This is a genomic window from [Clostridium] citroniae WAL-17108 (assembly GCF_000233455.1).
Taxonomy (GTDB): domain Bacteria; phylum Bacillota; class Clostridia; order Lachnospirales; family Lachnospiraceae; genus Enterocloster; species Enterocloster citroniae.
Map to the genome: position 1 here is coordinate 74895 of NZ_JH376431.1, position 115343 is coordinate 190237.

The 115343-nt window shown below is 49.0% G+C and carries 109 protein-coding genes and 4 pseudogenes (1 of these 113 only partly in view); 31 read left to right on the top strand and 82 right to left on the bottom strand.

Going from position 1 to position 115343, the window contains the following annotated elements:
* The 14 genes from HMPREF9469_RS27230 to HMPREF9469_RS27290 all read right to left on the bottom strand — a co-directional run.
* Nucleotides 1-175: the 5' end (the start) of a glycoside hydrolase family 32 protein gene (locus tag HMPREF9469_RS27230; protein WP_007870004.1), read on the bottom strand. The gene continues 1217 nt to the left of window position 1, outside the view; only the first 175 of its 1392 coding nucleotides appear in the window; the start codon lies at nucleotides 173-175; its stop codon lies off the left edge, out of view.
* A 118-nt stretch (nucleotides 176-293) separates the two neighbouring features.
* Nucleotides 294-1136, bottom strand: coding sequence for a carbohydrate ABC transporter permease (locus HMPREF9469_RS27235; protein WP_007870006.1), 843 nt, complete (start codon nucleotides 1134-1136; stop codon nucleotides 294-296).
* 4 nt (nucleotides 1137-1140) lie between these two features.
* Complete coding sequence (locus tag HMPREF9469_RS27240) at nucleotides 1141-2019, bottom strand: carbohydrate ABC transporter permease (protein WP_007870007.1); 879 nt, start codon at nucleotides 2017-2019, stop codon at nucleotides 1141-1143.
* A 50-nt stretch (nucleotides 2020-2069) separates the two neighbouring features.
* A complete protein-coding gene (locus tag HMPREF9469_RS33180; RefSeq protein ID WP_007870009.1) occupies nucleotides 2070-2354 on the bottom strand; it encodes a hypothetical protein in 285 nt (94 codons plus the stop codon).
* A 22-nt stretch (nucleotides 2355-2376) separates the two neighbouring features.
* Nucleotides 2377-3375, bottom strand: a complete 999-nt coding sequence (locus HMPREF9469_RS27245; RefSeq protein ID WP_007870011.1) for an ABC transporter substrate-binding protein — start codon at nucleotides 3373-3375, stop codon at nucleotides 2377-2379.
* Between the two features lie 232 nt (nucleotides 3376-3607).
* Nucleotides 3608-5617, bottom strand: coding sequence for a molecular chaperone HtpG (htpG, locus tag HMPREF9469_RS27250; RefSeq protein ID WP_007870013.1), 2010 nt, complete (start codon nucleotides 5615-5617; stop codon nucleotides 3608-3610).
* Between the two features lie 145 nt (nucleotides 5618-5762).
* Complete coding sequence (locus HMPREF9469_RS27255) at nucleotides 5763-7601, bottom strand: TRAP transporter permease (RefSeq protein ID WP_007870015.1); 1839 nt, start codon at nucleotides 7599-7601, stop codon at nucleotides 5763-5765.
* A 122-nt stretch (nucleotides 7602-7723) separates the two neighbouring features.
* Nucleotides 7724-8800 (bottom strand): TAXI family TRAP transporter solute-binding subunit, encoded by a 1077-nt coding sequence (locus HMPREF9469_RS27260; protein ID WP_007870017.1) that lies wholly within the window; start codon nucleotides 8798-8800, stop codon nucleotides 7724-7726.
* A gap of 44 nt (nucleotides 8801-8844) precedes the next feature.
* Nucleotides 8845-9132 (bottom strand): 2Fe-2S iron-sulfur cluster-binding protein, encoded by a 288-nt coding sequence (locus HMPREF9469_RS27265; protein ID WP_007870019.1) that lies wholly within the window; start codon nucleotides 9130-9132, stop codon nucleotides 8845-8847.
* On the bottom strand, nucleotides 9129-10937 hold the full coding sequence (locus HMPREF9469_RS27270; protein WP_007870021.1) for an FAD-binding protein: 1809 nt from the start codon (nucleotides 10935-10937) through the stop codon (nucleotides 9129-9131). The genes HMPREF9469_RS27265 and HMPREF9469_RS27270 overlap by 4 nt, the downstream gene beginning before the upstream one ends.
* A 16-nt stretch (nucleotides 10938-10953) precedes the next feature.
* A complete protein-coding gene (locus HMPREF9469_RS27275; protein WP_007870022.1) occupies nucleotides 10954-12084 on the bottom strand; it encodes an NAD(P)-binding domain-containing protein in 1131 nt (376 codons plus the stop codon).
* A 644-nt stretch (nucleotides 12085-12728) separates the two neighbouring features.
* Nucleotides 12729-13955, bottom strand: a complete 1227-nt coding sequence (locus HMPREF9469_RS27280) for a sigma-70 family RNA polymerase sigma factor (RefSeq protein WP_007870023.1) — start codon at nucleotides 13953-13955, stop codon at nucleotides 12729-12731.
* A gap of 37 nt (nucleotides 13956-13992) precedes the next feature.
* Nucleotides 13993-14484, bottom strand: coding sequence for a DUF5721 family protein (locus HMPREF9469_RS27285; RefSeq protein WP_007870024.1), 492 nt, complete (start codon nucleotides 14482-14484; stop codon nucleotides 13993-13995).
* 409 nt (nucleotides 14485-14893) lie between these two features.
* Complete coding sequence (locus tag HMPREF9469_RS27290) at nucleotides 14894-15538, bottom strand: GntR family transcriptional regulator (RefSeq protein ID WP_040417501.1); 645 nt, start codon at nucleotides 15536-15538, stop codon at nucleotides 14894-14896.
* A 341-nt stretch (nucleotides 15539-15879) separates the two neighbouring features.
* Here HMPREF9469_RS27290 and HMPREF9469_RS27295 point away from each other — a divergent pair, with 341 nt between their 5' ends.
* Entirely contained in the window at nucleotides 15880-16446 is a 567-nt protein-coding gene (locus HMPREF9469_RS27295) for a DUF305 domain-containing protein (protein WP_007870026.1), read from the top strand.
* Nucleotides 16447-16450: 4 nt separating this feature from the next.
* On the opposite strand, the gene HMPREF9469_RS27300 is transcribed toward HMPREF9469_RS27295, so the two are convergent.
* The 15 genes from HMPREF9469_RS27300 to HMPREF9469_RS27370 all read right to left on the bottom strand — a co-directional run bounded on the left by HMPREF9469_RS27300 (nucleotide 16451) and on the right by HMPREF9469_RS27370 (nucleotide 34838).
* Nucleotides 16451-17938: a glutamate synthase subunit beta gene (locus HMPREF9469_RS27300; protein ID WP_007870029.1), complete on the bottom strand. Its 1488-nt coding sequence runs from the start codon at nucleotides 17936-17938 to the stop codon at nucleotides 16451-16453.
* Nucleotides 17939-17952: 14 nt separating this feature from the next.
* A complete protein-coding gene (gene gltB, locus HMPREF9469_RS27305; protein WP_007870042.1) occupies nucleotides 17953-22494 on the bottom strand; it encodes a glutamate synthase large subunit in 4542 nt (1513 codons plus the stop codon).
* Between the two features lie 369 nt (nucleotides 22495-22863).
* Entirely contained in the window at nucleotides 22864-23376 is a 513-nt protein-coding gene (locus tag HMPREF9469_RS27310; protein ID WP_007870056.1) for an enolase C-terminal domain-like protein, read from the bottom strand.
* A 22-nt stretch (nucleotides 23377-23398) separates the two neighbouring features.
* Nucleotides 23399-23665: an HPr family phosphocarrier protein gene (locus tag HMPREF9469_RS27315; RefSeq protein ID WP_007870059.1), complete on the bottom strand. Its 267-nt coding sequence runs from the start codon at nucleotides 23663-23665 to the stop codon at nucleotides 23399-23401.
* A 224-nt stretch (nucleotides 23666-23889) separates the two neighbouring features.
* Complete coding sequence (locus tag HMPREF9469_RS27320) at nucleotides 23890-24546, bottom strand: epoxyqueuosine reductase QueH (RefSeq protein ID WP_040417561.1); 657 nt, start codon at nucleotides 24544-24546, stop codon at nucleotides 23890-23892.
* A 185-nt stretch (nucleotides 24547-24731) separates the two neighbouring features.
* A complete protein-coding gene (gene rpoD, locus HMPREF9469_RS27325) occupies nucleotides 24732-25877 on the bottom strand; it encodes an RNA polymerase sigma factor RpoD (RefSeq protein ID WP_007870074.1) in 1146 nt (381 codons plus the stop codon).
* 100 nt (nucleotides 25878-25977) lie between these two features.
* The gene (locus HMPREF9469_RS27330; RefSeq protein WP_007870077.1) at nucleotides 25978-26868 is read right to left on the bottom strand and encodes a diacylglycerol/lipid kinase family protein; all 891 of its coding nucleotides are present in this window, start codon (nucleotides 26866-26868) and stop codon (nucleotides 25978-25980) included.
* Nucleotides 26869-26908: 40 nt separating this feature from the next.
* Nucleotides 26909-28171 (bottom strand): A/G-specific adenine glycosylase, encoded by a 1263-nt coding sequence (gene mutY, locus HMPREF9469_RS27335; RefSeq protein ID WP_007870080.1) that lies wholly within the window; start codon nucleotides 28169-28171, stop codon nucleotides 26909-26911.
* Nucleotides 28158-29138, bottom strand: coding sequence for a biotin--[acetyl-CoA-carboxylase] ligase (locus tag HMPREF9469_RS27340; RefSeq protein ID WP_007870083.1), 981 nt, complete (start codon nucleotides 29136-29138; stop codon nucleotides 28158-28160). Before HMPREF9469_RS27340 ends, mutY begins: the two co-directional genes overlap by 14 nt.
* Before the next feature lie 8 nt (nucleotides 29139-29146).
* Nucleotides 29147-29449 carry a DUF6637 family protein gene (locus HMPREF9469_RS27345; protein ID WP_007870086.1) on the bottom strand — a complete coding sequence of 101 codons (303 nt, stop codon included), beginning with the start codon at nucleotides 29447-29449 and terminating at the stop codon, nucleotides 29147-29149.
* 5 nt (nucleotides 29450-29454) lie between these two features.
* Nucleotides 29455-30444, bottom strand: coding sequence for an ornithine carbamoyltransferase (gene argF, locus HMPREF9469_RS27350; protein WP_007870088.1), 990 nt, complete (start codon nucleotides 30442-30444; stop codon nucleotides 29455-29457).
* Between the two features lie 71 nt (nucleotides 30445-30515).
* The gene (locus HMPREF9469_RS27355) at nucleotides 30516-31718 is read right to left on the bottom strand and encodes a patatin-like phospholipase family protein (protein ID WP_007870090.1); all 1203 of its coding nucleotides are present in this window, start codon (nucleotides 31716-31718) and stop codon (nucleotides 30516-30518) included.
* Complete coding sequence (locus tag HMPREF9469_RS27360) at nucleotides 31705-31962, bottom strand: NfeD family protein (RefSeq protein WP_007870092.1); 258 nt, start codon at nucleotides 31960-31962, stop codon at nucleotides 31705-31707. The genes HMPREF9469_RS27355 and HMPREF9469_RS27360 overlap by 14 nt, the downstream gene beginning before the upstream one ends.
* An 87-nt stretch (nucleotides 31963-32049) precedes the next feature.
* Nucleotides 32050-32841, bottom strand: coding sequence for a TrmH family RNA methyltransferase (locus HMPREF9469_RS27365; RefSeq protein ID WP_007870094.1), 792 nt, complete (start codon nucleotides 32839-32841; stop codon nucleotides 32050-32052).
* Between the two features lie 17 nt (nucleotides 32842-32858).
* Nucleotides 32859-34838 (bottom strand): NAD(+) synthase, encoded by a 1980-nt coding sequence (locus tag HMPREF9469_RS27370; RefSeq protein ID WP_007870097.1) that lies wholly within the window; start codon nucleotides 34836-34838, stop codon nucleotides 32859-32861.
* A gap of 233 nt (nucleotides 34839-35071) precedes the next feature.
* Between HMPREF9469_RS27370 and HMPREF9469_RS27375 the strand changes: the two genes are divergently transcribed.
* Nucleotides 35072-35812, top strand: coding sequence for a tRNA threonylcarbamoyladenosine dehydratase (locus tag HMPREF9469_RS27375; protein WP_007870100.1), 741 nt, complete (start codon nucleotides 35072-35074; stop codon nucleotides 35810-35812).
* A gap of 26 nt (nucleotides 35813-35838) precedes the next feature.
* Here the strand turns inward: HMPREF9469_RS27375 and HMPREF9469_RS27380 are convergent, their stop codons facing one another.
* Together HMPREF9469_RS27380 and HMPREF9469_RS27385 are read right to left on the bottom strand one after the other, a co-directional pair.
* A complete protein-coding gene (locus tag HMPREF9469_RS27380) occupies nucleotides 35839-36738 on the bottom strand; it encodes a YitT family protein (protein WP_007870102.1) in 900 nt (299 codons plus the stop codon).
* Nucleotides 36739-36767: 29 nt separating this feature from the next.
* Nucleotides 36768-37202 carry an RrF2 family transcriptional regulator gene (locus HMPREF9469_RS27385; RefSeq protein WP_007870106.1) on the bottom strand — a complete coding sequence of 145 codons (435 nt, stop codon included), beginning with the start codon at nucleotides 37200-37202 and terminating at the stop codon, nucleotides 36768-36770.
* Nucleotides 37203-37422: 220 nt separating this feature from the next.
* Between HMPREF9469_RS27385 and HMPREF9469_RS27390 the strand changes: the two genes are divergently transcribed.
* Nucleotides 37423-37815, top strand: a complete 393-nt coding sequence (locus tag HMPREF9469_RS27390; RefSeq protein ID WP_082082641.1) for a desulfoferrodoxin family protein — start codon at nucleotides 37423-37425, stop codon at nucleotides 37813-37815.
* Nucleotides 37816-38227: 412 nt separating this feature from the next.
* Nucleotides 38228-39637 (top strand): spore germination protein, encoded by a 1410-nt coding sequence (locus HMPREF9469_RS27400; RefSeq protein WP_007870110.1) that lies wholly within the window; start codon nucleotides 38228-38230, stop codon nucleotides 39635-39637.
* Between the two features lie 134 nt (nucleotides 39638-39771).
* On the opposite strand, the gene HMPREF9469_RS27405 is transcribed toward HMPREF9469_RS27400, so the two are convergent.
* From HMPREF9469_RS27405 to HMPREF9469_RS27420, 4 genes are all read right to left on the bottom strand, one after another.
* Nucleotides 39772-40104 carry a cupin domain-containing protein gene (locus HMPREF9469_RS27405; RefSeq protein WP_007870113.1) on the bottom strand — a complete coding sequence of 111 codons (333 nt, stop codon included), beginning with the start codon at nucleotides 40102-40104 and terminating at the stop codon, nucleotides 39772-39774.
* 77 nt (nucleotides 40105-40181) lie between these two features.
* Complete coding sequence (galT, locus tag HMPREF9469_RS27410) at nucleotides 40182-41702, bottom strand: UDP-glucose--hexose-1-phosphate uridylyltransferase (protein WP_007870118.1); 1521 nt, start codon at nucleotides 41700-41702, stop codon at nucleotides 40182-40184.
* An 81-nt stretch (nucleotides 41703-41783) separates the two neighbouring features.
* Nucleotides 41784-42329, bottom strand: coding sequence for a Gx transporter family protein (locus tag HMPREF9469_RS27415; protein ID WP_007870121.1), 546 nt, complete (start codon nucleotides 42327-42329; stop codon nucleotides 41784-41786).
* 62 nt (nucleotides 42330-42391) lie between these two features.
* Complete coding sequence (locus HMPREF9469_RS27420; protein ID WP_007870124.1) at nucleotides 42392-43555, bottom strand: tetratricopeptide repeat protein; 1164 nt, start codon at nucleotides 43553-43555, stop codon at nucleotides 42392-42394.
* 206 nt (nucleotides 43556-43761) lie between these two features.
* Between HMPREF9469_RS27420 and HMPREF9469_RS27425 the strand changes: the two genes are divergently transcribed.
* A complete protein-coding gene (locus tag HMPREF9469_RS27425) occupies nucleotides 43762-44265 on the top strand; it encodes a hypothetical protein (protein ID WP_007870127.1) in 504 nt (167 codons plus the stop codon).
* Nucleotides 44265-44615 carry a NusG domain II-containing protein gene (locus tag HMPREF9469_RS27430; RefSeq protein WP_007870131.1) on the top strand — a complete coding sequence of 117 codons (351 nt, stop codon included), beginning with the start codon at nucleotides 44265-44267 and terminating at the stop codon, nucleotides 44613-44615. The genes HMPREF9469_RS27425 and HMPREF9469_RS27430 overlap by 1 nt, the downstream gene beginning before the upstream one ends.
* A gap of 31 nt (nucleotides 44616-44646) precedes the next feature.
* Here the strand turns inward: HMPREF9469_RS27430 and HMPREF9469_RS27435 are convergent, their stop codons facing one another.
* From HMPREF9469_RS27435 to gpr, 20 genes are all read right to left on the bottom strand, one after another.
* Nucleotides 44647-46704, bottom strand: a complete 2058-nt coding sequence (locus HMPREF9469_RS27435) for a M56 family metallopeptidase (protein WP_007870135.1) — start codon at nucleotides 46702-46704, stop codon at nucleotides 44647-44649.
* Complete coding sequence (locus HMPREF9469_RS27440; protein ID WP_007870138.1) at nucleotides 46701-47087, bottom strand: BlaI/MecI/CopY family transcriptional regulator; 387 nt, start codon at nucleotides 47085-47087, stop codon at nucleotides 46701-46703. Before HMPREF9469_RS27440 ends, HMPREF9469_RS27435 begins: the two co-directional genes overlap by 4 nt.
* 209 nt (nucleotides 47088-47296) lie before the next feature.
* Nucleotides 47297-47677, bottom strand: coding sequence for a dihydroxyacetone kinase phosphoryl donor subunit DhaM (dhaM, locus tag HMPREF9469_RS27445; protein ID WP_007870141.1), 381 nt, complete (start codon nucleotides 47675-47677; stop codon nucleotides 47297-47299).
* Between the two features lie 128 nt (nucleotides 47678-47805).
* Nucleotides 47806-48432 (bottom strand): dihydroxyacetone kinase subunit DhaL, encoded by a 627-nt coding sequence (dhaL, locus tag HMPREF9469_RS27450; protein ID WP_007870144.1) that lies wholly within the window; start codon nucleotides 48430-48432, stop codon nucleotides 47806-47808.
* Between the two features lie 123 nt (nucleotides 48433-48555).
* On the bottom strand, nucleotides 48556-49542 hold the full coding sequence (gene dhaK / locus HMPREF9469_RS27455; protein WP_007870146.1) for a dihydroxyacetone kinase subunit DhaK: 987 nt from the start codon (nucleotides 49540-49542) through the stop codon (nucleotides 48556-48558).
* 118 nt (nucleotides 49543-49660) lie between these two features.
* Nucleotides 49661-49855, bottom strand: a complete 195-nt coding sequence (locus tag HMPREF9469_RS27460) for a hypothetical protein (protein WP_007870150.1) — start codon at nucleotides 49853-49855, stop codon at nucleotides 49661-49663.
* Nucleotides 49856-50023: 168 nt separating this feature from the next.
* Complete coding sequence (locus HMPREF9469_RS27465) at nucleotides 50024-50380, bottom strand: DUF1667 domain-containing protein (RefSeq protein WP_007870153.1); 357 nt, start codon at nucleotides 50378-50380, stop codon at nucleotides 50024-50026.
* 3 nt (nucleotides 50381-50383) lie between these two features.
* Nucleotides 50384-51649: an NAD(P)/FAD-dependent oxidoreductase gene (locus HMPREF9469_RS27470; protein WP_007870156.1), complete on the bottom strand. Its 1266-nt coding sequence runs from the start codon at nucleotides 51647-51649 to the stop codon at nucleotides 50384-50386.
* A 13-nt stretch (nucleotides 51650-51662) separates the two neighbouring features.
* Complete coding sequence (locus HMPREF9469_RS27475) at nucleotides 51663-53102, bottom strand: NAD(P)/FAD-dependent oxidoreductase (protein ID WP_040417567.1); 1440 nt, start codon at nucleotides 53100-53102, stop codon at nucleotides 51663-51665.
* Nucleotides 53103-53331: 229 nt separating this feature from the next.
* Complete coding sequence (locus tag HMPREF9469_RS27480; protein ID WP_007870162.1) at nucleotides 53332-54045, bottom strand: MIP/aquaporin family protein; 714 nt, start codon at nucleotides 54043-54045, stop codon at nucleotides 53332-53334.
* Between the two features lie 51 nt (nucleotides 54046-54096).
* The gene (gene glpK / locus HMPREF9469_RS27485; protein WP_007870166.1) at nucleotides 54097-55593 is read right to left on the bottom strand and encodes a glycerol kinase GlpK; all 1497 of its coding nucleotides are present in this window, start codon (nucleotides 55591-55593) and stop codon (nucleotides 54097-54099) included.
* Between the two features lie 104 nt (nucleotides 55594-55697).
* Nucleotides 55698-56267 carry a glycerol-3-phosphate responsive antiterminator gene (locus HMPREF9469_RS27490; RefSeq protein WP_007870170.1) on the bottom strand — a complete coding sequence of 190 codons (570 nt, stop codon included), beginning with the start codon at nucleotides 56265-56267 and terminating at the stop codon, nucleotides 55698-55700.
* A gap of 241 nt (nucleotides 56268-56508) precedes the next feature.
* On the bottom strand, nucleotides 56509-57129 hold the full coding sequence (locus HMPREF9469_RS27495) for a thioredoxin family protein (protein WP_007870171.1): 621 nt from the start codon (nucleotides 57127-57129) through the stop codon (nucleotides 56509-56511).
* Between the two features lie 52 nt (nucleotides 57130-57181).
* Entirely contained in the window at nucleotides 57182-57748 is a 567-nt protein-coding gene (ahpC, locus tag HMPREF9469_RS27500; protein ID WP_007870173.1) for an alkyl hydroperoxide reductase subunit C, read from the bottom strand.
* 153 nt (nucleotides 57749-57901) lie between these two features.
* Nucleotides 57902-58645, bottom strand: coding sequence for a DNA alkylation repair protein (locus HMPREF9469_RS27505; RefSeq protein WP_007870176.1), 744 nt, complete (start codon nucleotides 58643-58645; stop codon nucleotides 57902-57904).
* Between the two features lie 14 nt (nucleotides 58646-58659).
* Nucleotides 58660-59946 carry a radical SAM family heme chaperone HemW gene (hemW, locus tag HMPREF9469_RS27510; RefSeq protein ID WP_040417571.1) on the bottom strand — a complete coding sequence of 429 codons (1287 nt, stop codon included), beginning with the start codon at nucleotides 59944-59946 and terminating at the stop codon, nucleotides 58660-58662.
* Between the two features lie 43 nt (nucleotides 59947-59989).
* A complete protein-coding gene (lepA, locus tag HMPREF9469_RS27515; RefSeq protein ID WP_007870180.1) occupies nucleotides 59990-61804 on the bottom strand; it encodes a translation elongation factor 4 in 1815 nt (604 codons plus the stop codon).
* A 164-nt stretch (nucleotides 61805-61968) separates the two neighbouring features.
* Nucleotides 61969-63279, bottom strand: a complete 1311-nt coding sequence (locus HMPREF9469_RS27520; RefSeq protein WP_007870183.1) for a stage II sporulation protein P — start codon at nucleotides 63277-63279, stop codon at nucleotides 61969-61971.
* A 66-nt stretch (nucleotides 63280-63345) separates the two neighbouring features.
* Complete coding sequence (locus tag HMPREF9469_RS27525) at nucleotides 63346-64299, bottom strand: DMT family transporter (protein ID WP_007870197.1); 954 nt, start codon at nucleotides 64297-64299, stop codon at nucleotides 63346-63348.
* A gap of 76 nt (nucleotides 64300-64375) precedes the next feature.
* The gene (gene gpr, locus HMPREF9469_RS27530) at nucleotides 64376-65428 is read right to left on the bottom strand and encodes a GPR endopeptidase (RefSeq protein WP_007870200.1); all 1053 of its coding nucleotides are present in this window, start codon (nucleotides 65426-65428) and stop codon (nucleotides 64376-64378) included.
* Between the two features lie 202 nt (nucleotides 65429-65630).
* Here gpr and HMPREF9469_RS27535 point away from each other — a divergent pair, with 202 nt between their 5' ends.
* Both HMPREF9469_RS27535 and rpsT read left to right on the top strand, forming a co-directional pair.
* Nucleotides 65631-66053 (top strand): hypothetical protein, encoded by a 423-nt coding sequence (locus tag HMPREF9469_RS27535; protein ID WP_007870203.1) that lies wholly within the window; start codon nucleotides 65631-65633, stop codon nucleotides 66051-66053.
* A 151-nt stretch (nucleotides 66054-66204) separates the two neighbouring features.
* On the top strand, nucleotides 66205-66468 hold the full coding sequence (gene rpsT / locus HMPREF9469_RS27540; protein WP_007870206.1) for a 30S ribosomal protein S20: 264 nt from the start codon (nucleotides 66205-66207) through the stop codon (nucleotides 66466-66468).
* 104 nt (nucleotides 66469-66572) lie between these two features.
* On the opposite strand, the gene HMPREF9469_RS27545 is transcribed toward rpsT, so the two are convergent.
* Genes HMPREF9469_RS27545 through HMPREF9469_RS27555 form a run of 3 tightly spaced genes read right to left on the bottom strand, consistent with a single transcriptional unit; the run spans nucleotide 66573 to nucleotide 70578 of the window.
* The gene (locus HMPREF9469_RS27545) at nucleotides 66573-67973 is read right to left on the bottom strand and encodes an MFS transporter (RefSeq protein WP_007870208.1); all 1401 of its coding nucleotides are present in this window, start codon (nucleotides 67971-67973) and stop codon (nucleotides 66573-66575) included.
* 23 nt (nucleotides 67974-67996) lie between these two features.
* Nucleotides 67997-69706 (bottom strand): glycoside hydrolase family 3 protein, encoded by a 1710-nt coding sequence (locus tag HMPREF9469_RS27550; protein WP_007870210.1) that lies wholly within the window; start codon nucleotides 69704-69706, stop codon nucleotides 67997-67999.
* Between the two features lie 17 nt (nucleotides 69707-69723).
* Nucleotides 69724-70578 carry an HAD family hydrolase gene (locus tag HMPREF9469_RS27555; RefSeq protein ID WP_007870214.1) on the bottom strand — a complete coding sequence of 285 codons (855 nt, stop codon included), beginning with the start codon at nucleotides 70576-70578 and terminating at the stop codon, nucleotides 69724-69726.
* A 219-nt stretch (nucleotides 70579-70797) separates the two neighbouring features.
* Between HMPREF9469_RS27555 and HMPREF9469_RS27560 the strand changes: the two genes are divergently transcribed.
* The 3 genes from HMPREF9469_RS27560 to HMPREF9469_RS32205 all read left to right on the top strand — a co-directional run bounded on the left by HMPREF9469_RS27560 (nucleotide 70798) and on the right by HMPREF9469_RS32205 (nucleotide 72592).
* Nucleotides 70798-72030: an AraC family transcriptional regulator gene (locus HMPREF9469_RS27560; RefSeq protein WP_007870216.1), complete on the top strand. Its 1233-nt coding sequence runs from the start codon at nucleotides 70798-70800 to the stop codon at nucleotides 72028-72030.
* 186 nt (nucleotides 72031-72216) lie between these two features.
* Complete coding sequence (locus tag HMPREF9469_RS27565) at nucleotides 72217-72369, top strand: hypothetical protein (protein ID WP_007870218.1); 153 nt, start codon at nucleotides 72217-72219, stop codon at nucleotides 72367-72369.
* Nucleotides 72370-72445: 76 nt separating this feature from the next.
* Entirely contained in the window at nucleotides 72446-72592 is a 147-nt protein-coding gene (locus HMPREF9469_RS32205; RefSeq protein WP_156200164.1) for a hypothetical protein, read from the top strand.
* A 118-nt stretch (nucleotides 72593-72710) separates the two neighbouring features.
* Here HMPREF9469_RS32205 and HMPREF9469_RS27570 read toward each other — a convergent pair whose 3' ends face one another.
* The 7 genes from HMPREF9469_RS27570 to HMPREF9469_RS27600 all read right to left on the bottom strand — a co-directional run bounded on the left by HMPREF9469_RS27570 (nucleotide 72711) and on the right by HMPREF9469_RS27600 (nucleotide 79549).
* On the bottom strand, nucleotides 72711-74219 hold the full coding sequence (locus HMPREF9469_RS27570; RefSeq protein ID WP_007870220.1) for a sulfatase-like hydrolase/transferase: 1509 nt from the start codon (nucleotides 74217-74219) through the stop codon (nucleotides 72711-72713).
* A gap of 4 nt (nucleotides 74220-74223) precedes the next feature.
* Entirely contained in the window at nucleotides 74224-74970 is a 747-nt protein-coding gene (locus HMPREF9469_RS27575; RefSeq protein ID WP_007870231.1) for an ABC transporter ATP-binding protein, read from the bottom strand.
* Between the two features lie 3 nt (nucleotides 74971-74973).
* Nucleotides 74974-75732: an ABC transporter ATP-binding protein gene (locus tag HMPREF9469_RS32685; RefSeq protein WP_007870235.1), complete on the bottom strand. Its 759-nt coding sequence runs from the start codon at nucleotides 75730-75732 to the stop codon at nucleotides 74974-74976.
* Entirely contained in the window at nucleotides 75733-76512 is a 780-nt protein-coding gene (locus HMPREF9469_RS32690) for an ABC transporter permease (protein ID WP_007870238.1), read from the bottom strand.
* Nucleotides 76509-77294, bottom strand: a complete 786-nt coding sequence (locus HMPREF9469_RS27590) for an ABC transporter permease (RefSeq protein WP_007870248.1) — start codon at nucleotides 77292-77294, stop codon at nucleotides 76509-76511. The genes HMPREF9469_RS32690 and HMPREF9469_RS27590 overlap by 4 nt, the downstream gene beginning before the upstream one ends.
* 1 nt (nucleotide 77295) lies before the next feature.
* Complete coding sequence (locus tag HMPREF9469_RS27595; RefSeq protein WP_007870251.1) at nucleotides 77296-78363, bottom strand: ABC transporter substrate-binding protein; 1068 nt, start codon at nucleotides 78361-78363, stop codon at nucleotides 77296-77298.
* A 196-nt stretch (nucleotides 78364-78559) separates the two neighbouring features.
* Entirely contained in the window at nucleotides 78560-79549 is a 990-nt protein-coding gene (locus tag HMPREF9469_RS27600) for a LacI family DNA-binding transcriptional regulator (RefSeq protein ID WP_007870254.1), read from the bottom strand.
* A gap of 220 nt (nucleotides 79550-79769) precedes the next feature.
* On the opposite strand from HMPREF9469_RS27600, the gene HMPREF9469_RS27605 reads away from it, so the two are divergent.
* Genes HMPREF9469_RS27605 through HMPREF9469_RS27615 form a run of 3 tightly spaced genes read left to right on the top strand, consistent with a single transcriptional unit; the run spans nucleotide 79770 to nucleotide 82685 of the window.
* Entirely contained in the window at nucleotides 79770-80642 is an 873-nt protein-coding gene (locus HMPREF9469_RS27605; protein ID WP_007870256.1) for a hypothetical protein, read from the top strand.
* Nucleotides 80639-81937, top strand: a complete 1299-nt coding sequence (locus HMPREF9469_RS27610; RefSeq protein WP_007870258.1) for a glutathionylspermidine synthase family protein — start codon at nucleotides 80639-80641, stop codon at nucleotides 81935-81937. The genes HMPREF9469_RS27605 and HMPREF9469_RS27610 overlap by 4 nt, the downstream gene beginning before the upstream one ends.
* Nucleotides 81930-82685 carry a hypothetical protein gene (locus tag HMPREF9469_RS27615; protein ID WP_007870267.1) on the top strand — a complete coding sequence of 252 codons (756 nt, stop codon included), beginning with the start codon at nucleotides 81930-81932 and terminating at the stop codon, nucleotides 82683-82685. The genes HMPREF9469_RS27610 and HMPREF9469_RS27615 overlap by 8 nt, the downstream gene beginning before the upstream one ends.
* Before the next feature lie 75 nt (nucleotides 82686-82760).
* On the opposite strand, the gene HMPREF9469_RS27620 is transcribed toward HMPREF9469_RS27615, so the two are convergent.
* From HMPREF9469_RS27620 to HMPREF9469_RS34125, 5 genes are all read right to left on the bottom strand, one after another.
* Nucleotides 82761-83345 carry a cytidylate kinase-like family protein gene (locus HMPREF9469_RS27620; protein ID WP_007870270.1) on the bottom strand — a complete coding sequence of 195 codons (585 nt, stop codon included), beginning with the start codon at nucleotides 83343-83345 and terminating at the stop codon, nucleotides 82761-82763.
* A gap of 33 nt (nucleotides 83346-83378) precedes the next feature.
* A complete protein-coding gene (locus HMPREF9469_RS27625; RefSeq protein ID WP_007870273.1) occupies nucleotides 83379-83951 on the bottom strand; it encodes a TIGR01440 family protein in 573 nt (190 codons plus the stop codon).
* 20 nt (nucleotides 83952-83971) lie between these two features.
* The gene (holA, locus tag HMPREF9469_RS27630) at nucleotides 83972-84949 is read right to left on the bottom strand and encodes a DNA polymerase III subunit delta (RefSeq protein WP_007870275.1); all 978 of its coding nucleotides are present in this window, start codon (nucleotides 84947-84949) and stop codon (nucleotides 83972-83974) included.
* Nucleotides 84950-85581: 632 nt separating this feature from the next.
* Nucleotides 85582-85779 carry a putative holin-like toxin gene (locus tag HMPREF9469_RS34120; protein WP_082082632.1) on the bottom strand — a complete coding sequence of 66 codons (198 nt, stop codon included), beginning with the start codon at nucleotides 85777-85779 and terminating at the stop codon, nucleotides 85582-85584.
* Between the two features lie 299 nt (nucleotides 85780-86078).
* Nucleotides 86079-86156, bottom strand: coding sequence for a putative holin-like toxin (locus tag HMPREF9469_RS34125; protein WP_227126363.1), 78 nt, complete (start codon nucleotides 86154-86156; stop codon nucleotides 86079-86081).
* Nucleotides 86157-86594: 438 nt separating this feature from the next.
* Between HMPREF9469_RS34125 and HMPREF9469_RS27635 the strand changes: the two genes are divergently transcribed.
* Both HMPREF9469_RS27635 and HMPREF9469_RS27640 read left to right on the top strand, forming a co-directional pair.
* Nucleotides 86595-87635 (top strand): PDDEXK nuclease domain-containing protein, encoded by a 1041-nt coding sequence (locus tag HMPREF9469_RS27635; protein WP_007870278.1) that lies wholly within the window; start codon nucleotides 86595-86597, stop codon nucleotides 87633-87635.
* 43 nt (nucleotides 87636-87678) lie between these two features.
* The gene (locus tag HMPREF9469_RS27640) at nucleotides 87679-88512 is read left to right on the top strand and encodes a S1 family peptidase (RefSeq protein ID WP_007870281.1); all 834 of its coding nucleotides are present in this window, start codon (nucleotides 87679-87681) and stop codon (nucleotides 88510-88512) included.
* Between the two features lie 413 nt (nucleotides 88513-88925).
* Here the strand turns inward: HMPREF9469_RS27640 and HMPREF9469_RS27645 are convergent, their stop codons facing one another.
* Together HMPREF9469_RS27645 and HMPREF9469_RS27650 are read right to left on the bottom strand one after the other, a co-directional pair.
* The gene (locus tag HMPREF9469_RS27645; RefSeq protein ID WP_007870284.1) at nucleotides 88926-89111 is read right to left on the bottom strand and encodes a hypothetical protein; all 186 of its coding nucleotides are present in this window, start codon (nucleotides 89109-89111) and stop codon (nucleotides 88926-88928) included.
* A gap of 118 nt (nucleotides 89112-89229) precedes the next feature.
* On the bottom strand, nucleotides 89230-89418 hold the full coding sequence (locus tag HMPREF9469_RS27650; RefSeq protein ID WP_007870285.1) for a hypothetical protein: 189 nt from the start codon (nucleotides 89416-89418) through the stop codon (nucleotides 89230-89232).
* Between the two features lie 168 nt (nucleotides 89419-89586).
* On the opposite strand from HMPREF9469_RS27650, the gene HMPREF9469_RS27655 reads away from it, so the two are divergent.
* Complete coding sequence (locus HMPREF9469_RS27655; RefSeq protein ID WP_007870286.1) at nucleotides 89587-90408, top strand: hypothetical protein; 822 nt, start codon at nucleotides 89587-89589, stop codon at nucleotides 90406-90408.
* Between the two features lie 41 nt (nucleotides 90409-90449).
* Here the strand turns inward: HMPREF9469_RS27655 and HMPREF9469_RS27660 are convergent, their stop codons facing one another.
* Nucleotides 90450-91259, bottom strand: coding sequence for a helix-turn-helix domain-containing protein (locus HMPREF9469_RS27660; protein ID WP_007870288.1), 810 nt, complete (start codon nucleotides 91257-91259; stop codon nucleotides 90450-90452).
* A 528-nt stretch (nucleotides 91260-91787) separates the two neighbouring features.
* Here HMPREF9469_RS27660 and HMPREF9469_RS27665 point away from each other — a divergent pair.
* The 10 genes from HMPREF9469_RS27665 (at nucleotide 91788) to HMPREF9469_RS27710 (ending at nucleotide 99600) form a co-directional block, all read left to right on the top strand.
* Nucleotides 91788-91985 (top strand): hypothetical protein, encoded by a 198-nt coding sequence (locus tag HMPREF9469_RS27665; RefSeq protein WP_007870297.1) that lies wholly within the window; start codon nucleotides 91788-91790, stop codon nucleotides 91983-91985.
* Complete coding sequence (locus HMPREF9469_RS27670; RefSeq protein ID WP_007870300.1) at nucleotides 91975-92313, top strand: DeoR family transcriptional regulator; 339 nt, start codon at nucleotides 91975-91977, stop codon at nucleotides 92311-92313. Before HMPREF9469_RS27665 ends, HMPREF9469_RS27670 begins: the two co-directional genes overlap by 11 nt.
* A complete protein-coding gene (locus tag HMPREF9469_RS27675) occupies nucleotides 92306-92593 on the top strand; it encodes a DUF3847 domain-containing protein (RefSeq protein WP_007870302.1) in 288 nt (95 codons plus the stop codon). Before HMPREF9469_RS27670 ends, HMPREF9469_RS27675 begins: the two co-directional genes overlap by 8 nt.
* A 342-nt stretch (nucleotides 92594-92935) precedes the next feature.
* The gene (locus HMPREF9469_RS27680; protein ID WP_007870304.1) at nucleotides 92936-93475 is read left to right on the top strand and encodes a GNAT family N-acetyltransferase; all 540 of its coding nucleotides are present in this window, start codon (nucleotides 92936-92938) and stop codon (nucleotides 93473-93475) included.
* A gap of 140 nt (nucleotides 93476-93615) precedes the next feature.
* On the top strand, nucleotides 93616-95214 hold the full coding sequence (gene mobQ / locus HMPREF9469_RS27685; RefSeq protein WP_007870306.1) for a MobQ family relaxase: 1599 nt from the start codon (nucleotides 93616-93618) through the stop codon (nucleotides 95212-95214).
* 76 nt (nucleotides 95215-95290) lie between these two features.
* Entirely contained in the window at nucleotides 95291-95935 is a 645-nt protein-coding gene (locus HMPREF9469_RS27690) for a CHC2 zinc finger domain-containing protein (RefSeq protein WP_007870307.1), read from the top strand.
* Nucleotides 95910-97244, top strand: a complete 1335-nt coding sequence (locus tag HMPREF9469_RS27695) for a virulence-associated E family protein (RefSeq protein ID WP_007870309.1) — start codon at nucleotides 95910-95912, stop codon at nucleotides 97242-97244. The genes HMPREF9469_RS27690 and HMPREF9469_RS27695 overlap by 26 nt, the downstream gene beginning before the upstream one ends.
* Before the next feature lie 254 nt (nucleotides 97245-97498).
* Entirely contained in the window at nucleotides 97499-97693 is a 195-nt protein-coding gene (locus HMPREF9469_RS27700; RefSeq protein WP_007870311.1) for an excisionase, read from the top strand.
* A gap of 86 nt (nucleotides 97694-97779) precedes the next feature.
* Complete coding sequence (locus HMPREF9469_RS27705; RefSeq protein ID WP_007870313.1) at nucleotides 97780-98979, top strand: tyrosine-type recombinase/integrase; 1200 nt, start codon at nucleotides 97780-97782, stop codon at nucleotides 98977-98979.
* A 162-nt stretch (nucleotides 98980-99141) separates the two neighbouring features.
* A complete protein-coding gene (locus HMPREF9469_RS27710) occupies nucleotides 99142-99600 on the top strand; it encodes a low molecular weight protein-tyrosine-phosphatase (RefSeq protein WP_007870315.1) in 459 nt (152 codons plus the stop codon).
* Between the two features lie 15 nt (nucleotides 99601-99615).
* Here HMPREF9469_RS27710 and HMPREF9469_RS27715 read toward each other — a convergent pair whose 3' ends face one another.
* The 9 genes and pseudogenes from HMPREF9469_RS27715 to HMPREF9469_RS27755 form a co-directional block, all read right to left on the bottom strand.
* On the bottom strand, nucleotides 99616-102282 hold the full coding sequence (locus tag HMPREF9469_RS27715; protein WP_007870318.1) for a ComEC/Rec2 family competence protein: 2667 nt from the start codon (nucleotides 102280-102282) through the stop codon (nucleotides 99616-99618).
* 99 nt (nucleotides 102283-102381) lie between these two features.
* On the bottom strand, nucleotides 102382-103320 hold the full coding sequence (locus HMPREF9469_RS27720; protein ID WP_007870319.1) for a GerMN domain-containing protein: 939 nt from the start codon (nucleotides 103318-103320) through the stop codon (nucleotides 102382-102384).
* Nucleotides 103317-104768: a sensor histidine kinase gene (locus HMPREF9469_RS27725; RefSeq protein WP_040417581.1), complete on the bottom strand. Its 1452-nt coding sequence runs from the start codon at nucleotides 104766-104768 to the stop codon at nucleotides 103317-103319. Before HMPREF9469_RS27725 ends, HMPREF9469_RS27720 begins: the two co-directional genes overlap by 4 nt.
* A gap of 18 nt (nucleotides 104769-104786) precedes the next feature.
* Complete coding sequence (locus HMPREF9469_RS27730; protein ID WP_007870326.1) at nucleotides 104787-105656, bottom strand: DegV family protein; 870 nt, start codon at nucleotides 105654-105656, stop codon at nucleotides 104787-104789.
* Between the two features lie 15 nt (nucleotides 105657-105671).
* A pseudogene (locus tag HMPREF9469_RS27735) lies at nucleotides 105672-105935 on the bottom strand (ABC transporter ATP-binding protein); the annotation flags it as partial.
* A gap of 826 nt (nucleotides 105936-106761) precedes the next feature.
* Nucleotides 106762-107145 carry a DUF6262 family protein gene (locus tag HMPREF9469_RS27740; protein WP_007870330.1) on the bottom strand — a complete coding sequence of 128 codons (384 nt, stop codon included), beginning with the start codon at nucleotides 107143-107145 and terminating at the stop codon, nucleotides 106762-106764.
* Nucleotides 107111-108499, bottom strand: a complete 1389-nt coding sequence (locus HMPREF9469_RS27745; protein ID WP_242827951.1) for a tyrosine-type recombinase/integrase — start codon at nucleotides 108497-108499, stop codon at nucleotides 107111-107113. The genes HMPREF9469_RS27740 and HMPREF9469_RS27745 overlap by 35 nt, the downstream gene beginning before the upstream one ends.
* Before the next feature lie 97 nt (nucleotides 108500-108596).
* A complete protein-coding gene (locus tag HMPREF9469_RS27750) occupies nucleotides 108597-110351 on the bottom strand; it encodes a tyrosine-type recombinase/integrase (RefSeq protein WP_007870335.1) in 1755 nt (584 codons plus the stop codon).
* 6 nt (nucleotides 110352-110357) lie between these two features.
* Complete coding sequence (locus tag HMPREF9469_RS27755) at nucleotides 110358-111485, bottom strand: tyrosine-type recombinase/integrase (RefSeq protein ID WP_040417584.1); 1128 nt, start codon at nucleotides 111483-111485, stop codon at nucleotides 110358-110360.
* A 1789-nt stretch (nucleotides 111486-113274) separates the two neighbouring features.
* Here HMPREF9469_RS27755 and tnpB point away from each other — a divergent pair.
* The 4 genes and pseudogenes from tnpB to HMPREF9469_RS33190 form a co-directional block, all read left to right on the top strand.
* Nucleotides 113275-113391, top strand: coding sequence for a transposase (gene tnpB, locus HMPREF9469_RS34130; protein WP_227884755.1), 117 nt, complete (start codon nucleotides 113275-113277; stop codon nucleotides 113389-113391).
* Nucleotides 113392-113735: 344 nt separating this feature from the next.
* Nucleotides 113736-113879: pseudogene (locus tag HMPREF9469_RS34200) on the top strand (transposase); the annotation flags it as partial.
* Between the two features lie 36 nt (nucleotides 113880-113915).
* Nucleotides 113916-114113: pseudogene (locus HMPREF9469_RS33185) on the top strand (IS110 family RNA-guided transposase); the annotation flags it as partial.
* Nucleotides 114114-114313: 200 nt separating this feature from the next.
* Nucleotides 114314-115095: pseudogene (locus HMPREF9469_RS33190) on the top strand (IS66 family transposase); the annotation flags it as partial.
* Between the last annotated feature and the right edge of the window lie 248 nt (nucleotides 115096-115343).

Below are 115343 nucleotides of genomic sequence, written 5' to 3' on the forward strand. Positions count from 1 at the left end.
TGTCCTCATAATGCACAAAATCCGAAGTGGTGCTCAGATCCCAGCCAAACGGCTCCCCAAAGGGGCAGGGCTTCCTGGTATCCCTCTGGTGGTAGAGATAGAACTGATCCCCATGTCCAAAGGGCATACAGTCTCCAAACCAGGTTCCCGGCAGCTGATAATATAATTTTGTCATAGTATAACATCCTCCTTTTTTCTATCGTGTACTCTTGGGATCTCCCGGTACTCAGACTTGTGTGCGACTGGCGGAAAATCAGCCGCAAAGACGGGTGCCGGGGAGACTCCGACACGCTCTAGCCCTTGACCGCTCCGGCAGTCATTCCCGCCAGCATGTATTTGCTGGTTAAAAAATATATGATAAATGTAGGTATGGTGATCAGGATAATGGCTGCAAAGGTGGGCCCCCAATCCGTGACCCCCATGTAGCCCACAAAATCGTTGATCCCCAGGGTCACGGTCTTCATATCACTGGACCGGATAAAGGTATTGGCCCATATAAAATCATTCCAGCAAAAAACAGCCTGCATGCTTCCCACGGTGAGCAGAGAGTTGGTGGACATAGGACACACGATCCTCACATAGCTCTGAAGAGGGGAACAGCCGTCAATAATGGCTGCCTCAATAATCTCATTGGGCATGAACTTGCTGAAGGAATAAAACAGCTGAATGGAGTAGGACAATGCAAATGCCACCTGGGGCAGTATGATGGCCGCATATGTGTTCAGCAGTCCCATCTTGCTGAAAATAGTAAAGAGGGGGATCAGCGCCACCTGACACGGAAGCATCAGCCCCAGCATAAAATAATTCAGCATGAATTGATTCCGTTTGAACTTGATCTTGGCCAGCGCAAACCCGGCCATTGAACTGATGACCAGAAGCACCGCCAGGGTGAATACCAGAATGATGATGCTGTTCTTAAAGTAGGTGACAATGGGGCTGACCTCCAGCACCCGTTTGTAATTGGCCAGCTGGAAGGAAGAGGGAAATGCATAGGACGGCAGTTTGCGGAAATCTTCCTGGGTTTTCAGACTGGATAAAAACACATAGAAAATAGGGTATACCTGAATGACCGCAAGGATAACGGCCGCCAGCCCTTTAAGAGGCGCAAAAACCATTTTTTTCTGACTTGTCTTCATCCCATCACTCCCTTTCCGCCGTCATTTTCCGAAATCCCAGGCCAATGACCAGACACAGGATCACAATGGCCATGGCCACCGCACTTCCGTATCCATAGCGCTGGCTGGTAAACGCCTGTTTGTACATGTAGGTGGACATCAGTTCAGAGGCATTGGACGGCCCTCCCTTTGTCAGCAGGAAGGAGACGTCAAAGGACCTCAGTGAGCCGTTTAATACCAGCAGGCAGTTAGCCACGATCACCGGCATGATATACGGGATCTTTACATAGATGAATTCCTGGACCACATTGGCTCCGTCCACAATGGCCGCCTCGGACAATTCCCCCGGTACGCCGATCAGGGCCGCATAAAAGATGACCATATAAAGCCCCAGATACTTATAAGCTTCTACAAAGGCCGCCACATAAAGGGCCAGTTTCCGGTTGGAGATCCACTCCATGTATAACAGGTCCGGATTGACGGCTCCCAGCACAGCGTTGATCACACCTGTTGGGGTAACGGAAAACAATTTGCTGAATATCTGGCAGATAGCCACGGACGAGATGACCACAGGCACATAGTACAGGGTCTGAAGCCCTGCCCTGAAATGGGTGATCCGCGTCAAAAAGATTGCAAACAGCAGGCCTCCGAACACCTGGATCACCACATCCACAACCGTATAGATCAGCGTATTCTTTACGCTCAGCCAGAACACCGGGTCCCCGGTCAGCAGATCCATATAATTCTTAAGCCCTGCAAATGTCATGGAACCCACACCGTTCCAGTCAAAAAAGCTGTAAAAACAGGCCCAGACTACTGATACCGCCACAAAAAGCGTGTACAGTATAAAAGCTGGAAGCAGGAAAGTAAAGATCACCTTTCTTTTTCCAAATGCGTTCTGCATGGTTCCTCCTTATCCCGGTCCGGAGGGGTATGGCCCTCCGGACCGTCCCACTACTTTGTTACATAGGTGTCTGCAGTTGCACAGTATTCGTCAGGCGTGATCTGGCCCTGAACCAGCAGCTGCTGTAGATCCACCAGCTTTGTGAGGGTGGCTGAATCCAGCTTGTCGTCCCAGGATACCCAGCTCTGCTTTGCATTTTCAAAGAACGGGTACACTTCCTTCATGATCGCACCTGCTGAATCCGGCACCGGATCATTAAAGGGCGAAAACACCTTGGCCTGGTCATAACAAAGACCGGTGAACTCATTGCAGAGATACTGGAAGAATTCTTCCATCACATCATCATAGGTCTGTTTATTAAAGGCATAGGCAAATCCTGCGTGAAGGGGGTACGTTGGTCTCCATGTTCTCCATGCCGTCCACGTCCGGCACCGGGAAAAATCCCAGCTGGCCATTGCCGTAAAGTTCATCTGCTTTTGCAATATCGCCTGAGCCTGAGTACATCATAGCGCCTGTCCCGCCATAGAACAGTTCTCCGTTGGCCGTATTGTCCGTGCTCAAAAAGCCCGGCTGGAAGTAGCCTTCTGTCCCCAGTGTATAGAGCAGGCCAGCCCCCGCCTTTGCCGCTTCATTTTTCTCAAAGCTGTCCTCCCCGGAGATATATCCTGTTATGAACCCGTCATGGGTCACCCTCCAGGGGGCAAAGGAGAGGTAGCGCATCAGCTGCCAGTTTTCCTTGCCGCCTACGATCAGGGGGATCTCTCCGTTATCCTTAAGGACCTTACACACATTCAGGAACTCATCCCAGGTCTTTGGCACCTCAAGCCCGTACTGACCAAAGGTATCCTTTCTGTAGGCAAAATACTCGGCATACAACGCGTTGGGCATAAGATACATCTGACCGTCTTTTGCATCCGTAAGGAAATCAATGATCGCCTGATTCATGGAGTCATATTTTCCGATTTTTTTCAGTTCCTCCCCTATATTCACCATGGCGTCAATTTCCTGGGCCGCTGCAGACAAGGAGCCATTGGCACAGCCGTAAATATCAGGAAGGGAATTGCTGTTGATGTAAAGCTGGAGCTTTGTAATATAATCCGCATCCGTGGGCACAAGTTCGATCTCACAATCCAGGCCCTTCTGCTGGCAGAAATCCTTGATCGCCTTGCCGTATATCATATTGGACTCCGAGGTCTCGGATCCTTTTAACAGGGCTGTGATCTTTTTTCTCTGGGAACCGGCCCCGGCTGTTTCCCCCAAACCGCCGGCTGTAGCGGACGATGAACCGCAGCCGGCAAGCAGGGAAGCTGCCGTCACCACTGCCGCCAATAAAGATATCATTCTTTTCTTTCTCATATAATTCTCCCTCTTATAATTAGTTTTTGCTTGTATCGGATCCGATCTCCTTTGATATACGAATTATACCATTGCCCATACCGGCCAACAATCTTAAATAAACACACAAATATGACTATTCAACACAATGGATGAATTAAAATAGAGGAACAAAGCAAAAAAGCACTGCCCGTCCCACCAGACCAGGCAATGCTTTTTCTATTACTATGATCCCCACCCGGGAACCATTTTTTTATTCAGCTTTTTCCCCAGCCATGATCATCATGATCTCATTGCTGCGGCTGACAAACTTTGTCATACGCTCAGGTGACAATGCACCGTGGCTTAAGCTGGCCAGATCATAGAGCTGCTCGCAGATCTTGCCTGTATTGTCCCCTTCCTTGTGGTTCAGCACATACTGTACCAGCGGATGGTTGGCATTGAGCACCAGTGTCTCTCCGGTTCCGCCAAACATTCCCATATCCATACCGCCCATGCTGTACATCTTCATCATATCCTGCATACGGCGGGTATCCTCTGACACGGTGATCATGGATGCCACTCCGGCATTCTTCATCTTCTCTACCTTGATGTCCAGCTTGTCGTTATCCAGGGCTTTCTTAAACAGCTCCGACAATTCCTCTGAAGTCTTCTTAAATTCCTCATCATCCTCCTTTACTTCCTCCTTAAAGGCAGCGTTTAAGTCCGTGTCAATACGCAGGAATTTAAGGCCTTCCTTCTTCTGTTCCACATGGCTGATAAAGGGGTTGTCAATGGCGGCCGGCATGATGACAGCGTCAATTCCTTCCTCCTTAAACATGTTGATATACTGGCTCTGCTCCTTCTCATTGGTCACATAAAACACTGTATTCTCATGCTTTTCCTTATTCTCATCCAGGCAGCCCTGAAGGGTGAGGTACTTGCCGTCCAGGTTCTTGTAGAGAATGAAATCTCCCATCTTCTCAGCAAACTTTTCATCCTTGATATATCCGAATTTGATGAAGGGCGCAATGTCGTCCCAGTACTTCTCATAGTTTTCACGGTCTGTCTTGCACATACCGGACAATTTGTCCGCCACCTTCTTGGTGATATAATCGGAAATCTTCTTTACAAAGCCATCGTTCTGCAGGGCGCTTCTGGATACGTTCAGAGGCAGGTCGGGACAATCGATCACACCCTTAAGCAGCATCAGGAACTCCGGGATCACTTCCTTTATATTGTCCGCAATAAACACCTGGCTGTTGTACAGCTTGATGGTTCCCTCCAGGCTGTCGTATTCCATGTTGATCTTTGGGAAATACAGGATTCCCTTTAAGTTGAAAGGATAATCCATGTTCAGGTGGATCCAGAACAGCGGCTCCTTGTAGTCCCTGAACACCTTGCGGTAAAAGCTCTTGTAATCCTCCTCGCTGCACTCGTTGGGATGTTTGTTCCACAGCGGATTGGTATCATTTAAAGCAACCGGACGTTTTAAGATCTTATATTTTTCCCTGGACGGTTCGATCTCAACTGTTTCCTTGGTCCCGTCCTCATATTCCTTTTCCTCAGTCTTTGCAGGTTCAATGACAGTCTCTATCACCTTGTCCCTGTCCGTGAGCTCGTCCTTCTCAATAGTCTCATACTGGGGTTCTGCCGTTTCATTATCCAGGAAAATGTTCACCGGCATAAATGCACAATATTTCTCAATGACTTCCCTGGCCCTGTACTCGTTGCAGAATTCCGTGCTGTCCTCGTTGAGATAAAGGGTGATGGTGGTTCCCACACTTGCCTTATCCCCTTCTTCCATCTCAAACTCGATTCCGCCCTCTGACTCCCAGTGGACAGCCTTTGCGTCCTTCTGCCAGGAAAGGGATTCGATACTTACCTTATCAGCCACCATGAACGCAGAATAAAAGCCCAGGCCAAAATGTCCGATGATCTGGTCCTCGTTAGCCTTATCCTTGTACTTGGACATAAAATCCTGCACGCCGGAAAACGCGATCTGGTTAATATACTTGTCGATCTCTTCCTCTGTCATGCCCAGACCATTGTCCGTGATCTTGATGGTCTTGTCCGTGGGGTTCACGGTGACCTGAATCTTATATTCCACATCCTCAGGTCTTTCATACTCTCCCATCAATTCCAGCTTTTTCAGTTTTGTAATAGCATCACAGCCGTTGCTGATCAGCTCCCTGTAAAAAATATCGTGGTCTGAGTACAGCCACTTTTTGATTACCGGGAAAATGTTCTCGCTCGTGATTGATAAACTGCCTTTCTTTGCCATCTTTCATCCGCCTCTTTCTTATATAATAATAGTTCTTGTAAATTCTGTATGCTTACTCACAAGGTACATTTTAGTACCTACTGAAGAAAATGTCAATAAAAAATTAGCACTCATTTTTATCGAGTGCTAATAATTTCATTTAAGCTTATACCGTTACCTGCTTTTCTTTTTTGCTCCGCATAACCTGCAAACTCAAAAGGCTTATCATTAAGATTACCCCTATCAGGTCCGTGACAGTCTCCGGAATAACTAAGCACAGGGAAGCCGCAATCGCCAATACCCGTTCCAACATTTTCATGGGCCCGATCCCGCATCCAATCAGCCCCATACTCAATCCGTAAGCCCCCACAAGGCAGGTAAGACCGGATTGGAAAAGCTCCAAGGGAGTCCCAATCCCCAACATGGCCGGACTATACACAAAGGTATAAGGTATAAGGAAAATAATAAAACTGTATTTAAACGCTGAAAGGCCAAGCTTCCACATATTGTCGTTCACAATCCCCGCGGCGGTGAAAGAAGACAGCGCTACAGGCGGAGTGATCATAGACAGATTGGCAAAATAAAATACAAAAAAGTGTGCTGCCAGAACAGGCACGCCCAGTTTAATAATACTGGGACACAGCAATGTGGCCGACATGATATAAGCCGCACTGGTAGGCATGCCCATGCCTAAAACAAGTGCCATGAGCATTGTGGCGATCAGAGCAAACAGCAGGTTGCTGCTGGCCAATGCATTGATCATGCTGGAAAAGCGGATCCCAAGGCCCGTGGCAGTGATCTGTCCAACGATAATGCCGGCCAGAGCACAGGGCATGGTAACAATAACAGCCTGTTTTCCGGTGGCCACCAAGGCTTTGATAAAGTCAAACAGCGTAATCCGTGTATCCTTGCGGATCATGCACAGGGCAATCAGCACAATTGTTGCATAGGTACAGCACCGCATCATAGAACCGCCCCGAATAATCAGCGCAACCAAAACCACCACGCTTAGAAGCAGATGGATGTCCTTCATAATCTCTTTCCGGTATGCCGCTGCCTCAATCTGAGGCTTGGCCAGCTTATTTTTCCTGGCGTACATGTCAACCAGAAAGTAAAGGGCTGCTAAAAAGATAAATGAAGGGATAATGGCTGCCAGCATGATATTGGAATAACTGATCCCCGTCATATCAACCATAATAAATGCCGCTGCTCCCATTACAGGAGGGATCAGCTGTCCTGCGGTTCCGCCAATGGCCAAAATACTCCCTGTAAAACGGTTCTCAAAGTTCTGCTGTTTCATTGGCTCATACATGATGGTTCCAATGGAAGCTACATTGCCCGGAGCACTGCCAGAAATCATGCCAAAAAGAGCGGAAGCCACGATTGTAGCTTTTCCCGCGCCTCCGTTGGCCTTACGGGTAAGCAGGGTAGAGATATTCACAAACAGTCTGCCTGCCGGTGTCGCTGTCAGGAACGCACCAAACAAAAGGAAATAAAACACAGTACCGCAGGCAGTGCTCACAGGTGAACCAAATACACCCGTAGTAGAGAATATCTGCACCTCCACAAATTTTGCAAGCGACATATTGGAATGCGCCAGCAGGCCCGGCATCATTTCCCCAAAAAATCCATAGCCGATAAAAATCAGTACAATGATGGTCAAAGCCAAATTCACGGCACGCCTGCTGCATTCAAGCATCAGAAGCAGCAGGGCTATGGCTGTAACATAGTCCATGGTGGTAAGGGGATCCACGTAGGCCATCCTGGTGTCATAGCGCGTACTGTTCATCACCATATAGACACAGCAGAAAAGAATGATTCCCACGAAGATATATTCATACCACTGGGGAAGATATTTCTCCCCCTTTGGAACCTTATATTTTTTGAAGGTTGGAAATGTAAGAAATACCAATCCCATAGCAAAACAGACATGGATGGGACGCATGATAAGGGCGCTATAGGAGCCTCTGACCACTACCCAAAGCTGGAACATGACCCAAACCAATGCCCAGATCGCTCCTGGATTACAGAACGCTTCTATGTATTTATTTTTTTTCTATAATTTAGTTTCTATACCCTTTCTTCAGTGTATTCAAGGCTTAGAACTATCATCCCAGGCCCCTTTTATCAGTCCAGTATCCCAGCTTCTTTGTAATATTTCTCAGCACCTGGATGGAGCGGAAGGCCCATACCAGCCAGATCACCGGCCTTTTCAGCTGTAAAACGCTGAAGGGCAGTGTGTCCCGCCTTCACATCATCCACATTTTCACACAATGCCTTTGCAATATCATATGCTACATCATCCGGCATGTCTGCGGTACAGAATAATGAGGAGGTAACTCCAAAAGTATCAATGGCGGCGTCCTGTCCTTTGAAGCAGTTGGCCGGCAAAGTCTCAGGACTGAATCCCTTTTCACCGGTAAATGTATCGATCATCTCCTGAGGGAACTGGATAAAGGTCATGTCAACAGTGGATGACAGTTCTGTCACGGCAGCATGGCCCTGGGTAATATTGTGACATACAAAATCCGTACGTCCATCTTTGATATTCTCCACACTGGTGCTCCAGTCCGCGTATTCTACCGTGCCGCCCCAGGAAATGATATCGTCAAAGGTCATGCCGTAATACTCCAGGATCATGGATGTAACGATATTGCCCATGTTCCCTGCAGGAAGCACGCTGATCTTTATGGGGGTGTGGTTGGCGGCCACCTCGGCCAGATCCGTCCAGCCGGCATCGGTGCGGACCAGCGCAATATAGTAGAACGTGTCTAAATAACCGGCAATGCCGCGAAGGCTGTCGTAAGCCTCTGTGTACAGGTTCTCACCGTTATAAGCCCATTTATTTGATAAGTTGTATCCGATCCCCATCTGGTAGGTGCCTGCTGCAACCTGAATGGGATTGGAAGTGGCGCCGCCCTCGGCTACGGCATTAATCATGGAACCGGCAGGCAGTCCCTTGGGGATTACCTCAGAAAATGTTGCACCGTAGGAGTACCAGGAAGTTCCGGTGCTTCCGGTAACAAGATCCAGGGTTACCGGATCACCGGATGGATTGCCGCTGCTTTCCCCTGCAGTCTCCCCCGATGCGCCGGTTGTACCGGCAGGCGCGGCTGTGTCCGCCTTCTTGCTGCTTGTGCAGCCAGCAGCTGAAATCATCATTGCCAATACTAAACCTAATGAAACTAATTTTTTCACTTTCATTTTCGTACCTCATCCTTTCATTTTTCACAATTGTTTTTTCATACTTAACGGATTACCACTAAATCCCGGACAAGCGTCCCTTCCCCAGGTTCCAGAAACATCTTTTCAGCATCAATATCCACTATTTCCGCACACGCCAGAATGGTTCTGCCATTTAAACGGCAGGCGCAGCGCCCGCAAATTGCCTGGCAGCAGGAGGAATGACGATAATAAGCCAGTGTATGATCCAGATTGGCATATATGTAATCCAGTACATCCATAACCTTCATACCCTGTACAACCGGAACCTCATAAACAGAAATGTCCTTGTTTCTTTTAATCTCTACCCTCATGACATCTCTCCTTTCAAAATCGTTTCAGCTATGCAATCCAGAACTGAAGGATAATTCCTGGTATCAAGGGGCAGATAGGTAGGGATAGGTACTTCCTTTTCATAGACCAGCTCTCCATCTTTCAGTTCTGCCAACCAGCTGAACAGAAAGTTTTCATTGTCTACCTGCTGCTCATCCATTCTCAGATGGCACCCCCGGCTTTCTTTGCGGTTCAGCGCAGAATAGATTCCAATTTCCGTACACAAAGCCAGATTCCGGATTATTACGGAATTAATCCATTCCAGGTTGTATTGATCAGCGCCAGGCGCCGCCAATTGATCCAGAGAAGCCCGCAGCTCTCGTATATGGTCATAAGCCAGCTGCAACCGCCTGCCATCACGGACAAATCCAAAACCTTCCTCGCTTATCTGTTCCAGTTTCTTCCAAGCCTCAATCGCACTGACCCCTTGGGATTTCTTTCTGGGCCCCACCAAAAATTCCTCTGCCTTATCCAGATTAGCAGGCTCAAGGTCAGCAGCATTCTTGGCGTAAACTGCCGCATTTTTTCCGGCTGTCAGCCCGTTAGCCAGCATTTCCGTCAGGCCGTCACCGCTTCGGAAAGCGCCGAACAAACCTCCGGTGACCTCTCCTGCCGCGTACAAGCCCGGAATATCCGTTTCAAACTTCTCATTGACAACAATGCCGCCCATGCTGTACTCGTTTCCAAAACCGCACATCAGCCGTTTGCCATTGGCGATCATGTCCTCAGCCAGCTGCTGAAGATCGATGTGGTGGTACTTATCCTTTCCATGCCACCAGTGTTGGTTTTCATAGAATGTCCTAAAACCATCCCGGATCTCCTCATCCGTATAAGCCGAATAATCCATGTAAAAACGGTTCCCATATGTATCCCATTTTTCATACATGCCGGGAGCATAAAAGGCACAATAGAGAAGTTTCTTGACCTTACTGTTGGAAGCATTCGTCTTAAATCTTGGCTCGGAGGAATAAGGAAGCTCCTTGCCATCCAAATCAGTGGCCTTGTGCCGCAACGGAAAGATGTTTGGCATAGTCATCTGAAAAGGAAGGATGGACCCCTTTGCGTAAAGGGGCTCCTGGATTGTGGGAATTGCCAGAAGAAACTCCATGTCCTTAACCTTAGCACCCGCTCTAAGGGCCATGGCGATTCCATCCCCTGTCATATCGCTGTTGGTATTCTTAAGCTCATAGGGCTGCCAGCCTCCGGTAGCCATAATGACCGACTTTGCCTGAAACTCAATGATCTCCCCGGTATAAACATTAAATCCAATAGCTCCACAGACCTTACCATCCCTGGTAAGCAGATCCGATACCATGATATCTTCATAAACAGGAATTTCCTTTTGGGATTCCAGCCCCCGCTTCAAAGCTCTGCCAAAGGCCACCCCTCCAGCCCGCCAACGGCATGCCTTGGGGGCGAACACAAAAGTACTCCCACACTCCTTTACCCAGTGAAGCAGCTCCTTTACAGCATAAGGACCGTCTTCCACAAACCTCTTTTGAAGCTCCTGGTTCCCCAAGCCAAAGGCGCAGGCCACCATTTTCTCAAACAGGCTTTCCGCCGTATACTCCTGATTGGCATCAGCTTCACCGCAGACATCCCTGGCCCCCTGGCCATCCACCCCAAAGCTGCCTCCCAGCATAATAGCATTGCCGTTTTTCCCCACTTTTCCTTTTGAGACAAGGACAACTTCTGCGCCTTCCCGGGAAGCCGTCACAGCGCTCATTACCCCTGCGCCTGAGCCTCCGATAACAAGGATATCGCTCTTAACCATGCTCCGTCCCATTTTATCCCTCCTTGTATTAACGTTTAGCCAAACGATAAGAATGGCGGTTCACCGTCATATTGATCATATAAGCAATCCCCTCCGCACTGTCAAAAAAGCTCTCATCAAGGGTTCCATCCATCCATTCCCTGGTGGCCTGACGTAAATGCTCGGTAAAATAACTGCGAAAAGTGGAAATCCCCTTTTCTGTCACGCCGCCTTTTGTTGCCCTGTGCTTCATATCCAGCTCCAGTTCATTCCGGTCCGACAACTGTACTGCCAGAGAAAAGGCTTCAAAGTTTGCGCCATGAAATCCCTGGGCCAATGTTTTATCAACCCCAACTGATACTATATAGCGCAGAATACCGTCATACCATGAAACAGACAGGCGGTACACAAATTCTCGAATATATTCAGGGGCATCCATCTCGCGGCAGGGATACATCCCTTGCCCCTCCAGTCCAGCATGTTTGCGGAACGCCGCGCGCCACACAGAGGCAATGTCCTGAATGGGAACCTGAAATCCCTTATCAGCTAAACCATCCGCAATTGCACAGACGCAGTCGGAAATAGTATAAGTAGTAATCTTACTGGAAAGACCACATAAACTCTGATCCTGATCCATTACAAAGCTCTGGCTGAATACATTGGAGAACTTAATGGCACGCGCTTCCCTGTCTTTTGGAAAGGGGCTGCCAAAGCATATAAAACCCGCGCCCAGCTTCTGCAAAGGAACCCCTTGTTTCTCTTTGACCATACTGGGCAGAAACTTTGCAACCAGAACATCCCCGCCCAGCAGATCCAGATACATTTGAGGCGCCGGGGTGGGACCAAAGGTATATATATCCGGCAGTCTCCAGTTTTCTTTACGCGCCTCTTCAAAATAGGGCTTTAGGGTTTCTTCCGCCACAAGGGGGATTACTTTGGGCGGGGTGGAAACAATCACAATGTCAGGCTTTTTTTCCCGAAGGAGTTCAAGCGCATTACCTGCCGAGACTTGGAACGGGACCTGCTTTTGCAGCTCTGATACTTTGTCCGGATTATTGCGTACCCCGAAAACATTGGTTTCCACCTTGTCTCCCAAAAGCAACCGGTAACCTGGCATCAAAAATTTTCCGATGTTCCCCATTCCAATGACCACAATGTTATAGTTGGGCTCCATCATCATATCCTCTTACCTCCTTATCATTTTGTTGTCATCTTAAAACATATCTAAATCTGCCTATAAATTCTCGATCACATGGAGTCTTAAACGCCCCGGGGGTGATAGCTGTAATGGGAACTGTCAGGTGAGCTGTTGTCAGCTCTATATGACAATATATCGTTTTGTCATATACTATAACCCTTAATGGTTCAGGTATATGGCTTGAAGGCTCCATGAAACCGGATCGCAACTATAATTTTAATAATTAAAATTCATAAGCAGGATATTTCCCTGTATTTTAATTTGTAAAAGCATTGTCTATGGTTAGATGAGCCAAATTTTAATAAATGAAATGATGTTTTAATATTTGACATTGTTATTATATCAGTGCACTTTGTACAAGTCAATATATTTGTATAATATATTTTATCATTTATTCACATACGAATAAATTGTATTTAATATGTTCAATGGTAATTATAGATTAAAATATAATTATTTATATTTATTTTTTAGTTATGTCTACTTCATACATTAATTTTGGGTATACAAAAAGGCTGGTTGATCACCAGCCTATATGCCCATATTCAGGGAATTTCTTTAATTGGTATGCAACATTCGCTCCTGCATCATATATTCGCAAGAACTTATCGATTCAGGCAATGTCATCAGCCGGGAAGAAAATCCCGGATTTTCCTGCTTTTGGAAGGATTTCTCAGTTTTCTCAGTGCTGCTGTCTCAATCTGCCGGATCCTCTCCCTGGTAACATTAAACCGTTTCCCCACCTCCTCCAGGGTCAGGGGATGGCCTGTCTCAAGACCGAACCTGAGGATAATGACCTCCCTTTCCCTGGGGTTCAGCCCCTGGAGCATGGCATCGATCTCTTCCCTGAGAAGAAAGCTTTCCGCCTTATCCTCTGTGGATGCATTGGCGTCATCCGCCACAAAATCCCCCAGATTGGATCCCTCCTCATCTCCCACGGGCGTTTCCAGGGAAACCGTGTCCCCGGAAGCCTGGATCAGCTCAATGACCCTCTTTTCCGGAAAGCCTACTTCCTCCGCCACCTCCTCCGTGGACGGCTCCCGTCCCAGCCGGACCGAAAGGCTCCGCTGGGCTCTTCTGATCTTGTTCACTGCCTCCACCATGTGCACCGGCAGGCGGATGGTCCTGGACTGGTCTGCCAGGGACCGCGTGATGGACTGTTTCACCCACCAGGTGGCATATGTGCTGAGACGGTATCCCTTGGCATAATCAAACTTTTCAACAGCTTTCATAAGGCCCAGGTTCCCCTCCTGGACCAGGTCCAGGAAACTCATCCCACGGCCCGTATACCGCTTGGCAATGCTCACCACCAGGCGCAGATTGGCCTCCACCAGCTTGCGGCCAGCCTCGGCATCTCCCTCTGATTTGCGCCTTGCAAGTTCTGTCTCCTCCTCCGGTGTCAGGAGGGAAATGGAGCCGATCTCTTTTAAGTATTCACGGATAGGATCTGCGGTGGATACTCCGTCCAGGATTTTCTCGGACTGGTATTCATCATACTCCTCTTCCCCATCCTCCCCGCTGCTGTCCATGTGGGCGCTGCCGCTGTCCGGATCATCCGTATCACTGTCCCTGAACCTCCACTTAAACTCTTCTCTCACCAGCCCCGTATTGTCAAGGGGCGTTTCATCATCCAGGAGAAGTTCACTGTCCGGGACTACTTCCTCCCCTTCCTCAGGTACCTGGATCTGGACACCCTTCAGCTCCAGTTTGCGGTAAACATCCTCCATCTCCTCCGGAGTTACCTGCTGGCCGGCAAATGCATCCAGCACCTCCGTCATCTCCAGGCGGTTCTCCTTTGCGGCGGCATTGCTGACCAGCTGTTCCAGTTTTTTAGACATTTCCATCTTATCCATATGCTGTCCTCCCCCTTCATATGGGACCTGCCTCTTCTCAAGTGCACACAATCTCATGGGAACGCATAAAATTCCTTACCGCGTTATCCCATTCCGTTTCAAGCGTCTTGTCCAGTGTAAAGAAATTCAGAGAAGTTCCCGTTACACAATATAATGCGCCGTCTTCGTACCGGATATTCAGATAAAGTCCCTGAATCTGTCCGCTTGCGATCCCTGTTCCGGATTTTCCTGCAAATTGCTCCACATCATGGGACGACAGACACAACACAATATGAAAGCTCCCCGGAAGCTTCTTTCCCTTGATCAGCGAAAAGCAGATAGGCTTAAGCATTTTCCACGAAGAAAAATCCCCAATTTGTTTCTCCTCCAGCTCTTCCTCCGAATAATACCCCTGTTTAATATGACCGTCAATGGTAAAGCTGTTGAAGGTGACAATGGTGATCTCTTTCACAAGAAAACCGTCAAAATCCTCTTTTACAAACAGCTTGGATGTAAATGCCCTGACATCTTCAACTTTTAATGCAACCATAACCTTCTCCTGCCCGCAGCACTGCTGCAGTTTTCCAAATTCTTACTCAATTATACAGTTTTTACCTATTAACGTCAAATGAAAACTGATACACATTTACATGCTTATCTTGTCTGTTTTTATCAAGAAAAACAGCTTCCCATGAGGCTTATCATGAAAAGCTGTCCTGCATATTGTCTCCAGCATCCCGATATGAAAATTCGTCCAGATATCACACATCCGGCCTAAAAATGCCGCCATATATAGTTATAGGGAAAACAGGGAAATGACAACTGACAAAACCAGCATATCCGGGATAATAAAGACAGAAAGACAAATCAGTAAAAACAGTTTAGCACATACGGTACGCCGTGAACAGAGTCTTCATACTGACTACACCGCGAAAGGAAGACGGACAGTTTCCCACCGCCTATACTCCCTTTCCCATCAGAAGGTCGAAAGAGCTCTGCTTTCCCTGCTGCAGATGATAGATCATTGCCTGGGCGGCCTTTTCGTAATCACTTTCCAGCAGCCACTTGGTGATCTCTATGTGCTCTTCCATAATATACTTTAAACGTGAGTTCCGGTTTCCGGTCATGTTACGCAGTCTTCTGGTCTGGTCCTGAAGCTGGTTCATGGTCCTTGTCAGATGGGCGTTACGGCACTGGTCCAGGATCATGTCATGCAAAATATAATCCAGCTTGAATTTGCCTTCCTCATCCTTGGTGTTCTCCAGGGATTTTTTGCAGTGGTCCATGTATTCCTTTAATTCGTCCTTTGAGATATCGCAGCCCCAGCGCCTGATGATATGGGGTTCGATCAGTTCCCTGACCTCATATACGTCCCGTACATCACTCATCACAATGTCAGTTACCCAAATACCCTTCTTTGGCATAAATTTCACCAGGTTTTCCTGTTCCAGCCTGCTGAGTGCTTCCCGTATGGGGGTATGGCTGGAGTCCACTTCCTGTACCAGCTCGATTTCATTCAACAGGGTTCCCGGTTTATACTGACATGTGATTATCTTTTCTTTTATGATCTGATACGCTTTATCTTTAAGGGTTTCCTTAGCCATATGTCTCAATCACTCTCCTTATAAAAATCACTGCCGGATCTGCAGCCAAAGGGCACCTCCGGCAAAACGCATGATAATTATTATAATACCACATAATCCCCCATCTTTGGCAGGTTTTTTTTATTTTTCGGCATTTTCGGATAAAACCATAACTTTAGACCGTTCCTTCAGATATGTTTTAGCTCAATTGCTGTATGGGCACCATAAATGCTTCCCGGTTCCATCCCATCCCCGGCGTTTTCTTGCGGGAACCGGTGCGGCCTTTTATCATATAATAGAATAAAAAGCCGGATATCCCCACATTATGTCCTACATGATCCGGCCGCAGCAGGAGCCCGTCTATGAACAGAGAACCATCCTTCAGCCTTGTAACCATCAACTATCTGAACCGTTTTTACAGCATCCTGGACAGAATGATCCAGGACATGACAAACGCCCGGCTGGGAAACAGCATCTCCGTCAACTTTATGACGCAGATGATCCCCCATCACCGGGCAGCAATTGAAATGTCACAAAATCTTCTTCAGTATACCACTAATATCCCACTGCAGAACATTGCCTTACAGATCGTATCAGAGCAAAACAAAAGCATTGAGAACATGAAGAGCATCATCGGCACATGCGGCCAGTTCTCCAATTCCCCGCAGGAGCTGGACGCTTACCAGAGGGGGATGGATCAGATCATGGACACCATGTTCTCCGAAATGGAGCATGCCTGCGCTGTCAATAATATAAATGTCAGCTTTATCCATGAAATGATCCCTCACCACCAGGGGGCGATCCGCATGTCGGAACTTACGCTGAAGGCTTCCATATGTCCCCAGCTCCCCCCTATCCTGCATGCCATTATCACTTCCCAAAAACGAGGGGTGATGCAGATGGAACAGCTTCTCCAATGTATATGCTGATATCCTAAGCCAGATTGGAGTACCCCATCAGGCTCTTATCCACGGCGCGGGCCACCTCACGGCCTTCCCTGATGGCCCAGACCACCAGGGACTGTCCCCTGTGCATATCACCTGCGGTGAACACTTTATCCACGCTGGTCCGGTATGACCCCGGTTCCGTATCCACATTGGTCCTTGCATTCAGCTGTACCCCAAATGCATCCGCCACATAACTCTGGCTTCCCAGGAATCCGGCCGCAATGAGCACCAGGTCAGCCTGGATCTCCCTCTCGCTTCCCTCCACGGGAACCATAAGGGTGCGGCCGTTCTCCTCGTCCTTCTTTGACACCAGGTCCACGATCACGGCTTTGCACACCCTGCCCTCTGCATCCTTTACAAACTCCTTTACCGTTGTCTGGTATATCCTTGGGTCCTCCCCAAACACGCAGACAGCTTCCTCCTGGCCGTAATCCGTTTTAAGGACGCGTGGCCACTCCGGCCAGGTGTTATCCTCCGCCCGTTTAACCGGAGGCTTAGGCATCATCTCCAGCTGGATCACTCCGGCGCAGCCCTGGCGGACGGATGTGCCCACACAGTCATTGCCCGTATCGCCGCCGCCGATCACCACCACATGTTTATCCTTTGCGGATATGTAATTTCCGTCCTCCAGGTGTGAATCCAGCAGGCTCTTAGTGGTTGCCTTCAGGAAATCCACTGCAAAATAAATGCCCTGGGCATCCCTTCCCGGCACATCGATATCCCTGGGATTGGAGGCGCCGCAGGCCAGGATCACCCGGTCATATTCCTTCATGATCCGGTTGGCCTTATAGCCCTTACCCACATCGGCTCCCGTGACAAAGCTGACGCCTTCCTGCTTCATCACATCCACCTTGCGGTCAATGACCCATTTCTCCAATTTCATGTTCGGTATCCCATACATCAAAAGGCCGCCCACCCGGTCGCTGCGCTCAAACACAGTAACTGAGTGTCCCCGTTTGTTCAGCTGGTCCGCAGTAGCCAGGCCCGCTGGGCCGGAGCCGATCACCGCCACCTTTTTACCTGTGCGGATGCTGGGCGGGTTGGGACAGGCCACCCCCTGGTCATACGCCTTTTCAATAATGGCCCATTCATTTTCCTTTACCGTTACCGGATCGCCGTTTAGCCCGCAGGTGCAGGCCGCCTCACAGGGAGCCGGACACACCCTGGAAGTAAACTCCGGAAAACTGTTGGTCTTTTTAAGCCGGTTATATGCCTGGCTCCAGTTTCCTGTATACACCAGGTCATTCCATTCCGGGATCAGGTTGTTCAGGGGGCACCCGCTGACCATTCCCTTTATCATAATGCCCGACTGGCAGAAGGGGACACCGCAGTCCATGCAGCGTGCGCCCTGCTTTTTCCGTTCCTCCTCGTTTAAAGGGGTGTGAAACTCATTCCAGTTCCTGATCCTGTCCTTTGGAGCCGTCTCAGCACTCACTTCACGTTCAAACTCTAAAAATCCTGTCATCTTTCCCATGATGTTCCACCTCCTTAACCTCTGACATTTGCATAAAATGCTTCAATCTGCGCCTGTTCGCTGTTCAGTCCCTTTTCCTCCATCTGCACGATCGCGTTCATCATACGGCGGTAGTCGTGGGGGACGATTCTTTTGAACCGGGGGAGGTACTCGCTGAAGTGGTCCAGGATCCTCTTGCCTTTGTCCGAATTGGTATAGGCCACATGCTCCTGGATCAGTCCTTTCAGTTCCAGCACATCATATTTATTGGTCACTTCCTCAAAGGATACAAGCTCCTTATTCAGTCTCTTATACAGGCTTCTCTCTTCATCCAGCACATAGGCAATACCGCCACTCATGCCGGCCGCAAAATTCTTGCCGGTGGTGCCCAGCACCACCACGCAGCCGCCTGTCATGTACTCACAGCCGTGATCTCCCACGCCTTCCACCACAGCGGTGGCGCCGGAATTGCGGACACAGAATCGCTCTCCCGCAACGCCGTTTATAAACGCCTTGCCGCTGGTCGCTCCGTACAGGGCCACATTTCCGATTATGATATTGTCCTCAGCCTTAAACTGCACCCCCTTGGGCGGGTACACCACCAGCTTGCCGCCGGAAAGCCCCTTTCCAAAGTAGTCATTGGAATCCCCCACCAGTTCCAGGGTAAGTCCCTTGGGTATGAATGCCCCAAAGCTCTGTCCGCCGCTTCCGCTGCAGTTGATGGTAAAGGTATCTTCCGGCAGACCCTCCGGATACTTTCTGGTGATCTCCGAACCAAAAATGGTTCCCAGGGTACGGTTTACATTGGACACATCCACCTGTACACTCTTTTTTTGGCCGCTGTTTAAGGCGCTCTTTAACTTTTTAAGGAAAACCTGCTCATCGATGGTTTCCTCCAGCTTGAAATCAAATACCTGTTTTTCACTGTAGCCCGCAACTTTCCGGCCCGCATAAGGGTTATCCAGTATCTTGCTTAAATCCACTTTTCTGCCCCGGGCGCAGGGTATGCCGTCCCTGGACTTTAAAAATTCAGTGCGGCCCACCAGGTCATCCACTGTGCGCACTCCCAGCTTTGCCATATATTCACGCAGCTCCTGGGCAATAAACTTCATAAAGTTCACCACATACTCCGGCTTGCCGATAAAACGCTTGCGTAGCTCCGGATTCTGTGTTGCGATCCCCATGGGGCATGTGTCCAGATTGCATACACGCATCATCACGCAGCCCATGGTCACAAGGGGCGCGGTTGCAAAACCAAACTCCTCCGCCCCCAGCATACATGCGATGGCCACGTCACGGCCGGTCATCAGTTTGCCGTCCGTTTCCAGGATCACCTTATCCCGAAGCCCGTTCATGATCAGGGACTGATGGGCTTCGGCCACGCCCAGTTCCCACGGAAGACCGGCGTTGTAGATGGAATTTCTGGGCGCCGCCCCTGTTCCGCCGTCATAGGAAGAGATCAGGATCACCTGGGCACCGGCCTTTGCCACACCGGCTGCAACCGTACCCACACCGGCCTCAGATACCAGCTTAACCGAGATCCTGGCTTTGGTGTTGGAATTCTTAAGGTCGTAGATCAGCTGGGCCAGGTCTTCAATGGAGTATATGTCATGATGGGGAGGCGGGGAGATCAGGCTCACCCCAGTGGTTGAATGCCTTGTCTTAGCCACCCATGGATAAACTTTCTTTCCAGGCAGCTGACCGCCCTCCCCAGGCTTTGCTCCCTGGGCCATCTTGATCTGGATCTCCTGGGCGCTCACCAGGTAACGGCTGGTAACGCCAAAGCGTCCCGAGGCCACCTGTTTGATGGCTGAACATCGATTCCTGTTGGCCGGTCCCGGCGTCAGGCGGTCCAGACTCTCGCCGCCCTCTCCCGTATTGGACTTGCCGTGTATCCGGTTCATGGCAATGGCCAGGCATTCATGGGCCTCCTGGGAAATGGAGCCGTAGGACATGGCTCCTGTCTTAAACCGCCTGACAATGGAATCCACGCTCTCCACCTCATCCAGCGGGATACCCCCGTCCTCAGGGAGGTCAAACTCCATCAGGGAACGAAGGTGATATGCCTTGTCATCCCTGTCTATCTCTGATGTATACTGTTTAAATGTTTCGTAATTCCCCGTCCTGGCAGCTTCCTGAAGCAGATGGATGGTCAGGGGATTATATAGATGGGCTTCCTGCCCGGACCGAGACTTGTGGCTTCCCACACTGTCCAGAGTCAGGTCCACATCCAGGCCCAGGGGATCGAAGGCCGCTGAGTGAAGGGTATCCACATCATTGGCAATGTCCTCCAGGGTGATGCCGCCCACACGGCTTACGGTGTCGGTAAAATATTTGTCCACCACTTCCTTGGAAATGCCAATGGCCTCAAAGATCTGGGCGCCCTGGTAAGACTGGATGGTGGAAATTCCCATTTTGGAGGCGATCTTCACAATGCCGTGAAGCACCGCCATATCATAGTCCATTACAGCCGCATAATAATCCTTATCCAGCATTCCTGATCCGATGAGGGAACGGATGGACTCGTGGGCCAGATAGGGATTGATGGCACATGCGCCGTATCCCAAAAGGGTGGCAAAGTGATGGACTTCCCTAGGTTCCCCGCTCTCCAAAATAAGAGCCACGCCCGTGCGTTTTTTAGTCCTCACCAGGTACTGCTGAAGGGCTGAAACCGCCAGCAGCGAAGGAATGGGCACATGGTTCTCATCAATATCCCTGTCAGACAAAATAATGATATTGGCTCCGTCCTTATGGGCCCGGTCCACTTCCAGAAACAGCCGGTCAATGGCCTTTTCAAGGGACGTATTCTTATAATATGTAATAGGGATCTGCTCCACCTTAAAACCGGGCTTCTTCATATTCTTTATCTTCAGAAGATCCGTCTCCGTAAGGATGGGGTTTTCCACCTTTAAAATCTTACAATTTTCCGGAGTCTCCTCCAGAATATTCCCCTCCTCTCCCACATACACCGTGGTGGAGGTTACGATCTCCTCCCGGATGGCGTCAATAGGCGGGTTGGTCACCTGGGCGAACAGCTGCTTAAAATAGTTGAACAGAGGCTGGTGTTTTTCAGAGAGCACGGCCAGGGGACTGTCCACTCCCATGGCGGACACTGCCTCGGCCCCGTTTAAAGCCATGGGCAGGATCATGGTCTTATACTGCTCATAGGTGTATCCATACGTCTTCTGCAGCTTCAGGAGCTGCTCCCGCTCCATGGGCGGCACCCCCTTATTGGGCACGGAAAGCTCCTTGATATCAATGAGATTGGAGTCCAGCCATTCACCGTAGGGTTTTCTGGACGCATAGTCATGTTTCAGGCGGTCGTCATCTATGATCTCTCCCTTTTTTGTATCCACCAGAAGCATTTTCCCGGGACGCAGGCGGTCTTTTCTCACCACCTTTGTCTGGTCAATGTCAATGGCGCCCACCTCTGAGGCCAGGATCATGTATCCATCCTCTGTAATATAATACCGGGAAGGGCGCAGTCCGTTTCTGTCCAGCACCGCTCCCACCACATCACCGTCCGTGAAAAGAATGGAGGCAGGGCCGTCCCATGGCTCCATCATGGTGGCGTAATAACGGTAAAAATCCTTGATCTCTCCGTCCATGTATTTGTCATACTCCCAGGGAGCCGGGATCGTGACCATCACGGCCAGGGCCAGGTCCATTCCGCTCATTACCATAAACTCCAGGGCGTTGTCCAGCATGGCTGAGTCAGAGCCTTCCTGGCTGATGATGGGAAGGACCTTGTGCATATCGTACTTAAAGTACTCGGATTCCATGTTTTCTTCCCGGGCAACCATCTTATCCACATTGCCGCGTATGGTATTGATCTCGCCGTTATGTACGATAAAGCGGTAAGGATGGGCGCGCATCCAGCTGGGGTTTGTATTGGTGCTGAACCTGGAATGGACAATGGCAATGGCCGACCTGTAATCCTTATCCTGAAGATCCTGGAAAAACCGCCTCAGCTCCCCTACCAGGAACATCCCCTTATACACAATGGTACGGCTGCTCAGGGAGACCACATACGTGTCCTCATTGCTCTGTTCAAATACCCGGCGCACCACGTACAGTTTCCGGTCAAAGTCCAGTCCTGCCTTTACCTGTTCCGGCTTTGCCACAAAGCCCTGGGCAATGTAAGGCATCACTTCCAGTGCCCTCTCCCCCAGGATTTCCGGGGTAGTGGGAACTACCCTCCATCCCAGAAAGGTAAGCCCTTCCTTTTTCACAATGATCTCAAACATCTTCATTGCCTGGTTGCGGGCCAGCTCATCCTGGGGAAAGAAGAACATACCCACGCCGTATTCCCTCTCGCCTCCAACGTGGATGCCCAGAGGTTCTGTTACTTTCTGAAAAAAGCTGTGGGAAATCTGCAGCATGATACCCACGCCGTCACCGGTTTTGCCTTCAGCGTCCTTACCGGCTCTGTGTTCCAGATTTTCCACAATGTGGAGTGCCTGGTCGACTGTCTCATGTGTTTTTAAGCCCTTAATGTTGGCAACCGCACCTATGCCGCAGTTGTCATGCTCAAAACGGGGATCGTACAGTCCTGGCTGTTTCTGTTTGGAGTCCATAGATTTCTTCCTTTCTTTCGCATTGGAGACGTGCCTTCACACGGCATCTTCTTGGGGGAGTCTCCATTTGCTTTTTTTATAGAGGTGATGATACTACAAATTTTTCTATTTGTAAACATATTTTTATTTTAAATTTTCAGATAATTTGTTAATTTATATTTAATGATATTATAATCTGATTATTTATGCAGAAAACAAAATACCGCGCTGTTTTATCAGAATATTTACACCTCACAATTTTGACCGCATTTGCTCATATTTTAGCTTTCAAAGCACAGTCAGAAGGAAAACAAACCAACAAAAAAAGACATCCCGGACGCGCCAGCCCCATCCGGGATATCCTTTCCTTTTCTTCATCCTCCTGGAAAATCAATATGGATGAAACACATACCTTTGTATCTCCTCCTCACACAGTGAAATGCCCAGGCCAGGCCCCTTGGGAATCTTCACCCTTCCCTCTTTCACCGGATAGGTTCCCGTCACACAGGTATCCTTCATAGGGTTGTCCCCATGATCATATTCCATTATATGGGCACCGGAAGCATTCATTACCTGCATGGTTGCCGCATACCCTACCCCGTTTGCCAGGAAATGGGGCGCTACCTCCACCCCATATTGGTGTGCAAGCCGGGCAGCTTTCATGAATTCCGTGATCCCGCCGCATTTTGTCACATCCGGCTGGCAAACCTGCAAAAGCCCTTTAGCCAGATGACGCTCAAAGTCTGCGCCATAAAGATTTTCACCTCCGGCAATCCGCATTCCGGTCTTCCTGACCAGGACTTCCAGGTCCTCCACATGATCCGCCATAAGAGGTTCCTCAACCCAGTATAGATGAAAACAAAAAACAGGCAGCATCTCCCAAAAGATACCGCCTGCGGTCATTCTTATCCATTGTATATATAAATTACATCTCGCCCAATCCACTCTCAATTGCCGTGGTCAGGGTCTCCATTGCTGCCGCCTCATCCTCACCGTCACAGATCAGGGTAATCTCAGTTCCGCACTTGATGCCGGCTGCCATTACGTTCAGTACGCTCTTTGCAATGATCTTCTTCTCCCCGCATTCAATTGTAATGTCGCTCTTGAACTTCATGGCTGTCTGAGACAGGACACCTGCTGGTCTCAAATGTAAACCGGATGGGTTAACAACCTTTAATGTTTTACTAAGCATAATACACTCTCCTTATCCACTATTTTATACTCTCGGACACACGATTAACGCCATGTCCCCTATGAAAGATTCTATTACATCTGCCTGCCTATGTCAAGTTAATCGGAAAAATCCTGAGCAACTTTTTCACAATCTTTCCCGGGGCTTACGGCCTGCATCACCGCAGGTTATGGCCTGTATTCCTGTGGGGCCGCGGGCCGTATTCCCGTGGGCTGCGGCCTGCATCACCTTCCGTTCCCGGCGCTTTTGCGGGCCCTTGCTTCTGCCTGTGAAAAGACGCAGCCGCAATAGTCCTGTCTGTAAAGGCCGTACTCTGCGGACAGCTGGACCGACCGCTTATATCCGTTCTTTTTCTTAAAATCCGACAGCAAGTAGGGTACCCCCCATTGATCCCCCAGCCTGGCGCCTATCTCATTCAGCTTATCCGCGTTCTTTAAGGGACTGATGGAAAGTGTGGTTGTAAAATAGTCATATCCTCCCCGGGCAGCCACCCCGGCAGCATGGGCCAGGCGCAGTTCATAGCACCTAACGCACCGTTCCCCGCCCTCCGGGTCCGCCTCATGGCCCTTTGCAGCTGCATAAAAGTCCTCAGGCACATACTCCCCTGCCAGGAATTTCACAGGCCTCTGAAGCCCCATCTCCCGGATCAGGCGCTCCTGCTCCTTTACGCGTGTTTCGTACTCTTCTTTGGGCGCTATGTTGGGATTATAATAATAGACCGTGATATCAAAATACCGGGACAGGTATTCCAGGACATAACTGCTGCAGGGCGCACAGCAGCTGTGCAGCAAAAGGCTGGGGATCCTGCCTTCCCGTCCCTCCCGCTCCATGATCTGTTCCATCTCCCTCTGGTAATTCCTCTTTTGACCTGGCTGTGTCATCTGCGTCTCCTTCCCGCGGCCGCCTATTCCTGCTCCTATGATCCTTCTATCCTTGTACCAATTGTTCCAATCCAAAAAGCAGATTTTCGGAAAGCAAAAAGAGACCGTCTGCAACAACGGCCTCCTTAAATGCCATATTTCCCAGCGCATGTCCAAATATGCTAGGTCCGGACACACCCTAATCCTTACAGGAAATCCCTGATTCGTTTGCTTCTCACCGGATTGCGCAGTTTTCTGAGAGCCTTTGCCTCAATCTGACGGATACGCTCCCTGGTAACGTTGAATTCCTTTCCAACTTCCTCCAGGGTACGGGGATGTCCGTCCTCCAGACCAAATCTGAGGACAATGACCTGGCGCTCCCTCTCCTTCAGATCACCCAGCAATGCATCGATATGTTCACGCAGCATAACGGATTCCACATTGCCTTCCGGTGTCACCACATTATTATCTGCCACGAAATCGCCTAAGTTGGAGTCATCCTCCTCGCCGATGGGTGTCTCCAATGAAGCCGGTTCCCTTGCGATCTGCATAATCTCCATGACCTTGTCCTCCGTCATGTCCAAAGCCTCTGCCAGCTCTGTCACAGACGGCTCATATCCCAGCTCCAATGTAAGCTTCCTCTGCATCTTAGACATCTTGTTAATGGTCTCAACCATATGCACCGGTACGCGGATGGTCCTCGCCTGATCTGCCAGAGCCCTTGTAACCGACTGGCGGATCCACCATGTTGCATATGTACTTAGTTTATAACCCTTTGTATAGTCAAACTTCTCCACGCCTTTGATCAGTCCCAGATTGCCTTCCTGTACCAGATCCAGGAAACTCATCCCTCTTCCGGTATAGCGCTTGGCAATGCTGACCACAAGACGGAGATTGGCCTCGATCAGCCTTTCTTTGGCATAGTCATCGCCATCAGCTTTGCGCTGGGCCAGATTCAACTCTTCGTCTGCCGTAAGAAGGGGCACGGTGCCAATTTCTTTGAGATACATGCGGACAGGGTCCTCTGTGCCGATCCCCTCCAACAGGTCCACTGCATCCAGGTCGATTTCTTCCTCTTCTGCATCTTTAATGAAGCTGTCATCGTCTAAATCCAGGTCTAAATCAATGTCATCAAGCAGAACAGTGTCCTCGGTAAGCATCGCTTCGTCCAGTACGGGAACAACGTCAATATTACGGTTCTCCAGGTAACTGTAAATTTGGTCCATCTGTTCCGGTGACAGGTTATCCCCGGTAAAAAAATCATTAATCTCCCCTGCATCCAGCGTGTTATGCTTGGATTTTGCATGTTCGACCAGCTTTTCCAGCTTCTTTAAAAAATCGTCCTTTTCCACTGATAAACGTCCTTTCGCTTAAAGGTAAATGTGGAAACTCCCACAACTTATCATTATATACCATTGAATACTGTATTTCAACATATTTCGACAAAATATTTTATTTTTTTAGAAGAATCTGTATTCGTTCCTTTAAATTTCCAATATTTACCTCTGTTCTGGTTCCGCCGTACTCACCGTCCAGGACCCAGTCCACTCCCCATTCCGATGTCATTCGGATGGATGAGGTCTTAAATTTATACACATATTCGTTGGGTTCTTCCTTGAGAAACATATAGGATACAATGTTGCTCAAATCCACAGGCGTTCTGGGCATACGGATCAACAGCACCTCGAACAGCCCGTCATTTAAGGCCACGGACTGGTTCACCAGTCCCTTGAAACCGCCCACGCTTCTGGTATTGGTCACCATGCCAAAGGCAAAATCCTCTTCCAGCACCTGATCCTCCCATTCCACCTTCATGCGGTATGGCTTCAGGCCTGCCAAACTCTTTACGCCCTCGATCATATAGGCCTGATGGCCCAGCAGGTTTTTCCTGTCCTGGGATGTGAGATAAGACACTTCCGTAAATGCCCCAAAGGCGGCAATATACATAAAATACCTGTCATGGCAAAAGGTGCCGATGTCAACGGCAAAGGGCTTGCCCTCCATAATATCCGAGGCCGCCTGGGGCATCCTCTTAGGTATCTCCAGGCTGGAGGCAAAGTCATTGGTGGATCCGGCCGGAATGTATCCCAAAAGAGGCAGCTTCTTAAGCTTCATCATGCCGGACACGGTCTCATTCAGGGTACCGTCCCCGCCGCTGCACACCACCAGGTCCACACGGTTACCGTATCGGTGCACCACTTCCACGGCATCGCTCTGCTTCTGGGTCACATGGACACGGATCTCATAACCCGCCCTGGTGAAAATGTCCAGTATTTCCATGAGATGACCCTTGATCTGCTCCTTGCCTGAACGGGGATTAAATACAAACAGCATTTTCTTCATCCTGCATTCCTCCCTTTCAGTGTAACCAATTTTAACAAACTTATCCAATCAAAGAAGTATATGCCTGAAATGCATTGGGCAGAGCATATTTTTCCTCCACTTCCTTCCTGGAAACCATGAACCAATCCCCGGCCCGGTCCTGTTTCTGGACAGATGCCGGCTCCTGGGCCAATGCCGGCTCACGGGCCAATGCCGGCTCACGGGCCAATGCCGGCTCACGGGCCAATGCCGGATCACGGACAGCTTCCGGCCCCTCGGCAAAATCCCAGCCTGCGCCGTCCTCCTTCTGCCTCAGGACCACCCGGTATCCGCTCATATGCCATTCCACATGGGAAAATACATGCTTGGCCGATGGCAGAGGGATCAGCTGCTCCACTGCCTCAGGCTCCAGACCCAGAACCTCCGGGACCTCCTCCGATCCCGGATACCCCAGCACATTGGGGAGTTCATAGAGAGCTGCCAGAAGGCCTTTTGGCGGTCTCTTATGGATGGCTACCTTGTCTTGATATTCTATGATGAAAACGGTCCTCTTCTCGATTTTCCTCGCCTTTGCAGGCGATTTATAGGGAATTTCCTTCCACCAGCCATTCTTTTTTGTGAGGCAGACAGAAGCCAGGGGACACTCGCTGCATTTGGGCTCTCCTCCCGGTATACACACCAGGGCGCCGATCTCTATGAGCCCCTGGTTGTAGTGACTGGCTTCATCTGCGGGCATCACGGCTTTAAGTTCCTGTTCCATCCCGGTCTTCACAGAGGCCTTCTTTATATCCTCCCGGTCCCCCAGGATCCGTGAGATAACCCTGAGCACATTGCCGTCCACGGCAGGGAGCGGCTGGTTAAAGGCAATGGAAGCAATGGCTCCTGCCGTATAGCTCCCGATCCCGGGCAGCCGGATCAGATCCTCAAAGGATGCAGGAAGGCAGCCGCCGTATTCCTCCATTACCATCTTGGCCGCTGCCTTTAAATTCCTGGCCCGGTTATAATATCCCAGGCCTTCCCACATCTTCATAAGATGATCATCCTCTGTCTCTGCAAGATCCCTCACAGAAGGAAACGCTTCCATAAACCGTTCAAAATACGGCTTCACCGCCTCAACCCTGGTTTGCTGCAGCATGATCTCCGATATCCAGACCCGGTAAGGCTGGGGATCATCCCTCCAGGGCAGGGAACGGGCCCTGGAGCCGTACCAGGCCAGCAGGGGCCGTTCCATGGCACGAAGCCGTTCCTGCCGGTCAAGCGGCGCATCTTCCGGTTCCAGCACCTGGAGACGGTCATAAAAATGTCCCGAATCATACATATCCATAAATACCTCTCACCGACACTTCCCCGGATATGACGGAAGCCACCGTGCCGTCCTTTTTCTTTACCAGCAGGCTTCCTTCATTGTCAATTCCCAGAGCGGTCCCCTCATACTGGCCTTTGGGGTCAAGCACCATCACTTCCCTGTTGGTATTGGCCAGCTCCCTGTTATACTCTTCCTTTAATATCGACATGTCACAGGTTTCCAGGAAAATGTCATAATATTCCTCAAATGCTTCCGCCACGGCGCTGATGACCGGGCTCCGCCTGATGTTCTCCCCCTTTTCCAGCTTAAGGGAGGTTGCTGTTTCGGCCAGTTCACCGGGGAACTCATCAACGTTTACATTGATCCCGATCCCTGTGATCACATACCGGATGCACTCATCCTCCGTGCTCATCTCCGTCAGGATCCCGCAGATCTTCTTTCCCTCCAGCACCGCGTCATTGGGCCATTTGATCATGGCATTCAGACCCGTGGAGGATCTGACCCCTTTTACCACCGCCATCCCGGCGATCAGTGTAAGCATGGATGCATGCAGGGGGGAGATGGCCGGCCGGAGGACCACGCTCATCCATATGCCCACGCCCTTGGGAGAGGTCCACAGCCTGCCCCTTCGGCCTTTGCCCGCCCACTGGCTGTTCGCCACCACCAGGGTGCCGTGGATTGCTCCCTCCTCAGCCAGTTTTCTGGCCCTGGTGTTGGTGGAATCCGTTTCATCAAAATATTCCAGCCTGCCCCCAATCCATTTGCTGTGAAGCATGGACTGCAGTTCAGCCTGGGTGATCACGTCCGCGTTCTCCACCAGGTGATACCCCCGGTTGCGGACAGCTTCAATTTTGTAACCTTCTTCTTTTAGTTCATTCATGGCCTTCCACACAGCTGTGCGGGAGACCCCCATCTTATCACACAGCTGCTGGCCGGAAAGATATCCATCCGCGGCCCTCAGCATGCTTAAAATCTCTGACTTCATGTTCACCTCTATGTCCAAATGCTGATGGCGCTTAAGACACCGAGAACACCGAGGCCCACGGCCAGTACCAGCTGCAGGATTCCCAGGCGGAACTTTTTCTTATCCCTGCCCCAGGTCTTGCATTCAAATATACCGCTTACCGCATTTAATAAAGCTGCCAGCAAAAACACCAGAGGAAAAAGCATGTGATTTCCCTCCGGGTTAATGAATGACAGCACGGCCAGAATTACAATTGCAATTCCCAGTATCAGGTGGGCCATGTCCAGGAATACCCCGGCATGGCGCTCACCCCTTCCTCTTTGCCCATGCATATGTGCTATTCTCCTAACGTTGCCAACATTACCGCCTTGATGGTATGCATCCTGTTCTCAGCCTCGTCAAAGACAACGGACTGGCTGGATTCAAATACCTCATCTGTCACTTCCAGTTCCGATACGTTAAAGCGTGTGCCCATCTCATGGCCGATCTTGGTCTTCAGGTCATGGAAGGATGGCAGGCAGTGAAGGAAGATGGACCGGGGGCCTGCGTGATCCATCACGGCCTTTGTCACCTTGTAAGGTGTCAGGTCCTTAATACGCTCTTCCCATACCTCGTCCGGCTCTCCCATGGAAACCCACACGTCCGTATCAATTACATCTGCTCCCCTGGTCGCAGTATCCACATCCTCTGTCAGGGTGATGGAACCGCCGCTTTCCTTTGCAAATGCCTCACATTCCGCCACAAGAGCCTTGTCAGGGAAATACTTGGCCGGTGCGCATGCCACAAAATGCATGCCCATCTTTGCGCAGGCGATCATCAGGGAATTACCCATATTATAACGCGCATCGCCCATATACACAAGCTTTACACCCTTTAAATGTCCCAGATGTTCGCGGATTGTGAGAAGATCCGCCAGCATCTGTGTGGGATGGTCCTCATTAGTAAGGCCGTTCCACACAGGCACGCCTGCATATTTGGCCAGTTCCTCCACGATCTCCTGTCCGAATCCGCGGTACTCGATCCCCTCATACATCCTTCCCAGGACCCTTGCCGTGTCAGCGATGCTTTCCTTTTTGCCGATCTGGGAACCTGACGGGTCCAGATAAGTGGTGCCCATTCCCAGATCATGGGCAGCAACCTCGAACGCGCAGCGCGTTCTGGTGCTGGTCTTTTCAAAGATCAGAGCCACATTCTTACCCCGAAGACTGTCTGTCAGGATTCCATTCTTTTTCTTTTCCTTCAGTTCAGCCGACAGATCCAGTAAGTATGTAATCTCCTCTGGTGTATAATCTTTCAATGTCAAAAAATTCCTGCCCTTTAAATTCATACTGTCCTCCGTATCCACCACTGTGTATGGTTGTTTTTTATTAATATTTATGCATCTTTATGCATAATATACTACACCTGGCGTCCGCTGTCAAGAGTGGGAATCAAAGCTCTCAGCGCAGCTGCCCCGGCTTTCTTGTGTATGAGGTTCAGCATTTCATCCACTGTATAAATTTTAAACCGGCCGATCCGGTACTGTTTTGCCAGATCTTCCAAAAGGGACAGGTACAGGTCCTTGTAATCCCAGCCCTCCTTCATCCTCAATTCCTTTGCCAATTGGGGAAATATGGTTTCCGTATACTTCCGGTACCCCGGCATATCCTCCTCATCCCTTGTAAACTCAGGCTTCAGGTAGGAAAGGAGAACGTGGATCTCCGTCATCATCTTATCAAAATAATAGGTTTCCCCCTCCGGGGCATTGATATAATACACACGGCCCGCCAGGCCGTAAAGCATCCTCTTGCTGTCAAAATATCCCAGAAGCATATTCCTCCTGGCCCTTTTTCTGTCAAACTCCAGGATCCCGCCCAGGTCCTGCCTGGGCGCCACATGATAGATGGAGACATCTTCGGGAATTTCCAGCTTTTTCTCCGTATCAATCCCATACCCGTAAATACGCAGCACAATGATATCCTTATATCCCTTGTCGATGAGCACATCCACAGGCACATTGTTGATGCCTCCGCCGTCCATATAATACTTTCCGCCCAGCTTTTCCTGGCGGAAACCGATTAAATATGCACTGGCCATAAGCATGTCGCTGATCGTGCCCTCCGGCGCTTCCTTTACATTGGCTATCAGAGGCTGACGGTCGGACAGGGAGTAGGTCACCACATAGAGCTCCCTGTCCGAACTCCTGATCTTCTCCTCATCCACCACGTCATCGATCAGTCCCTTCAGGGGTGCAATGTCAAAGCCGCCGTCCTTTAAAAGGCGCTTTGCCCCTGATATAAGCTCCCCCACATTAAGGGATGTGAGGCTGGAGAGATTTCGGATACTGAATTTCTTCAACTGGTCCATCAGCTGGTCATCCACATCCATTACCCTGGAATAGCTGATGTTTTCCCATATGTGCTCTGCCTTTTGAAAATCATCCATACAGATAAGGGCGCCGTTGAGAGCGCCCACTGAGGTGCCTGCGGCTCCCCTTATCTTTACCCCGGCCTCCCGGAGGGCGCGCCAGGCGCCCACCTGGTATGCTCCTTTGGCTCCTCCGCCTTCCAGAACAATGCCGTATTCCCTGTCCAGATCCAACTGAAGCTTAATTCTGACCACCTGCCCTTCTATGTCTGCCGGCCATATGCCGATTGAATAAAAATGCAGCAGGCCGTATGAGTATCAATGTGAGAAATGATACCGCCACAAAGCCAGCCAGCTGCGCTTCCATGGAAGCGCCTGTCAATGCAATGATAAAAGCCCCGGCTGCCCCGGCCGCAAACCACAGAGATGTCAGGCAGCGAAACGCCAGTTCCACCCCCAGAAATACCAGAAATGATACAAGCCATCCGATTGATGCCATGCTTTGTCCTCCTTCCTGTGGGCGTATTCTGTTTGGCCGGTTCAGGCACCGGTGTCCCTTGGCAAAAAGCGATCCGAAACAGCCGGTTCAGCCATTCCTGCGCTGTCTTGCCACCTCAAACATGAGCACGGAAGCCGCAACCGCCGCGTTCAGGGATTCCACCTCCCCTGCCATAGGGATCTTGATATAGCAGTCGGCCAGATCTGCTGTCTCCGCTTTCAGACCGCCGGCCTCATTTCCAATTAAAAAGCCCACACTGTCAGTATAATCTTCCTGGTCATAATTATTCATGCCCTTTAAGTGGGCTGCAAATAGTCTAACTCCCTGGCCCTTTATTCTCCCGCACGCTGCCTTAAGGTCATCCACATACACAAATGGCATCCTGTAAATGGATCCCATGGTGGAACGGATCACCTTTGGATTGTAGATATCCGCCGTCTCCCTGTTCATCACAATACCGGTGATTCCGGCTCCCTCCGAGGCCCTGATAATGGTTCCCAGGTTTCCAGGATCCTGAAGGGTTTCCAGGATCATAATAGCCAACCTCTTTCCTGATCCCGGTCCCTTAAGAATATCATCCAGGGTATACTTTTTCTGCCTGGCAACTGCCAGAACGCCCTGAGGCGTCTGCGTGTCCGCCATTACCCCCATCACAATATCAGTCACTGTCTCATATGAATATGCCGACAGCCACGTTTTATTTTCCCGGTTCGCTGCAAACCCCTCGGTTACAAACATGCTGTCCACATCTCCCGGCGGGAGTTCCCTGCACATACGCAGTCCTTCCACCACGTACACGCCTTCTTCCCTTCGGGCTTTGGCCCTGGTCCTTAAATTCACCACACGTTTTACCTGCTTATTGGACGTACTGTTAATCATCTGTCAACTTCTCCTTATCAGTGAATCTTCTCCAGTTCCTCCATCCACAGCCGGCTGCAGGCATCGCTGGGCATACGCAGATCTCCTCTGGGGGATACTGCCACCGATCCCACCTTAGGACCGTCCGGCAGGCAGGAGCGCTTAAACTGCTGGCTGAAGAACCTGCGGTAAAATACCTTCATCCACTTTAATATGGTCTCCCTGTCATACTGTCCCTTAAAAGCCTGAAGGGCCATCCGGTAAATCTTGGCCGGTGCATAACCGTACCGAAGGATATAATAAAGATAGAAGTCATGAAGCTCATAAGGCCCCACCAGGTCCTCTGTTTTCTGTGAAATCTGTCCGTCCTCAGGCGGCAGAAGCTCCGGACTTACCGGAGTGTCCAGCACATCCATGAGCACCTCTGACAGTTCCTGCTCATTACAGGTATCCGCATAATAGCGCACCAGATGACGCACCAAAGTTTTAGGCACCGAGGCATTGACCCCGTACATGGACATATGGTCGCCGTTGTAGGTGGCCCATCCCAGGGCCAGCTCCGACATGTCCCCTGTTCCGATCACAAGTCCGCCCACCTGGTTGGCAATATCCATCAGGACCTGGGTCCTCTCCCTGGCCTGGCTGTTCTCATATGTTACATCATGATTGTCCATATCCTGCCCGATATCGGTAAAATGCTGGCTCACGGCCTGCCGTATATTGATCTCCTTCAGTTCAGCCCCCACCTTTGCAGCCATGGTGCATGCATTATGATAAGTTCTGTCCGTGGTTCCAAAACAGGGCATGGTGACACAGTGGATATTGCTCCTGGGGATCTTAAGGGAATCAAATGCCCTGACAGTCACAAGTAATGCCAGAGTAGAATCCAGTCCCCCTGAAAGCCCCACCACCGCGTGCTGGCATCCTGTATGCTCCAGACGCTTTTTCAGCCCCATGGCCTGGATGGACAGGATCTCCTCGCAGCGGCGGCTGCGCTGTCTCTCATCATGAGGTACAAAGGGAGCCGGGTCAACAAAACGCAGGATATCCTTGCCTGTGCCGGACAGTCCGTATGCCTGGGCAGCCTGAGCGCTGCGGTCATCGCCGTCCTTTAAGGACAGTTCAAAATCCACGATCATATAGCTGCCCTCTTTCCTGGCATCATCCGGTGACGGGAATGTGGTCATGCGCCTGCGCTCACTGCAGAGCCGTTCCACATCCAGGTCCGCACAGATACTCTCATTGATAAAACGCCGGGATTCCACCAGGCAGTTTCCATTCTCCGCAATGATGTTCTGTCCTCCGAACACCAGATCCTGGGTGGATTCCCCCTCCCCGGCATTGGCATATACGTAACCGCATACCAGCCTTGCGGACTGGCTGCAGATCAGCTCATGGCGGTACACATCCTTGCCCGTTGTCTCATCACTGGCTGAGCAGTTGACTATGACCGTTGCCCCTGCCAGGCAATGCCGTATACTGGGCGGACAGGGTACCCATACATCCTCACAGATTTCCGCACCCACAGTAAACCCCTTCATATTGGTGCACCTGAACAGCAGATTCATGCCCATGGGCACCGGCCTGTCCTCCCATGGGACAAAAACAGGGGTTTCATTGCCCGGACAAAAATGGCGGGCCTCGTAAAATTCAGAGTAATTGGGAAGGCTCTTCTTGGGCACTAAGCCCAGAAGCCGTCCCCCCTGTATGACCGCAGCCACGTTATAAAGTTTCCCTTCCCGCTCCCAGGGCATACCGAGAAACACCAGGATATCCTTGTCCTTTGTGGCGCTGATGATGCGTCCCAGTTCTTTCCTTGCTCCTTCTAACAGCGAGGACTGGAAAAACAGGTCGCTGCAGGTGTATGCAGTGAGACACAGTTCAGGGAATACCATAAGCTTCACGCCTCTGCTGTATCCCTGATGGATCAGATCAATTATCTGCTGCGCATTATATTCCGGGTCAGCCACCCTGATCTTCGGTGTGACTGCCGCTACCCTTATGAATCCATCTCTCATATTACGGCCTCCATAACTTATTACGTACCTAGTTCTTCATGTGTGTACTTAGTTCTTTGCGTCATAGCATGGTACTTTGTCTACCTGGACATTATATCATAAAAGTTTTCCGCATGACACCCCCAATCATACACGCGTCCTGTACATGATCCCATACACATTCTGTTTACATTTGCACGAAACTGATGTACAATCGTTGAAAACAAAAAAGTTCGCACAGGAGTAATCATAAAATGATCAATGAATTTTCCAGAACAGAAATGCTCATAGGTTCCCAGGGTATCATGTCCCTGAAAGCTGCCACCGTAGTTGTATTCGGCGTGGGGGGCGTGGGTTCCCATGCCATTGAGGCCCTGGCCAGATGCGGTGTGGGCAGGCTGGTACTGGTTGACAATGATACCGTATCCCTGACCAACGTCAACAGGCAGAGTATTGCAATGCACAGCACCATTGGACGGCCGAAAACACAGGTCATGAAAGAAAAGATTACCGACTTAAGTCCGGATACCCGGGTGATCACCAGTGAGCAGTTCGTGCTTCCCCAGAACCTGGATACTCTTTTTGAAACAATAAAAAGCCAGATGGAACCATCTGACCGTGTGTCCTATATTCTGGATGCAATTGACACAGTGACCGCCAAACTGGCACTGGTCTCCTATGCCCAGGAGAACGGGATCCCCATCATCTCCTCCATGGGCACCGGCAATAAGCTGCATCCTGAGCTGTTCAGCATATCCGACATTTCACAAACCTCCGTATGCCCCCTGTGCCGGGTCATGCGCAAGGAACTGAAAGCCAGGAATATCAGCCATCTCAAGGTTTGCTGGTCTCCCGAGCCTCCCCTCACCCCAGGTCCGGCTGAGGAGGACACAGGAAACCGCCGGGCGACACCGGGCAGCATCTCCTTTGTCCCCCCGGTGGCGGGGCTTCTCATCGCAGGTCAGATCGTCAGGGATATCTGCGGCCTGGACTGAGCCGGCCCATGGCCGGCCCGGCATCTTTATTCCAACGGCGCCCTGTAAAACCGTCCCACAAACTGCTGTGTCTTCAGCACATTGATGATCACATGCTCATCCGCTTCCTGCATCACATGGACCGCGTCATTTACCTCGTAGGCTGATATGACTGTGTTGAGCAGATACATCTTCTTTTTGCTGTAGCCACCCATGGCCTCCACGCAGGACATACCATGCCTGAAACGGCTGATATATGCCTCCACCACCTCCGGCCCTTTGATGGTGGTAACCTGAAGTGTCACCAGCTCATACCTGTGATGGAAGGCGGAGATCATCCTTGTGGAAATGAACTGGAAGATAATGGAGTAGCCGGCATACTTCCATCCGAATATGGAGCCGTAAAAACAGTACATGATGGCATTGCCGAAAAACACATAGCTCCAGATAGACTGTCCGGTGCGGTTGGAAACAAAAAGGGCGATAAAATCAGTGCCTCCGCTGGAGGCATTTCCCCTTAGGGCAATGACAATGGCACTTCCAAAAATGACCCCGCCGAATATCACGTTCAGTACTTCATCTGTAAATATGGGCGTAAAGCTGAATATCTGCAGGAATACACTGCTTAAAAATACCTGCGCCAGGGAAAACACGGTAAAGCGAACGCTGATCCCCTTACAGCACATAAAAGCCACGGGAATATTCATCAAAAGCATGGTTATCTGCATGGGAATAGTAAGCCCCCACAGGCCTCCCAGACGCTCGATCAGCATGGCGATTCCGGTAAATCCGCCGGAAATAATGCCTGCGGACCGGACAAACACCTGCAAAGCATATGCCTGGACCAGCGCAGAGAGGATAACCGCGGCCAGTGTGATCCCCAGCCTGACGCGTCTGTCCTTTTTCCATTTATTAACGAAGGCGGAAATACGCCTGAGACTTTTCATAATTCCTCCTGCTGCCCTAAACTGCTACATTATATGACATAATTATCTTTCATATTCTTCCGCCACTGGACCAGATCCTCCAGTGTATACTGGTCCACCACTCCCTTGATTGCTTCATCCAGCTCCCTCCACAATCTGAGGGTTACACAGTCCAGCTGCCTTGTGCACGGATTATCCTCACCGCTTAAGCAGTCCACCGGCGCAAGGCTTCCCTCTGTAACCCTGAGTATCATGCCCACCGTGTATTCCGCCGCGGGCTTTGAAAGGTAATATCCGCCCTGGTTTCCCCGGATACTGCGCACATAACCGGCCCTGGACAGGATGGATATGATCTGTTCCAGATACTTACCGGAAATACCCTGGCGGTTTGCAATATCCTTTATCTTTACCGGTTCCCCATCCCCATGGACCGCCAGGTCCACCATGGTGCGCAGGGCATAGCGCCCTTTTGTCGAAACTAACATATATCTTCACGTCCTTTTGGTTTAGTATTTGTAGTTGATGTATAAAATATCCACATATGATTATCATACTATTCCTGTAGGAAATATGTCAATAGAAACTTATGGGCCTCATGTATAGATACTGTGGATTCAGGAAAACTAAAAGGTGTTTGAAACAGATAGATAAACGGCTTAAACGAAGAATATAAGAACAGAATGGAGGATTCACATGAAAGCGGAGATTAAAACAGAACCTGTATTCCTTACTGATAAGAACCATATTGTGGTGCTGGAAGCTCTTTGCGGCGCTCCGGGCGCTGCTCTGCCCGATACCTGCAAGCCCTTTGAGGTGCTGGAACCGGGTATGACCGAGGGTGCAAGCGAAAAACATCTCCCTCTGGTGGAAACAGACGGGCTTCACGTCACAGTTAAGGTGGGCGAGATCTTCCACCCCATGGGCGAAGATCACAGCATTGGGTGGGTATGCCTGACAACAAAAGCCGGATGTACCATGCGTGTCTGCCTGAACTCTGACTGCGAGCCCGTGGCACACTTTACCCTGGAACAGGGAGATTCCCCGGTGGCAGCCTATGCATACTGCAACCTTCACGGTCTTTGGAAGACAAACATCTGATGTAGGCACAAGCTAAACGATACATGTGTTTAACTTTATGGTACTCTCAGTGGACAAGGCAGCCAATTTTTAAATAAAAAAAGGGAGCTGCCCTTCCCCCACAGAAGGCAGCTCTCAGTCACGATCAAAACCGTCACACTATTAGTTTATTTGGCATCCCCATACCAAACAAAAACCCGTAAGGCACTCCTTTGTGCTTCTTACATGGACACTATAACACCGTTCCCATGATTTGTCAATCTTTTTTGTGCACATTAACATAATCCATTCCCTTCCAAAGGCATTTTTATATAAAATTCTTCCAGCTGTCCCCCTGCCAACGACATATGTATTCATGTATAATCACACCTCTTTGGTACATACTAACATTATGTATTTTTTTCATCTGAAGTCGCGCAGAAAGGAAGAAACAATGGAATTTTCCCAAAATTTAAAAGACAATATTACCTACCTTCATGAAAAGCTGAATGTTCAGACGAATTTTGATGTGGTATACCGTGTGATTCACATCGGCGGACGGGAGGCCTGCCTGTATTTTATAGATGGCTTCACCAAGGATGATTCCCTGTTAAAGATACTGCAGGCATTTTCCACCATCAAGCCCGAGTCCATGCCGGAAGATGCACATGCATTTTCCAAACAATACCTGCCCTATGGAGAGATCGGACTTCTGACCAATGATACAGACATGATCACCCAGCTTTTGTCCGGTGTCTCATGCCTTTTTATTGACGGTTATGACAAATGCCTTACCATCGACTGCCGCACCTACCCTTCCCGAGGGGTGAGTGAGCCTGAAAAGGATAAGGTCCTGAGGGGGTCCAGGGACGGATTTGTGGAGACACTGATCTTTAACACCGCCCTGATCCGGAGGCGGATCCGTGACCCCAAGCTGACCATGGAAATCATGAGTACGGGTGAAAGCTCCCACACCGACATCGCCATCTGTTATATGGAAAACAGGGTGGATAAACAGCTCCTGGCCAAGATTAAGGAACGGATTAAAAACCTGAAGGTAGATGCCCTGACCATGAACCAAGAAAGTTTGGCCGAGTGTCTTTTTCCCTATAAATGGTTTAACCCGTTTCCAAAATTCAAATTTTCGGAACGGCCGGACACGGCTGCTGCCTCTGTGCTGGAAGGCAACGTCATCATCCTGGTGGACAATTCCCCTTCAGCCATGATCCTTCCATCCTCCGTGTTCGACATCATAGAGGAAGCGGACGATTACTATTTTCCGCCCATCACAGGCACCTACCTGCGGCTTTCCAGAATGACCATCTCCATCCTCTCCCTGATGCTGACGCCCACATGGCTTCTGCTGATGCAGAATCCCGGATATATTCCGGATTGGCTGGCCTTTATCCGGGTATCGGATCCACTGAACGTGCCCCTGATATGGCAGCTGCTCATACTGGAATTTGCCATAGACGGACTGCGCCTGGCTGCTGTGAACACCCCCAGCATGCTGACCACCCCTCTCAGTGTGATCGCCGGTATCGTACTGGGTGAGTATGCGGTAAAATCAGGCTGGTTCAACAGTGAAACCATGCTCTACATGGCCTTTGTGACCATTGCCAACTATTCCCAGGCCAGCTTTGAACTGGGTTACGCCATGAAGTTCATGCGTATCATCATACTAATCCTGACCTCAATTATCAATATCTGGGGGTATGCCATCGGCACCATACTGACCATATGCGCCATTGTATTTAACAGGACCATTGCAGGAAAGAGTTATATCTATCCCCTGATCCCATTCAGCCTCAGCGAGCTGAAAAAGCGGTTCCTCAGAGGACGGCTTCCCCACACAGAAAAGTAACTGTCTCCAACATACACGTGTAAAAGCAGCAAAATGCTCCTCCCCGGGCGCCTGGCACAATCCAGGTGCACACTCCGGGAAGGAGCATTTTCAGTGCATGGCACTCTCAGTTTACAGATAGTACAGGGGACAGATCATACAAAATCCTCGCGCATGGGAGTAAAGATATCCAAAAGGATCCCCGCCTCCAGGCAGACGCAGCCATGTTCCACCCCATCCATCTTAAGCATGGTATCACCGGCCTTCACGATCCTCTTCTCACCCTCTATATTAAACTCAAACTCACCGCTTACCACATATGTGATCTGAGTGTGGGGATGATGGTGCAGGCTGCCCACCGCGCCTTTTTCAAATGTATTCTCAACACACATCAGGTCTTTGCTGTAAGCCAAAACCCTTCTCACAACTCCCTCTCCTGCCTTAACGGCCTCTGTATCCCCGTGGAATACCCATCTCTCATCCAACATGATCCTGCACTCCTTTTTTATGATTTCATATTCATATAAGTTATTTTATCTATCGTTTTCCCTATCAAACAATACGGTCAGCACTCTGCAAATCCCACGCTTTTCAGGAACTTTCCAAATGCCTCACGTCCCTTGGTATCGCATTTGTAAACACCCGCATCCTCCAGAACTCTGGCAAACACGTGCCCCACTTCCTCCTGAAGGATGTCCTGCACATTCTCAGATGTGACCGCAATACCTTTTTCCTCATATTTAGGAAGGAACTCCTCCACCCAATCCCCGTGTTTTTCCAGGGTTCCATTGCTGCGGATATCTCTTCCTTCTATTATATACTCTCCCAGCTCAGCCAGCTCTGTCTTCAGCCTGGAAGGAAGTACCGCCAAACCCATGACCTCGATCAGGCCGATGTTTTCCTTCTTAATATGGTGCAGTTCCTGATGGGGATGGTATACACCCAGGGGGAACTCATCCGTAGTGATGTTATTGCGCAGCACCAGATCCAGTTCATACATATCCTGGACCTTTCTGGCAATGGGCGTAATGGTGTTGTGGGGCTCACCGTCTGTCTGGGCAAAGACGAATGCGTCTTCATCCGTGTATGCCCTCCACGCCTGAAGGACCCGGTCCCCCAGCTCAATGAGCCGGTCAGCATCCTTGGCACGCAGCCTCAGCACGGACATGGGCCAGAACACGATCCCCGCCTCCACATCCTCAAACCCTTTTAATGTAAAATGCTTCTCTATGGCAGCCCTTGCCATGGCAAAGGTGTAATGTCCGCCCTGGAAATGGTCGTGGCTTAAAATGGAGCCGCCCACAATGGGAAGATCCGCATTGGAGCCAAGAAAATAGTGGGGAAACTGCTTAATAAAATCAAACAGCTTCCTAAAGGCAGCCCGGTCGATCTTCATGGGGATATGCTGTCCGTTGAATACAATACAATGCTCATTATAATACACATAAGGGGAGTACTGGAATCCCCACTGGCTGTCATTGATGGTGACTGGTATGATCCTGTGGTTATTCCTGGCCGGATGGTTGGTGCGGCCCGCATATCCCACATTCTCCATACACAGCTGGCACTTTGGATAGCCGCTCTGTTTGGCAAGCTTGGCAGCTGCAATGGCCTTGGGATCCTTCTCCGGCTTGGACAGGTTAACGGTGATATCCAGCGTACCGTACCGGGTCTTTGTTGTCCATTTCATATCCTTTACAATGCGGTAACGGCGTATGTAATCCGAATCCTGGCTCAGCTTATAGTACCAGTTGGTGGCCTCCTCCGGGGATACCTTATAATGGTCCCAAAATTCCCGGACCACCTCACTGGGTCTTGGCATCAGGCAGTTCATCAGCTTTGTATCAAATAAGTCCCTGTATACAATGCTGTCATCCTCCAGTGCGCCGGTCTCATGGGCATGATCCATCAGGGCTTTCAGAATATCCTCCAGACTGCCTGCCGCTGCATCCTCCGTGGGTTCCTGGTATTCATCCATCTTCATTACATCCAGGATCTGGTTCCTGGCGTAGACAGCGTCCACCTCACTTATCAGCCCTGTATCCAGGCCATACTGTACCAGTCCCTTAATTGCTTCATAAACCATAACAGCACCCTCCATTTTTTATTCCTATTTATTATATCCCTTGCACAAATCCATGACAATGGCATTTTCTTAGCATTTATATCAAATTTCTCTGATGACACGGCTGATCCGCTGCACAACCATCCCCCCCAGCAGTCCAATCAGGGCGCCTGCCACAGTCCCTGCTGCCAGAAGCACCGGAAGGTATGAGAACACGCCAAAGGTGTGGACCACAAAGGCAGCCATCAAAAACTGCCCGATGTTGTGGGCCACTCCCCCCAGTATGCTGACTCCCACCATGCCAAACAGGCGGAATTTCCTGCACACCGCCATCACGGTCAGGCTGAACGCAGCTCCGGCCAGACTAAAAAGGATGGCGGAGGCAGGCCCGAAGGTAAACCCCGACAAAAAGATCCGCACCACATTCACTGCAATGGCTGCTTTTACTCCCATACAGTACAGGGTTATCATGGTGACCAGGTTGGCCAGTCCCAGCTTTACCCCGGGCGCCCCCAGATAAACCGGTATCAGGGACTCCACATACCCCAGCACAAACGCCAGGGCAATCAAAAGTCCGAACAGCGCTGTCCTTTTTGTGGATACTGCCTGTCCCCTCCTTGTTGTTTCCTTTTCCTTCCTGCTGATCATAAAACACCCCTGCCTGTCCTTTGTTTTCAAATATACTCAGTATAGCATGGATCCCATGTGAATTACAGGGGATTTTCCATCTGCTTCCCATACCACTCCTCAAATCCTTCCTCCGTCCTATCACCGGTGGACTCCTGATAATATCCCTTTAGCTGGTCCTTAAATTCCTCCAGACTCTTCTGGTCCTCCAAATGGGGGGATGCCAGTTTCTCCCGTATCCTGCAGGCTGAGACAGCATACAGGATGGCGTTATTCAGATCATGTTCTGTATCCGCATAGGCAATTGCCAGATAGGACCGCACGGAGGATTCCGCCGCCTCATATCCTCCGTCTCTGTTGATCAGTTCCAGCGCTTCCTGATACAGGGTAAATGCCTCCTGCCCTCTGCCCATTTTCTGGTACAGTATACCCAGATTAAACCGTATCACTCCCCTTGTATAATTGTCTGCGTTCCCGGACAGGGCCGCTGTGTGATAATATTCCTCCGCCGTCCCATCCTCTCCCATTTTATCATAGACCCTGGCCAGCCTTATATAGATCCAGGTCGGATCAGACTGTTTTTCCTTATATAGTTCCAGCGCCTGCAAATAGGAATCCAGCGCCTTGTCATACTCATCATTCTTCTTGTACGAATCTCCCAGGCCAATAAGGAACTCAGCCGTATCTCCTGAATGTTTTCCGCTGACTTTTTTGATGGCTTTCAGGCCCTTCTGGTAATAATCAATTGATGCCCCACAATCTCCAGCCTCCCTGTACACCCTCCCGATCACAAAATAATCCCAGGCCAGTTCCTCTGTGTTGGAGGTGCGCTGGTCCACATCCGCACATTCATTCAGGTATTTGATGGCCTGCTCATAGCTGCCCAATTCGTAGTATATAACTCCCAGCCGGTAGTAGAGCGGTCCATTCTCAGGCTTAAACCGGCCGCCCTGGGCAAATATACGATCCACTGCCTCCTGGTAATACTCAGCCGCCTTCTCATAATCCCCATCCTGATAATACTGCTCTCCCGGATCAGCCTCCCCCGTCTGTCCCGGACCGATCACAAACCGGACCGTCATCCTGCGGCTGCAGGAGGGGGACATATAGATGAAGCTAAGAATAAAAACAAGGATGATTGCACACTTGGCCAAGGTGGGCCCTTCCCTGTATCCTCTTTTACGCAAAAGCTCCGGTCTTTCCACCGGTCTGTCCTCCTGCCCCGCCCTCTGCTCCCGATCACCCATCCTTAAATCCCCCCTCCGCTGTACATGATTTTATTATACCATACTCTTTGGCTGATCGGTTATTTATTCTGTCCCTGTTAGTGATTCTAATGGTTTAAACTTACAGGTAAATTTTATTGTATAACATCTACAATTGTGATAAAATAAACAATGTGCCGATATCCCAATAAAACGGCAAAAAATAATGAATTTCCAGGAGAGTAATTATGAGCAGAAAAACAATGACGCCATCTGTAAAAAGCGCCATCGGCATTGCTGTCATGGCTGTTATGTCACTTGCTGTCATCGCAGTGTCAAACCCTCTATACCATGCAATGAAAGGCCCAATTACCACAAATCAGCCCGAAGTCCCACTCGCTGACGGAACTTACGTCTACGAAGTCCCGGAACCGGACTCCAAGGGCTATAAAGACCGTACCACCATCACGGTGTCCAATGGTATTATCGTGTCCTGTGTCTGGGATTCCTTTGATGCCGAGGGCAATGGCAAACAAAAACTGAGCATGGACGGCCAGTATGTCATGACCGACAATGGACCCACCTGGAAAGCCCAGGCTGATTCAGTTGGAAAATATGTGATCGAACACCAGAAAGTAGAGGGCCTTGCCAACCAGGAGGGTTATGCCACTGACGCCATTTCCACGGTCAGCATTAATGTATATCCCTTTATCAACGGAGTGGAGGAATGCCTGAAACAGGCAGCAGAATAATGAAACTATCAGGTAAACGTGATCTTATATTGGCCGCAGCCATCCTGCTGATCGCCGCGGCCCTATTTGGATTTAATTATATTTCCCACAAAAAACCGGCCGTTACCGCGCAGATCACCGTGGACGGCAAGGTAGTGGAAACCCTTGATCTAAGCAGGGACACGGAACTTACTGTCACGGGCGCCAACAAAGGGACAAACCATCTCATTGTCAGGGACGGCGAGATCTGGTGCAGTGAAGCCAGCTGCCCCGATAAGGTCTGTGTGCACCAGGGCAAAAAGCACTTAAGCAGCGACACCATTGTATGCCTGCCCAATAAAATGATCGTAACCATCACAGGGGACGAGTGAGACCAGAAATTCCCGGATCAGCGCCGCGCTCTTACGGCAGCGCATACCAGAAGGAGGTCTTACCGTCCTTTTTTGCACGTTCACGCAGTTCCCTGCGCTGGCCTTCTGTCAGTTGATTGGCCACAGCATATAAGTATTCCATGCGGTCATCCTCATACGCCCTTAGTGCGATCGCTTCTGCCTGCTCTGAAGTCAGCCCCACACATGACAAATAGAAGATTTCCATATTGTTTCCATTATAGGCATCCATGGCATACTCTCCCAAAATGGAATGGGGAAGTTCACCGGCGGCTATGGAGAAGAACTCCGCCTTATTATCCTGCGCAGCCCTCTTTGCAACAGCCGCTATCACATCCCGGGAAATCTGTGCATCATTTCCCAAGGTTGAAGCAAAATACTCCACCCGGTCATCTGCATAAGACTGTTCTATGATGGATTCACATGTCTCCCTGCCGGCGCTTTTTAAAACCGCCATGTAATACGTGATATTGTCAGCCTTGTAAAACTTCTGTGCCAGCTGGTCCGCCGTTTCCCCAAAGGGCCCGTCTACTCCCAGAACCACCACTTCACCGGGCTTCATATCCCCCGTGTCCTTGGTATCCCTCAAAGCTGCCCTGATCGCATTCACCACAGGGGCATGGTCTGCGTAGGAGGCTGCTTTCTGAACAAAGCAGACCGTCTTTCCATCTATCTGGCGGACCGTATCATACTTGGATGCGTCCACATTCCATGCCAGCCCCATAATATAGCCTTCCTTCCACACCAGCATTGAATGGAACCTTGTCTGGCCCGGGCGCCGTATGATATCTTCGCTGTTCCAGCTTATTTTGTCTTCTGAAGGATCTGTTTTTTGGCTTTCTTCCACTGTCCCTGCAAGTTTTAAAAGTCTTTTTTCTTCCATTAAGCCGGAATTTAAGGTAACAGATCTTGCAGCAGCCCATATGCCGGCCGGCCGTATGCGATCCGCAGATCCCCCGCCAGCAGCCATGTTCTGTCCGGCAGGTGCAAACCCGCACAAGATCCCTCCGCCTGCAAGTATGGCTGTCAGTGCCAGCGATGCATACAGATGTCTTTTTCTCCTTTTTGATCGATCCATGATATCCCCCAGCCTTTCCTTCATCCATTTTGCGTTTTCACCCAGGGACAGGGTCATTACAGGCCTGTCTGCCGTCCCGGCATACATCATGCTCCGGCCTAAGGTGTCCAGCAGCACGCTTCCGTAAATGCGCCGCTGCCCATCCCCCAGAACCCGGACCACCGCCTCATCACAGGCCAGTTCACATGCCCGGGCCGTCTCCCGGCGCAGTACATACACCATGGGATTAAACCAGTGGATACACACTGCCAGTTCAACTGCCCATTTATAGAGGGCATCCCTCTGGCGCACATGTCTGAGTTCGTGAAGGAATACATAATATGCCTGATCCTCCGGAAAATCCGCCGGGATCACCACCAACGGGCGCATGATCCCCACTGCCATGGGAGACGGCAGCCCCCGGCCGGCAAGCAGCTTAGGCTTGTGATCCATTCCCAAGTCACGGCATGCATGCTCAAATGCTTCCTTGAATCTGTCCGCCGGTTCCGCCTTCGCCCCAAGGTATCTCACGGCCCGTGAATACCCCAGTATTTTCCTGGCCAATGATCCGAGACCCACAATGATCCAAAGTGCAGCGAAAAGCAGCTGATAGCCCATGACCGGTCCTGCTGTGATCGCTGCGCCTCCGGTTCCATTCCATGCCGGGATTACCGCAGTGCCGTTTCCACCGGCTTGTACCGCATCTCCTCCCGTTTCACCTAAAGGATCCTCCCCATAATGGTTCCAAATCTCACTGCCGCCAGCCGTCTCCTGCCCTTCACCCCAGGGCGCGCTTATCTCTTTTAAGTTAACGGACGGTTCAAACACCTGCCTCATAAGATTCACAGGTCCGGCCACGGGCAGCATAAAGCGCAGAACCGCCAAAAACCACACGTAATACTGCCACCTGCGGCCCAGCTGTTTTCCAAAAATCCTGGTGGCTGCCAGAAGGATAAGCGTCAGCAGGGCTCCCGAAAGGGACAGTGACAGAACTGCTTTTATCCATGGATTCATGTTCCCTCTCCCTCCTTTTCCCAGAATGCCTTCAGCTCATCATAGTCCTCTTTTGTCAGGTAATCCTGCTTTACAAGGGCAGAGATCAGATGCCTGGTATCTCCGCCAAACACCCGCTCCACCAGAATACACGCCTGCTTCTGTTGATATTCCTCCCTTGTAACCCGGGCAGTATATTCGTTGAGCCTGCCCCGCTTACATACGGTGATCATCCCCCGCTCAGCCAGCCGTGAAAGCAGGGTCAACACCGTATTCGGCTTCCATTCCCTTCCCCTGTCCTCCAGTTCCTCGCTCAGTTCACCGAACATGATGGTTCCGCCCTTATCCCATATGACCTGCATAACCTCCAACTGTGTATCCGGCAGTGATGTTCCCTTTTCCATAACCCCAGCTCCTTTCACCTACAATTTGTAGGTACTAATCTCAGTGTACACCTACTTTTTGTAGGTGTCAAGGATAATCTGGCTTTTACAAAAGAAGACAACTGAGCCAGCACAGGCTTTATGTTTCCAATACCTGGTCTGCTCAGCTGTCTCCTTTGATCCTCTCATCCCCAAGGGGCTTTCCTCAACAGGGTTCCGACACATAACCATCAGAACTTTCTGGAAGTCCCAACTCCTGCCAGAGCCTTTTTAATAGCTTCAAAACTCATACCGCCCACAGAATTAATGGTGGCAACCACAGCGCCCTCCACCAGAGGACAGTCTACCATTTCCACCTTTTTGCCTTCATAGGTTTCTATTACCATTTCCGTTGTCATCACAGCGCTTCCCATGTCCATCAGCACCAGAACGCCGTCATCTGAATAGACGGATTCAATGGCTGCCTGGATCTTCTCAAAGCTGGTGCCGAATCCTCCATCGTCCATGCCTCCCGCCTGGGCGATCTTCGCGCTTGGGGCCATGATGGATGTCAGTTCCACCACACTCTTGGCCAGATTCTCACTGTGGGACACGATCACAAAACCTACCATATATCAACCTGCTCCTTTCAAAGGGATATTATTTTGTTCCAACTACTCCCCGGCTACTTATACCAGGCACACGCCATGACCCGCATGGCATAATCTATCCATCTGTGCGCCTTAAGCAGTCCGCCTCATCATCCAACAAGCCGGGCAATGGTCTCCAGCATATAGGAATAGGAGGTTGCACCTGGATCCTGATGTCCCAGCCCACGTTCGCCCACATAACTTGCCCGTCCCTTGGTGGCAACCAGATCCTTGGTGTGCTCAGCGCCGGCCCAGGCTGCTCTCACACCCTCCCCCAGCACTTCCGCCGTACTTTTTCCTTCACCGGCAGCCGTCTCCATAGCTGTAAGGGACGGTACCATGGCATCCAGCATGGTGGCTTCCTCCACCGTGGCATGGCCTCTTTGCATCACGCCCTCCACTGCCGCCTTCATCATAGCCAGAAAATCAGTTATATCCATCTCATTCTTCCCGGCCAGAACCATTCCTGCCTTCATATAGGCTGTTCCGTATAAAGGCCCCGAAGCTCCGCCCACTGTGGAGACAAGCGTCATTCCCACCATCTTTAAAATGGTGCCGATATCCTTGCCCTCCAGGGAATCCAGTTTGCCTTCCACCGCCCCAAAACCGCGCGCCAGGTTAATCCCATGGTCGCTGTCGCCGATCGGCTGGTCCAGCTCTGTAAGATATTCCTTTTCTTCTTCCATCTTAAGACCAATTGCCCTGATGATCTCTAAAACTTTGCTGCTGTCTGCCATGATATTCCACCTCTCTGTTTATTTCAAACCGCATAGCCGTTCCAATCCAAATCCTTCAGCTGCGGCAATTTACAAACATGCTTTAAAATCCCCGCCCATAACAGGCGGGGATATACGATATCTCTATCTCCATGCCGGTGTGTCTGCCGGTGCGTCCAACAGCTCCTTTAATTCATTGTCCAGACGCAGAAGGGAAATGGAAAAGCCCTGCATCTCAATGGAGGTCATATACTCTCCCACCATTGTCTTATAGACTTTGATCCCTTTTTCAGCCAGCACATCCGCTACCCTGTTATTAATGATAAACAGCTCCATGAGAGGAGTGGCTCCTGCGCCATTGATCATCACCGCAACCTCAGAACCCGTATAATCCAGATCAGCCAGGATCTGAGCCAGCAGCAGATCCACTGTCTCATCCGCCGTTTTCATCGGCTCCCGGTGGGTTCCCGGCTCACCGTGTATGCCAATGCCCACCTCCATCTCATCCTCTGCCAGTTCAAATCCCGGCTTGCCTGCTGCCGGAACAGTACAGGGACCGGCAGCCGCGCCCATGGTCCTTACATTGTCGATCACCTTCTGGGCAACTGCCCGGACCTCATCCAGGGTTCCGCCTGCCTCAGCCAGGGCTCCTGCAATCTTATGTACGAAAATGGTTCCGGCCACCCCTCTGCGCCCTATGGTGTAAAGACTATCCTTTACCGCAACATCATCATTTGTAACCACATGTTTTACTGTGATGCCTTCCATCTCGGCCATCTCAGCAGCCATCTCAAAGTTCATCACATCCCCTGTGTAGTTCTTTACCACCATCAGCACGCCTGCGTCAGTGGCAACCGCCTTGATGCCTTCGTAGATCTGATCCGGTGTGGGTGATGTGAACACCGCTCCTGCTACGGCCCCATCCAGCATTCCGGTTCCCACAAATCCGCCGTGCGCCGGCTCATGGCCGCTGCCTCCGCCGCTGATCAGTGCAACCCTGCCCTCCTTTTTATGAGCGCGCACCACAACGTTGCCGCAATCCAGCTTTCTCAGATACTGCGGATACGCCTTAACCATGCCCTGGATCATCTGTTCCTCTACCAGCCCTACGTCATTAATAAATTTCTTCATATTGCGAAAACCCCCTTTTGTTATTTTCAGTCCGGCAAATACCCTTGCAAACACTCATACTACTGCACAAAGCAGGGGCTCCCCCCGGAGCCTCTGCCTGTTGTCCCTGTTCCCGTACCTATTCGCCTAAACAGTTCATGTCGTTAAGGCCGCATGTCTTGTCCTCATCATCACCAACGCAGTTCATGTCATTGAGGCCGCATGTCTTATCTTCCTCATCCGCAACACAGTTCATATCATTGAGACCGCATGTTTTATCCTCTTCTTCCGTCATGCCGTTCATATTGTTGATATCAAGCTGCTTTTTCTCCATGTAAAGTCCTCCTTTACTCAAGGCCGCCTATTACGGCTTATTCTCAGTTACTTCCCGGGAGCATGCCCGGATACGGACCATTCATAGGCACAAACCGCCCACGAAAAGGCCCTTCCTTAAACCACAGGAAGCCGGCATCCGCCTAAAGGGCGGCTGCCGACTGTCTGCTCACGCATCCCTGGTAGCTACAATGTCCACTCCCGTATCAGCCACATTGGCTACGATCACATCACCAATATGCACAGGTGCCTTTACGGTTACTCCCTTTAACGCCTTCACGCACTGGAAGATCTTCTCCTTCGGTATATCCTCTTTTGTCTTAACGGAAACCCTTGCCACCTTTCCACCCTCCACATCCACTGTGGATGTGACGATCCTGGTGGGATTGGTAACCTCCTTCCTGGCATATACCTCCCCACGCCTGCAGGTATGCCCTGTAATGCTGAGGATCTCTCCGCCTTCCAGTTCCACGGTCAGAGGACAGCCCATGGGACAGCCAATACAGATAAGTTCTCTCTTTTCCATGGTCTATGCCTCCTCTACCTTTATTGTAATGGTCTTAAGTTCCGGATGCAATAGTAATTTCTCTTTTTCCAGTTTAATCTCCTCCATCTCACCGGGAGCCATAACCGGACGTTTTCTGTGCATCACCTGTTCATCATCAAAATATACTCCGATATAGCAGTTCTTATAAACATTCCCCACACGGAACCTGACCACCTGGGTATTCTCCATGCGTTGTGGATTCACGGTACATGGTACGGTATAGCGCACGCCGTCCACGGCCTTAAGGTTAATTTCATGGCCCTGGCGGTCCATCTCTCCCTCCATCACATACCTGGCCGCATTCTTTCCCGCTGCCGCCGCTTCCTCGGACACAAAATCCACCAGATCATGGACATGGAGCACGTTGCCGCAGGCAAAAACGCCTTCCACACTGGTCTCCAGGCTCTCATTTACAATGGGACCGGACGTGACGCGGTTCATCTCCACCCCCATGGAACCGGAGAGTTCGTTCTCAGGGATCAGTCCCACTGACAGAAGCAGGGTGTCACAGTCGTAATCCTCCTCCGTTCCCGGAATAGGCTTCCCCTTTTCATCCACAGCTGCCAGGGTGATCCCCGTAAGTCTCTCCTTTCCCCGGATGTCGATCACCGTATGGCTCAGCTTCAGAGGGATGTCGTAGTCATTGAGACACTGTACGATATTACGCTTCAGGCCGCCGGAATAGGGCATCAGCTCTGCCACCACCTTGACCTTGGCTCCTTCTAAGGTCATGCGCCTTGCCATGATCAGACCAATGTCGCCGGACCCCAGGATCACCACCTCACGGCCGGGCATAAACCCTTCCATGTTCACCAGGCGCTGCGCCGTACCAGCTGAAAAAATGCCTGCAGGGCGGTAGCCCGGAATGTTCAGCGCACCCCTGGAGCGTTCCCTGCATCCCATGGCCAGGATTACGGCTTTGGCCCGGATCTCAAACAGCCCCTCTTCTCTGTTCATGGCTGTCACCACCTTGTCACGGCTGATATCCATGACCATGGTGTTTAATTTGTACTCGATCCCCCTGTCAAACACCTGTTCCTCATATCGGGCCGCATATTCCGGTCCTGTAAGCTCTTCCTTAAATGTGTGGAGGCCAAACCCATTGTGGATACACTGGTTTAAGATTCCCCCCAGTTCCCTGTCACGCTCCAGGATCAGGATGCTTTCAATTCCATGATCCCTGGCCGCTACAGCTGCAGCAAGACCCGCAGGACCGCCGCCGATTATAACAATATCGTATTCTTTCATCCTAAGCGCCCCCTTATATCCTGTCCTTATTGAATCCCACTACCAGTTGCGATCTGCCGCCTGTCTTGGTGATCTCCGTCATAGGGATCCCCAATTCGCGGTGAAGCAGTTCCATGGATCTGGGTGTACAGAAACCGGCCTGACACCGCCCCATTCCTGCCCTGGTCCTGCGCTTGATACCGTCCAGGGACCGGGCCCCAAGAGGCCTGTGGATGGCATCCAGTATCTCGCCTTCCGTAACCATCTCACAGCGGCAGATAATATTGCCGTATGCCGGATCCTTCCTGATCAGTTCCGCCCGCTCCTCCTTGGTCAGGGTATCCGGGTCCAGGATTCCCTGACGGGTCCCCACAAAATCGGGGTTGGGCTCAAGCCCCATCTTATCCCGCAGTATGCCTGCCACCATCCTGCCAATGGCCGGACAACTGGTAAGCCCCGGAGACTCAATGCCCGCGCAGTCCACAAACCCGGGAGCATCCTTTAATTCTTCAACAATGAACTCGTGATGATCCTCATGTGCCCTGAGACCTGCAAATGAGGTGATCACCTGCCTCATGGGCAAATCTTTCACATTCATCCCCGCCTTACTGATAACTTCGTCCAGGCCCTCTCTAGTGGTTGCCGTGGCTTCCTTGTCTTCAATATCGATGGCTGTTGGCCCTACGATCAGATTGCCGTGGACCGTAGGAGATACCAGTACACCTTTTCCATACTTTCCAGGCAGTGCAAAGATGGTACGGCTTACATGGTTTCCTGCGCTCTTATCCAACAGACAATAGTCGCCCCGCCTTGGGGTGATGTGAATCTTTGTTTCGCTGACCATATTATGGAAATGGTCAGCATGAACACCGGCCGCATTGACCACATACCTGGTCTCATACACGCCCTGATTGGTATCAATGGCCCAGCCGCCTTCAATTTTCCTGATGGTCTGGACTTCCGTGTTAAACTTAAAGTCAATACCGTTTGTATACGCATTTTCGGCTAAGGCAATGTTCAGGTTAAAGGGACAAACAATACCCGCAGTGGGAGCATAGAGCACCCCCACAACCTCATCCGCCAGATTCGGCTCCATTTCCCTGAAACGCGCCTGATCCGTGATCACCTCCAGGTCTCTTACCCCGTTGGCTGTCCCTCTCTCATAGAGAGCCTGAAGATCCGGCAGCTGCTCCTCATCCACACATACCACAAAGGAACCGCACCGGCTGAATGGGAAATCCAGTTCTTTTGAAAGAGCAGGCATCATCTCATTGCCTTCCACGTTCAGTTTTGCCATCAGGGAACCCTCTGGGGCATCATATCCTGCATGGACAATGGCACTGTTGGCCTTGGAAGTTCCGCAGCACACATCCTCTTCCCGTTCCAGCACGCAGGCATTGACCCTGTATCTGGACAGTTCTCTTGCCGATGCGGACCCAGCCACTCCGGCGCCGATAATAATTACGTCATACATATTCTTCGTTCCCTTCCTTCTCTGTAAAATGGAATCCTGCGTCCGGACCCCTGCACCGCTGCATACTGCAAGGCGGTTAATTCTTCTCTGCGTGCAGCGGGCATTTTCCGAAGAATCCTCTGTGGGCAATACTATTACCGCCTCATAAAAAGCGGGGCAAACAAGGCGTGTTTCCACACCCATTTGCTCCGCTCCACTCTCACGCAATCAATATTAAATTAGATAAAACTTATGCCCATGGAATTGCCTGGTACAGCAATGCCGCAACCACTGCGCCAACCACCGGACCAATGATCACAACCGGTGCATAACCCCAGTTGGAATCCCCTTTGCCCTTGATGGGAAGCACTGCATGGGCGATACGCGGACCAAGGTCACGGGCCGGATTGATCGCATATCCGGTAAGGCCGCCAAGGGACATACCGATTGATACGATGATACCGAACACCAGAAGTTTGTCAACGCCTGCCGGAATACCTGCCACCTGGCCGATCCCCTTGATTGCAAATACAAGTACAAATGTACCGATGGCTTCGCTTAAAATGTTGCGTCCCATGTTAGGAACGGACGGTCCTGTGGAGAACACGCCCAGCTTGGTGGCAGCTGACTCCGTGGCATCAAACTGGTCCTTGAACAGAAGATAGACCAGAACAGCGCCTGCAAATGCGCCTGCAAACTGAGCCACAATGTATCCGGGCACAAGCGCCCACGCTAAACTTCCGTCCACTGCCAGCGCAATGGTCAGGGCCGGGTTAAAATGTGCGCCTGATGCCGCGCCGAAGATAAATGCCGGAAGCATGACCGCAAGACCCCATGCAAAGGTGATCTGGATGGAACCGGCACCTTTCATGCCGGATTTGTTCAATGTAACGTTAGCCACAACACCGTCACCTAAAAGTATCAGTATCATTGTTCCTAAAAACTCCGCTATATATGGCAACATATAGAACCCCCTTAATCTAATTTGTCGTCAACAGTCTCATACTTCATATGATCACTCTTCCTTAGCCCATCCATAGGAACACTTCACAGCCTTGTTCCAGCCATTCACCATCTCTGCCCTCTTTTCCTCGCAGATCTCAGGTGTAAAGGTTCTGTCAATTGCCCAGTTCTTAATAACCTCTTCCTTGTTAGCCCAATATCCGACTGCCAGACCCGCCAGATAAGCAGCTCCCATTGCAGTGGTCTCCACACACTGGGGGCGGTTAACCGGTGCATTGATGATATCGGCCTGCGTCTGCATCAGATAATTGTTGGCGCTCGCACCGCCATCCACCTTAAGCGCTGCCAGTTCAATGCCGGAATCAGCCTTCATGGCCTGGAGCACATCATTGGTCTGATAACACAGGGAATCCAGGGTTGCGCGGATGATATGATATTTGTTCACGCCGCGGGTAAGACCTACAATGGTTCCCCTTGCGTACTGATCCCAATGGGGAGCTCCCAGCCCCGTAAAGGCAGGCACCACATAGCAGCCGTTGGTATCCTTTACTTTCTTTGCCATATATTCGGAATCCGGTGAGGAGTCGATCAGCCTCATCTCATCCCGGAGCCACTGGATCGCAGCTCCGGCCACAAAGATGGATCCCTCAAGGGCGTAATTCACCTTGCCGTCCAGGCCCCAGGCAATGGTGGTTACCAGGCCATTCTTGGAGAACACCGGCTTTTCCCCTGTATTCATCAGCATGAAACAGCCTGTTCCGTATGTATTCTTTGCCTCGCCGGGATTATAACAGGTCTGGCCAAACAGGGCGGCCTGCTGGTCGCCTGCAGCTCCGCCAATGGGGATCTCTCCGCCAAAGAAGGAGGAATCGGACAGGCCGTATACACAGCTGGACGGTTTTGCCTCCGGAAGCATGCACTTGGGAATATTCAGTTCTGCCAGGATCTCATCATCCCATTCCAGGGTGTTGATGTTAAACAGCATGGTGCGCGATGCATTGGAATAGTCAGTCACATGAACCCTTCCCTTGGTCAGCTTCCAGATCAGCCACGTCTCCACGGTGCCGAACAGCAGCTCGCCCTTCTCAGCGCGCTCCCTCACGCCCTCTACATTGTCCAGGATCCATTTTAACTTGGTTCCTGAGAAATATGCGTCAATCACAAGTCCTGTCTTGGCACGGAAGGTATCAACCAGTCCCTTTTCCTTCAGGCTGTCACAATACTCAGATGTCCTGCGGCACTGCCATACGATTGCATGGTACACAGGCTCCCCAGTTTCCTTATCCCACACGATCGTGGTCTCACGCTGGTTTGTAATGCCGATCGCAGCGATATCCTCTGCCGTTGCCCCAATCTTCGACATGGCTTCCACTGCTACGCCCAGCTGTGTGGACCAGATTTCACTGGCATCATGCTCTACCCAGCCTGGTTTTGGAAAATACTGGGTGAACTCTTTCTGTGCAACACTGCACATGTCACCCTTCTCGTTAAAAAGGATACATCTGTTGCTTGTTGTTCCTGAATCCAGTGCCATTACATACTTTGCCATAAAAACCCTCCTTTTCTTTCCGCGCCTGCTTTCATCGCGGACCTTCCTTTTACATCTTCTATTTAAACTTTTTCCATACCCCGTGGAAAAGTTCAAATCCCTCTTTACATCAGCCACACGTTGGGATTGGTGGTTGAAACAGATATGGCTCCCGCTGACAGCGCAGCCACCACATCCTCTTTCTCAGATATAAGTCCCCCTGCTATGACCGGTACCTTGACCAGCCTGCACACCCTGCGAATCACCTTTGGCATAAGCCCGGGCAGGATTTCGATGGTGTCAGGCCTGGCCACGGCCATCTGATGCTCAATATTCTCAAACGCCATGGAGTCCAGTACAAATACCCTTAATGTTGTATACAGCGACAGCTCCCTTGCCCGCTTGATCATTGCCGGCTTTGTGGAAATGATGCCGTCTGCTGCCGTATTGTTCTTTATAAAGTCAACTGCCACTTCCTTGCCGCTGAGTCCTGTGATCAGGTCCACGTGCACCATAGCCACCTTATCAACCTGCTCAACCTGATCCACAATGGCTCCGATATTACATATATCCCCAAACAGTATAAACACCACCTTGATCTCTTCCCTGGTACAGCAGGCCTTCAGGCCTTCCATATCCTTAACAGCCGCTATAACCGGATTTGATTCAAGCAGATCGTAAAACTTCTGGTCCATTGGAATCCCCCTCCTTCTTTTAACCAATAAAAAAGAGCATAGTCTTAAACCAACATTTCTGTTGTTCTACTATGCTCTCGTCATCTCAGCACTATTATTTGTCTAAAACCACTATAGCACAATGCACATATGTTTGCAATAGAAAACATTTTTTTCTTAAAAATATCACAATTTATTCTCTCTGACAGCTTTATTTGTTATCTAATTTTAACGAAATTTTAATTTTTGTTCTATGATTGAGTTATTTTTTTAACAAAGCCACTATCTCCGCCATTTCCTTGCTTCCCACGTGGATCTCAGTGTCATTGATGATGATCATGGGTATTCGTTTGATATCATACCGGGCCACCAGGTCCTCGTACAGGGCGGCATCGATCATCTCCGCCTCTATATTGGGATTGAGTATGGCAATGTGCTGACATGCTGTCACCACTACCGGGCAGTGATGGCAGGCCAGGGAAACACATATCTTGATATTGGTTTTCTGAGCCAGCTTATCGATCTTTTTCTTAAGTCCGCCGGGAACCGCCTGCCCCGGGCCGGCCAGGTTATAGATGGCCAGCACAAAAGAATTGATCTCCTTGCCCCCAGGCACTCCGTGAAATGCCGCCCTGCCATAGATGTTGTCCTTATACAGGCCGGTCACCGGCAGCCAGGCCGTATTAAGCTCCGGCACCATGGACGCCTCCTCCGGGCCGTAAAGCTCCAGGTCCAGCTTTTGGCTCAGGGCAGATACAGCCTTTAAAAAAGCCGCCATCTCCTGATCCTTATCCCGGCTTAGATCCACCACCGCCTTCATGGTCACACTGCCTTCCATCTTCCCGAAAATACCGGAAAGCTGGGCCTGTAATCCCTGATCCATAAGACTGCTCTCACACGGTATCCTTGTTAGATCGATCGTATCCCCCACCTCCTTACAGCATTCCAACCAGATCCAGGCTTGGAGTCAGCGTCTCCTCTCCCGGTTTCCACTTGGCCGGACAAACCTGGTCACCATGTTCCTCCACAAACTGGGCTGCCTGAACCTTGCGCAGCAACTCCTGCGCATTCCTTCCAATCCCCATGTCGTGGATCTCATATGCCTTTATCTTCCCTTCAGGATTTACGATAAAAGTTCCCCTGAGCGCCTGTCCTTCCTCCTCCACCAGCACGCCGAAGTTCCTGGCCAGCACACCGGCCGGATCCCCCAGCATAGGGTACCTGATCTTCTTAATGGTATCGGATGCATCTGCCCACGCCTTATGTACAAAATGGGTGTCCTCGGAAACAGAGTAGATCTCACACCCTGCCTCTTTAAAATCCTCGTAAAAATCAGACAGATCCCCCAGCTCAGTGGGGCATACAAAGGTAAAATCAGCAGGATAGAAAAAGAACACAGACCAGTGTCCCATGGTATCCTGCCTTGTCACTTCCCTGAACTTGCCCTGATAAAACGCCTGCACTTTAAAATCTTCCACCGCTTTGTTGATCAGATTGTCCATAAATGCACTCCTTCCTGTATTGATTGGTTATATTTTCAGAATTAATTCGATTGTAGCATAAGCTATCTGATACTACAACTGGTTTTTTATCCTGCCGGACCAATCGTTCCAAAAGAAAAAGCCCGCTTAAAAAGCAGGCACCAGGGATTTTTCCTATCCCCGGGATACAGGCCGCTTCATGGCCCTGATCACCGCTTTGGTCTCCCCGTCCACGCGACAGGATTCCGTGATCTTTTGCAGGGCCTTGTTAAACGTCCAGTCATCCAGATGATTGTGTTCCAGATACGGCATCACCGGCTCCGGAAATTTTATAAAGTAGATGGAAATGGCCCAGGCCACTGCCATTTTCACATAATATCCCTGATGGTGGATGTGATCCATCAGTTCCAAACCAGCTTCCACATAATCCTCATCCACAAAATGGGACAGCATCATGACCACCGCGAACCGGATCTCGTACTCCTTGTCCGACTGGAGATAGGGGCGGATAAATTCCCAGGATTCCTGCCTGTATTTCCCGGCCACTTTCAGGGAACTGCAGAAGATGTCGCACACAGCCCAGTTATTGATGGCCGGTACAAACTCCTCGATATAGGGAAGGGCCCTGTCCCAGTCTTTGAATCCACCGCAGATACACAGCCCCCAAAGGATCATTTCATCATAATACACGCCTTTCTCCCCCTGGCCTGTCTGTTTCCATGCCAGGGATACTTGTTTTATGTACTCCTGCCAGCCATCTTTTATAAGCTGTTTTGACAGGCCGCGGAGCTGGGGAGTTCGCACCCCCATAATGCCTGTGATCCCCGGCAAAAGCCTGCTGTGGAATTCCCTGTACTCCGGATCCGCCAATTCCCTCAGCTGTCCTCTTATGGTCTCCATCAATGTATTGTCCTGCATGTTCCAACTCTCCTCTATGGCAGTAAAAACTCACTGAGCACAAAATTGCTCACATCCATCCCCCACTCGGTGAGGGAGATCCACACCCCATTTTTCACAAGAAGCCCGTCCGAAATAAGGCGTTCAATCACCGGACCGTAAATTGTCTCCAGCTTGATCCCAAACATGGATACAAAGTCAATCTCAGAGATCCCTTTTGTGAGGCGCAGTCCCAGGAACATAAATTCTTCCATCCTGGCTTCCCGGGTCAGTTCCGTCAAAGGACCGCGAAGCTGTTCCAGGACATTTTCCGGATTCCGGACAGGTTCACCAGGGGGCACCCCCATGGACCCGGCGGTCTCCCCCGCAGTTCCCGCAGTTTCTCCCATTGCCCCGGCGGTTGCCTCCATGGACCCGGTAAAATCCAGGTTCATATATGTGTCCATGTCGCTCACATTGCTGAACCGGCAGTTCCACATAAAGGAGGAGGCGCCCAGGCCCAGGCCCAGATAGGGCACCTCCGTCCAGTACCCCACATTATGTCTGCACTTAAAGCCCGGTTTTGCATAATTGGATATCTCATATCGCTCATATCCCTGCTCCTGCAAAAAATTCCTGGTCAGGTGATAGATGCGGCTCTCCGTCTCCTCATCGGGCAGGGGAGGGTATCCGGGCCCGGCCGTCCCCTCCTGCCCGTACCGGTCCCAGAAGGGTGTGCCCTCTTCCACGATCAGGCTGTAGGCGGAAATATGCTCCGGTTTGAGCATGGTCACCTTTTTCAGGGTATTCTTAAAAGACTCCAGCGTCTGGCCGGGAATACTGCTCATAAGATCCACATTGATGTTGGAAAACCCGACCATTCTGGCGCACTGGTAGCTTTTCAGGAACTCCTCAAAGGTATGTATCCTTCCCAGTTCCTTAAGCTCCTGATTGTCCGCCGACTGGAGGCCGATGCTCAGCCGGTTGATGCCGCATTCTTTGTAAATATGCATCTTGTTGTGAAGCAGGGTGCCGGGATTCACCTCAATGGTGATCTCCGCATCCTCCGCCACATCAAAATGATACTTCAGAGACCGCATGATGTCCCCGATCAGGCATGGTTCCATGACAGAAGGAGTGCCTCCTCCTATGAATATGGTCGTGACCTGATATTCACTGCAAAAGGCACCCTGGGCTTCTATCTCCCGTATCAGTTGTCTTGTATATGCTTCCTGAAGCGATTCCAGCGCCCTGAAGGACAGGAAATCACAGTACAGGCATTTCCTGGCGCAAAAGGGGATGTGGACATACAGCTCCATTGGTTTTTTCTTTTTGTTGGTCATAGTCTGATTCATCTCGTTTAGTGGCTCCCGGCACGGGCCGGAATCATTCCTCATCCAGCTTTAAGACACTCATAAATGCCTTTTGCGGGATCTCTACATTTCCAATCTGGCGCATACGCTTCTTGCCTTCCTTCTGCTTTTCCAGAAGCTTTCTCTTACGGCTGATATCACCGCCGTAACATTTTGCAAGCACATCCTTGCGCACAGCTTTCACGGTCTCCCTGGCAATGATCTTACCGCCGATGGCTGCCTGGATCGGAATCTCAAACAGATGTCTGGGGATCTCCTCCTTCAGCCTTTCGCACATTCTCCTGCCGCGGTCATAGGCGGAGTCCGCATGCACAATAAAGGATAGGGCATCCACTTCCTCTCTGTTTACCAGGATGTCCAGCTTCACAAGGGTGGAGCGCTCATATCCCTTCAGCTCATAGTCAAAGGACGCGTATCCTCTGGACCGCGACTTCAGCGCGTCAAAGAAGTCGTAAATAATCTCGTTGAGAGGCAGCTCATATTTGAGAAGTGCCCTGGTGGTCTCAATGTACTCCATGCCCAGGTAATTGCCCCTGCGCTCCTGGCATAGGGTCATGATTGGTCCTACAAATTCCGTGGTCACCATGATCTCAGCACTGACAATGGGCTCTTCCATATAGTCGATCTCCGTTGGGTCCGGAAGGTTGGAGGGATTGGTCAGCTCGATCATCTCCCCGGTGGTCTTGTATACGCGGTACACAACGCCGGGAGCCGTGGTCACAAGATCCAGGTTATATTCCCTCTCCAGGCGCTCCTCTATGATCTCCAGGTGGAGCAGTCCCAAAAAGCCGCATCGGTATCCAAAGCCCAGGGCCAGGGATGTCTCCGGCTCATAGAACAGGGATGCATCATTGAGCTGAAGCTTTTCAAGGGCGTCCCTTAAGTCATTGTACTTTGCCCCGTCCGCCGGGTAAAGCCCGCAGTAAACCATGGGGGTTACCTTTTTGTAGCCGGGCAGCGGAGTGGCACAGGGGTTGTCCCTGTTCGTCACCGTATCACCCACCCGGGTATCCCTTACATTCTTAATGCTGGCCGTGATATAACCCACCATGCCTGCGCTGAGTTCCTCACAGGGGATGAACTGTCCGGCGCCAAAATATCCGACTTCCACCGCATCCTCCTCCGCGCCTGTGGCCATCATTCGGATGGGCGTTCCCTTTCTTACGGTCCCCTCCATAATACGGCAGAAGATGATGACCCCTTTATAGGAATCGTAGACAGAGTCAAAGATCAGTGCCTGCAAAGGAGCCTGGGGATCTCCTGCCGGAGCCGGTATCTTATGGACAATGGCTTCCAGCACGTCCTCTATGTTTACTCCTGTTTTAGCTGAAATATGAGGGGCATCGCTGGCATCCAGGCCAATGACATCCTCAATCTCCGCAGCCACCCGCTCCGGTTCGGCACTTGGCAGGTCGATCTTATTGATGACCGGAAACACGTCCAGGTCATGGTCCATGGCCAGATAAACATTGGCCAGGGTCTGGGCCTCGATACCCTGGGAGGCGTCCACCACCAGCACTGCTCCGTCACAGGCTGCCAGGCTTCGGGATACCTCATAGTTGAAATCCACATGCCCGGGAGTGTCTATGAGGTTAAAAATGTATTCATTTCCATCCTTTGCCTTGTACACGGTGCGGACCGCCTGCGACTTGATGGTGATCCCCCTCTCCCGCTCCAGGTCCATATTGTCCAGTACCTGTTCCTGCATCTCCCTGCTGGTAAGCAGTCCGGTCTTCTCAATGATACGGTCGGCCAGAGTGGATTTGCCGTGGTCTATGTGTGCTATGATACAAAAATTTCTGATTTTACTTTGGTCAGCGTGGGCCATATTACTTCCTTCCTCTTTCTGCGGCGCGCCGGGGACCAATGGTTCCTGATATCCCCGCCGTGCTCTGTTCATCATGTATAGACGTATTCTCACTGTTTCGCTTAGTAGAATATACCATTTTTTGCCCCTAAGTGCAACTTTTTGTTTGAAAGAATCCCTGGTCCCTATTTCTTTGACAGCACCATATCCAGAAGTTCGGACAGCGGCTCCATTGCGTTCAGGGCCTCTTGGTAGGTATTGTTCTGCGCACCCACTTCGATCAGGCTGGATTTTGGCCGCAGGTGTTCATTGTACCGCAGCCCCTTTAAGTAGATTTTCCTTGTGAATCCGGGATAATAGGCGGCCGCGTCCAGCTGCATCTGGAGGCTGAAGGCCAGGTTATCCTCGCGGTAAGGGTTCTGCAGATATTCAATAGGGCCTTCCGGCGTCTGGCTCAGCCCGTTAAAGAACATAATCTGGGCCGTATCCTTGCCGTCCACCTGGGTTACCAGATGCACATTCTCCCCCACCCCATCCCTGTGGATGTCCAGCACCACCTCAATGGACGGATTCTGCTGAAGGATATTGGTGATCCCGTCCAACGCATAGTTATACGCCTTGCTGCGGTCCAGCTGCCCGTTTTTCAGGTCATATACCGTGGTATCATGGTATACATTATATCCCTTTGCTTCCAGGAGGCTGGTCAGGTATCCCCCTACCCCCACCACGGTCTGACCCGGACCCGAATCTGCAAACGCTTCCTGGGAATGGGTATGATAGATCAGGATCTGGGGCTTTGAATGATCCCCCTGCATGGACATATCCCGTTGCAAAAGAGCTTTTGCATTCATCAGATCCCTGCCTGCCGTTGTGGAAGTATGTACACTGTAAAAATGCTTCATCAAAAAGTCATAATCCGCCAGCTGCTCCATTACATATGTATTGCCGGTGATCGGCCGGTTCAATGTACCTGTCAGGGTTTCCGGAATCTCCATGGTCCCGCTGCCGCCCTGCAGCCCGCTGCCGGGAGCGCCGCCCCGGCCGGCATTTCCCTGGGTATATGTATTCCCGTCCGCATTTCCCTGGACATATTCAGTTCCCTGGCCGCTTCCCTGGCCCGATGCCGCTGCCAGCTGCTCATCCTCCGGCGACTGCTGCCCCGTCTCCTCGTTGCCATACCAGGCCAGATACTGATGCTCCTGGTAAAAGGTCTTCACTGCCTGGTATTTCCTGTAGGAGGGATCCGGGTCAGCCTGCCCCACATAGGGATCCCCGCCGCCCTCCCCGGATATCCGCTTTCCCGGCTGTGCCTGGATCCATATGGTTTCCACCAGCCATTGTCCGCCTGCTTTTATCATACGCCTGTAATCATTCCTCGGAATACTTCCTGCTGCCCGGCCTATATAGCGGCCGCCGAGAAGAAGCAGCATAAGCAGGACCGTGCCGGCAATGAACCGGCGTATCAGCCGGTCTGAGCCTCCACGTCTTACTCTCATATCATTTTTCACCTGTCATCATACTATTATTATGATATGCAGGTGGGATATGGATATTGCGGTTTTTTATTCTTCAGGGCTGTTTAAATTCCTCCCGGGACCGGCTGGCGGATCTGGGCGGCCTGCCCAAAGCCGGGCCAGTCTGCCCTCAGAGATGAAAAGCCCGGCCAGTGTAAGAAGCGTACCGGCCGCGGTCCAGGGAGTGATCACCTCCCCCAGCACGGGAATGGATATGATAATGGTGATCACCGGCACCATATAGATATAAATACTGGTCTTTACAGCTCCCAGGATGCGCACGGAAATATTCCAGGTGACAAAGCACATGGCGGACGCCCCCAGGCCCAGATATACCATATTAAACAGGTTCACGCCTGATCTGAGTTCTCCCAGAGAAGGATGGAAATCCATAAAGAACAGGGCTGGGATCATACACACGATTCCATAAAAAAAGGTCCTTCTGGTGGTCTGGATCACATCATATCCAAGGCTTCCGATCTTCCTTGACAGTATGGAATACACTCCCCATATCATGGCGGCAGCTACTGCCATCAGGTCTCCGGCCGGATTAAAGGCCACCCCGCCGCTCCCCCCGAAACTGATCAGCCCGATCCCCGCAATGGCGCAGAAAAATCCCACGATAAAGCTTCCCTTCAGCTTCTCGCCGTCCAGGAAAAAATGTGCCAGGATGCCGGTGAAAATAGGAGCAATGGATACGATCACGCTGATGTTGGACGCCTGGGTATATGTAAGGGCCACATTCTCCAACAGGTAATACAGACAGATACCCGTAAGGCCTGCCAGCGCCATCATGGCCTCCTCCTTTTTACTTTTTGTACGAAAAGGTTTGGGGTTGATGATGCACAGCATGACAAAGCCCAGCACAAAGCGCAGGAACAGGATCTCCAAGGGCGAAAATGCCCTGAGTAACACCTTTGTGGAAATGAATGTGGTCCCCCACACGATCACTGTAAAAAGGGCGGCCGCATGTCCGGCCGCGCTGGTTTTATTAGATAGCATACAATTACGTCCTTCCTGTGTCAAATGTCAATCATCACTATCTTATCACAGGACGGAATATTTATCCACCGGTCATCTACGGAAAAACTGCCTGGTGGATCCCCTCCGATATGGTAAAACTCAGCTGTTTTACCGACTGGTCAATATCCGGAGGCGTCACATACAGGGGACCGAACTCCGGCTCCAGGAGTTCCCTTATAAGCTGGTACTGTTCCTCTGAGTCCATATCCTCGATCCAGCTGCCCGTGCCCTTTGTATTTTCATTTTCAGAAAGTACCCGCACCAGGGCGGACACGGTATCGTGTACAATGGCCGCTGCCCCCACCACGGTGGGAACGCCGATGGCCAGCACAGGCACTCCAAGGCTCTCCTTTGTAAGGCTGTGCCGGTGGTTGCCCACCCCGGAGCCGGGGTGGATACCCGTGTCCGTCAGCTGTATGGTGGTTCCAAGGCGGTGTACGCTTCTGGCCGCCAGAGCATCGATGGCAATAATCAGGTCCGGGTGGGTCTGGCCGATGATCCCCTTTAAGATCTCCGCTGTCTCCATTCCGGTCTGCGCCATAACCCCCGGTGCGATCCCGCTGATGGCGGGAAGGCTGCGGTCCTTTAAAAAGGTATCCCCGTACTGTCCGTCCAGGTGTCTTGTGACCTGGAGATTTCCCAGAACCCTTGGGCCAAGGGAGTCCGGCGTCACCGAGCGGTTGCCCAGCCCCACCACCAGAACAGAGGGCAGGTCCTCCTCCTTCCATCCTATCATTTCCCCCATAAGCTTCCTGATCTGCCTTGCCAGTTCCTCCGAGATCTCGCTGTGGTATTCGTCATCCGCCTTGGACAGGCGGTCCGCCTCCAAAGTCAGATAAGTGCCCTTGGGCTTGCCCATGGCTTTTGCCCCCTGTTCATTGAGGATCTTCACCTCTGTCAGCTTGACCTGGCTCTTCTGGTGATGCCATTCCTTTAATTTAACTCCGGAAAGCTCACCGCCGTCCCCCTCAAAGCTTTCCTTCTGTTCTAACGCCAGGTCCGTCCGTACCTCGAATCCGCCCTGAGCCGCTGTGTTTATTGTATCCGTAACCGTCTCCGCCGCGTTATTTTCTGCCGCGTTATTTTCTGCCGCGTTATTTTCTGACACGTTCTTTTCCTCCATATTTTCCTTCACCTCTTGCTTTATTTTTCTACAGCAATTCTGCGCAATCATGTTTCTATCTGCGGTTATTTTAGGCAAAGAAAGGAAAAAATATGTATGGCAGCCTGTGATACGTTTGACATTTTCCTGCACCGGCTTTAAAATAACAGTAAATGAACCGCGCAATGACTGTGACGGAGGAATGAGCATGAACAGGAATGGTACAAAGGACCGAATCCATGTAACGCCCAATGATCCCTACATATACATTATGATTACCATGTTTGTGCTGATGGCTATCAAGAGTCTGCAGGATGACCTGTTGCCGCTCAGCATCGTACTGGCAATCGCCACACTACTTATGATCACAGGTTACAGACGCCGCAGGATAATCGCAGGCTCAGGCGGGATTATATTTTACAAGCGCTGGGGAAACACGGTGAGAATCCGTTACTCCCAGATTACCAGGATCGAGGTGAGCTTTTGGGTCCGTGGGACCTCCATGGACTTCTTTATTGGAAAGGAATGTGTCGGGCGCTGTTATTCCGGCGACAATAATTTTGACATTCTTCTCAATTTTTTGCTGGAAAAGATGCCGGAACGGTTCGACTTCCATAGTTCTCCCCTTTAATCCATGTTTTTCTTCAAAAATCCTCCATTTTTGTCTTGACATTCCGTCCCGGATTCGCTAGAATACAATAGTATGTTTACATTAAACTGTCCGTGTCCAGACTTTGATGGAAAACACAAAGATTATATGTAAAGAACGGAGGTGTATTTCATTGGCTAACATTAAATCTGCAAAGAAAAGAATCTTAGTAAACGAGACTAAGGCTGCAAGAAATAAGGCGATCAGATCCAAGGTTAAAACTGCAATCAAGAAGGTTGACGCTGCTGTTGCTGCTGGGGACAAGGCTGCTGCCCAGACTGCACTGCTGGCTGCTACTTCCGAGATTGATAAGGCTTGTACCAAGGGAGTATATCACAGCAACACTGCTTCCCGCAAGGTATCCCGTTTATCCAAGGCTGTTAATTCCATCGCTTAATTCATAGAGACAACGAACGAATTAGTAGTTAACAAAAACCTTTCCGGCTCAACCCACCGGAAAGGTTTTTTTGTTATATCTGTCAACGGTCAGCTACCTGCATCTTACTTTCCTGCCCGGCGTTCCCGGAGGACCAGGGAATTCTCCTCCACCTTCTTCTTGTTAAGAGGATATACCACCAGCAGCATGATGGTCACGCAGAAAAACAAAAGGGCGGGAACCAGGGTGGAAATAGTATACAATCCATTTAACACCTGGGGACTCTGGACCTTGTCAGTCGACTGGTATCCGATCATCTCCAGGGCATAACCGCTCAAGCCCCCTGCCAGTGCCTGCCCCACCTTTCTTGCAAAGGAATACACCGAATAGATGGTCCCGTCCTCCCGCTTGCCGGTCATTACCTCCGCATCATCGATCACATCCGTAATATTGGCCCAGATCACCAGATTAAAGAAATTCACACCCAGGAATCCGATGGCCGCAGAGATCATATACACCCACGGATTGGTCAGTTTTAAAAAGAACAGCACCAGGTAGACCGCGCCGGTAAACGCAGTGGCCGCCACGGCAGCTTCCTTCTTGCCCATGCGCCTTGTGATGCTGCCCACAAAGGCGGCCAGGATCAGGGACAGCATGATATTGATAAAAGTGTAGCTGGAAAATGCTTTAATGTCCCCAAAATAATCCGCATACAGGTAGTTGTTCAGACCGCTGATCAAAAGCTGGCTCAGCATCAGGAACAGGGCCGCCCCTATGATCCCCAGCATGGCGCGGCTGGAAAATATGGTCTTAAAGGTTTTTGCCAGGGTGATCTTCGGAGCGTCCGGATCTTTGTCGATCTTCACCCGCTCTGTGGTGCATTTGTAACAGATCACATAGCAGACAATGGCGCACAGGGAAAATGCAGCTGCTACAACCGGGAAAATACGGCCGTTATTGCGGATGACCTGCGCCCCGCTCTCATCCGTGGCATAGATAATGACCGGTCCCAGTACGCCAATGACCAGCTGTGCCAGGTTTGCCCCAATGCCCCGGAAGGTGGATAACCCGGTGCGCTCATCCGGTTTATCGGTGATGGCAGACGCCATGGAACCGTAAGGGATATTGATGGCAGTGTAGCAGATGCTGCCCCACAGCAGGTAGGTCACATACATGTATACGATTTTGACCGTCATGGATGCCCCGGCCAGGGAGGACTGGTACATGAGGAAGCTGGCAATGGCCACCGGCCCGGCCATGCGGCGGATCCACTGCTTGAACCTTCCGTCCTTTCCGGGTCTGCACACATCCACAATACGGCCCATTGTGATATCCGTAAACGCGTCAACCACCCTGGCCGCCAGGAACAGGGTCCCCACCGCTGCCCCCGGTATTCCCAGCACCTTCATATAAAAAACCATGAGAAAGGTACTGGCAAATATAAATGTAAAATCGTTTCCGAAATCTCCAAATAAGTATCCGATCTTATCTCTCAGGCCAAATGGCCTCACCTGTTTCCCGTCCATCATTTCTCCGTCCCTTCCTCTCTCTAAAACCTTGTTTCCCATCGATTACAGAAAACATTGTCATTCAATCGTCCCATGAATTTGCTCTTTCCCATCATCTTGGACAGGGCTGCCTCAAAGGCCTCATGGCTTGGCATATACGCGTTAATATAGCAGCGGGCCATGGGCACATCGATCAGGTTGTTGGTAAGGCTCAGGGACAGTACAAAGGTGGGAAGTTCGGACATGTACCATGGCTGTTTGGCCGGCTCATCCCATTTGATGCGCATGGTGTTGAACTGGGCAAACCCCTGTACGTTGAGCACCAGAAGGACTGCGTCATACCTGGCTTTAAATTCTTCCATCCTGCCCTTTTTCTGCTCCACCACAGCGTCCACCTCAAATCCCCGGGACTCAAGCTGGCTCACAATATCCCCTATGATCTCCTGGTCATTACTCTTAAATTTGGTTCCTGCTATCACAGTGGCCTCAGAGCCGATATAGACCAGCTTCAGACGTCTGTATTTTTCCGTTGTCATGGGAAGGTAGGAGCGCCTGTCCTTAACCAGGGTGATATAACGGTCAGCCAAAGCGGCTGCGGTCTGATGGTGTTCCTTACACCCCACCACCAAAAGGTTCTCCCTTGGAGGAACCAGGGTCCCTTCTCTCTTGTGCACATGAAGATTCAGGGCGGCCTTGACGCCAAGGATCCGGTGAAGTGCATCGTTTAAGCGCTCCTGGGTGATGGTGCCGTTTTTATACCCTTCCATCATATATCCAAAGTCTTCATCCCTGTCATTAAAGAACAGGAACATGTCACATCCGGCTGCAATGGCCCCGGGAACCTGTTCCCTTCTGGAAACAGAAGAGCCGAACATGCCGATCATGTGGGAGGCATCCGTGACCACCAGGCCGTTAAAGCCAAGCTGTCCCTTTAGCAGTCCGGTGATCAGTTCCGGTGCTAAAGTGGCCGGACGGATATCCTCGTCCCTGATACCGGGACAAAGCTTTCTGGAATAAGCCGGAAGGGCAATGTGCCCTGCCATGATGGTCATGCATCCCTCATCGATCAGCGCCTTATATACGCGTCCAAAGCTCTTATCCCATTCCTCCACGCTCATATCATTGATGCCCATGATCAGGTGCTGGTCATTTTCCTCCGTGCCGTCCCCGGGGAAATGCTTCATGCAGGTGGCAAAGTTCTGGGTCCTCATGCCCCTGAAAAAGGCGGCGGCGTATCGTATCACATCATCCGGCTTGTCGTTAAAGGCTCGGAGCTGGACAATGGTATTTCTCCAATTATACGTCAGATCCACCACGGGAGCAAAGTTCCAGTTGCATCCCACGGCCGCGCTCTCCTTTGCACTGATGGAAGCCACCTCATACACGGCATCCTCGCTGTCCATGGCAGCCATAGCAGCCCCATTGGCCAGCATGGTCCCCTCATTGACGCCGCCGTTTCCTCCCATCTCGCAGTTGGACGCTATAAGAAGGGGGATCCTGGAGGCATCCTGTAGATTCTTTGCCATCTCCCACAGTTCTTCCTTGGAAGCATTATGATACCGGATAGCCCCCGGGTGATATGTATCCAAAACCTTTTTTATATTTTCCGGCCTGCGCTCCTCCTCATTGGCCACCATGTTCACGAATAATTGTCCTATTTTCTCCTCCAGGCTCATGGAGCGGATGGTTTCCTCCACCCACTGCACCTGTTCCTCACTCAGATTATACGGTTTCTGTCTCAGATCTACCATTTTATTCTCCCTTCTCTTTACGCCTGTAAGTTCTTCTCAAATTCATCTGTCAGCTGACCCTGCCACAGATCCGTGAAATCATCCTCCGCCAGCCGTTTCACGGCATCTGCAATGCCCCTCCAGCTCTCATACTCATGGGCCACAAGGATCGGATAAAAATGTATGCGGTTCTCTTCCGCCGCCAGCCGGTCCCCCGGCGCATCCCCCACCATCATCACATGTTCCCTTTTATACCCGTATTCCAGCAGCTTCCTGATACAAGATGATTTAGACCCTGCATTCTGGGCCAGCAGAATATCCACATGCTCCAACAGCCCGTGCCTCCCCCATTCCTCCTTCACCGCATCCTGATTGGCAGACGATACAATGGCAATATCCGCATACTGGTGGATCAGCGCAATCCCTTCCCTGACTCCGGGAAAGGGAAGCATGTCTGTTTTGGGAAGCTGTTTGATCTCCCGGTTCACTGTCTCCGACCAGTGGAGTGCCTTTTTCAGGCAAATGCTGCCTGAGGATCGTACCTGTCTCTCCAAAGCGCTGTTTGACAGCTCATCTGTCTCTCCGGCCCAGGCAGTCAGGTCCGAAAGCTTTGGAATCTCCAAGTACAGATGATCCACCGTCTCCAAAACCAGGGCCAGGGCTTTAAACCGGTTCGTTCCCCTTGTCATGGAATAAAGATTGACCTTATTCCACAGGTCCAGAACTTCCCTTTCCCGGTTTTCCAGCGCCCACTCCTTTACCATGCACGGACCAAAGCACCTGAAATGCTTGATATCCATGGTATCCATGGCACATCCGTCCGAATCGATACAGACCAGATGATCCTTCTTTTTCTGAAAGCCTGTAAATGGACCGTCTTCCACATATTCCATATATGCTGCCTCCTTTTCCCTTTCATGGTTTTAATCTAGCCCAAAACCACAAAAGAAAAAAGAGAGGATATTGCTTTAAAATAGTACTATTTTTTGGTATACTAATTATTAGTAGAAAATTTTCCTAAATAATCGCAATATTATAGTATTAATTTGTAACTGTTCAGGACATCCGATGTGGACTGTTACATTCATTTTATGTTAAGAAAGGAATCTTTCATGAATACGGATGTTCTCACCCTGTTTTCCCAGATTATCCAGGCCCATCACATGAACTGCCTGCAGATTGAACCTGACTTTTCCAACCTGTACAAGGCTGACATGGAACTTCGGTGCAAGCTTTACTCGGATTACGATTACAGAGGTCTGGAATACTTTATCCAGCAGAACTGCCGTGAGGCAGAGATCGTTAAGATGGTGGATGATTTTTCCCTGACCATTTACATCCTGCGCATTGGCCAGACATCCATTTCCCCTGTCCTTCAGGATGTGATCATGCTCATGGGACCTGTTATGGAGACGCCGCCCTCCCTTACGGATATCCGGCGTATCATGGCGGACAAGAAGCTGCCGGAGAACCTGCTGCGGGAACTGCAGGCATTTTACAACAATGTCCCTGTGCCCTCAGACCTGAAGGCCCTGGAGTCCACGCTGCTGACCATTGCGGACAATCTCTTCGCCAGAAACCACATCCTGCGGCTCATTCCGGAGGAGGGCGGGCTTTCCTTTGAGACCTCCCCGGGTTCCCTGACGCTGAATGAGCGCCCTTCCATTGCCATGAGCAGCATCGAAGAGCGCTATGAGGTGGAGGAAACCATGTTAGATGCCATCACCTGCGGGGATCAGGATAAAGCGGGGCGGTATTACAGCCTGTTTAAAACCTACCGTATCACCCCGCGCACGGAAAACGCACTGATCAACCGCAAGAACATGATGATCATTTTTAACACCCTGTGCCGGAAATCCGTGCAAAAAGGCCACGTACACCCGGTCTACATTGACGACCTGTCCACCCGCTTTGCCATCCGCATCAACCAGGCGCGCTCCATGAGCGAACTGGATTCCATTGACAATGATATGGTGCACAAATACTGCCTGCTGGTGAGGAACCATTCCATGAAGAACTATTCCCAGATCGTGCAGCGCTGCATTACATACACGGATTTCCACTATGCCGAACCACTGACCCTGGCCTTTTTCGCAGACATGTGCCATGTGACCAAATCCTATCTGTCCAGCCTGTTCAAAAAGGAAACCGGATCTAATCTGACCGATTACATCCATGGGGTGCGCATACGCCATTCCCTGCAGCTTCTCAACTCCACCACACTGCCCATCCATGTGGTGGCCAATGGATGCGGGTATACGGACGTAAATTATTTTATTAAAATATTCAAAAGGATCCATGGGATTTCGCCAAAGCAGTACAGGAATCAGATGCATAAAGATTAAGGGCGCGTTGCATAATATTAAGGAAGTTAACATGCATCGCACGTAAGGGACCAAAAGACGGTCCCTAAGTGCTCATAGCGAACCACTCCACTAGGTTCGGGGAATACCTCACCAAGTGGAGATGACATGCATCGCACGTAAGGGACCAAAAGACGGTCCCTAAGTGCTCATAGCGAGGTGGTTGGAATGGCATCTTATGTGTCCCCGAAGATTCGGGAGAAATTTGAAACCCTTTCCGTGGACCTGAAAAATGATATCCTGGAGCGCAATGTGCATCTGGAAACGCTGCAGGATCTGATCCAGGTTCTGGAAACGATCGTGAAAGAAGGCGGTTCTTAAAACGCGCCTGCAATTGCTTTCTGACTGCTTTTTGCAGACAGGCAGTTGGCCGGCGCGTACATCAACAGGAGGTGGCATGATGGACAAAACAGAACATTTGACCAACAAGACAGACAGGGATTGCTCCCATGATACGGACAAGGTAAAAAAAGACGGCTGCTCCTATGTGGAGCCGCTCCCTGAATCATCCCGGCCAAGACGGGATGGTCCTGGAGGTAATTAAATCCACGGAAAAAACAGGACCGGATATCCCCCTGGGGAGCCGGTCCTGTTTTCTGGATCCAGATTTTCTTGGTTATGTTTTTCTTTGTTCGGCTTGTTTTAGTTCTGTCTTTTGGGCGCTATTTTTCCTGCACCTGCCTTTCACGGCTCTTTTCCGCTTTTGGTTCGCCGTCTTCCCAGATGATTCCCGGTCCGTATGGGGCCAGGCTTACCATAATATAGGGACATGTACAGGCGTCCTTCGTGGTTCTGGCAAACTGCCACATTTTCCTGCACATGCTCTTTACAATGCCCTGATGCTCTTTCTCATTGATCACATTATGCAGTTCCCATGGATCCTGCTCCAGATCATACAGTTCATCCTCGTCAAATCCGTTAAATACATATTTCCATTTCTGATCCCACACAGCCCGCTGTATCCCGTATAGTTCGTTTCCGTTTGTCTGGGTGTAGATCTCTCTCCTCCACTCCCCGGGGATTTCCTCGTTCAGGAAGGGGCACAGCGACCGGCCTGCTGTTGGAAGCGCCTCCTTCACGCCTGCCAGTTCCAGGATGGTGGGGGCGAAATCTGTAATGGATACCAGCTCCTTCACGCTTTTATGGCCCAACATGCCTCCGCCTCCGATCGCTGCGCAGATGTGGTATGCTTCCCTGAAACATGGGAGGCCTTTTGCCCACAATCCGTGGGCTCCCAGATAATCCCCATGGTCAGTCAGATATATGATATACGTATCCTGAAAAATTCCTTTTTCCTCCACTGCCTGGAGCAAACGGCCGAACATGGCATCCTCAAAGCTGACAAATGCAAGATACCGGCGCATACTTTCCTTTTCTTCCTCCAGGGTCAGATCAAACCGCCGGCGCGTCCTTCGATAGAGCGCCGGCTTATCCTCCATGGGATCGTCAAAGCTTTCCGGGAGTTTCATATCAACTCCCTCATACAGTTGGATGTACTCCTTTGGCGGACAATAGGGATCATGGGGTCCTGTAACTCCCACGTACATGAAAAAGGGATCGGCTTTGTCATAGTCGCGTATGACATCACAAGCCTTTTGCACCGTGATCCGGTCCCCAAAGGGGTCCTGGTCTTCTCCAAATTGATAATATATGGGATACCCCTCCCGGCTGATCTGTCCAAAACCCTCTTTTTTTCCTGACAGATCAATGTTTTGTACTGATTGGTAAACACGCTCCCAGTCATTGCTTCTTGGTCTGTTTTCCGGCCGGAACCTTCCGTAATTGGAAACATACTCATTTAAAACATGTTCAAAGCCCCGGTCCTTGGGGCCCTCATAGGCGCTGACATGCCATTTCCCCGAAAAATAAGTACGGTATCCGGCCCTGCACAGCACCTCCGGAAACAGTTCTACCCCATCATATAGTCCGCGGGATAAGGCATTGTCAATCTCTACATTATTCCAAACCCCATGTTGTGAGGGATATAACCCGGAAAAAAAGGAAGCTCTTGAGGGACAGCAATGGGGCGACACACAAAATGCCTCCTCAAACACCACTGCCTTTTCGCAAAATGCCTCTATATTCGGTGTTATGGCCTGATGTTCTTTCTTTATGGTATCCGCATTCTGCTGATCCGTCATAAATACAATGATATTTGGTCTTTCTTTCACTTTTTCACCACCAACGTATTAAATCTGTTACTTCATTTCGGATTTTTACAAATTCCCGGTCTGCCACATCTCTTGGCCTCTCCAGATGACAGTCCAAAATCTGCTTGACCCCGGTTGGCTTATTGGTGAGAACCATGATGCGTTCCCCCAGATAAACCGCTTCCTCCACATTATGGGTAATAAAAATTACAGTTGTTTTTGTTTTCTGCCAAAGCTTCAGCAATTCATCTTCCAGCTTAAAGCGCAGGTCCAGGTCCAGCTGCCCATAGGGCTCATCCATCAACAGCAGTTCCGGATAAGTCGCAAATGCCCGGGCAATAACCGTGCGCTGGAGCATGCTGATGGACAGCTGTCTTGGATAGTAATGCCGGTATTCCGTAAGTCCTACTATTTCCAGCATTTCTTCCACCCGCTCCTTCAAAAGCGTTTGCGGCACCCGTTTGATCTGCAGGCCAAACCGGATATTCTCCTCAACCGTAAGCCATTCCATAGCCGAGCTTTCCTGTAAAATATAAGAAATGTTGTTCTTCCTGCAATCAATAGGCGCTCCATCTACCAGAATCTCTCCGTCCGTTATATCATAAATTTTAGTCAGGCAGTTTAGGAACGTGGTCTTTCCGCATCCAGTCGGCCCTACAATACACAAGAATTCCCCTTGCCTGACATCGAACGATATATGGTCCAATACTTTCAGGTCGCCAAAACATTTGGTCAGGTTCCTAGCCTGCACCTTTATATTTTCTTTCCCCATATCCTACCTCTTCCTGTTTACCATTGCGCTGATCTCTTTTCTCAGCTTTAAAAACTCAGGGTCCACATAATTTCTGGGCCTTGGCAGCTGGATTCTTATATCTGCCAATACAGTAGAAGGACAGGTTGTCATTACAATGATCCGGTCCGCCAGATACAGAGCCTCTTCAATATTATTTGTAACAAAGATCACAGTCCGCTTTTCCGTATTCCTGATCCGTATTACCTCATCCTGCATCAAATATCTGGTCTGTGCATCAAGGGCGCCAAAAGGTTCATCCATCAGCATCACATCCGGTTTGGTACAGTATGCCCTGGCGATCCCCACACGTTGTTTCATCCCGCCTGATATTCTGACCGGGTATACGGTCTCAAATCCATGCAACCCTACCAGATCGATATATTTCTGCGCTTCTGCCCGCCGTTCCTTTTTATCCGCACCGCGCACCTTCATGCTGTATTCCACATTTCCCATCACGGTCAGCCAGGGAAACAACAGGATGTTCTGAAATACCATGGCACGGTCCGGTCCCGGTTTTTCGGCCTTTTTTCCCCGGATGTATACCTCCCCCGAGGAAGCTTCCTCTAAACCTGCTATAATATTCAGCAGTGTGGTCTTCCCACATTGCCCCGGCCCAAAGACTACAACAAATTCGTTTTCATCCACACTGAAGTTCACATCCTTCAGGACCTGGTTTCCCTCTCCCTCCTTGGTCTGATGGAATGTTTTTGTTAGATTCTTCACTTCTATAAGCGTTCCCATCTACTTCCCCCTCACATTCCAGGCACATAGCTTAGACTCGGCAAAACGCATGACAGAGGCCAGAAACAGGCCGATCAGACCAATCACCACAATACCGGCAAATATCTGCACCATGTTCATGGAACTCTGTCCGGCCAGGATGATCCACCCCACCCCCTCGGAGGAGCGCACCATCTCCGCTGCCAGCACGGCTGCCCATGCGGACCCCAGTGCGACCTGGAGCCCATTAAAGATCTGGGGAACCGCGCTGGGAAGGACAATATGGATAAACAGCTGATTCTCTTTTGTGCCCAGCATCCTTGCAGCACCCAAAAGGTCCGGGTCTACAGCTTTTACGCCATCCATGACGTTTGTCATAATGATCATCACTGCTGTGATAAAAATAATAAAGTACTTGGATCTCTCCCCGATCCCCAGCCAAAGGATCGCCAGGGGAATCCATGCAATCGAAGGAATGGAGCGCAGTAAGAGGTAGAACGGCTTGATAACAGCCTCCCCCACTTTAAACCAGGAAGCACAGAAACCAAGCAGGATTCCGCAGACAGCCGCTGCCACATATCCTACCATAACCCTTGACAGGCTCCAAAGGATATGCTGTCCCAATGCCTGCCTCCCAATGGGAGTCACCAGGCCCTGACCGATGAACTGTATCACTTCCACAGGGCTTGGCATCAGCCTGCCAAAGGACGCTGTACATGATAGGACATACCACAGACCAAACAGGGCGGCCAGGCTTCCTGTGCCCCAGACTAATTTTTGAACACTTTCTCTATTCTTCATCGCTTTTTACCTTTAACCAATATCTTTTCCAACAGCTCCAAAGCAACTGTGAGAAGCGCACCGATCAGGCCGATGGTCAGCATTCCCACAATTACAAGGTCAGGTCTGCCCAGGCTTCTCGCCACTTGGATCATATAACCAAGTCCGCTCTGGGATGCCAGAAGCTCAGCTGCCACAATTCCCAGCCATGCCATGCTCAGGGAAACTTTCAATCCGGTAAAAATATAGGGCAGTGCAGATGGTATGGCAACCTTCCACAGAATTTCACTTTTTCCCGCTCCAAAGATCTGGGCCACCCATATATGGACTTCGTTTGTCTGCTTGATTCCAGAGTAAACATTGACCACAGTTCCCACAAACACATTGACAAATATAATTGCCGCCTTTGCCTTTAATCCAATCCCCAGCCAGACCGTAACCACAGGGATCCACGCAACCCCGGGGATGGTCCTTAAAAAATCAAAGATGGGCCTGACCACATAGTCCACCGGCTTATACCATGCCATAAAAATCCCTGTGGGCAGTCCGGCCGCCACCCCGATCAGGTAGCCGATCACCACTACGATCAGGCTGGCCTTTATATGCCCCAAAAGGGTATTGCCATCCGGAACCTTAGAGGTCAGCTTTACAAAAAATGACTGGACGATTTTGCCCGGCCCTGGCAGCATATTGTGGCGGAATACATGAAAAACATCTGAAATCAGATACCATACCAGCAAAAAGACGAGAATGGACACACCCGATATTACATAATATTTCCATTTAGTATTTTTCTCTCTCATCCTACTTCTCCAGCTTTTTTAATGCATCCTCAACAACATCTGCGGTCGTGTTCTGCTTCAGGGCGTCCAGCACATTTTCTTCCATTGCCCCTGCCTCAACATAACACTGGATCAGTCCCTGCATCCATGCGCCGGTTTCTTTGTCCTTGATATTGGATGCATCCATGTATGTATTCCATCCGCACTCATCCTTGACATCCTTTTCAGAGAAATCACTGCGCCCATGCTCTGTATAAAACTTTGTAACCATTGTCTCCTCATACTCCTGATCCGAGTTTAACTTGGCTGCTGCTTCCAGCCAGGATGCCATAAAATTCACACAGGTATCGTAATTGTCTTTATAGAAATCCTCGCTTACCAGTATGGAATCCTGCTGCGGATTCCCCTGCTGCCTTAATCCGCCAACCAGAACATATCCTTCCTCCATAAGCTTCAGCCCTGCAGAGGGTGATCCCATACATGCCAGATCTCCCTGTCCGGAAACAAAGGCAGTATAGACATTACTGGTTTCCATATTTAGGAAATTTACATCATCTATGCTCAAGCCGTATTTAGATACATAATCAATGGCCATGTAATGTGATATATTTCCCACGGTTCCCAGTATGGTAGCACCGCCTATGGAATCCGCACTCCCTATCAACTCCGGATAGTCGGTCAGGTTCTTTCCTGCCTTTGCGATCTCGCTGTCCGGACGTGCAAATATCCAGGCTCCATCCATCTCATACTCCACATCAGCGATCAGCTTGGCGTTGTAATTGGGAATTGCGATCATTCCTCCTGCACCGATGGGGCCAATGTCCCACTCTCCTGCGCCCAACGCCTCCGCCATGGGTCCCCCTGACGGGAAGTCGATAATTTCAAGCTGATACCCGTATTTCTGATCCAGCTTCTCATCCTTGATAACCTGTAACGGCACGCTCAAATAGTAAGGCATCGCTCCTGCCCGAACGGTTTTCACCCCCGTATCTTTTGTCTCCCCATTTTTGCCGCATCCTGTAAACATGGAACAAACCATCATTGATACCACTGCAACTGCTGCTGTTTTCTTCAAAATACGTCTTATCATGATTCCCTCCTATACATAAGTAATTAAAAAAGTTTTTCATTTTTATTTTTGCTCTATCTATAACCCCATGTTTTGTTGACACGAGTCAATACCGGGCACAATGCTGCTCTTTTTTATTTCACTGCCACAGATGTTCCCATCTCTGTCCATAGAGCAGCACACATCAAATCCCCTCCTTTCTTTCCCGGCATTTCCCTCATAAATCATTCCTGCTGCTGGACTCCCGAATAATCAGCTTCGGGACGATCTGATAATCCTCAACTTTCTGTCCTTTTGACTTTTCGATTAACATGGATATGGCTATATCACCAATCTTCTCTGCGGAAATCTCCGCCGATGTCAATCCAGGGACACAAAAGCGTGATTGAAATGTATTATCAAATCCAACCACTCCCACATCCTCCGGGATGCGAAGCCCCAGCTGTGTAACGCCTTTCACAACACCAATGGCAACCGCGTCATTGGAACACACAAAGGCGTCAGGGCAATCCTCCTTGGAATAGGTATCTGCCACGAACTGGAACGCTTCTTTCGTGTCTGTAATATTATAGGTTATGTCTCCGCTTCGCTCCCTGCCCACCGCATTCCGGTAGTTTCTGGTCTTTTCATCCACCTCATCAGGTTTTCCTGATTTTGCACCTGATATGTAGTGGACATTCCTATAGCCGCCCTTTTCCAAATGGACTGCAATTTCATGAAAAATATTGCTGTAATCAATCTTAATCTGCATAATACGCTGGTCCAGATCACTCCACGCCACATCACGCAAAACCACAACCGGAATCCCCTGCTTTACAATTGCCTCCAGATTCTCTTTCTTAATTTTATTGTTGGATGCAAACAGACCGCTGATCTGATAACTGCAGATCCGTTTTAAATACTCATCATCATCAATTACATTGCTGAATAAGATAAAGTATCCCTTTTCATAGGCAGCATTGGTTGCGCGATAAACCAGCTGTGCATAGAAAGGATTTCGTATCTCATTACACAGAAACACAAACTGCTTGCTGTCTTTGATCTTTAAGCTTCGTGCAATCTGGTTCGGACTGTAATTCAGCTTTTCTATAGCCTCCTGGATGCGCTTTCTGGCCTCCGCACTGACATACCCATTGTTATTAATATAATAAGAGACGCTTGCCGCCGATACTCCGGCCTCTCTTGCCACGTCTTTTCTTGATGCCATCCTATTCTCCCATCCCATGCTTTTGTTCCGTTTATTATAAGCACAGTATAGCCCAAGTGTTGACTCGTGTCAATACATGGAGTATATTTTATTAAAAAATATTGCTTTGTTAATTATATCCACATCTTATTGCAGTCCGCAGCAATCTAGTGTAATATTATTACAGTTATTTCTATAGACATGGGCTATTATTGCATCACATTTATCAGGAGGTTCTGTTATGGATATACTGGTCTTTGGGATTGCCGCAGCCGCATCCTATTGGTATGAAACAGAGGTATTTTTGTTTTTTGGCTGTGTATACGTTATGTGCAGGTTTTTATATAAGTGGTATATACCTCTGGTGGAGTCCTGGCCGCCTGAACGCGGGAAGACGGGACGCTGGATTTTGGGCTGTCTGCCCCCAATCTCCTTTGTGATCATTCTCTTTGTTCTTCTTACCATGGCCTCCTATGATGTGGTTGGAATTTGGGTTGTGTTTTATATTGTAATGGGGTATGCGTGGCTCAGAGGCGGAGTTTATATGCTGGAGTGCCTGGATCTGTCCTGGCCCTTTGATGCGGTCTACCTGGATAACAAGGCGGCGGTCTTCCCGGCAGCCGGAGGATTTGTGGGCATAACCCTTATCTATGCGGGAGCCAACACAGGTGATGGCCCCGGCTGGTGGGTTGTTCTGTTTGCTGCAGGTCTGGGGTTAGTGGCCTGGCTTGGACTGGCACTGCTGATTAATGTCTCAGTCCGTATATCTGAGCGTGTCAGCGTGGACCGTGATATGGGAAGCGGCATCCGTTTCGGGGCGTATCTGACCGCCAGCAGCATGATACTGGCCTATGCGTCCGGAGGAGACTGGACCTCCGTCCAAGCTACGCTCCTGGAATTCACCATTGGATGGCCGGTCCTCCCCCTCATGCTGTTTTTTCTTCTGGCAGAATGGTTTTACATACAGCCTTCCCATTCCCTTGTGGATGACGGCCCGCGGGTGGATCTGCTTCCGTCCATTCTATTGGGATGTGTTTACCTGTCTTATGCATCAATTGTGCTTTTATTTTTTCACCGGATATCTGAACGTGTATCCGGCCGGGTGTTCCTGTGAGCGGGGCGGGTGTTCCTGTGCGCGGGGCGGGCATTCCTGTGAACGGGGCGGGCATTCCTGTGCGCGGAGCGGTGTTGGCCCGTATCCCTTCGGAGCAGTATTCGGATTACCGCTACGAGGCAATTTTCCGGGCATACAAATGGGATCCTCAGGTGGAAGACCACAACACAGTAGCCGAACATGTGGTCCTACTTGACAAGCATACGGCCGGCCGGCTGGAACATTGGGCGGAACAGCTGTCCGCAGAGACCATGGCGATGGAGCAGGCCATGGCTGGCCGGACCGATTTAGTGAAAAAACTGGGATTTCCCTCAAAAATAAAAAAGGCTATTCCCAAAATAGACAACTATTCCCGGGAAAAACATATACGGCTGATGCGTTTTGACTTTCATCCCACCACTGAGGGCTGGTCGGTGTCAGAAGTCAACAGCGATGTTCCTGGAGGATTAGCGGAAGCGTCTGTGCTTCCGCGGATCGCACAGCAGTATTTTCCCCGACATGAACCCCGCGGTCATGTGGCCCACAGTCTGCTGGAGGCATTTCAAAAAAGGACCCAGCCAGGAGCAAGGATTGCCTTTGTCCATGCCACCTCCTACGCGGATGACCGTCAGGTCATGCAGTTTTTAGGAGATTATTTTGAACAAAATGGATACCGCTCCCTATATGCCGCTCCCGACCATCTGGTCTGGAAGGAGGATCGTGCCATGAGTCTGATTCAGGGTAAGGAAGGACCTGTGGGCGGGATAGTACGCTTCTATCCGCTGGAATGGCTTCCCAATCTTTCCAGAGGGACGGACTGGAGCGGTTATTACCGTACTCAGACACCGTCCTGCAATCATCCCATCGCTATTTTTGCCCAGTCCAAGCGGCTGCCTCTTATATGGGATGAACTGGGGATTAAGCTGCCCGCCTGGAAGTCGTTGCTTCCTGAAACCCGTGCTCCTGAAATCCGCATTCCCGGGTCCGGGGACCCGGGGGACGACTGGATCTATAAGCCGGCTCTGGGCCGTGTGGGGGAAGGTATCTCCATCCGGGAGGCATTGACGCCAAAAGAATACCGGCAGATCCAAAGGGATGTGCGCCGGCACCCCAAAGACTGGGTCATGCAAAAGCGGTTTCAAAGCAAACCGGTTGCAGGAGAGGATGGAGAAAGTTTCCATCTCTGTGTGGGAGTGTTTACAGTGGATGGAAAAGCAGCGGGTTTCTATGGGCGCATCAGCTCCTATCCCCGCATTGACGCCAGGGCAAAGGACATTCCCCTTCTGGTGGAAAAGGAGGATCGAACCAATGAATGACAATTACAGTACATACCGGATCTGGGCGCCGGACAATGCCCTGTGGACCCAATGGGCCAAACCGGTGCTGTTCTCCCAGGCTATGCATGGAAGTCCCCAGGAACTGACCATCCCCGGTGTTAAATGGGCCCCCTATTCGGACGGCAGAACTGCTCTGTTTGTGGATCTGCCGGGAAAAAGAAGCGTACTGGAAGGGCTTGCCCTGGCACGGATGGGTTACCGTCCCGTGCCGCTCTATAACGGCGTTTACGGCGCAGGCGAAGGGACCATGGCCGTGGATGTAACACCGGTGGCAAAAGCCCTGTACCAAGGCGCGGATTACCTCCGCGGTCTGCGTATCCGTGAGGATGCTCCTCCCGTGTTTCTTTTGGACGCAGCCAGGATGAAGGGTCCTGCCCGTCAGCCGGGCAGATACGATAACCGCTGGTGTGTCTTCCCCCAGGATGCGCCCTCGGCTGATTTTCTGGCATCCCACGGTATCGGCTCCATCTATGTCCGAGCCAATAAGATACAAAATGATCTGGCCCATATACTCCTGCGCTATCAGAAGAGCGGAATCCGGATCTATCAGGTCGGTGATAACAATATGCCAAAAGAGCTGACAGTCGTACGGCCTTCCCATTTTGAAAGTTTCCTGTATCGTTTTCTCGCCACGCTGGGTCTGACCAGAAATGCAGCCGGCGGATTCGGCGGAACGGTTCCGGAACCTACGCAAACCTCCGGTGGCCGCCATTATGGCATTGGATGATATTCTCTGCCATAACAGAACTTCATATGTGCAAAAGAATCCCGGATCGCAGATGATCCGGGATTCTTAAACATTTTATTTAACATGATTTATGTATGCCAGAGCTGCATCCAGGCATCCGTCCACTCCGATCAGCCCGCTGTTAAGGCAGATATCATATGCCTCCATCTTTCCCCATTCAATGGGGGAATAATACTCGTGGTAAGCCTTACGCCTTCTGTCCACAATATTGATTCCGCCTCTGGCCTCATCTCTGGAAAGTTCCGGGTTCAGTGACATGATCCTCTTGATCCTGCTCTCCATATCTGCAAACACGAAAATGTTCACAGCATGTGGCAGTATGGCGTCAGCGCAGCGTCCAACGATTACACAGGAGCCCTTTTCCGCCAGTGATTTAATGACTGTTTCCTGTACCGCATAAATGCGCTGGGTCATGGCGATCTGGTATTCCGGCTCAATAAGGCGGGTGGAATAATTGTCCAAATCCGGCTCCACCTCATCATTTGCCTCCAATATAGATGGTTCAATGTTGCCCTCTTTGGCGATCATGGCGATCAATTCCTTGTCATAGAAGGGAATCCCCAGCTTCATTGCCAGCTTTTCCCCCAGCTCACGTCCCCCGCTGCCATATTGGCGGCTGATCGTAATTGCTCTGTTCATAAACAGTACCTCCTCCTGCTTTATTAGTTGGTGCTACATATGTTCCTCATCATAATGCGCCCTGACACCGCCAATAAACTTAGGCCTGGTCCTGGCACACACTACATGGGCACTGCCGATCTCCTTTGTCTGGATGCGCACAGGCACGGCCACATCCCTCAAATGCATCCCAATAAGAGTGTCTCCTATATCAATCCCCGCATGTGCCTTAATATGCTCCACTGCCACGGGATGCTCCAATACCGCGTATGCTGCTGTCGCAAAGGAGCCGCCTGCCTTCAGCTGGGGCACCACGTTCACCGTTTCATATCCGTAGTGCTCCGCTGCTTCCTCCTCCAGGATCAGTGCACGGTTGAGGTGTTCACAGCACTGGGCTGCCAGGAATATTCCAAGGGGCTTAAGTTCCTCATTCAACGCTGAAAAAACAGCCATTCCAATATCACCGTTAGAGTGGGAGCCAATTTTAAAGCTGTCTATCTCACTGGATGAGCATCCCACCACCAGAATCTGTCCTGGCTTTAAGCGAGCCACCTCAAGAAGTTCCCCCAGCACCTGCTTTACCTGATTCTTAATGTCCTCCAACTCAATTGATTCCATCACATCCATCGCCTTCATTCCTTTTTATATTAATATTGATTTGTTATTAAAAGCTCCACGGCAAGCCTGTCCTGAAGCTTACCTGTCTTTACCCCTTCCTCCGCGTCCACGCAGAGGTTCACATAGGATAAGATCTGTTCCCGTGAAAATGTCTTGGCCTGCATCATGATCTTCCCGGCCACAAAGGGCTGCAGTTTAAGCTTTGACGCTATGGCGCCCTTCTCCAAACCCTTCCCCATCAGTTCCTTCACCTGCAGGATCTGATTAAACTGCCTTGCAATAAGAAAAAGTATGCGCATAGGCGGCTCCTTCAGGGTCAACAGATCCTCGTACAGATCCATGGCCTTCCTGGTCTGCCTGCCCGCTATGGCTGTGATCATATCAAATATCTTGTTAGTCACCTGGGTTGTGCAGATGATCTCCACATCCTCATCCGTGATCACATCCCTGCCCAGCGTATAGCTGATCAGCTTTTCCAGTTCTGAACTTATGTTCTCCATGTCATCCCCTGTCTTACTGAGGAAAAATTCCATGGTCCGACCAGTGATCTTTTTTCCGTTCTTAGACAAAATACCGGCTGCCCATCTTGCCAGCTGTCCTGCATCCTGATGGGATAGTTCAGCGGCATAGCCGTGCTTTTTCACTGCCTTATATAGTTTGCTCCGCTTATCTACTTCTGATTCCACAAAAATGAGACATGTGCTTTCAGGGATCCGCTCCATATATTGAGTCACGTCCTCAGCTCCCTGCCCGCCTTTGAAGAATCCGCTGTCCTCCATGAGGATCAGACGCTTTTCTGCAAAAAACGGCATGGTATCGGAAAGGCTGATGATCTCATTCACATTCATGCCCTTTCCCTCATAATAGTTATAATTCATGGTATCCCCGTCCGTGATGGCATCCTTTAAACGGTTTTTAAAACTCTTTTTTAAAAATGCTTCTTCGCCGAACAAAAGATACACCGGTTTAAAACTATGATCCTTTATGTCCTGGTTCAATGTCTGCATATGCGGGTCGTCCTTCCATATTCTGTATTAAGTATAACATGGACGGGTAATTTTGTCACTAAGCACCCGGAAACAAAGCTTAAGGACTGGCCGCACGGAAAGTGGCAGGACACTGCAGGGCATGGAATCTGCCAGTATGTAACAGGGTTAGGGGACGGGAGGGATCCAAACGCAATCATTAGCAAAAGTGTCTCTTATGTGCTCATGTCATACCACCCCCTTTCGGAGATGGAAGCCACCCGGCAGTAGGAACTGCCTATATAAAGTATATAAAATGGTAAACCGGATGTAAAAGGTGTTTTAATAAAAATCTCTCCCTTGTCCATTCTTTGATTTTATAGTAAACTTTACCTATTAAATTTAGATGGAGATATAAGAATGACTAACCAAAACAAAGGCACCATCAATATCCTTTTCGTTTGCCACGGCAATATACTCCGAGGCTTTCCAATAAGATTGAATAGTTGAATATATGCAAGGAAAAATGCAAGAGAAACACTGAAAAATTATGATTGACAGGCGAACCGAAAATGGCTTATAATAAAGGTACAAAAAAGGCAGTTCACTCCAGTGAGTGGCTTCCAAGTTTATAATCTAATTAAAAATAGTCACTAGGCTTGGTAGGCGGGTGACTATTTTTTTGTACCTATAATCATAACAACAAGTACTCCAAACGCAATCATTAAAGAAAGTGTCTCATATGTACTCATGCTATACCACCCCCTTTCGGAGATGGAAGTCACCCAGCAGTAGGAACTGCCTACATAAAGTATATTAAATGATAAACCGGATGTAAAGGGTGTTTTAAGAAAAATCTCGCCCTTGTCCATTCTTTGATTTTATAGTAAACTTTACCTATCAAATTTAAATGGAGATACAAGAATGACTAACCAAAACAAAGGCATTATCAATATCCTTTTCGTTTGCCACGGCAATATGCTCCGAGGCGTTCCAATAGGGTTGAATGTATATGAAAAGAAAATGCAATAGAAGCACTAAAAAATCATGATTGACAGATGAGCTGAAATCGGCTTATAATTAAGGTACAAAAAAGGCAGTTCACTCCAGTGAGTGGCTTCCAAAGTATAATAACTAAAAAATAGTCACATTTGCTCTGGTAGGCGGGTGACTATTTTTTTGTACCTATAATCATAACGATAAGTACCCCAAACGCAATCATCAAAGAAAGTGTCTCATATGTACTCATGTTATACCACCCCCTTTCGGAGATGGAAGTCACTCAGCAGTTGGAACTGCCTGTACCAATTATACAAGATGGGAAACAGGCTGTAAATAGAAGAATAAAAAAGAAATACTTGTTCAAAGCATGAACTTATAGTAGACTTTAGCTATCAAAAAGTAACGGAGATATAATATATGGCTAAGCAATTTAATAATAACATTAAGATACTTTTCGTCTGCCACGGCAGTATCTTGAAAAGTCAGTAAAATCAATGATTTCATGGAGAAGAAAGGCGCTTACTACACCACTACTACACCATTTTGGTTTGGGTTAGAGTCTTGATATGACAAAGAAAAATGGAGGCGAGATGAGTTTTTCATTATTGTAGAATTTTGAGGGACATTTTGTTATGATACAAATTGGGTAGACGCTTTCTGCCAAATTTAATCCGGAGGGTATTACATGGGAAATATTGTGACAAGTAATTTTTTTGATAAAGTATTGGAAGTCCTTAAAAATGCTAGAAAACAGGCAAAAACGGCATTGAATATTTCAATGGTCTATTCCTACTATGAAGTAGGGAGGATGATTGTAGAAGAAGAACAGAACGGGGAACAGCGTGCTGAATATGGAAAAGCCATTCTTAAAGAATTGTCAAAACGTTTGACTGAGAACTTAGGAAAAGGATTCTCTGTGGAGAATCTAAAATTGATGCGTAGATTCTATGTAGTATATTCCAAAGATCAGATTGGGCAGAAAGTGTCTACCCAATTTGAAAACTTGCCAGCAACGAAAGAAGGAAGGAAATTTTTCCTAAGTTTTTCGCATTATGTTTTACTTATGCGTATTCCTAGTATAGACGAACGGCATTTTTATGAAATTGAAGCAGCCCGTAACGGATGGGGTATAAAGGAACTGGAAAGACAGTACGACAGTGCCTTATATGAACGACTGGTATTAAGCCGGGATAAAGAGGGGATAGAGCGGCTGGCAACAGAAGGACAAATAATTGAAAAGCCGGAAGATTTATTGAAAGACCCGTATGTATTGGAGTTTACAGGTTTACCGGAACTTGCAAAATATTCTGAAACGGATTTGGAAACTAAAATAATAGATCATTTACAGGAATTCCTCTTAGAATTGGGACGAGGATTTACTTTTGTTGGGCGACAGGTAAGGTTCACATTTGAGGATGAGCATTATAGAGTAGATTTGGTATTCTTCAATCGTCTGTTGCGTTGCTTTGTTCTTTTTGATTTGAAGATTGGTCGATTAAAGCATCAGGATATAGGACAGATGCAGATGTATGTGAATTATTATGACCGTAAGGTAAAACTGGAAGATGAAAACCCGACAATAGGAATTCTGTTATGTAAAAATAAGAATGATGCGGTGGTTGAAATGACTTTACCGGAGGATAATAGCCAGATATTTGCAAGTAAGTATCTGACGGTGTTGCCTAGTAAAGAGGAATTGAAAAAGTTGATGGAGAGTGAAGAGTAGAAGAATAAGATTAGCAAATTTATATAAGAAGGAGCATTAAGTCATGGGTAATTTATCAATGTCAGAACAATTAATGTATATAACTGTAAGAATCGAATGTCAGTATGCAAATGGTGCCAGCGGTACTGGAACAGGATTTTTCTTTAGATTTCTTGAGAATAAGGAAACAGGAGAGCATATTCCTGTAGTTATAACAAATAAACATGTAGTATCTGGATCAATCAAAGGAAGATTGATTTTTTGTTTAAGAAAGGTAAATGGACTACCAGATGATAGTAATCATTTTTCAATGTATGTTGATGAATTTGAAAAATTCTGGAGGATGCATCCAGATAAAAATGTAGACTTATGTGCCATGCCAATAGCCCCGCTGATTAATTTAGCAAAAAGCCAAGGAAAGGAATTGTTCTATTTAACGCTTGATGCAAGTGTACTACCAGATAAAAAGTTATTAGAAGATATGTCAGCATTAGAAGATATTGTTATGGTGGGATATCCTAATGGAATATGGGATTCTAGAAATAATAAACCTATTTTTAGAAAAGGAATAACAGCAACAGATGTAATTTTTGATTATTGTGGTAGAAAAGAATTTGTGATTGATGCGGCATGTTTTCCGGGATCAAGTGGCTCTCCCGTAATGATTTTTAATCAGGGAATGTATACGGATAAACGCGGTAATACATATGCTGGTGTGAGCAGAATAAAGTTATTAGGCATTTTATATGCTGGTCCGCAAGCTGTGGCTCAAGGAGAGATCCATACTGTCAAAATTCCAACCGTAGATAAAAATATTGCGATTTCTAGGATACCTAATAATTTGGGATTTGTTATTAAGGCTGAAAGAATTTTAGAATTAGAAAAACTGTTCAAGTGAAAGTAATAACAAGATGGAGGCTATTTTATTTTGTCAAGACGATGCTTGTTCGATGTCCCAAAATACATCATTTACTACACCATTTGCCCGTGAATTTGCGTAGATTTACAAAGAATTGCGTGAGTTTAAGGCAAACACAAAAATTAAAAAAACGCCGGAAAGCCAATAAAATCAAGGGTTGAAGGCTTATGAAGGGATATAAGAGATATGATAAAAATTTTATTCATTTGCCACGGCAACATCTTGAAAAGTCCCGGAAAAGCCTGTAAAATCAATGGTTTTACTAAACTAAAAGGCGCTTACTACACCACTACTACACCATTTTGAAAGAGTCTTGAAATGACACCCTTAATACAGAGAAGCCAGCCGGTTGCGGCTGGCTGTTTTACTGCTTATTCTACTAATTAGGAAAGCTATTCCTTTTCAGTCTGTTTCAGTTGAATTTCACCATGTTCCTCTTCTATTTGCTCTAAATGGTGAATCAATACATATTCAATGTAGTTAGTTAGAGAACGATGTTCATTAGTTGCTAAAATACCAATTTTATCAAACACTTCATCTGACAGACGTAATGTAAAAACACGTTTGTTAGTTGCCATAGTTTTATCCTCCATTTCGAGTACAAACATATGGTAAACCAAATTGCCCACTTTTTATACATTCACTAGACAGGTAAGTGATAGCATTTTGCCTGTAAAATAAAAAAAAATTACTTCTTTAAATATCTTTATCTATCTGTCTGACATCAATTACGCCATGTTCTTGCTCGACTTCCTTTAAATGCTTGATTAAAACATATTCGATGTAATTAGTCATGGAACGCCGTTCAGCAGTGGCCAAAGTCCCAATTTTATTAAATACCTCTTCTGATAGGCGTAATGTAAATACACGCTTGTTAGTAGCCATATCATTGCCCTCCATTTTGGATATAAGAAAATGTTACCTTAATTCCAAAGAAAAGTATGCAGTCACTTGACAGCTAAGTGATAGCACTTTATATTTAATAGATAGTCAGATGAAACTTTCTGATTTCTTAACTCGTAGTAAATATTAAATGAAGGGGTGGTATTGGTTATGATAAAAATATGGAAGAAGATTCACGAAATATGGTGGAAATATTGGGAGGACGATGTTGGTGATGATTCCAAAACTCACCTTAGTCAGTCTGACAAGCGTTCTTTGTGGTATGGAGGATTTCTACTAAGCATGATTACTATAGCGGCCTGCCTATTTATTACAGGAATCAATAATATTCGTATCAATAGGGAAAATGGCGAGGACGTAGAGGAAGTAATGAATATGGTTGCTTTTTATCTGGCAACGGCAACAGATGATGAATATAATGAAATAGCTAAAGAGATCCGGCATGATTTAGTATATAGCGAATATGGAAAAGATATAGAAACGGCTATTCAATATATACCCAATACAACAGAAAACTGTTGTCTGGAACGGCAAAGTTATCCGGAACGCTTATATCTGGTCTTCCCGAATACAGGAGAACTCTATGGATTAGATATATTTGAAGCTGGTGACAGGCCGGAAGAATACGAAAAACAAAATAGTACAAAAATGACATTCGGGTATGATGAAATTAGCGGAACCCGTATTAACATAATGAAAAGTCCCAGCCAAAAAACAGGTACAGCTACAATCTACCGGGAACGGCGTATTGTCAGTGTTCATAAGATGAAAAGTTATTTTTGTGATGATTGTATCAGGGAAATTATAGAGACGGTTAAGGGTAGTCTGGTAGAGGAAATTGTGATATGCGATATAAAGGAAAAAAGGGTTTACCCTGTTGAAGAGGGTGAGATACAAATAGGTGATTACAATTTACAGATTGATTATGAAAATGGGGACTATACAATAGAAATTGAATATATCCCTAATTAAAACTGCCGCTGCATGGAAAAATCTCTATGCAGCGGCTTTTATTATCTCCGTTTCCGATTACCTAACGGGGAATCCTTGTAAAATTCAGACTTTTGTAAAACCCTTTTTAAGTCGGAGCGCTCTTTTTCGGAAAGTTTATCGTACTTAATTTTCAGACTGTCACACATCACATGGCAGAATACGTCAAGGTATGTACCGGGGACACGCAGCGCCTTTTGTATATCCTTAATCAGTTTCAGCGAGTTGGAGGAATCCGGCGCACTCTCCACATCGTTCTTGTGAGCCTTCCGAATACTGTGCAGAATGGAATCCCATGTTTTATGTGTCACATGACAGAAATAATCATCTTCCTGTATCTGGGAAGCCTGTAATGCTTTCAAAGGGGTATCTTCTTCCACCGGCTGATACTGGTGCAGAACCTCCGCCCGTGTCACTTCCAACACGTTGTTTAAATCCTGAAAGCGCATGGTGGCAATCCCGTCCACATAGATTTCGGCATCTGTGATTAACGATATAAAATCTTTGTGGGTAACGATTTCACACAGCAGCCGGTTGTTCATGCGCCCGCTTTTTAATAAGTCAATCATTTCATCACTCAAATGCAGCTCCGACAAGGTTGTGTTTGGGTGATTCCTGTTTTCAGTCAGGCAAAGGAGGTAGTCCGTTGACACGCTATAAAACTTTGCCAGTGTGATGAGGTTGCCGTGGTTGATTTCCTTGTAGTCATTATTTTCATAGCTGCTTAGGGCAGAGCTTGAAATGCCGGTCAGCTTTTCCAGCTCCCCCAGCTTTAAGTGCCGCTCTGTCCTTAAATCCTTTAGCCGCTCCTGTATGGTTATGCCACATTTCATAGGCTTGCGCTCCTTCCCTGCGGCAGAAACAGCACCGCAAGGCCATTATACCATACCATTCCGCAATCGTGGAAATTTTCATTTTCAGGGCTTCCTTCCTACTTTGTGGCTATACGGTACAGGATTCAAAAATGGGCTATGATTAAGCCAGTTCATCGATGGATTATTCCAATCGAATGACCGGCCTGTATGGGATATGTTCCCCGGTGATGTAACGCCACGACTTGCGGCAGGATAAAGGAATCCTGACTGCAATGAGCGTACCAACGGGAACGAAACGCCGCTGTGAGATTCGGGGGCAGGAACGACAGCAGGGAACCCCGGCAGAACTGACACAAAAACGATACCGAAACACTACAATCCGGCAGGGTATAGTCTGCCCTGCCTGCACTACTAAGGGGAAGGTAAAGACGGCCCCAAGGCCGCATTTTATTTGAAAATCGCCCCGAAATACAACACAAGAAACGCTGTCCGCCTGTTTCCCGCTGTTACGGCTGAAATGGGTGGATTTATTTTTAAGGAGACATCATGCCAAGAATGAGCAAGAAACGGAAGAAGGAGCTTGCTTTCTTCCTCAATGAGCGTGGGCGCATGGCCTACAACGGGCTTTGCCGGAAATGCCAGCATACTTGCAAACAGAGTTTCCGGGCTGTTGTAGTGGACTGCCCCCGTTATCTGTCAAAACGAGCAAAAAAGAAGGAGGAACCCCAATTAAATGAAATCTGAATTTATGACGATTGACACGCCCCTGCCGCCCTGTATGCCGTTGCCGGGAGCCATGCTGCGGCTCCCGGTCACCAGCACCGCAAAAGTTATGTACGCCTGTCTGCTGGACGCTATCCTGACGGCAGCTATTGAGGACGCTAACGGAATCCTGTTTATCTGCTTCCCTATCATGGAACTGTCGGCGGCGCTTTCCCGAAGCCCTATGACCGTCAAGCGTGCCCTGAATGAATTGGAGAACGCAGGTCTGGTTATGCGGGTGCGTCAGGGTGTTGGAGAAACAAACCATCTTTATATCCTGATTCCGAAGGAGGAAGCCGACTATGAATGAGAAGCTGGAAAAACTCAACCGGGAGATTGAAAAAAGCGAAGCAAAACTGCGGAGGGCACAGCATGAGGAAAAAATCTTACAGCACCAGATAAAGCAGCTTACCCGGAAGGAACGGACGCACCGACTCTGTACCAGAGGTGCCATGCTGGAAAGCTACCTGCCAAACCCGGACACGGCAACTGATGAACAGGTTAGCCAGCTTTTAAATCTGCTGTTTCACAGGAGCGACAACAGGCAGCTTATAGAAAAAGTATTTGCAGAATCCCCACAAAATGAGTAACAGAACCAAGTCGGAAACGGCTATAATTGCTTTCATAGCGGCAAGCCGGGGCTTCCCCCTCTGAAAGAGGGCGCAACTATACACCACATGAAGTGGTGCGTTGCGCCCTGCCGGGGGGTTCCTGCGGAAAGCAGATGATTTCCACGCCGCTCCAATCATCACAGGGGACGCTACACTTCCCCTGCGCTGGCTTACGCCAGCTACCCTTTTGTGGACTTGCCGCCCGGAAACACCTCGCCTTGCAAGCTGTTCCCGGTCAACAAGTTTTACAAAATCCCGCTATACTTATTTGAAAGAACAAAGTATAATGAATCCAGCGATAAATTTGAAGGAGAGAGTATTGTGATAGAAACTCAACGTTTAATAATGCGACCATTTGATATCAAAGATTTAGATATTGTATCGTTGCTATATGGTAACCCTGATATTATGACATATATGCCTTGCGGGAACTTAATGGAGGAAGAAATTCGGACACATTTGCAGAAAATAACATCCGATTGGAATGAAAAACCGCAGGTTAATTATGAGATGGCTGTAATTTGTAAATCGGACTCAAAAAAAATTGGACGAGCAAGAATCCACATGGATTATGAAAGCGACACAGCAATGATTGGCTGGCTACTAATTCAATCGGAATGGAATAAAGGATATGCCACAGAAATCACAAAATCATTGCTTGAATATTGTTTTAAGATTCTTAAGGTTCATCGTGTGTGTGCACTCTGTCATCCGCAAAATATAGGTTCGTGGAAAGTGCTGGAAAAGTGTGGACTGAGACGAGAGGCTCATTACATCAAAAAAGTAAAATACTTAAGCAATGCCGATAGTCATTGGGAAGATGAACTGGAATATGCTATTCTGAGGGAAGAGTTTATGTAAGCAAAATCCCAGTTTGCCACGCTGATAGCTCATTAAAAACCGAATAACCGCCGCCCACTAGCGGCACGAAAAAGCAGGAAATCTTTGAAAGGTTCCCTGCTTTTTCCATGCCCGGAACCGGGAGAAAGGAGGTCACATCTTTGCCATGCCCGCACTTTGACGTAAGAATCATACAGCGAAGCAGCCGACAGTCCGCCGTTGCTTCCGCTGCCTACCAGAGCGGCGACCGGCTGTTTTCCAAGTACGACCAGAAGCAGAAATACTATTCCCATAAGAGCGAAATCGTCCATAAAGAAATCCTGCTTCCCCCTCACGCCCCACCGGAATATGCCGACCGCAACACACTGTGGAACGCCGCCGAAGCGGTTGAAAAACAATGGAACTCCCAGCTTGCCCGGAGGATTGTGCTTGCCATACCGAGGGAACTTCCCCGGTCGCAGTATGCCGACCTTCTCCGGGACTACTGCCGGGAGTTTTTTGTTTCTAAAGGTATGATTGCCGACTTTGCTATCCATGACAAGGGGGACGGAAACCCTCACGCCCATATCCTTCTGACCATGCGGGCGATGGACGAAACTGGCAAATGGCTCCCCAAGTGCCGGAAAGTCTATGACCTTGACGAAGCAGGGGAACGAATCCGGCTTCCGTCCGGCAGGTGGAAAAGCCACAAGGAGGACACCGTGGACTGGAACGACCAGAGCAAGGCGGAACTATGGCGGCAGGGCTGGTCTGACACCGCAAACCGCTATCTGGAAGCCGCAGGCCGACCGGAGCGTCTTGACCTCCGTTCCTATGAGCGTCAGGGCATTGACAAGATTCCCACCGTTCACATGGGGCCAGCGGTCAGCCAGATGGAGAAACAGGGAATCCAGACCAACATCGGGAACCTGAACCGGGACATTAAAGCCGCCAACAGCCTTATGCAGTCTATCCGGCAGATGATACGGGGATTGCATGGCTGGCTTGCCGACTTAAAAGAGAAAAAGCAGGCTGTCCTTGAAGCGCTGGAAGAAATGCGGGAACCGACCTTACCGGAGCTGCTATCCCGGTATATGTCACTCCGTCAGGAGGAACGCACCGGCTGGACAGGGAAAGGAAGGCTGAAAGGCTCTGTCACTGACTTCAACAAGGTCATGGAAGCCGTGGACTTTTTAAAGGAGCATGAAATCACCACCGTAGAAAGCCTTGACACCCATCTGGAAGCGGTCAGCCAAAAGGCGGCAGCAATCCGGCAGGATATGAAGGGAAAGGAAAACCGTATCAAAGCCATTGATACCATGCTCCGCCATATCGGGAACTATGAAGCCGGGAAGCCGGTTCAGGAGGAATACGCCGCAATTTTCTGGAAAGGAAAAAAACAGAAATTTGAGGACAGTCACAAGCCGGAACTTGACGCTTATTCCGCCGCCGTCCGTTACTTGAAAATCCATCTGGACGGGAAACCTTACAGCACCAAAGCCTTGAAAGCAGAGCGAAGCCAGCTTGCAGCCGAACATGAGAAAGGTCAGGCGGCGCTTGCCGGAGTTCAGGCAGATGTAAAAACTCTGCGGGACGTGCGATACTGGATTAACAAGGTGCTGGCACCGGAGAAGCAGAAACCGGCCAGATGTACCACGCTGGTAGAGCCACAGAAAAAGGAATCTATTGTGAAGAAGCTCCACGAAAAGCAGATACAAAAGAATCAGGAAGCGGCGGGGCAGCCAGCCAAGCCTAAAAGAAAACAGGATATGGAACTTTAAACAGGCATTTGTATGTGATGAAAAATCACAGGCAGGTGCCTTTTTCATTTTCAGAGATATTTCAGGAGGATTTCATTTGAATATATTTGAAGCAGTCAAGCAGTCTGTCACCACAAGACAGGCGGCAGAGCGTTACGGAATCCGGGTGGGGAGAAACGGCATGGCGGCCTGCCCGTTCCACAGTGACAAAACCCCCAGCATGAAGGTTGACCGCCGCTTTCACTGTTTCGGCTGTCAGGCGGACGGGGACGTGATTGATTTTGTCTCCCGTCTGGAAGGTATCGGGGCAAAGGAAGCCGCCCTCATGCTGGCGCAGGACTTCTCCGTTCCCTACGAGGACGGGAAGCGGACACAGCGCCGGATAGACCATAAACCCCGGCAGGAAACTGAGGAACAGCGGTTTAAACGGCTGGAACGGCACTGTTTCAAAGTGCTGTCCGATTATTACCATCTCCTGCGCCGCTGGAAAACACAGTACGCACCCCGCCAGCCGAACGAAGACTGGAACCCTTTATTTGTGGAAGCCTTGCAGAAAGAGAGCCATGTGGAATATCTGCTGGACACCCTTCTTTTTGGAACCCTCCATGAGAGGGCTTCCCTTATCATCGAGTACGGAAAGGAAGTGAGGAACCTTGAACGAAGAATGGCAGAGCTTGCCGCCACAGATAAGGCAGGCCGTGAAGGAAACGGCAGACATGGCCGAGCCGCCCCGGAGCGTTGAAGAAGTAAAGACGTTACTGGAAAGCACCGAGAAAGGCGGCGTCCGCAACAGTATTAAGAACTGCCTGACCGTGTTCCAGAAAGACCCGCTTCTCTCCGGGGCAATCGCCTGTAACCTGCTGACCGACCGCACCGACATCATAAAACCTATCGGACACCGGCGCAGAGCCGGGAGCGCCATGACTGACACGGACATGAAATATATCCGGCTCTATCTGGAAGAAACTTACGGCCTGACAAGCGAAAAAAAGATAGCGGACGCCGCCGCCCTTGCCGCAGATGAGAACAGCTACCACCCTGTCCGGGACTACTTAAACAGCCTGACATGGGACGGGACAGAGCGAATCCGTTTTGCCCTGCGCCATTTCTTAGGAGCCGCCGCAGATGATTACACATATGAATCCTTAAAGCTGTTTCTGTTGGGAGCCATTCACCGAACATTTCAGCCGGGTTGTAAATTTGAAATCATGCTCTGTCTGGTAGGCGGGCAGGGAGCCGGGAAGTCTACTTTCTTCCGGCTGCTGGCCGTCCGGGACGAGTGGTTCTCTGACGATCTGCGGAAACTGGACGATGATAACGTGTACCGTAAGCTGCAAGGCCACTGGATTATTGAAATGTCAGAAATGATTGCCACCGCAAACGCCAAGAGCATAGAGGAAATTAAGTCTTTCCTAAGCCGCCAGAAGGAGGTCTACAAGATACCCTATGAAACCCACCCGGCAGACCGTCCCCGCCAGTGTGTGTTTGGCGGCACTTCAAACGCACTGGACTTCCTTCCCCTTGACCGCTCCGGCAACCGGCGCTTTATCCCCGTGATGGTCTACCCGGAACAGGCCGAGGTTCACATTTTAGAGAATGAAGCAGCCTCCAGAGCCTACATGGGGCAGCTCTGGGCGGAAGCCATGACAATTTACAGAAGCGGCGGCTTTAAGCTGTCGTTCAGCCCGAAAATGGTGCGTTACCTTAAAGAACACCAGCGGGAGTTTATGCCGGAGGACACAAAAGCCGGAATGATACAGGCGTACCTTGACCGTTTTACCGGTGAAGCCGTCTGCTCCAAACAGCTTTATAAAGAAGCCCTGAACCACCCCTTTGACGAACCGAAACAATGGGAAATCAGGGAGGTCAACGACATTATGAACCACTGTATCACGGGGTGGAGGTATTTCTCCAATCCCCGTATGTTTGCCGAGTATGGCAGACAAAAGGGCTGGGAACGTGACACCCCGGCAACGGACAATGGCAACGGAAGCGAAAAAACTTCGGACGGATTCCTACCAGTGCCGGAGCAGATGGAGCTTCCCTTTTGAAAAATGCCACCGTCTACGCTACCCGTTGCGGACTTCGTTGTAAGCCCGTTGCCGCCCCGGTTGCCGGACAAAATCCCATAACTGTGGGCTTTGCTACCCTCTGACAACCAAAACAACAGAAAAATAAAAGAAAAAGTAAATAGTAACCAAACCGCCAGACAGAGATGATTTGCGAGGTCTTTCAAAGCCCGTTGCCGGACTTCGTTGCCACCGTCCCTTGTCTGGCTGTTTTCATGTATGGAGGATAACTGCCTATGAAAGACGTCCCAATTTGGGAAAAGAGTAATTTGAGCCTGGAAGAAGCTGCGGCTTATTCTGGAATCGGAATCAATAAATTGCGTGACCTTACCGGTGACCAGAACTGCAAATTTGTTTTATGGGTGGGAAATAAACGGTTAATTAAACGCCGTTTATTCGACCAATATATTGAACAGGTTTATTCTATCTGAAATTTAGTGATGTAAAAGACGGCCTTGATATGATACAATAAATGTGTCATATCAAGGCTCTTTCCATTACGGAAAGGAGTTTAACAATGTCCGAGAAACGCAAAGATAATAAAGGACGAATCCTGCGAACAGGAGAGAGCCAGAGAAAAGACCTGATTTATCAGTACCGATACACAGATATTCGCGGAAAGCGGCAGACCATCTATTCGTCTGATTTGAAAGAGCTTCGGGAGAGAGAAAAAGAAATCCAGAAGCGACTTGATGAAGGGATTGACTATGCCGCCGGAAAAGTGACCGTGATTGCACTTTTGGAACGGTATATCAGTTTGAAGCAAGGTGTCCGCTACAATACTAAAGTCGGTTATAACTTTGTGCTGAATCTGATTAAGAAAGAAGATTTTGGCTACCGGCAAATAAGAGAGATTAAAGTATCGGACGCCCAACAGTGGATTATGAAACTCCACAATGACGGCAAAGGATATAGCACCATTACAAGCGTCCGGGGAGTTGTCAAACCGGCGTTTCAGATGGCATACAATGAGGATATTATCCGCAGAAATCCCTTTGATTTTAAACTGACAGATATTGTTCCAAACGATTCACAAAAGCGGATTGCCATGACCGAGGAACAGCAGGAGTTATGGTTGGGCTTTATCCGGGAGGATAAGACCTATACCAAATATTATGATGAATTTGTCACCTTGCTGGGAACCGGTATGCGTGTCAGTGAGTTTTGCGGCTTGACAAAAAGCGATTTAGATTTTGAAAATCGGAGAATCCGGGTAGACCATCAGCTTGTCCGGGAACGGGGCGGCAAATATTATGTGGAGAAAACCAAGACAGAATGTGGCTGCCGCTTTATTCCTATGACAGAGGAAGTCTATCAAAGTCTGAAAAATATCCTTGCCTGCCGCAAGAGAGTAAAAACGGAAATCATAGTAGACGGGTACAGCGGCTTCATTTTACTGGATAAGGACGATAAGCCCAAGGTTGCGCTGCATATCGAAAATGAAATGAGATGGGCGATGAAGAAATACAGAAAGCTGCACCCGGATAAACTGCTGCCAAACATCACGCCCCATGTGTTCCGTCATACGTTCTGTACGAATATGGCAAATGCCGGTATGGATATTAAAACCTTACAATATGTGATGGGACATTCTGATGTGGGTGTCACGCTGAACGTCTATACCCATGCAAGCTATGACCGAGCTGCGGAGCAGATGGTAAAAGTCATAGACTTTAAGGCCGCCGGTAGGCAGGAAAAACAGAGAAAATCAGGTTGAAAACGAACAAAATTACTACACCACTTACTACACCATTTGCCCGTGAATTTGCGTAGATTTATAAAGAATAGCGTAGGTTTTAGGCAAAACATGAAAAATGAAAAAAGCGCCGGACAGCCCGTTTTATCAAGGTTTGAAGGCTTATGAAGGGATATAATCAAGATGATAAAAATACTATTTATCTGCCACGGCAACATCTGCAGAAGCCCCATGGCTCTGTACTATTTCAAAGACCTGGTCCGCAAGAAAGGACTGGAGGATATGTTCTATCTTGACTCCGCAGCCACATCCACTGAGGAGATTGGCAACGGAGTCCATCATGGTACCCGTGAGAAACTCCGACAGGCCGGTATCAGCTGCCAGGGCCATCACGCCAAGCAGATGACACGCCAGGATTATGAAACTTACGACTATCTTATAGGCATGGATGACTGGAATATCCGCAATATGAACCGCATCACCGGCGGGGACCCGGACCACAAGATTTATAAACTTATGGGATTTACCGGAAATGACAGGGATGTGGCTGATCCTTGGTACACAGGTGACTTTGAAACCACATGGCAGGACATCACCGCCGGATGCAACGCTCTGCTAGAGCTGATTGGACGCACCAGGTAATGCCGCGGCCTGCTGCTATGGAAAATAACTGCAAATCAGTTCTTTTCCATCTGTCCATAATATGACCGCGCCGCCGATTCCTGTTTCCATAACAGGAATACGGCGGTTTTTCATGCGGTCAATCACTTCCTTTGAAGGATGTCCATAGGAATTACCCCTGCCATATGAGATAACAGCAAGCCCCGGGCTGAGATACTCTAAAAACTCCTCTCCCGTGGATGTGCCGGAACCATGGTGGGCGGTTTTCAGCACCTGAACATGACTTAAATGTTCCTGCTGCAGGCTTCCGCCCACTCGTGCCGCCTCCAAAAGCCCTCGCTCCTGCTCCGTTCCCATATCCCCGGTAAACAACATGTGGAAATCCCCATAGTCAGCGCAGACAACCAATGAATGGGCGTTGCGGTCATCCGCCTTTACATACTTCCCTCCTGCATACAGGCAGGTCATCCTCAGATTCCCGGCCTGTATCTGTTCTCCCGGCCCCATATAATGGACTCTTCCTCCTCCCAACTCAGCTGCCTGCTCCAGCCGTTCATACACCTCCTGTCCCTTTCCCGGGGACGGCAGGATCAGATTTCTCACCTTGATATCCCGGGATTCCTCCAATAGGTATAAAATCCCGCTTATATGGTCATTGTCCCCATGGCTTACCACTGCAAAATCAATCATTGTAACCCCCATGCTTTTCAGACAGGGTTCCATGGTCCTGTTCCCCAGACTTTTATCGCTGCTGCTTCCTCCATCTATGAGAACTGTGTAATTTCCAGTTCGCATCAGTATCCCATCCCCCTGTCCCACATCCATCACAGTCACTTCCAGCCCCTTCACATGACGTGGGAATAAAAGCAAAAAACACAGCCCATACAGACCGCCAGACATAACCAGAAAGAACCAGGGCGCTGACCATATCCTGTTCACAAAAATATGCTCATCTTTAACTCGTTTTTCTTTTGACCACGTGGCCCTTTGCTGCTCTACTCTCCCTTTTTGCTGCTCTCCCCTCTCTTTTGGATACTTTTCTCCCTTTTTTTGCCGCATGGCCCTCATGTTCCGCTGTTTCCATACGATTAGCACATGTAACCCCACCGCCATGCCTGTACTGTAAAGCCCAAGCTGGCCCCAGGAGGGCCTCCCCATTACCAGACAATATCCCGGAAGTTGTTCCACCTGCCTGCATAACCATTCATACAGGCTGAGCACATAATGGCCTGCTCCCACTGCCGCCATCCCCCCAGTCAGCCAGACACTCCCCAGCATAATTCCCAACAGGCCGGAATACATAAGCACCGCAATGAGAGGTATCACCAAAAGATTCAGAAAAATACCATATAGCGGATGCTGATAATAGTGATATAATACCACAGGCGTAAGTACGATCTGTACACACAGACTGATCAGTATCGTATTCTCATATCCCTGTTTTACATCAAATCCTGTTTTTAGACAATTTCCAAGGCCGCCAATGGACAGCACCGCGCCAAAAGACAGTTGGAATCCGCTTTGGTACAGGAGATAAGGTGATTTCCAAAGCAGCAGCAATGCTGCAAGTCCCAGTGCGGACAGGGTGTCATAGCTTCTCCCTTCCTTTGCGGCCAGCCACAGACACAGGATCATAATAACAGCCCTTACAGCAGAGCCTGAACTTCCTGTCAATATACCATAACTTATGACCAGGACAGCGGATAGGGCTCCGGCCTTTCCAAACCCCAGGCCAATCCTCCGTATCAGAAGATAGATCCCGCCCCCAATAATTGCAAGATGCTGGCCGCTGACCGCCAGCAGGTGAGAGATGCCATGGCGCTGATACATGGTCCTGACCTCCGGCTCCATCCCCGATGTATCCCCCAGCAGAACAGCTTTAAATATGGCACTGTCCTCGGGAGTGCAGATCGTATCCAAAATATTGGCACATCTAGTCTTAAACTTCAAAAGAAATACCTGGTAAGGCACAAAATCCGCCTCTATTACTTCCAGCTTTTCTCCAAACATTCTGCACACAGTTCCTTTGGAGCGGTAATAGGATTGAAAATCAAATTCCCCTGGATTCCTGGGCTTCTCCATAACATCCAGCTTTCCCTTAAGTTCCACTGTCATGCCGGGAAGCGGCTGCGTTTCCAGTTCCGGCTGCGTTTCCAGTTCCGGCTGCGTTTCCAGTTCCGGCTGCGTTCCCGATGACGCATGTATTCCGGAGTCCTCTTTGGAAATCCCCAGCCCTGCCTCATCCATATAAACAATCACCCGGTCCAATTCCTCCGCCCTGTTTCCCGCTCTCGCCCGTACGTCTTCCATCATCATGGTAACCGTTCCATCCCCGTGTTCCATCCATATGATACGTCCGCGAAGGGTAAGCCTCACCCCTGCTAATTCTCCGGCCGCAGCAGCCTCCTGATCAAGGCGGCTCCGCTCCCATTTTCCCCGTCCAAATCCAGCTGTTCCCCCTAAAAACAGTAAAACCAAACAGAGCAGAAGCGCCCTTTTACCAGCACTCCTGCCCTGCATATTATTACCCGGATCATTGTCACAGGGATTTTTTCTTAAAATCCCGTACATCCACACTCCCGCCACCCCCGCAGCGGCACAAGTCCACCACAGAGCTGCCCGGAATACCGCTTCATGATCCTGCAGGGCCAGCACCTCTCCAAGTACGAAACCAACTGCTAATACAATAAGCGGTCTTTTCATATTCTGTTTTCCTATTGATCCTTCCTTTGATTTTCTGTTTTCCCTTTTCTCTCTTGGATCCCCAACTCCATAACACTTTATTTCCTCACCCTGATGTTTTTACTGCGCCCCCTCTATATAATCCTGGCTTTTCTCAAAGGGGGTGTTCAGGGATATCACATCCCGGAACATCACGTTCTGGGAGCCGTTAACCATGATCTGTACCTTGGTCACTGTGGTCATCTCGGACAATGAATCCACAATGGAATAAATGGGCACATACTCGCTTACCGGCAATGAGGTGTTCAGAAATGCGGAATCAAAATTAATATAACACACATTGTCAGTGACGGACAAGCTTAAGATCTTGCAGTCAGAGGGCAGGGTGGGATGACGGCCTTCCTGGCCCGGTCCTGCTATAAGCTGTTCCACCACCAGCTGTTCCAGGGATGTGTTGATATTGTGCACCACTTCCCTCTTTTCCTCCAGCAGCTTATTCCCTGTTTCATCTGCAAAATACAGGGTCAGCTCCGTCTTCTCATATGCGTTCACATTGCTGGTATTCATAATGAAATCAGTGGATGCCAGCATACCCACAGGGTTTCCCTGGCGGTCCATAAGGGGCTGGTCACCACAGTAAATATTGATATAATCCACCCCGGGGATCTGGGTCAGCGTCCTGGTCAGGGCTGCCCGGCACAGGATCTCCCGTTCCGGCTTCATACCCGTATAGTTCACATCAAAATACAGGTACAGAACCTGTTCCTCCTGACGGCTGCCCTGATAGGCCACCTTGTCTATGAGCGCGGCCTGGCAGTCCAGCTCCTTGGGGACATGGAGGAATTGTTCCATCAGTTCATCCACCAGCGCCTCCTTATCCGTTGCCTCTGCCTCATACTCCCTGGGAACCAGCTTGGTTGTGGCTGTATTCAGATAATAGATCAGGTATTTGCCTTCCTCCGGGGTCGGTCTTGGCATCTCCTTTTGACTGCATCCCGCCAGAAGGCCGGACAATATCACAGACAAAAACAGTATTTTCTTTATTCCGGCTCCACTCATGACTTCACCTCCTGCCGCAGCACATAGGTAAGGGGAATCCTCATACTGAACGTAGTCCCCTCTCCCGGCGTGCTCTCCACGTCAATGATGCCATGATGCATCTGTATCACGTTTTTCGCAATGGCAAGGCCCAGGCCTGTGCCTCCTACTTCCCTGGAACGCGCTTTATCCACCCGGAAAAAGCGCTCGAAAATATGCTCCAGGGCATCCTCAGGAATGCCGATCCCAGTATCCGTCACCTTTACATAGAAATACTTGTGATCCGCGTCCAGGGTAACCCGTACATTGCCGGAATCCCTGTTATATTTGATCGCATTTTCCACCAGGTTGGTGATGGCCAGGGATATCTTCACACGATCCACATCTGCTGTCACTTCCCGGATACTTTCCAGGACCAGCTCCACATTTCCCCGCTTTGCAATGGGACGGAGGCGCTTGAGGATCAATTCCAGTTCCCCATTGATATTCACCTGTTCAATGTTCATCTGGCTTTCCGCTGATTTATCCATCTTAACCAGGGTGAGCAGATCCTCAATGATCTGATTCTCCCGGTCAATCTCATCTGAGATATCTGTCATGAACTCCCGGTACAGCTCCACCGGCACCTCCTCCATTCCCATCAAGGAATCCGCCAGTACGCGGATGGAGGTAATGGGTGTTTTCAGTTCATGTGATACATTGGACACAAATTCCTGCCGTGACTGGTCCACTGCTTTCAGCTTGCTCAGCGATTTCTGGACAGCCTGGGACAGCTGTGTCGTCTCCCTGTAGGTGTTCTCCGTAATATCCGCATCCAAGTCCCCCTGGGCCACCCGGTCAAAGGACAGCTGAAGCTTCTTAAAGGGCCGCATCAGAATATGTACGGCCACCACTGCCAGAACTCCCATGGCAAGACAGATAAACACAAGGAATAAGTTGGATTTACCCATCACCTTATCGGTGAGGGAAAGGATATTCTCTGTTGATGCAGTAACCACGATAACCCCGTAAATGTTCTTCTCATTGGCCGGATCATACACGGGAATCGTCTGTGCCAGGTACTGCATGTCCTTATTATAGTGGCTGCTGTTCTCACCTTTAAAACATTTGATGACTTCTTCCGAAATATAGAACTTTCCTGTTGAAAGGTTGAAGGTGTCTGTGATCACACGGAAATTGGAGTTTACGATCACGATCCTTCCATTATACACATCGGAAATCGCCTGCATCTGGCTGTCCAGTGCAGTATTGTTCTTTTTCTCCGCCGTCATATAGCCTGAGCGGGTCATCTTGTTGCTCAGGATCACACACTGGTTCTGGATCTCAATGGTCCTTGCATCCAGCTGTCCCTGATTAAATGACCCCAGCATCACCACTGCCTGAAGAAACAGTGGGATCAGCGCCGCAGCGATCATAATGATCGCCAGGGGCACTTTCATGCTCATGCCATAGGTACGGATCTTATCCATAAATTTCACTTTGGGCACTTAATCCAGCTCCTTTAACATTCCGGTACACGCAACAGCCAGAGCCCCCGGCCCTATATGGCAGCCAATGCTCAGTGAAAGAGGGGCCACAAATACAGGGGCTGACGGATACAATTCCCTGACCGTTTCCTTCAGTTCTTCCGCCGCCTCTTCATTGCATGTATGAGCGATCTGCAGGTAAGTATGGAATGCGTTCTTATCCCCCAGCCGTTCCTCCAGATCATGGGCAAGGGCCGTCAGCATAGTAGTCCTGGCCTGCTTCATGGTCCTGGCCTTGGAAAATGCATCCAGCTTTTCGCCCTCAATGGTGAGCACGGGCTTGATCTTTAACAGGGTTCCAAGAGCCGCGGCGGCAGGGGTAATCCTACCTCCCTTTCTCAGATACTTCAGCGTATCTACCGTAATATAAATAATACTGTTAAATTTGGTTTCTTCCAATATATTCTTAATTTCCCCGGCCCTGTAACCTTTTGCCGCCAGATCCCTGGCATCCAGAGCCGACTGCCTCTGGGTCACGGAAATGCGCTGGTTATTCACCACCTGCACCCTGCCGTCATACTCATCAGCCAGCATCATGGCTGTCTGGCAGGAACCGCTTAACCCGCTGGACATGGGAATATATACAATCTCATCATATTCTTTTAACAGGTTGTCCCACAACTCCAGAACATCCTTGGGAGACGGCTGGGACGTGGTAATGTCCGCCCCCTCCTCCATCCGTTTATAAAACTCCTGATGGGTCAGGTCAATGCCCTCATAATACACTTCCCCATTAATCATAAAAGGCATGGGAAGCACATGGATTCCCAGCTCCCTTGCTTCATTCTGCGTAACTCCGCTGTTGCTGTCCGCAACAATAGCAATACTCATACTATAAAATCTCCTTTATGCAATTCCCTGATTTAATCGGTTCGCTGTGTTGTACAGCTGATAATACATTCCTTTTTTTTGAAGAAGGGCCTCATGGTTTCCTTCCTCCACGATCCTGCTGCCGGACAGCACAAGGATCCTGTCCGCCCCCTGTATGGTGGTAAGGCGGTGGGCGATGGTGAATGTGGTACGCCCTTTTGCCAGCTTTTCCAGGGATTGGGATACAAGGAATTCACTCTCATTGTCAAGAGCAGAGGTGGCCTCGTCCATTAATTGTACCCCATCCTCTCCTCCCTTTGTAAACCTTACCCTCAACGGCAAACATATATGTGTATTGTGTTCCTTTTTATAAAAAATAAAAGACGTAATTCCCGATTAATCTTCCATCATCAGATTAACTAGGTTGACTAAGCTATATCCCTTCCTAACATATTTGCTGCTATTCCGCCATTATACCATGTTTTCCCTTCCACCATACAACTTTATCAAAGCACTCAAATCCAGTCATCTTTCAAGCGGATGGTCCATGTGAACATAACTCTGCCTATCGCCATATTATCCAGTCATTTATCTGCAAGGCAGCACCCTCTCACACGCCTAAAGAGCAGAGAACATATCAAGTTTACCTACTTTGAAGCATAAGATAGCACCCTCAATAATTCATAGGTGCCAGTAATCTTGACCATTCTAACATATTTTGTTGCGTATCGCTTATGGTTTCCTATATGCAATGTTTTCATAGATAGTGCCGAACAAATGCATATCTTCTACGAAAACACTCCCCCTTTCATAGAATCACAAAGCCTTGAGTACGATTACACATTATTGCCGCCCTTTTCCTGATGGACCTGTTAACACATTTTTTTCAATTGCATCGTCAAACGAAGCTTGGAAATCATCCGTGTGTGTTGATGGTTCTTAGTGTATCATAAAACAGCCTTTTTTTCCACCAGAAAAGCACAGCCTTTTGATTTGGCTGCGCCATAGATTCGTTTATCTTCCTATATTGTTGAGCAATATCCTAATCAAAAGTCGGTTCTTACCTCCTGATTGATAGCCGCTGAACCGGTATCATTCTCCTGGTCCATATTATCCTGTTTTCGATTTAAAGGATGTAGATCAGATCCCTGTTTTTCCGTTCCAACGCCTTTTTTAACGTTTCATTTTCCTTCATTAATTTTTCATTGTTCTTCTGTAAATCTCCTAGCTGACGGAGAAGTGATTGTATTTCATGATTCATAGCCATATCCAGAATCTTCTTTTTGGGGTTGATCATGCCTGCCTGCTGCTCGAATGCCCGATCCAGTTCTTTCCTCACCATTGGATTTTTGTAGAAGAATCCTCTCGATAGTCCGGTCTTTTCCATCAGTTTTAGGACGGTAACTGGTTCCCTCTCATCCATCAGTTGAAGAATGGCTTTCCTGGCTCGCTCAATTTTTTCATCACTCGCTTTTCTATTTAAGGCCAGCATTTTTTCGTATTTGTTCATATTCTTCCTCCCATCCGTCTAAATTCTGCAGGATCATCTCTGACAGCATATGCCTGACCTGCCTCGTTTCGTCCGCCAGGATCTGATTGCTCATCTTCCGGTAATATTTCACGTTCCGCACCCCCTTGTGTCCAAGCAGCTTGGATATGGTGAAATCATCCAAATGCATATCCGTCAGCTTTACTCCATAGTAATGTCGGTACATATGGCTTCCAAATCCGAACAGCCGTCCATTATCATCCCTCAGATTTTCCTTGCGAATCATATCCACTATCTTTACTTGAATCCTATTATATTGCAATGGCCTTGCAGGATTGTTTTCATCTACAAAGATATACTTTGTCTGACCATACCGCTCTTGTGTATAAAAAATGGCCTCATGTATAAGAGCCGCCAGTTCTTCACTGACTGGTTTTTCATAGGTTTTTGTTTTCATCTGACGTATTCGGATGATCGTTTCTCCTCCATGTTGATATAAGCAGTCTGTTTCCAGCGTTAACGTATCCGATATTCGTGTCCCCAGCATCTGATGGATTAACATTGCTCTGGCAAACTGTTGATCTAATTTTATGATACTGGCATTGAGCCGTTTCAATTCACTATCCGAATAAACCTTGAATTCTGCTCGTGGAGCAGGCGGTATGTCACGGTTCAAAATGAGTCCTTCTAGATTTAGATATCCACATATCTTCCCGATCGTTTCCAAAATCCCCCGAAGCCGATTCAGCTCCGTATGAAAATGCTTTGTTTTGGTTTCTTCTGTTTTTAAAAAGCTTAGATATTCCTCCATGACTTCTCGATGGATATCTCGACATGATTTTACCTCTTTGTGCCTCTCAGACAGGTATCTTGAGAAGCGCCGCATGGCCGTCATTTCCCTTTGTACACAGGAGATTGCCTCACACTGCAGATTCAAATAAATTCCTCTCTTTAATTCCTTGCGCACCTCTGGCTGAACAATCTGAGTAAAATTGATTGTTTTAAAATTCTTGATCGGATTTTTCTGTATTGGTATATCAAGTTGATCCAGTGCCCAGATATCTTTCTCCTGCTCTGCTATGTTATCTTTCTGTACAATCCATTTTAGCACCCGATTCAGATAGCATACCAGCTTGGACGGCACCTGATTTACATTACCATATACACCGCGGCACTCTTGTGTGATTGCGATGCCCTCTTCCTGCATCCAACCTTTCAACTGCCGCATCCACTGTTCCATACTCTGGTCATGGAAACTTCTTGTTTTCTTGGCATGTGTCTGTAAACAGGTGCACATCTTAATGTAAAACTGGCGTTCCCCATAAAGAGTGGACAGCGCTACCTGGCTAGCCCTATATCGAATAAATTCCTCCATTTCCTGCTGCATAACCGGAGAGGGTATCATCTGCAGGTCGTAAAATGGTTTTTTTGCCTCATATTTTTGAGCGGATTCCGTTACTGTCTGATATAAATCATGCAGGTAAAGTCTGTTTTCCACGCTTTCTCCCCTTTCCTTTTTTTAGCCCAGCTGCTAAACTGCCATGTTGATTGAAATATTCATCATTGGCACTAGCCAGCCGTCTTGGCATATAGTCAATATATTGGCGAGTCATTTCCTCATACGTATGCCCCAGGTAATCCCGCACTCCCTGCAGAGACACACCATTATCGTATAATAAGGTGGCTATGCTGTGCCTGTAATCATGGGATTGGAACAAGTAGGCCCCACCCTGGATCGCATTCTCCGCACAGCCTTTTAACATCTTGTTTCGAAAGGTAGCACTTCGATAGGCTTCTCCTTTCCGATTCTGAAACACATAGTCAGAAGGACCTATCTTATACTTTTTCCGATATTCCTTCATCAATTGATACAGTGCAGCTGGAATCGGGATCCTTTTATAACTTTTCGTTTTGATCTGGTAGACTTGAATCCACGCATCTCTCCCCTGTATGTAATAGGCATCCCCTTTCAGTGTGCACACCTCACTGACTCGCAACCCAACGCACCACAGGTGCAGATACATCAGACGTGGAATTTCCGGGAATCGGTATAACTTTTGCAGGATTTCTCTGGAAACATTCAGTTCCACACTCCTGTCATAATGCTTTGGTACGTTTTTTTTCAAGTAATAGTCCGCGCAAAATGGCATCTTCTTTATGTATCTTCGGGCCAGTAAAAAATCGAAAAAATGTTTGATACTCATAACCATTTTGTTGAATGTTTCAGCCTGTATCTCTTTATTCTGCTTGTGGCGGAAATATGTGTCCATCTGTTCTGGAGTAACAGAGCAGATATCGACCGTTTCTTCTTGGGGCAGTTCCATCAACAGATTCTTCACATAATACATTTCTGAGCGTAAATTTTTAATAGTCAGATAGGTAATTCCCAGTCCATAGCGCATATACTGTTTCAACAGCTCTCGGTTTCTTTTATGGGTAACTTCTATAAAGGACAAGGCAACCACCGGGCTTGACCGATCGATCCGCTCCGATTCAAAATGAAATCGCTCCAGATACCATATATGAGCATCCCAATGAATTTTATCTTCCTGAAGAAACAGGATTTTCCGGCATAAATCTACAATGCTAATGGTTCTTTCTCTTCTTGTTCCCAGTGTTTCTTCGAATCTTTGATAAACCGGAAGTTCCAGCATCTCGATATCCTCAACCGATTCCTCCACACAGAAATCATAAAATAGTTTGAGAGCATCTATATGGTTTCGCAAGGTTTCCCGATTCTGATCCTGTTCCAGTAAGCAGTTCAATATATGGAATATCTGCCGCTTCATCGTTTCAGGAGCCTGCCTTCTAAAGTCCCATGCAAGCTCCTCCTTTCTTTGAGCTTTATCCAGCCTCCTCACCAATTTCTGATCCGGATGATAGGGGAGAAACCATATCTGGTTTTCATATGTTATCTGGGTTTCTTTGCGGCTGACTGCTTGCATCTGCTTCTGTATGGAATGCTGTTTAATCCGGTCAAATCCCTTTTCGTATGTGGAATAGCTAGACGGCTGCAACTGCCCGGCAATAAATTGCCGGAATTTCTGCCTCCATGAATAATCCAATTCTGAAATATGCCAAATTCCATTCTCCATCATAAACCGCTTTACTTTATTCCGATACGTAGCTTCCACTTCACTGCACTCTGCCAGTTCCACCTCTAATTGCTTCTGAAGCAGCGTTCGTTCTTCCTCCTGTTCCAGACATACGAACCGGATGGCTGACATGTTCCATCACTCCTCTCTTGATTCTGTCCTTCCAATCCCATACTTTATGGAATTCCTTTCATAAAACTCGCGGCTGGCCTCCATCAGCTTATCATCCAGAATACCGAGGTATTGAACCGTAGTATCCAAATGCTTATGCCCCAATGCCTGGCTGATTAGTTCCAGAGGCCAGCTGGCCTTCCATCTTGTGACTGCAAAATATCTTCGCAGCATATGAGGCGTCAGTTCTATCCCTGTCTTCTTCGCTGCCCGGTCCAACATGGCGTATACGCTGTCCACTTTTAAAGGCTGTCCCGATGTGGCACCTGAAAGATTGATGAATAAGTAATTACTATGCTGCAGTAATTCACGGTATTCAGCCAGGTAATGCAGTAGGAAATCAAATGCATCGTGGCTGATTTTTGCTTTCCGATATTCCGCATTTTTTGCACGGGCCTTGTTTGCGTTATCCTCTCGGAAATATACCCCTATTGTATGATTTTGATAGTCAATGTCACGGCTGTAATTCACCCCCAAAATTTCTCCGATGCGGAACCCCGTTTCGGAAATCAGCAGAATCAGCAGTTGATCCCGAGTGTTCGTGCACGCTTGTAAGGTAGCAATAATTTCTTCTTTCTTCGCGATTCGTACATTCCTTTCTTCCGCCTTCATGTATCCTTTAAAGGAGTTCGAACGCAGCGCCCGTTTCACTCCAACCGCATCAATAACTGCCATCTGGCTATAAGACAAGACCCGTAGGTTCTTCACCAAACCACAATCTGCAAGAAACAGATAGAACCTGAACACATCCTTTAAGTATGCGTTGCAGGTTCCGTTATCCGTATCCCATATTTGATTTTTTTCTGTATGACGTCCCTCTTTCAGCCAATATAGAAACCGCGTAAAATGGCTGCTCTGATCTTCATACCCCATATCACACACCTGGGCATATTCCAGTTCCTTCTCACGCAGATATTCCAAGTAACAGCAGAGAGAGAATGCATACCGTTTGACCGTATTGGGAGATAAATTGGATTTGATCTTATGTTTTAAATATTTACTGGGAATCAGAACGATTTCCAGTGTTTCACAGTCCGTGATATAAAAGTATCTGCTTGTGCCTATCGATACGTTTTCCACCTTATACCGTTTCAGCTTCCTCACCTCCTCTAACGCCATGCACAGTATATCATGTTGCTGCGTACATGGCTATTACAAAAACCACTGAATATTCCTAGAAAACTTAAGCATAACCAACATCCAATTTTCCCATGGGAGTCTCCCTTCTAAATGCCATCCTTCCCATCTCCTAAACCTACTAAAAGTATGGAGCTGTCACCTTCCATTCCCTTGTTAACAATTCCTGTCCCCTTTCTCATCTTAGTAAAGGCAGGTGGCCTCCACTCTCCATCATTCAGAAAAATGGATACCCCACATCAAACTAATCTGATTTGATATTCACTATTGGCCATTCCAATCCTATCCATCTTATTTCTTTGATCACACAGATATAGATCCCGGCCACAGGCGCTTTATATGGTTACATTTTCCTCCACTCTGACATGATAACTTAAAATGATTCTTCCTGTTCGTTTGCTCCTACTTGACACAACTCCCCGGAGCAGAGCTCTCTAACGCGCTCTATGGGCAGCAGGCACAGACCAGCCTTTGGTACACATCACACACATGCGGTGCAGGCTGTCATGGGAGTTTCACCCCTCCGGGGATCTCCCGGAGCCGCCCTCATTGCGTGATCCCGCTTATACGGGGCTGTGACTGGACGGAAGTATCATGATAGGCTGTTCCGGTCATCGCGTGGCGGCTTACCAAAGGCCGCTTTGGGATGGACCATTCTCGCTCTTCACCTTGGATGCAAGTTCCTTTCATAGGATCTGTGGATTCCTGCCGGTGGTCTTGGCGTGTCTTCCGTGTCGCTTTACCTTTCGGACGAAACAGCTAACGTATCTGTACTGCTGGATATGACTGCTTGAAATACAGTATTTTTCAAAGAACAACGGACGGATATTTTTCTCCGTCTCTGATTTCCACGTGGGCGGATCCGTTTAAGAACAAAAAATCAAACATGTTGAAAGGATCTCCTTCCTTTCATACTGCCTTATTCGGCAAAATACAGTCACGATAGCACCTTTGAGGAACTTTCTGTATCGTTTGTGCCGCTTTTTTGATTCACGTCAAAGAGCTTATATTCCTGTATCCCCAGAACATGGGAACAAAGAAAAAAGTCCCTTCACTTCTATAAAGGAAAAAGTGAAGGGATCTACAACCCCTAAATCAAATCTTTTATACTCTATACCGAAATGTTGGGGGACTAGAACACACTTCTCCTTAACTGGGAAAGTATTTTTAACCAATTTTAGTGTGAATATAAAAATAATGAGTAATATTTGGTCATTCTGTGTAATGTTTTGTAACCGTTAACTAAGAACATGTAGAGACATTCAGTGAGATTTTCGATAAACTTAGATTATAGTTTTGAGAGTTGACTCCAAAAACTTTAAATATGATAATAAGGAGCAGATCAAGGTATGGATATTTCTTTACTGACACCTGGGACACAGATGAAACTGCAATACTGGTCAGATATTATCCGCCAATGCAGAGCCCCAGGCATGATCAATCAGGGCTAGTATGAACAAAAAACTGTTTCGTTAAAAAGCTATTATTACTGGCTTGCTAAGATTCGGAAGCTTGCTCTGGAAGATTTTCCAAGAAGGCAGTATGCTTCTGGCCTTCCAGCAGGCCAAAAGAAGTCTGAGTTATCCGAACACCATACCATATTTACTTCCAGATACCGAATCCTTCGATCACAACGCAGCTGCTATTCTTCCCATCGGCAGTGTGACGATTGGGATTTTTGAACATACATTTTCGGATCTTATATCTCACATAGTCAAATGATATCTCACATGCAGAAAAATTTTATATCTGTACAGAATATACCGATATGAGGAGGCAGTTGAATGGTCTGGTGGATATTCTTCAATCCAACTTTAAGATGGGGCCTTACAGCAATACATTGTTCCTGTTCTCCGGCAAATGAACAGACCAGATCAAATCAGTTCATCATGAAGGAGCTGGATTATGTCTTTATATACAAGTGTTTTGAGAGAGGACATCTTCAATGACCTAGGCCTGGTGAAGAAGCACGGCATATATCATAGCAGAAGCTCCTCTGGCTGCTGGACGGATTGAATCACCAACAGAAGACAGCTATTCAAAAATGGTTTCCTCCTGCATGCAATAATCTACGAATTCCTTATAAATACTGGGAAAACCGGCATTTATTTGGTACAAGGAAAATATCGAAGCGGAAGGAGTTATCTGCCATGTCCAGCACCGAGAAGGAGTATAAAGAGCATATCAAACATCTGAAACCGCAGATGAGGATGTCCTTATAAGGAACAATGTAAAAAGACAGATACGAACCGTATGGTGTGTATGAACCGGTAGCTGAGCTGTATGCACCAGGAAGTAGTGGAAAACCTGGAAAGTATCCAGGGAGCGCTGCTGCGGATGAACCGTTCGATATAAGTGGAAGAGACGTTTGGAATCATGGTCTACCGTATACGAAAAATCTTGTTCCAGATCATGGATATATTGATCAAAACCAAACCGGATGATGCTGTGTATCTATTCATGGATAAAAAGCGCTCTGAAGGCAAGCCGTATTATGTCTATATGACTGCCGGAGCTAATAAATTTTTGCGAATCTACTATGGTCGGGTGAAAGAATATCTTTCATCGCTTCCAGAATCTGAATAATTCCGCAACACTTTTTCAGGCCAGCACAGGTGTAGTGGTCTTATTGTGATACCTATTTTTTCAACCTGTATAAAATTTTCAATGTTCATCAATTTAGCCTTGAGTTTTTATTTGTAGGCTTAAAAACTTGTAGTTTTCTGGAGTTATTATCCCATGGAACCAGGTAACTAGCACGGTACTAGTGATTTACCGTGTACCTATCGGGTTCTTACATGTGGGGTTTGCTGCGGCATCAATGATGCCGCAAATACAATCCGTTATTTCGGATACCAGACTGACCTGGGTGGAAAATATCCGGAAGAATTTCTAGAAGGATATAATGGATATGCACACAGATGCGTACTCCAGATACAATGGAGTAAAAGGAGTAAAAGGATTACTGTGCTACATACATCTGTACCGCGCCTTTGTAGCTACGCTTCCAAAGGATGCCTATGATCCTAAGGCTTCAAAACCAGAAGAAGCAATCCTGTGGCTAAATAAACTATTCAAACTCGAAGGAGAACTGAAAAATCTTTCACCCGATCATAAGAAAAAAGAACATCTCATCCGCAAGAAACAACATCTCGAAGATTTTTGATCATGGACAGAAAAGAATGCTATCGAAAAACTATCAAAATCAAAGCTTTCAACCTCTTTCCATCATACGTTGAACCATCGTCAGTTTTTTTAATTATCTGGAAGGCGGACACTGTTCCATCAGTAATTCGCTTACTGAAAACTGTATCCAACCATTTGTAACCGGTCGAAGAATTAGCTGTTTGCAGGAAGTCCAAAGGAAGTTGCTGCAAGCGCCGGGATATATACACTAGTTGAAACAGCTAAGGCTAACGAGCTTGCTCCAATGACATGCATAAAATACATCCTGTCAGATATGCCCGAAAGTGTTTTCCTGGAACATCCAGAATATCTGTATGATTATCTACCTTGGAATCCCATGGTAAAGGAATATGTGAATAGTCATCCGCCTTTTAGCATTTAGATAAGAGGCTATTAGTTATTTTTATATCCACTATCTTGTTTGACGCTTGCAATATTTTGTAAAATGATTTAAAGAAACAGATCTATTAATTGGATGGATTCTTCTGTAACCTCATGGTTTTCCTTTGAGCCCGGTCTCACCTCCACTACATTACAGATACCAATCGATTAAAACCTTTCGGGGAGTGGTTAAGGACAAAGAGAACTAATGTGGACTTAATATACAGACCGCCTAAAAAAGTAAAATTA

Excerpts from the sequence above, each read along its gene's own strand:
- HMPREF9469_RS27235 (WP_007870006.1), bottom strand. The coding sequence starts at position 1,136 with ATGAAGACAAGTCAGAAAAAAATGGTTTTTGCGCCTCTTAAAGGGCTG.
- HMPREF9469_RS27240 (WP_007870007.1), bottom strand. The coding sequence starts at position 2,019 with ATGCAGAACGCATTTGGAAAAAGAAAGGTGATCTTTACTTTCCTGCTT.
- HMPREF9469_RS33180 (WP_007870009.1), bottom strand. The coding sequence starts at position 2,354 with ATGGAAGAATTCTTCCAGTATCTCTGCAATGAGTTCACCGGTCTTTGT.
- HMPREF9469_RS27245 (WP_007870011.1), bottom strand. The coding sequence starts at position 3,375 with ATGAGAAAGAAAAGAATGATATCTTTATTGGCGGCAGTGGTGACGGCA.
- htpG (WP_007870013.1), bottom strand. The coding sequence starts at position 5,617 with ATGGCAAAGAAAGGCAGTTTATCAATCACGAGCGAGAACATTTTCCCG.
- HMPREF9469_RS27260 (WP_007870017.1), bottom strand. The coding sequence starts at position 8,800 with ATGAAAGTGAAAAAATTAGTTTCATTAGGTTTAGTATTGGCAATGATG.
- HMPREF9469_RS27265 (WP_007870019.1), bottom strand. The coding sequence starts at position 9,132 with ATGAGGGTAGAGATTAAAAGAAACAAGGACATTTCTGTTTATGAGGTT.
- HMPREF9469_RS27270 (WP_007870021.1), bottom strand. The coding sequence starts at position 10,937 with ATGGGACGGAGCATGGTTAAGAGCGATATCCTTGTTATCGGAGGCTCA.
- HMPREF9469_RS27275 (WP_007870022.1), bottom strand. The coding sequence starts at position 12,084 with ATGATGATGGAGCCCAACTATAACATTGTGGTCATTGGAATGGGGAAC.
- HMPREF9469_RS27280 (WP_007870023.1), bottom strand. The coding sequence starts at position 13,955 with ATGGATAAGATGGAAATGTCTAAAAAACTGGAACAGCTGGTCAGCAAT.
- HMPREF9469_RS27285 (WP_007870024.1), bottom strand. The coding sequence starts at position 14,484 with ATGGTTGCATTAAAAGTTGAAGATGTCAGGGCATTTACATCCAAGCTG.
- HMPREF9469_RS27290 (WP_040417501.1), bottom strand. The coding sequence starts at position 15,538 with ATGGCTAAGGAAACCCTTAAAGATAAAGCGTATCAGATCATAAAAGAA.
- HMPREF9469_RS27295 (WP_007870026.1), top strand. The coding sequence starts at position 15,880 with ATGAACAGAGAACCATCCTTCAGCCTTGTAACCATCAACTATCTGAAC.
- HMPREF9469_RS27300 (WP_007870029.1), bottom strand. The coding sequence starts at position 17,938 with ATGGGAAAGATGACAGGATTTTTAGAGTTTGAACGTGAAGTGAGTGCT.
- gltB (WP_007870042.1), bottom strand. The coding sequence starts at position 22,494 with ATGGACTCCAAACAGAAACAGCCAGGACTGTACGATCCCCGTTTTGAG.
- HMPREF9469_RS27310 (WP_007870056.1), bottom strand. The coding sequence starts at position 23,376 with ATGACCGCAGGCGGTATCTTTTGGGAGATGCTGCCTGTTTTTTGTTTT.
- HMPREF9469_RS27315 (WP_007870059.1), bottom strand. The coding sequence starts at position 23,665 with ATGCTTAGTAAAACATTAAAGGTTGTTAACCCATCCGGTTTACATTTG.
- HMPREF9469_RS27320 (WP_040417561.1), bottom strand. The coding sequence starts at position 24,546 with ATGACACAGCCAGGTCAAAAGAGGAATTACCAGAGGGAGATGGAACAG.
- HMPREF9469_RS27330 (WP_007870077.1), bottom strand. The coding sequence starts at position 26,868 with ATGAAGAAAATGCTGTTTGTATTTAATCCCCGTTCAGGCAAGGAGCAG.
- mutY (WP_007870080.1), bottom strand. The coding sequence starts at position 28,171 with ATGGATATGTATGATTCGGGACATTTTTATGACCGTCTCCAGGTGCTG.
- HMPREF9469_RS27340 (WP_007870083.1), bottom strand. The coding sequence starts at position 29,138 with ATGAAGTCAGAGATTTTAAGCATGCTGAGGGCCGCGGATGGATATCTT.
- HMPREF9469_RS27345 (WP_007870086.1), bottom strand. The coding sequence starts at position 29,449 with ATGCATGGGCAAAGAGGAAGGGGTGAGCGCCATGCCGGGGTATTCCTG.
- argF (WP_007870088.1), bottom strand. The coding sequence starts at position 30,444 with ATGAATTTAAAGGGCAGGAATTTTTTGACATTGAAAGATTATACACCA.
- HMPREF9469_RS27360 (WP_007870092.1), bottom strand. The coding sequence starts at position 31,962 with ATGGCATCAATCGGATGGCTTGTATCATTTCTGGTATTTCTGGGGGTG.
- HMPREF9469_RS27365 (WP_007870094.1), bottom strand. The coding sequence starts at position 32,841 with ATGATTAACAGTACGTCCAATAAGCAGGTAAAACGTGTGGTGAATTTA.
- HMPREF9469_RS27370 (WP_007870097.1), bottom strand. The coding sequence starts at position 34,838 with ATGAGAGATGGATTCATAAGGGTAGCGGCAGTCACACCGAAGATCAGG.
- HMPREF9469_RS27375 (WP_007870100.1), top strand. The coding sequence starts at position 35,072 with ATGATCAATGAATTTTCCAGAACAGAAATGCTCATAGGTTCCCAGGGT.
- HMPREF9469_RS27380 (WP_007870102.1), bottom strand. The coding sequence starts at position 36,738 with ATGAAAAGTCTCAGGCGTATTTCCGCCTTCGTTAATAAATGGAAAAAG.
- HMPREF9469_RS27385 (WP_007870106.1), bottom strand. The coding sequence starts at position 37,202 with ATGTTAGTTTCGACAAAAGGGCGCTATGCCCTGCGCACCATGGTGGAC.
- HMPREF9469_RS27400 (WP_007870110.1), top strand. The coding sequence starts at position 38,228 with ATGGAATTTTCCCAAAATTTAAAAGACAATATTACCTACCTTCATGAA.
- HMPREF9469_RS27405 (WP_007870113.1), bottom strand. The coding sequence starts at position 40,104 with ATGTTGGATGAGAGATGGGTATTCCACGGGGATACAGAGGCCGTTAAG.
- galT (WP_007870118.1), bottom strand. The coding sequence starts at position 41,702 with ATGGTTTATGAAGCAATTAAGGGACTGGTACAGTATGGCCTGGATACA.
- HMPREF9469_RS27415 (WP_007870121.1), bottom strand. The coding sequence starts at position 42,329 with ATGATCAGCAGGAAGGAAAAGGAAACAACAAGGAGGGGACAGGCAGTA.
- HMPREF9469_RS27420 (WP_007870124.1), bottom strand. The coding sequence starts at position 43,555 with ATGGGTGATCGGGAGCAGAGGGCGGGGCAGGAGGACAGACCGGTGGAA.
- HMPREF9469_RS27425 (WP_007870127.1), top strand. The coding sequence starts at position 43,762 with ATGAGCAGAAAAACAATGACGCCATCTGTAAAAAGCGCCATCGGCATT.
- HMPREF9469_RS27430 (WP_007870131.1), top strand. The coding sequence starts at position 44,265 with ATGAAACTATCAGGTAAACGTGATCTTATATTGGCCGCAGCCATCCTG.
- HMPREF9469_RS27435 (WP_007870135.1), bottom strand. The coding sequence starts at position 46,704 with ATGAATCCATGGATAAAAGCAGTTCTGTCACTGTCCCTTTCGGGAGCC.
- HMPREF9469_RS27440 (WP_007870138.1), bottom strand. The coding sequence starts at position 47,087 with ATGGAAAAGGGAACATCACTGCCGGATACACAGTTGGAGGTTATGCAG.
- dhaM (WP_007870141.1), bottom strand. The coding sequence starts at position 47,677 with ATGGTAGGTTTTGTGATCGTGTCCCACAGTGAGAATCTGGCCAAGAGT.
- dhaL (WP_007870144.1), bottom strand. The coding sequence starts at position 48,432 with ATGGCAGACAGCAGCAAAGTTTTAGAGATCATCAGGGCAATTGGTCTT.
- dhaK (WP_007870146.1), bottom strand. The coding sequence starts at position 49,542 with ATGAAGAAATTTATTAATGACGTAGGGCTGGTAGAGGAACAGATGATC.
- HMPREF9469_RS27460 (WP_007870150.1), bottom strand. The coding sequence starts at position 49,855 with ATGGAGAAAAAGCAGCTTGATATCAACAATATGAACGGCATGACGGAA.
- HMPREF9469_RS27465 (WP_007870153.1), bottom strand. The coding sequence starts at position 50,380 with ATGGAAAAGAGAGAACTTATCTGTATTGGCTGTCCCATGGGCTGTCCT.
- HMPREF9469_RS27470 (WP_007870156.1), bottom strand. The coding sequence starts at position 51,649 with ATGAAAGAATACGATATTGTTATAATCGGCGGCGGTCCTGCGGGTCTT.
- HMPREF9469_RS27475 (WP_040417567.1), bottom strand. The coding sequence starts at position 53,102 with ATGTATGACGTAATTATTATCGGCGCCGGAGTGGCTGGGTCCGCATCG.
- HMPREF9469_RS27480 (WP_007870162.1), bottom strand. The coding sequence starts at position 54,045 with ATGTTGCCATATATAGCGGAGTTTTTAGGAACAATGATACTGATACTT.
- glpK (WP_007870166.1), bottom strand. The coding sequence starts at position 55,593 with ATGGCAAAGTATGTAATGGCACTGGATTCAGGAACAACAAGCAACAGA.
- HMPREF9469_RS27490 (WP_007870170.1), bottom strand. The coding sequence starts at position 56,267 with ATGGACCAGAAGTTTTACGATCTGCTTGAATCAAATCCGGTTATAGCG.
- HMPREF9469_RS27495 (WP_007870171.1), bottom strand. The coding sequence starts at position 57,129 with ATGGATCAGGGATTACAGGCCCAGCTTTCCGGTATTTTCGGGAAGATG.
- ahpC (WP_007870173.1), bottom strand. The coding sequence starts at position 57,748 with ATGGACAATCTGATCAACAAAGCGGTGGAAGATTTTAAAGTGCAGGCG.
- HMPREF9469_RS27505 (WP_007870176.1), bottom strand. The coding sequence starts at position 58,645 with ATGCAGGACAATACATTGATGGAGACCATAAGAGGACAGCTGAGGGAA.
- hemW (WP_040417571.1), bottom strand. The coding sequence starts at position 59,946 with ATGACCAACAAAAAGAAAAAACCAATGGAGCTGTATGTCCACATCCCC.
- lepA (WP_007870180.1), bottom strand. The coding sequence starts at position 61,804 with ATGGCCCACGCTGACCAAAGTAAAATCAGAAATTTTTGTATCATAGCA.
- HMPREF9469_RS27520 (WP_007870183.1), bottom strand. The coding sequence starts at position 63,279 with ATGAGAGTAAGACGTGGAGGCTCAGACCGGCTGATACGCCGGTTCATT.
- HMPREF9469_RS27525 (WP_007870197.1), bottom strand. The coding sequence starts at position 64,299 with ATGCTATCTAATAAAACCAGCGCGGCCGGACATGCGGCCGCCCTTTTT.
- HMPREF9469_RS27535 (WP_007870203.1), top strand. The coding sequence starts at position 65,631 with ATGAACAGGAATGGTACAAAGGACCGAATCCATGTAACGCCCAATGAT.
- HMPREF9469_RS27545 (WP_007870208.1), bottom strand. The coding sequence starts at position 67,973 with ATGGACGGGAAACAGGTGAGGCCATTTGGCCTGAGAGATAAGATCGGA.
- HMPREF9469_RS27550 (WP_007870210.1), bottom strand. The coding sequence starts at position 69,706 with ATGGTAGATCTGAGACAGAAACCGTATAATCTGAGTGAGGAACAGGTG.
- HMPREF9469_RS27555 (WP_007870214.1), bottom strand. The coding sequence starts at position 70,578 with ATGGAATATGTGGAAGACGGTCCATTTACAGGCTTTCAGAAAAAGAAG.
- HMPREF9469_RS27560 (WP_007870216.1), top strand. The coding sequence starts at position 70,798 with ATGAATACGGATGTTCTCACCCTGTTTTCCCAGATTATCCAGGCCCAT.
- HMPREF9469_RS27565 (WP_007870218.1), top strand. The coding sequence starts at position 72,217 with ATGGCATCTTATGTGTCCCCGAAGATTCGGGAGAAATTTGAAACCCTT.
- HMPREF9469_RS32205 (WP_156200164.1), top strand. The coding sequence starts at position 72,446 with ATGATGGACAAAACAGAACATTTGACCAACAAGACAGACAGGGATTGC.
- HMPREF9469_RS27575 (WP_007870231.1), bottom strand. The coding sequence starts at position 74,970 with ATGGGGAAAGAAAATATAAAGGTGCAGGCTAGGAACCTGACCAAATGT.
- HMPREF9469_RS32685 (WP_007870235.1), bottom strand. The coding sequence starts at position 75,732 with ATGGGAACGCTTATAGAAGTGAAGAATCTAACAAAAACATTCCATCAG.
- HMPREF9469_RS32690 (WP_007870238.1), bottom strand. The coding sequence starts at position 76,512 with ATGAAGAATAGAGAAAGTGTTCAAAAATTAGTCTGGGGCACAGGAAGC.
- HMPREF9469_RS27590 (WP_007870248.1), bottom strand. The coding sequence starts at position 77,294 with ATGAGAGAGAAAAATACTAAATGGAAATATTATGTAATATCGGGTGTG.
- HMPREF9469_RS27595 (WP_007870251.1), bottom strand. The coding sequence starts at position 78,363 with ATGATAAGACGTATTTTGAAGAAAACAGCAGCAGTTGCAGTGGTATCA.
- HMPREF9469_RS27600 (WP_007870254.1), bottom strand. The coding sequence starts at position 79,549 with ATGGCATCAAGAAAAGACGTGGCAAGAGAGGCCGGAGTATCGGCGGCA.
- HMPREF9469_RS27605 (WP_007870256.1), top strand. The coding sequence starts at position 79,770 with ATGGATATACTGGTCTTTGGGATTGCCGCAGCCGCATCCTATTGGTAT.
- HMPREF9469_RS27615 (WP_007870267.1), top strand. The coding sequence starts at position 81,930 with ATGAATGACAATTACAGTACATACCGGATCTGGGCGCCGGACAATGCC.
- HMPREF9469_RS27620 (WP_007870270.1), bottom strand. The coding sequence starts at position 83,345 with ATGAACAGAGCAATTACGATCAGCCGCCAATATGGCAGCGGGGGACGT.
- HMPREF9469_RS27625 (WP_007870273.1), bottom strand. The coding sequence starts at position 83,951 with ATGGATGTGATGGAATCAATTGAGTTGGAGGACATTAAGAATCAGGTA.
- holA (WP_007870275.1), bottom strand. The coding sequence starts at position 84,949 with ATGCAGACATTGAACCAGGACATAAAGGATCATAGTTTTAAACCGGTG.
- HMPREF9469_RS34120 (WP_082082632.1), bottom strand. The coding sequence starts at position 85,779 with ATGGACAAGGGCGAGATTTTTCTTAAAACACCCTTTACATCCGGTTTA.
- HMPREF9469_RS34125 (WP_227126363.1), bottom strand. The coding sequence starts at position 86,156 with ATGAGTACATATGAGACACTTTCTTTGATGATTGCGTTTGGGGTACTT.
- HMPREF9469_RS27635 (WP_007870278.1), top strand. The coding sequence starts at position 86,595 with ATGGGAAATATTGTGACAAGTAATTTTTTTGATAAAGTATTGGAAGTC.
- HMPREF9469_RS27640 (WP_007870281.1), top strand. The coding sequence starts at position 87,679 with ATGGGTAATTTATCAATGTCAGAACAATTAATGTATATAACTGTAAGA.
- HMPREF9469_RS27645 (WP_007870284.1), bottom strand. The coding sequence starts at position 89,111 with ATGGCAACTAACAAACGTGTTTTTACATTACGTCTGTCAGATGAAGTG.
- HMPREF9469_RS27650 (WP_007870285.1), bottom strand. The coding sequence starts at position 89,418 with ATGGCTACTAACAAGCGTGTATTTACATTACGCCTATCAGAAGAGGTA.
- HMPREF9469_RS27655 (WP_007870286.1), top strand. The coding sequence starts at position 89,587 with ATGATAAAAATATGGAAGAAGATTCACGAAATATGGTGGAAATATTGG.
- HMPREF9469_RS27660 (WP_007870288.1), bottom strand. The coding sequence starts at position 91,259 with ATGAAATGTGGCATAACCATACAGGAGCGGCTAAAGGATTTAAGGACA.
- HMPREF9469_RS27665 (WP_007870297.1), top strand. The coding sequence starts at position 91,788 with ATGCCAAGAATGAGCAAGAAACGGAAGAAGGAGCTTGCTTTCTTCCTC.
- HMPREF9469_RS27670 (WP_007870300.1), top strand. The coding sequence starts at position 91,975 with ATGAAATCTGAATTTATGACGATTGACACGCCCCTGCCGCCCTGTATG.
- HMPREF9469_RS27675 (WP_007870302.1), top strand. The coding sequence starts at position 92,306 with ATGAATGAGAAGCTGGAAAAACTCAACCGGGAGATTGAAAAAAGCGAA.
- HMPREF9469_RS27695 (WP_007870309.1), top strand. The coding sequence starts at position 95,910 with ATGGCCGAGCCGCCCCGGAGCGTTGAAGAAGTAAAGACGTTACTGGAA.
- HMPREF9469_RS27700 (WP_007870311.1), top strand. The coding sequence starts at position 97,499 with ATGAAAGACGTCCCAATTTGGGAAAAGAGTAATTTGAGCCTGGAAGAA.
- HMPREF9469_RS27705 (WP_007870313.1), top strand. The coding sequence starts at position 97,780 with ATGTCCGAGAAACGCAAAGATAATAAAGGACGAATCCTGCGAACAGGA.
- HMPREF9469_RS27710 (WP_007870315.1), top strand. The coding sequence starts at position 99,142 with ATGATAAAAATACTATTTATCTGCCACGGCAACATCTGCAGAAGCCCC.
- HMPREF9469_RS27715 (WP_007870318.1), bottom strand. The coding sequence starts at position 102,282 with ATGAAAAGACCGCTTATTGTATTAGCAGTTGGTTTCGTACTTGGAGAG.
- HMPREF9469_RS27720 (WP_007870319.1), bottom strand. The coding sequence starts at position 103,320 with ATGAGTGGAGCCGGAATAAAGAAAATACTGTTTTTGTCTGTGATATTG.
- HMPREF9469_RS27725 (WP_040417581.1), bottom strand. The coding sequence starts at position 104,768 with ATGGATAAGATCCGTACCTATGGCATGAGCATGAAAGTGCCCCTGGCG.
- HMPREF9469_RS27730 (WP_007870326.1), bottom strand. The coding sequence starts at position 105,656 with ATGAGTATTGCTATTGTTGCGGACAGCAACAGCGGAGTTACGCAGAAT.
- HMPREF9469_RS27740 (WP_007870330.1), bottom strand. The coding sequence starts at position 107,145 with ATGAACAAATACGAAAAAATGCTGGCCTTAAATAGAAAAGCGAGTGAT.
- HMPREF9469_RS27745 (WP_242827951.1), bottom strand. The coding sequence starts at position 108,499 with ATGGAGGAATTTATTCGATATAGGGCTAGCCAGGTAGCGCTGTCCACT.
- HMPREF9469_RS27750 (WP_007870335.1), bottom strand. The coding sequence starts at position 110,351 with ATGTCAGCCATCCGGTTCGTATGTCTGGAACAGGAGGAAGAACGAACG.